Annotated in this window: 101 protein-coding genes (1 of these 101 running past the window's edge); 58 read left to right on the top strand and 43 right to left on the bottom strand. The window is 59.8% G+C overall.

The features are described from left to right. Positions 1–83 precede the first annotated feature (83 nt). Positions 84–677 (bottom strand): TetR/AcrR family transcriptional regulator, encoded by a 594-nt coding sequence (locus tag G5137_RS11655; protein ID WP_151286109.1) that lies wholly within the window; start codon positions 675–677, stop codon positions 84–86. Positions 678–784: 107 nt separating this feature from the next. Between G5137_RS11655 and G5137_RS11650 the strand changes: the two genes are divergently transcribed. Beyond that, positions 785–1,708: an ABC transporter six-transmembrane domain-containing protein gene (locus tag G5137_RS11650; RefSeq protein ID WP_266134322.1), complete on the top strand. Its 924-nt coding sequence runs from the start codon at positions 785–787 to the stop codon at positions 1,706–1,708. Between the two features lie 28 nt (positions 1,709–1,736). Then, positions 1,737–3,125 carry an NAD(P)/FAD-dependent oxidoreductase gene (locus G5137_RS11645; RefSeq protein WP_421255406.1) on the top strand — a complete coding sequence of 463 codons (1,389 nt, stop codon included), beginning with the start codon at positions 1,737–1,739 and terminating at the stop codon, positions 3,123–3,125. A 39-nt stretch (positions 3,126–3,164) separates the two neighbouring features. On the opposite strand, the gene G5137_RS11640 is transcribed toward G5137_RS11645, so the two are convergent. Next, on the bottom strand, positions 3,165–3,812 hold the full coding sequence (locus tag G5137_RS11640; protein ID WP_421255405.1) for a class I SAM-dependent methyltransferase: 648 nt from the start codon (positions 3,810–3,812) through the stop codon (positions 3,165–3,167). 144 nt (positions 3,813–3,956) lie between these two features. On the opposite strand from G5137_RS11640, the gene G5137_RS11635 reads away from it, so the two are divergent. The 7 genes from G5137_RS11635 (at position 3,957) to G5137_RS11605 (ending at position 10,532) form a co-directional block, all read left to right on the top strand. Continuing rightward, a complete protein-coding gene (locus tag G5137_RS11635; RefSeq protein ID WP_421255404.1) occupies positions 3,957–4,631 on the top strand; it encodes a thermostable hemolysin in 675 nt (224 codons plus the stop codon). Next, positions 4,628–6,094, top strand: a complete 1,467-nt coding sequence (locus G5137_RS11630) for an AMP-dependent synthetase/ligase (RefSeq protein ID WP_421205157.1) — start codon at positions 4,628–4,630, stop codon at positions 6,092–6,094. The genes G5137_RS11635 and G5137_RS11630 overlap by 4 nt, the downstream gene beginning before the upstream one ends. Next, the gene (locus G5137_RS11625) at positions 6,091–6,744 is read left to right on the top strand and encodes a TenA family transcriptional regulator (protein WP_005362310.1); all 654 of its coding nucleotides are present in this window, start codon (positions 6,091–6,093) and stop codon (positions 6,742–6,744) included. The genes G5137_RS11630 and G5137_RS11625 overlap by 4 nt, the downstream gene beginning before the upstream one ends. Positions 6,745–6,778: 34 nt before the next feature. Beyond that, positions 6,779–7,648 carry an SDR family oxidoreductase gene (locus G5137_RS11620; RefSeq protein ID WP_270817691.1) on the top strand — a complete coding sequence of 290 codons (870 nt, stop codon included), beginning with the start codon at positions 6,779–6,781 and terminating at the stop codon, positions 7,646–7,648. Position 7,649: 1 nt separating this feature from the next. After that, on the top strand, positions 7,650–8,282 hold the full coding sequence (locus tag G5137_RS11615) for a tetratricopeptide repeat protein (protein ID WP_421202795.1): 633 nt from the start codon (positions 7,650–7,652) through the stop codon (positions 8,280–8,282). 130 nt (positions 8,283–8,412) lie between these two features. Beyond that, the gene (locus G5137_RS11610) at positions 8,413–9,099 is read left to right on the top strand and encodes a response regulator (RefSeq protein WP_236325156.1); all 687 of its coding nucleotides are present in this window, start codon (positions 8,413–8,415) and stop codon (positions 9,097–9,099) included. Then, complete coding sequence (locus G5137_RS11605; RefSeq protein WP_421205154.1) at positions 9,096–10,532, top strand: ATP-binding protein; 1,437 nt, start codon at positions 9,096–9,098, stop codon at positions 10,530–10,532. Before G5137_RS11610 ends, G5137_RS11605 begins: the two co-directional genes overlap by 4 nt. Positions 10,533–10,570: 38 nt before the next feature. On the opposite strand, the gene G5137_RS11600 is transcribed toward G5137_RS11605, so the two are convergent. Continuing rightward, entirely contained in the window at positions 10,571–11,065 is a 495-nt protein-coding gene (locus G5137_RS11600; RefSeq protein WP_021229763.1) for an ATP-dependent zinc protease, read from the bottom strand. Positions 11,066–11,446: 381 nt separating this feature from the next. Between G5137_RS11600 and G5137_RS11595 the strand changes: the two genes are divergently transcribed. The 5 genes from G5137_RS11595 to G5137_RS11575 all read left to right on the top strand — a co-directional run bounded on the left by G5137_RS11595 (position 11,447) and on the right by G5137_RS11575 (position 16,407). Continuing rightward, positions 11,447–12,490 (top strand): GMP reductase, encoded by a 1,044-nt coding sequence (locus G5137_RS11595; protein ID WP_005348017.1) that lies wholly within the window; start codon positions 11,447–11,449, stop codon positions 12,488–12,490. Positions 12,491–12,586: 96 nt separating this feature from the next. Then, complete coding sequence (gene earP / locus G5137_RS11590; RefSeq protein WP_421202797.1) at positions 12,587–13,795, top strand: elongation factor P maturation arginine rhamnosyltransferase EarP; 1,209 nt, start codon at positions 12,587–12,589, stop codon at positions 13,793–13,795. A gap of 45 nt (positions 13,796–13,840) precedes the next feature. After that, entirely contained in the window at positions 13,841–14,407 is a 567-nt protein-coding gene (gene efp, locus G5137_RS11585) for an elongation factor P (protein WP_005362323.1), read from the top strand. A gap of 134 nt (positions 14,408–14,541) precedes the next feature. Then, positions 14,542–15,306, top strand: a complete 765-nt coding sequence (locus G5137_RS11580; protein WP_164536241.1) for a DUF3530 family protein — start codon at positions 14,542–14,544, stop codon at positions 15,304–15,306. 144 nt (positions 15,307–15,450) lie between these two features. After that, positions 15,451–16,407, top strand: a complete 957-nt coding sequence (locus tag G5137_RS11575; protein WP_164536240.1) for a D-2-hydroxyacid dehydrogenase — start codon at positions 15,451–15,453, stop codon at positions 16,405–16,407. 96 nt (positions 16,408–16,503) lie between these two features. On the opposite strand, the gene G5137_RS11570 is transcribed toward G5137_RS11575, so the two are convergent. After that, complete coding sequence (locus tag G5137_RS11570; protein ID WP_164536239.1) at positions 16,504–16,986, bottom strand: YMGG-like glycine zipper-containing protein; 483 nt, start codon at positions 16,984–16,986, stop codon at positions 16,504–16,506. Between the two features lie 247 nt (positions 16,987–17,233). Then, positions 17,234–18,769: a sensor domain-containing diguanylate cyclase gene (locus tag G5137_RS11565; RefSeq protein ID WP_216978190.1), complete on the bottom strand. Its 1,536-nt coding sequence runs from the start codon at positions 18,767–18,769 to the stop codon at positions 17,234–17,236. A gap of 273 nt (positions 18,770–19,042) precedes the next feature. Here G5137_RS11565 and G5137_RS11560 point away from each other — a divergent pair, with 273 nt between their 5' ends. Next, entirely contained in the window at positions 19,043–19,645 is a 603-nt protein-coding gene (locus G5137_RS11560) for a nitroreductase family protein (protein ID WP_216953036.1), read from the top strand. Between the two features lie 178 nt (positions 19,646–19,823). On the opposite strand, the gene G5137_RS11555 is transcribed toward G5137_RS11560, so the two are convergent. Next, the gene (locus tag G5137_RS11555) at positions 19,824–20,762 is read right to left on the bottom strand and encodes a LysR family transcriptional regulator (RefSeq protein WP_421255403.1); all 939 of its coding nucleotides are present in this window, start codon (positions 20,760–20,762) and stop codon (positions 19,824–19,826) included. Positions 20,763–20,897: 135 nt separating this feature from the next. Here G5137_RS11555 and G5137_RS11550 point away from each other — a divergent pair, with 135 nt between their 5' ends. From G5137_RS11550 to dcuC, 3 genes are read left to right on the top strand one after another with little or no spacing between them, the layout of a single operon-like run. Then, positions 20,898–22,712: an adenine deaminase gene (locus tag G5137_RS11550; RefSeq protein ID WP_421255402.1), complete on the top strand. Its 1,815-nt coding sequence runs from the start codon at positions 20,898–20,900 to the stop codon at positions 22,710–22,712. Between the two features lie 16 nt (positions 22,713–22,728). Then, the gene (gene rihC, locus G5137_RS11545) at positions 22,729–23,646 is read left to right on the top strand and encodes a ribonucleoside hydrolase RihC (RefSeq protein WP_421255401.1); all 918 of its coding nucleotides are present in this window, start codon (positions 22,729–22,731) and stop codon (positions 23,644–23,646) included. A gap of 54 nt (positions 23,647–23,700) precedes the next feature. Further along, positions 23,701–25,062 carry a C4-dicarboxylate transporter DcuC gene (gene dcuC / locus G5137_RS11540; protein WP_042029811.1) on the top strand — a complete coding sequence of 454 codons (1,362 nt, stop codon included), beginning with the start codon at positions 23,701–23,703 and terminating at the stop codon, positions 25,060–25,062. A 210-nt stretch (positions 25,063–25,272) separates the two neighbouring features. Here the strand turns inward: dcuC and G5137_RS11535 are convergent, their stop codons facing one another. Continuing rightward, positions 25,273–25,941 (bottom strand): HAD-IA family hydrolase, encoded by a 669-nt coding sequence (locus tag G5137_RS11535; protein WP_216953031.1) that lies wholly within the window; start codon positions 25,939–25,941, stop codon positions 25,273–25,275. A 20-nt stretch (positions 25,942–25,961) separates the two neighbouring features. Beyond that, positions 25,962–26,207: a hypothetical protein gene (locus G5137_RS11530; RefSeq protein ID WP_421255400.1), complete on the bottom strand. Its 246-nt coding sequence runs from the start codon at positions 26,205–26,207 to the stop codon at positions 25,962–25,964. Positions 26,208–26,323: 116 nt separating this feature from the next. Here G5137_RS11530 and G5137_RS11525 point away from each other — a divergent pair, with 116 nt between their 5' ends. Further along, a complete protein-coding gene (locus tag G5137_RS11525) occupies positions 26,324–27,232 on the top strand; it encodes a LysR family transcriptional regulator (RefSeq protein ID WP_216953030.1) in 909 nt (302 codons plus the stop codon). A gap of 90 nt (positions 27,233–27,322) precedes the next feature. Here G5137_RS11525 and G5137_RS11520 read toward each other — a convergent pair whose 3' ends face one another. From G5137_RS11520 to G5137_RS11510, 3 genes are all read right to left on the bottom strand, one after another. After that, positions 27,323–27,979, bottom strand: a complete 657-nt coding sequence (locus tag G5137_RS11520) for a cold shock domain-containing protein (protein WP_421255408.1) — start codon at positions 27,977–27,979, stop codon at positions 27,323–27,325. Positions 27,980–28,111: 132 nt separating this feature from the next. Next, the gene (locus G5137_RS11515; protein WP_421255399.1) at positions 28,112–28,678 is read right to left on the bottom strand and encodes a cysteine hydrolase family protein; all 567 of its coding nucleotides are present in this window, start codon (positions 28,676–28,678) and stop codon (positions 28,112–28,114) included. Positions 28,679–28,727: 49 nt separating this feature from the next. Further along, positions 28,728–29,891, bottom strand: coding sequence for an FAD-dependent oxidoreductase (locus G5137_RS11510; RefSeq protein ID WP_421255398.1), 1,164 nt, complete (start codon positions 29,889–29,891; stop codon positions 28,728–28,730). A gap of 265 nt (positions 29,892–30,156) precedes the next feature. Between G5137_RS11510 and miaB the strand changes: the two genes are divergently transcribed. From miaB to lnt, 5 genes are all read left to right on the top strand, one after another. After that, positions 30,157–31,590: a tRNA (N6-isopentenyl adenosine(37)-C2)-methylthiotransferase MiaB gene (miaB, locus tag G5137_RS11505; RefSeq protein ID WP_005335132.1), complete on the top strand. Its 1,434-nt coding sequence runs from the start codon at positions 30,157–30,159 to the stop codon at positions 31,588–31,590. A gap of 54 nt (positions 31,591–31,644) precedes the next feature. Continuing rightward, positions 31,645–32,688, top strand: a complete 1,044-nt coding sequence (locus G5137_RS11500) for a PhoH family protein (protein WP_158112964.1) — start codon at positions 31,645–31,647, stop codon at positions 32,686–32,688. Further along, positions 32,685–33,149, top strand: a complete 465-nt coding sequence (ybeY, locus tag G5137_RS11495; RefSeq protein ID WP_421255397.1) for an rRNA maturation RNase YbeY — start codon at positions 32,685–32,687, stop codon at positions 33,147–33,149. The genes G5137_RS11500 and ybeY overlap by 4 nt, the downstream gene beginning before the upstream one ends. Positions 33,150–33,244: 95 nt before the next feature. Beyond that, positions 33,245–34,129 (top strand): CNNM family magnesium/cobalt transport protein CorC, encoded by an 885-nt coding sequence (gene corC, locus G5137_RS11490; protein ID WP_203118663.1) that lies wholly within the window; start codon positions 33,245–33,247, stop codon positions 34,127–34,129. A 148-nt stretch (positions 34,130–34,277) separates the two neighbouring features. Continuing rightward, the gene (gene lnt, locus G5137_RS11485; protein ID WP_421255396.1) at positions 34,278–35,822 is read left to right on the top strand and encodes an apolipoprotein N-acyltransferase; all 1,545 of its coding nucleotides are present in this window, start codon (positions 34,278–34,280) and stop codon (positions 35,820–35,822) included. Between the two features lie 61 nt (positions 35,823–35,883). Here lnt and nqrE read toward each other — a convergent pair whose 3' ends face one another. From nqrE to G5137_RS11460, 5 genes are all read right to left on the bottom strand, one after another. Continuing rightward, entirely contained in the window at positions 35,884–36,486 is a 603-nt protein-coding gene (gene nqrE / locus G5137_RS11480; RefSeq protein ID WP_421255395.1) for an NADH:ubiquinone reductase (Na(+)-transporting) subunit E, read from the bottom strand. Between the two features lie 199 nt (positions 36,487–36,685). Continuing rightward, a complete protein-coding gene (locus tag G5137_RS11475) occupies positions 36,686–37,126 on the bottom strand; it encodes a hypothetical protein (RefSeq protein WP_421255394.1) in 441 nt (146 codons plus the stop codon). A gap of 211 nt (positions 37,127–37,337) precedes the next feature. Then, the gene (locus G5137_RS11470) at positions 37,338–38,519 is read right to left on the bottom strand and encodes a MerR family transcriptional regulator (protein WP_421205128.1); all 1,182 of its coding nucleotides are present in this window, start codon (positions 38,517–38,519) and stop codon (positions 37,338–37,340) included. A gap of 169 nt (positions 38,520–38,688) precedes the next feature. Beyond that, positions 38,689–40,419, bottom strand: a complete 1,731-nt coding sequence (recJ, locus tag G5137_RS11465; protein WP_216978180.1) for a single-stranded-DNA-specific exonuclease RecJ — start codon at positions 40,417–40,419, stop codon at positions 38,689–38,691. Then, positions 40,385–41,032, bottom strand: a complete 648-nt coding sequence (locus G5137_RS11460) for a disulfide isomerase DsbC N-terminal domain-containing protein (RefSeq protein WP_216978179.1) — start codon at positions 41,030–41,032, stop codon at positions 40,385–40,387. Before G5137_RS11460 ends, recJ begins: the two co-directional genes overlap by 35 nt. A 316-nt stretch (positions 41,033–41,348) precedes the next feature. Between G5137_RS11460 and mscL the strand changes: the two genes are divergently transcribed. After that, complete coding sequence (gene mscL / locus G5137_RS11455) at positions 41,349–41,759, top strand: large-conductance mechanosensitive channel protein MscL (RefSeq protein ID WP_042054731.1); 411 nt, start codon at positions 41,349–41,351, stop codon at positions 41,757–41,759. Between the two features lie 72 nt (positions 41,760–41,831). On the opposite strand, the gene xerD is transcribed toward mscL, so the two are convergent. Next, on the bottom strand, positions 41,832–42,731 hold the full coding sequence (gene xerD / locus G5137_RS11450) for a site-specific tyrosine recombinase XerD (protein ID WP_042061134.1): 900 nt from the start codon (positions 42,729–42,731) through the stop codon (positions 41,832–41,834). A 249-nt stretch (positions 42,732–42,980) separates the two neighbouring features. Between xerD and fldB the strand changes: the two genes are divergently transcribed. The 3 genes from fldB (at position 42,981) to G5137_RS11435 (ending at position 46,442) form a co-directional block, all read left to right on the top strand. Further along, positions 42,981–43,499 (top strand): flavodoxin FldB, encoded by a 519-nt coding sequence (gene fldB / locus G5137_RS11445; protein ID WP_069554118.1) that lies wholly within the window; start codon positions 42,981–42,983, stop codon positions 43,497–43,499. 202 nt (positions 43,500–43,701) lie between these two features. Continuing rightward, the gene (locus G5137_RS11440; protein WP_421255393.1) at positions 43,702–45,102 is read left to right on the top strand and encodes a TldD/PmbA family protein; all 1,401 of its coding nucleotides are present in this window, start codon (positions 43,702–43,704) and stop codon (positions 45,100–45,102) included. Continuing rightward, complete coding sequence (locus tag G5137_RS11435) at positions 45,102–46,442, top strand: TldD/PmbA family protein (protein WP_421255392.1); 1,341 nt, start codon at positions 45,102–45,104, stop codon at positions 46,440–46,442. The genes G5137_RS11440 and G5137_RS11435 overlap by 1 nt, the downstream gene beginning before the upstream one ends. A gap of 86 nt (positions 46,443–46,528) precedes the next feature. On the opposite strand, the gene G5137_RS11430 is transcribed toward G5137_RS11435, so the two are convergent. After that, positions 46,529–47,023: a zinc ribbon-containing protein gene (locus tag G5137_RS11430; RefSeq protein ID WP_005348075.1), complete on the bottom strand. Its 495-nt coding sequence runs from the start codon at positions 47,021–47,023 to the stop codon at positions 46,529–46,531. Between the two features lie 145 nt (positions 47,024–47,168). On the opposite strand from G5137_RS11430, the gene leuS reads away from it, so the two are divergent. The 14 genes from leuS (at position 47,169) to lipA (ending at position 61,620) form a co-directional block, all read left to right on the top strand. Further along, positions 47,169–49,745 carry a leucine--tRNA ligase gene (gene leuS / locus G5137_RS11425; protein WP_421255391.1) on the top strand — a complete coding sequence of 859 codons (2,577 nt, stop codon included), beginning with the start codon at positions 47,169–47,171 and terminating at the stop codon, positions 49,743–49,745. Positions 49,746–49,843: 98 nt separating this feature from the next. After that, positions 49,844–50,326, top strand: coding sequence for an LPS assembly lipoprotein LptE (gene lptE / locus G5137_RS11420; protein ID WP_005335160.1), 483 nt, complete (start codon positions 49,844–49,846; stop codon positions 50,324–50,326). Then, positions 50,326–51,363 (top strand): DNA polymerase III subunit delta, encoded by a 1,038-nt coding sequence (gene holA, locus G5137_RS11415; RefSeq protein WP_421255390.1) that lies wholly within the window; start codon positions 50,326–50,328, stop codon positions 51,361–51,363. Before lptE ends, holA begins: the two co-directional genes overlap by 1 nt. Next, entirely contained in the window at positions 51,357–52,007 is a 651-nt protein-coding gene (nadD, locus tag G5137_RS11410) for a nicotinate-nucleotide adenylyltransferase (protein WP_216953018.1), read from the top strand. The genes holA and nadD overlap by 7 nt, the downstream gene beginning before the upstream one ends. Positions 52,008–52,110: 103 nt before the next feature. Then, on the top strand, positions 52,111–52,452 hold the full coding sequence (gene rsfS, locus G5137_RS11405; RefSeq protein WP_005335165.1) for a ribosome silencing factor: 342 nt from the start codon (positions 52,111–52,113) through the stop codon (positions 52,450–52,452). A gap of 19 nt (positions 52,453–52,471) precedes the next feature. Continuing rightward, a complete protein-coding gene (gene rlmH, locus G5137_RS11400) occupies positions 52,472–52,939 on the top strand; it encodes a 23S rRNA (pseudouridine(1915)-N(3))-methyltransferase RlmH (RefSeq protein ID WP_005335166.1) in 468 nt (155 codons plus the stop codon). Positions 52,940–53,042: 103 nt separating this feature from the next. Next, a complete protein-coding gene (gene mrdA / locus G5137_RS11395) occupies positions 53,043–54,965 on the top strand; it encodes a penicillin-binding protein 2 (protein WP_216953017.1) in 1,923 nt (640 codons plus the stop codon). Further along, on the top strand, positions 54,958–56,061 hold the full coding sequence (gene rodA, locus G5137_RS11390; RefSeq protein WP_005335170.1) for a rod shape-determining protein RodA: 1,104 nt from the start codon (positions 54,958–54,960) through the stop codon (positions 56,059–56,061). The genes mrdA and rodA overlap by 8 nt, the downstream gene beginning before the upstream one ends. Beyond that, a complete protein-coding gene (gene mltB / locus G5137_RS11385; RefSeq protein ID WP_304520590.1) occupies positions 56,061–57,059 on the top strand; it encodes a lytic murein transglycosylase B in 999 nt (332 codons plus the stop codon). Before rodA ends, mltB begins: the two co-directional genes overlap by 1 nt. Beyond that, a complete protein-coding gene (locus G5137_RS11380) occupies positions 57,001–57,981 on the top strand; it encodes a septal ring lytic transglycosylase RlpA family protein (RefSeq protein ID WP_421255389.1) in 981 nt (326 codons plus the stop codon). Before mltB ends, G5137_RS11380 begins: the two co-directional genes overlap by 59 nt. A gap of 184 nt (positions 57,982–58,165) precedes the next feature. Then, positions 58,166–59,362: a D-alanyl-D-alanine carboxypeptidase family protein gene (locus tag G5137_RS11375; protein ID WP_216953014.1), complete on the top strand. Its 1,197-nt coding sequence runs from the start codon at positions 58,166–58,168 to the stop codon at positions 59,360–59,362. 292 nt (positions 59,363–59,654) lie between these two features. Beyond that, the gene (ybeD, locus tag G5137_RS11370; protein ID WP_421255388.1) at positions 59,655–59,918 is read left to right on the top strand and encodes a DUF493 family protein YbeD; all 264 of its coding nucleotides are present in this window, start codon (positions 59,655–59,657) and stop codon (positions 59,916–59,918) included. Between the two features lie 62 nt (positions 59,919–59,980). Then, a complete protein-coding gene (gene lipB / locus G5137_RS11365; protein ID WP_216953013.1) occupies positions 59,981–60,658 on the top strand; it encodes a lipoyl(octanoyl) transferase LipB in 678 nt (225 codons plus the stop codon). Continuing rightward, positions 60,655–61,620, top strand: coding sequence for a lipoyl synthase (gene lipA, locus G5137_RS11360; protein ID WP_139740976.1), 966 nt, complete (start codon positions 60,655–60,657; stop codon positions 61,618–61,620). The genes lipB and lipA overlap by 4 nt, the downstream gene beginning before the upstream one ends. A gap of 106 nt (positions 61,621–61,726) precedes the next feature. Here lipA and G5137_RS11355 read toward each other — a convergent pair whose 3' ends face one another. Further along, a complete protein-coding gene (locus G5137_RS11355; protein WP_227342061.1) occupies positions 61,727–62,287 on the bottom strand; it encodes an NUDIX domain-containing protein in 561 nt (186 codons plus the stop codon). A gap of 7 nt (positions 62,288–62,294) precedes the next feature. Beyond that, on the bottom strand, positions 62,295–63,095 hold the full coding sequence (locus tag G5137_RS11350; RefSeq protein WP_227342060.1) for a DUF2989 domain-containing protein: 801 nt from the start codon (positions 63,093–63,095) through the stop codon (positions 62,295–62,297). Positions 63,096–63,306: 211 nt separating this feature from the next. On the opposite strand from G5137_RS11350, the gene G5137_RS11345 reads away from it, so the two are divergent. Continuing rightward, positions 63,307–64,740, top strand: a complete 1,434-nt coding sequence (locus G5137_RS11345; RefSeq protein WP_005335193.1) for a glyceraldehyde-3-phosphate dehydrogenase — start codon at positions 63,307–63,309, stop codon at positions 64,738–64,740. Positions 64,741–64,803: 63 nt separating this feature from the next. Further along, positions 64,804–65,097: a YeaC family protein gene (locus tag G5137_RS11340; RefSeq protein ID WP_266134355.1), complete on the top strand. Its 294-nt coding sequence runs from the start codon at positions 64,804–64,806 to the stop codon at positions 65,095–65,097. 262 nt (positions 65,098–65,359) lie between these two features. Here G5137_RS11340 and ansA read toward each other — a convergent pair whose 3' ends face one another. Further along, positions 65,360–66,367, bottom strand: a complete 1,008-nt coding sequence (gene ansA, locus G5137_RS11335) for an asparaginase (protein ID WP_042054747.1) — start codon at positions 66,365–66,367, stop codon at positions 65,360–65,362. A gap of 446 nt (positions 66,368–66,813) precedes the next feature. Here ansA and gltS point away from each other — a divergent pair, with 446 nt between their 5' ends. Next, positions 66,814–68,013 carry a sodium/glutamate symporter gene (gene gltS, locus G5137_RS11330; protein ID WP_108614086.1) on the top strand — a complete coding sequence of 400 codons (1,200 nt, stop codon included), beginning with the start codon at positions 66,814–66,816 and terminating at the stop codon, positions 68,011–68,013. Positions 68,014–68,244: 231 nt separating this feature from the next. On the opposite strand, the gene G5137_RS11325 is transcribed toward gltS, so the two are convergent. Then, the gene (locus tag G5137_RS11325) at positions 68,245–70,116 is read right to left on the bottom strand and encodes a methyl-accepting chemotaxis protein (protein ID WP_201946356.1); all 1,872 of its coding nucleotides are present in this window, start codon (positions 70,114–70,116) and stop codon (positions 68,245–68,247) included. A 256-nt stretch (positions 70,117–70,372) separates the two neighbouring features. On the opposite strand from G5137_RS11325, the gene prfB reads away from it, so the two are divergent. From prfB to G5137_RS11300, 5 genes are all read left to right on the top strand, one after another. Further along, positions 70,373–71,471 (top strand): peptide chain release factor 2 gene (gene prfB / locus G5137_RS11320; protein WP_100645262.1). Its coding sequence is split into 2 segments (ribosomal slippage): positions 70,373–70,447 and positions 70,449–71,471, totalling 1,098 coding nucleotides; the frame shifts between segments, so codons are not numbered across the junction. 16 nt (positions 71,472–71,487) lie between these two features. Further along, positions 71,488–73,023 (top strand): lysine--tRNA ligase, encoded by a 1,536-nt coding sequence (lysS, locus tag G5137_RS11315; protein WP_421205090.1) that lies wholly within the window; start codon positions 71,488–71,490, stop codon positions 73,021–73,023. A 211-nt stretch (positions 73,024–73,234) separates the two neighbouring features. Next, complete coding sequence (locus G5137_RS11310; RefSeq protein WP_421255387.1) at positions 73,235–75,028, top strand: assimilatory sulfite reductase (NADPH) flavoprotein subunit; 1,794 nt, start codon at positions 73,235–73,237, stop codon at positions 75,026–75,028. Continuing rightward, positions 75,028–76,752 (top strand): assimilatory sulfite reductase (NADPH) hemoprotein subunit, encoded by a 1,725-nt coding sequence (gene cysI / locus G5137_RS11305; protein ID WP_421255386.1) that lies wholly within the window; start codon positions 75,028–75,030, stop codon positions 76,750–76,752. The genes G5137_RS11310 and cysI overlap by 1 nt, the downstream gene beginning before the upstream one ends. Next, positions 76,742–77,536 carry a phosphoadenylyl-sulfate reductase gene (locus G5137_RS11300; RefSeq protein ID WP_421255385.1) on the top strand — a complete coding sequence of 265 codons (795 nt, stop codon included), beginning with the start codon at positions 76,742–76,744 and terminating at the stop codon, positions 77,534–77,536. The genes cysI and G5137_RS11300 overlap by 11 nt, the downstream gene beginning before the upstream one ends. A gap of 79 nt (positions 77,537–77,615) precedes the next feature. On the opposite strand, the gene folA is transcribed toward G5137_RS11300, so the two are convergent. The 4 genes from folA to G5137_RS11280 all read right to left on the bottom strand — a co-directional run bounded on the left by folA (position 77,616) and on the right by G5137_RS11280 (position 79,958). Continuing rightward, a complete protein-coding gene (folA, locus tag G5137_RS11295; protein ID WP_421255384.1) occupies positions 77,616–78,107 on the bottom strand; it encodes a type 3 dihydrofolate reductase in 492 nt (163 codons plus the stop codon). 18 nt (positions 78,108–78,125) lie between these two features. Continuing rightward, the gene (locus tag G5137_RS11290; protein ID WP_026035076.1) at positions 78,126–78,593 is read right to left on the bottom strand and encodes a threonine/serine exporter family protein; all 468 of its coding nucleotides are present in this window, start codon (positions 78,591–78,593) and stop codon (positions 78,126–78,128) included. Further along, positions 78,590–79,387 (bottom strand): threonine/serine exporter family protein, encoded by a 798-nt coding sequence (locus G5137_RS11285; protein ID WP_005348133.1) that lies wholly within the window; start codon positions 79,385–79,387, stop codon positions 78,590–78,592. Before G5137_RS11285 ends, G5137_RS11290 begins: the two co-directional genes overlap by 4 nt. 235 nt (positions 79,388–79,622) lie before the next feature. Continuing rightward, positions 79,623–79,958: a DUF3135 domain-containing protein gene (locus G5137_RS11280; protein WP_005348142.1), complete on the bottom strand. Its 336-nt coding sequence runs from the start codon at positions 79,956–79,958 to the stop codon at positions 79,623–79,625. A 382-nt stretch (positions 79,959–80,340) separates the two neighbouring features. Between G5137_RS11280 and mog the strand changes: the two genes are divergently transcribed. Continuing rightward, the gene (gene mog / locus G5137_RS11275; RefSeq protein WP_005354170.1) at positions 80,341–80,871 is read left to right on the top strand and encodes a molybdopterin adenylyltransferase; all 531 of its coding nucleotides are present in this window, start codon (positions 80,341–80,343) and stop codon (positions 80,869–80,871) included. Positions 80,872–80,954: 83 nt separating this feature from the next. Here the strand turns inward: mog and G5137_RS11270 are convergent, their stop codons facing one another. The 7 genes from G5137_RS11270 to trmB form a co-directional block, all read right to left on the bottom strand. Further along, positions 80,955–81,356 carry a DUF2541 family protein gene (locus G5137_RS11270; protein ID WP_129503427.1) on the bottom strand — a complete coding sequence of 134 codons (402 nt, stop codon included), beginning with the start codon at positions 81,354–81,356 and terminating at the stop codon, positions 80,955–80,957. Positions 81,357–81,525: 169 nt separating this feature from the next. Beyond that, positions 81,526–81,735 carry a YgdI/YgdR family lipoprotein gene (locus G5137_RS11265; RefSeq protein ID WP_129503426.1) on the bottom strand — a complete coding sequence of 70 codons (210 nt, stop codon included), beginning with the start codon at positions 81,733–81,735 and terminating at the stop codon, positions 81,526–81,528. A gap of 113 nt (positions 81,736–81,848) precedes the next feature. After that, a complete protein-coding gene (locus G5137_RS11260; RefSeq protein WP_227342051.1) occupies positions 81,849–83,024 on the bottom strand; it encodes a S8 family peptidase in 1,176 nt (391 codons plus the stop codon). Between the two features lie 124 nt (positions 83,025–83,148). Further along, positions 83,149–84,444, bottom strand: a complete 1,296-nt coding sequence (locus tag G5137_RS11255; protein WP_319920095.1) for a sulfurtransferase — start codon at positions 84,442–84,444, stop codon at positions 83,149–83,151. Between the two features lie 29 nt (positions 84,445–84,473). Further along, the gene (gene glsB / locus G5137_RS11250) at positions 84,474–85,394 is read right to left on the bottom strand and encodes a glutaminase B (RefSeq protein ID WP_421255383.1); all 921 of its coding nucleotides are present in this window, start codon (positions 85,392–85,394) and stop codon (positions 84,474–84,476) included. 122 nt (positions 85,395–85,516) lie between these two features. After that, entirely contained in the window at positions 85,517–85,849 is a 333-nt protein-coding gene (locus G5137_RS11245; protein ID WP_005348158.1) for a YggL family protein, read from the bottom strand. 48 nt (positions 85,850–85,897) lie between these two features. Then, a complete protein-coding gene (gene trmB / locus G5137_RS11240) occupies positions 85,898–86,611 on the bottom strand; it encodes a tRNA (guanosine(46)-N7)-methyltransferase TrmB (RefSeq protein WP_144714313.1) in 714 nt (237 codons plus the stop codon). A gap of 274 nt (positions 86,612–86,885) precedes the next feature. Between trmB and G5137_RS11235 the strand changes: the two genes are divergently transcribed. Together G5137_RS11235 and G5137_RS11230 are read left to right on the top strand one after the other, a co-directional pair. After that, entirely contained in the window at positions 86,886–87,953 is a 1,068-nt protein-coding gene (locus tag G5137_RS11235; RefSeq protein WP_216953001.1) for a M28 family metallopeptidase, read from the top strand. A 205-nt stretch (positions 87,954–88,158) separates the two neighbouring features. Continuing rightward, on the top strand, positions 88,159–89,340 hold the full coding sequence (locus G5137_RS11230; protein ID WP_421255382.1) for a PLP-dependent aminotransferase family protein: 1,182 nt from the start codon (positions 88,159–88,161) through the stop codon (positions 89,338–89,340). Between the two features lie 75 nt (positions 89,341–89,415). On the opposite strand, the gene G5137_RS11225 is transcribed toward G5137_RS11230, so the two are convergent. Then, on the bottom strand, positions 89,416–90,945 hold the full coding sequence (locus G5137_RS11225; RefSeq protein WP_421235947.1) for an EAL domain-containing protein: 1,530 nt from the start codon (positions 90,943–90,945) through the stop codon (positions 89,416–89,418). 252 nt (positions 90,946–91,197) lie between these two features. On the opposite strand from G5137_RS11225, the gene G5137_RS11220 reads away from it, so the two are divergent. Beyond that, positions 91,198–92,103, top strand: a complete 906-nt coding sequence (locus G5137_RS11220; protein ID WP_216953000.1) for a TIGR01777 family oxidoreductase — start codon at positions 91,198–91,200, stop codon at positions 92,101–92,103. Between the two features lie 126 nt (positions 92,104–92,229). On the opposite strand, the gene G5137_RS11215 is transcribed toward G5137_RS11220, so the two are convergent. Further along, positions 92,230–94,677, bottom strand: coding sequence for an ABC transporter permease (locus G5137_RS11215; protein WP_227342046.1), 2,448 nt, complete (start codon positions 94,675–94,677; stop codon positions 92,230–92,232). A 36-nt stretch (positions 94,678–94,713) separates the two neighbouring features. Further along, on the bottom strand, positions 94,714–95,409 hold the full coding sequence (locus G5137_RS11210) for an ABC transporter ATP-binding protein (RefSeq protein ID WP_421255381.1): 696 nt from the start codon (positions 95,407–95,409) through the stop codon (positions 94,714–94,716). Between the two features lie 56 nt (positions 95,410–95,465). Here G5137_RS11210 and G5137_RS11205 point away from each other — a divergent pair, with 56 nt between their 5' ends. After that, positions 95,466–96,077, top strand: a complete 612-nt coding sequence (locus G5137_RS11205; RefSeq protein WP_421255380.1) for an arylesterase — start codon at positions 95,466–95,468, stop codon at positions 96,075–96,077. A gap of 17 nt (positions 96,078–96,094) precedes the next feature. Here the strand turns inward: G5137_RS11205 and G5137_RS11200 are convergent, their stop codons facing one another. Further along, a complete protein-coding gene (locus tag G5137_RS11200; protein WP_421255379.1) occupies positions 96,095–99,550 on the bottom strand; it encodes a NahK/ErcS family hybrid sensor histidine kinase/response regulator in 3,456 nt (1,151 codons plus the stop codon). 215 nt (positions 99,551–99,765) lie between these two features. On the opposite strand from G5137_RS11200, the gene G5137_RS11195 reads away from it, so the two are divergent. The 3 genes from G5137_RS11195 to G5137_RS11185 are packed head-to-tail and all read left to right on the top strand — an operon-like array spanning position 99,766 to position 101,756. Continuing rightward, entirely contained in the window at positions 99,766–100,314 is a 549-nt protein-coding gene (locus G5137_RS11195; protein ID WP_118854663.1) for a DUF2975 domain-containing protein, read from the top strand. Positions 100,315–100,321: 7 nt separating this feature from the next. Then, the gene (locus G5137_RS11190; RefSeq protein ID WP_005348179.1) at positions 100,322–100,531 is read left to right on the top strand and encodes a helix-turn-helix domain-containing protein; all 210 of its coding nucleotides are present in this window, start codon (positions 100,322–100,324) and stop codon (positions 100,529–100,531) included. 7 nt (positions 100,532–100,538) lie between these two features. Then, positions 100,539–101,756: a hypothetical protein gene (locus G5137_RS11185; RefSeq protein WP_421255378.1), complete on the top strand. Its 1,218-nt coding sequence runs from the start codon at positions 100,539–100,541 to the stop codon at positions 101,754–101,756. 76 nt (positions 101,757–101,832) lie between these two features. Here G5137_RS11185 and G5137_RS11180 read toward each other — a convergent pair whose 3' ends face one another. The 6 genes from G5137_RS11180 to G5137_RS11155 form a co-directional block, all read right to left on the bottom strand. Then, positions 101,833–102,987, bottom strand: coding sequence for a 3-phenylpropionate MFS transporter (locus G5137_RS11180; protein WP_421255377.1), 1,155 nt, complete (start codon positions 102,985–102,987; stop codon positions 101,833–101,835). A gap of 401 nt (positions 102,988–103,388) precedes the next feature. Next, complete coding sequence (locus G5137_RS11175; protein ID WP_421208831.1) at positions 103,389–103,787, bottom strand: hypothetical protein; 399 nt, start codon at positions 103,785–103,787, stop codon at positions 103,389–103,391. Between the two features lie 362 nt (positions 103,788–104,149). Continuing rightward, positions 104,150–104,554, bottom strand: a complete 405-nt coding sequence (locus G5137_RS11170) for a lysozyme inhibitor LprI family protein (protein ID WP_421255376.1) — start codon at positions 104,552–104,554, stop codon at positions 104,150–104,152. A 154-nt stretch (positions 104,555–104,708) separates the two neighbouring features. Further along, on the bottom strand, positions 104,709–105,065 hold the full coding sequence (locus G5137_RS11165) for a hypothetical protein (RefSeq protein ID WP_421255375.1): 357 nt from the start codon (positions 105,063–105,065) through the stop codon (positions 104,709–104,711). Between the two features lie 101 nt (positions 105,066–105,166). Then, positions 105,167–105,541, bottom strand: coding sequence for a lysozyme inhibitor LprI family protein (locus tag G5137_RS11160; protein ID WP_421208833.1), 375 nt, complete (start codon positions 105,539–105,541; stop codon positions 105,167–105,169). Then, a protein-coding gene (locus tag G5137_RS11155) for a pesticin C-terminus-like muramidase (protein ID WP_421255374.1) crosses the window boundary here: on the bottom strand, positions 105,538–106,085 show its 3' end. 2,095 nt of this gene lie beyond the right edge of the window; only the last 548 of its 2,643 coding nucleotides appear in the window; its start codon lies beyond the right edge, outside the window; it ends in the stop codon at positions 105,538–105,540. Before G5137_RS11155 ends, G5137_RS11160 begins: the two co-directional genes overlap by 4 nt.

Below are 106,085 nucleotides of genomic sequence, written 5' to 3'. Positions count from 1 at the left end.
CCCGATGCGGTACATAGGGGGTTCTGAGTAGAGAAATGCTAGTTGAAAATGTGTAAACCTATTTCAGGACTAGATATGCGCCGCTATGAGTGGGCCGGGGGCAAGACCAGCTGATTCACCACCAGCATGATCTCTTGATAAGTGGCCTCGACCGTCTCGGGGGTCGGCTCCAGAATGAGGTCATCGGCATAGCCGTTGATGAGCGAGGTGATCTGGCGCGCCAGTCGCCGGGCATCGCCCGCCACAAACTCGCCGCTGTCGATCCCCTTTTGCAGGATCTGCTCCAGCACCTCGCGCCACGCCAGAATGATTTTGCGGTAGCTCTCGGCAAACACAGGGTCGCGCAGTGACTCGTTCCAGGCATCCAGATAGATGGCCCAGGAGGCATCCTGACTGGTCGGCAGGTTGTCCCGCACAAAGAGCGGCAACGCTTCGCGGGCTGGCAGCGGCAACAGCCACTCCCGCTGCTCGGCGATCTCCTGACTGGTGAAACGCTCCACGGCGCAGAGGCAGAGCTCCTTCCAATCCTTGAAGTAGTGGTAGACGTGACTGCGCGCCAGACCGGTGCGCTCGGCAATATCACGGGTTGACGATGCCGCCATCCCCTTCTCTCGAAACAGGGCCAGTACGGCCTCGATGATCATCTCTTTGCGCTGTTCTGCTGATGGGCGTGCCATCTGACCTCCTGCGATATCCATCGATCTGCTTGACTTTGAGCACTCGCTCAAACAAACTTTGAGCACTCGCTCAAACTTAGCGTTTCCGACATCTTAGGAGATAACCCATGACAACACCAACCACTTCGGCAGCCAGTTGCGACGAGCAGGCCACGCCGTTGCCACACTCGGCCGGTCGTTCGCTGGGGGCGATTGCACGGGCCAATCCCCTCAAGCTGGCGGGCACCTTCTCGCTGGTGGCCCTCGAAAACATCCTGCTGGTGGTCTATCCCCTGTTCGCCGGCTTTGCCATCGACGCCATCGTCAAGGGCCAGTGGTGGCAGGCTTCAAGCTACGCCCTGATCGTGCTGCTGTTCTGGCTCATCGGCGCCCTGCGCCGAGCGGTCGACACCCGCACCTTTACCCATATCTATGCGGCACTGGCGGTGCCGGTGATCCTGACCCAGCGCCAGCAGCAGGAGGGGCAATCCACCATAGTGGCGCGGGTCACCCTGGCGCGGGAGTTTGTCGACTTCTTCGAGAAACATATCCCGATCCTGGCCACCAGCCTGATCTCCATCGTCGGGGCGGCCGTGATGCTGATGGTGATCGAGTTCTGGGTCGGCATCGCTTGCATGGGGGTATTGCTGCTGTTCGGCCTGCTGCTGCCCGGCTTTTCGCGCAAGAACCAGCTGCTGCACGAGCGGCTCAACGATCGGCTGGAACACGAGGTCAAACTGGTCACCCATGCCCAATCAGCCAGCCTCGCCCGCCACTACCGCGCGCTGGCCTGGATCCGCATCCGGATTTCGGATCGGGAGGCACTCGCCTTTCTGGCGGTCGGCATCAGCGCCTCCCTGCTGTTCCTGCTGGCCATCACCATGCTGATGGCCCAGCCCCAGGTCTCGGCAGGCCATGTCTATGCTGTGATGACCTACCTCTGGAACTTTGTCACCAGCCTGGATGAGGGGCCCGGCCTTGCCGATCAGCTGGCCCGGCTGAGAGACATAGGTCGCCGGGTCAACACCGCCCAACCCGATGAAATGATTTGATATTTTGTATCTGCAACCGGAGTAGAAGATGAATCCGACCACCCTTTGCCAACGAGCGTTGACCATGTGCATCAGCTGTTTCTTCCTCGCCGCCTGCGGCCCCAAGATGAGCGACTTTGAGCCCAACACCAGCTACTGGTTCAAGGAGAAACCGGCAGAGGAGAGTGCCCCGCTGGCGCAAGACCTGAAGGTCGATATCGCCATCATAGGTGGCGGCTACAGCGGCCTCTCCAGCGCCTGGCATCTGGCCAAGGCCAACCCGTCGCTCAAGATCGCCATCTTCGAGGCCAAGCAGGTGGGCAGTGGTGCCTCGGGCCGCAACGGCGGCATGGTATTGCCGGGCTCCGAGGTGATGGATCTCTACGAGGAGGGGGAGGCGAGCAAGCGCCACTACGATCTCACCGTCGCCAGCATGCGCAAGCTGCAGGCGCTGGTCGCCTCAACCGGCGTCGAGGCCGACCTCAAGCTCGATGGCTATGTGGAGGCAATCCTCGATGAGGAGGATATCGCCGAGTACCGCGACTATGTGAAAACCGCCAATCGCCTCGGCATCCCGCTCCAGTACTGGAACGCCGATACCACCGAAGAGAAGCTCGGCACCGACCGCTACGCGGGGGCGGTCTACGACCCCAATGGCGGTCAGGTACACGCCATGAAGCTGGTCAATGCCCTGCGCAAGGCGGTGGAGCAGGCGGGCGTCACCATCTACGAGCAGAGCCCGGTAATGGGGATCAAGGAGGGCAAGCAGATCGAGCTCAATGTAGCCGACAAGTACAAGGTGACCGCCGACAGCATAGTGCTGGCGACCAACGGCTATACCTCAAAACTTGGCTACTTCAGCGGCCGGGTCTTTCCGGTGCACGCCCAGAGCGCCGTCACCGAGCCGCTTACCAAAAAACAGCTGGCCGCCATCCAATGGCAGAGTCGGGTGCCCTACTACGACACCCGCAACATCCTGTTCCATCTGGTGTTGACCCCGGATAACCGCATCGTCATCGGTGGCGGCAATGCCGAGTACGTCTTCAACGACGGCCTCAACTACAAGGGCGATCTTAACCGGGTCAGCGAAATGATGATGACCGAGCTGGTGACCCTCTATCCGGCCCTCAAGGGGATCAAATTTGAACAGGTGTGGGACGGGGTTCTCGGCATGACCGGCGACAACACCGAAGCGGTGGGGGTAATGGGGGATCACAACAACATCTACTACGCCCTCGGCTACAACGGCCACGGCATCAATCTCTCCTTCCTGTTTGGCGACATCCTGGCCAGCCTCTATCAGGGCAAGGAGCATCCCTGGTTCAACCACGCCGAGCAGACCCTGCCGATGTGGCTACCGCCAGAGCCGTTCAAGTCAATCGGCGTCAAATCTGCCCTGATGTACTACCAGTGGCAGGACAGGGGCTACAAGGAGTAGCGCCGGGCGAACCCGACGAGTAACAGACGAAGGCACGCCTCAGGGCGTGCCTTTCTGCAACACCGCCACATCGGCGTGGGGGAAGCTGAGTTCGGCCTGCCAGCTGGCGGCCAGCACCTGAAACGATGCCTCGGCAAAGAAGACGATGTGGGTCGGGTCGTGGCGATAGCGCCAGTTTTTAAACCGCTCGTCACTGAGCACCCGCTGAGTCTGCAACACCAGCACACCGCCCGGCTTGAGGCAATCCCACAACTGCACCAGCACCGTGCGCGGCTCGGCAATATGCTCGATTACCTCGGTACTGGTGATGAAGTCATACTGACGCGTCAGCAACTCGGGAAAGTCGGCATAGAACTTGTCATACCCCGCCATCTGGTAACCCGCCTCACGCCCCATCGCCACCAGCGCAGGGCCGGGACCGCAGCCAAAATCGAGACCACTGGCAGGTAGCGGCACCCGCGCCAGCACTTCGCCAAAAGCCCGCATCAAAAAAGTGCGATAACGGGGATCATCTACCCGATTGTCGTGACCGTCATAGACCGCCTTCTCCGCCGCCTCATCCAGATGATCCGCCTCATCCAGCCAGACCAGCTCGCACGCGAGGCAGCGATGATAGCGCTTGCCAGCCACCGGCAGGGGATAACTGCGATGGCTGGCACACAGGGGGCAGCTGACGGTGGATGACATGACGGTTCCTCTTGGGGGCTTCCTGTTGGATAACAGCGGCGCAGATTGCCTGCCCGCTGGCTCGCTGACAACTTTTTTTGCTCCTTAAGGGTTTCTTAAGTTTGCCCTTTTACTCTCAAACCATCGCAAGAGAAGGAGTCACCCATGACCATCGAGATCCAGGCCCCCTACCGATTGCTGCTAGCCAAGTCCCCGCAGCAGGTCATGGCGCTGCAAACCTATATCCAGGCCGCCTACACCCTCGAGTTCAACGCCCGCATCCCCCATTTTCTCCCCTGCCTGCTGGGGCTCTATCGGGCGGATGGGACGCTGGTCGGCGCCTGTGGTCTCAATCATGCCAGTGAGGGGCCTCTCTATCTGGAACAGTATCTGGAGCAACCCATCGAGGCCGCCATCAATACCCGCCTCGGGGTCTATCCGGCACGCAACCGCATTATCGAAGTGGGCAATCTGGCCTGCAGCGAACCGGGCAATGCCCGCCTGATGTTTGCGGCCCTGTGTCGTCTGCTATGTGAAAACGCCCTCGACTACGTGGTCTTTACCGGCACTGCCAAGCTGCGCAACAGCTTTGCCCGCCTGCAACTCAATCCGGTGGAGCTGGCCCCCGCACAGGCCCATCAGGTGGGGGCCGACGCCGACGCCTGGGGTGAGTACTACCGTTGCCAACCCAAGGTGATGGTGGGCGACATCAATCAGGGGCGCGAAGTGCTCGCCCAGAGCAGCCTGCTGCTCAATCTGCTGGCCCCCATGCCAACCCTGTTTGACGAGACCAGCAAGAGCAGTGATAACCAGACCCATCAAAAAAGGTGCGCCCAATGAGCCTGTTCGACGCCATCGCCAAACATGCCCACGAGGATCCGCAATCCCCAGCGCTGCTGAGCAGCCAGCAGCGGCTCGACTACCAGACCCTGTGGCAGCAGATCCAGCGTCTTACAAGCCAGCTGCAACAGCTCGACATCAGCCGTCTGGCGCTGCAACTGGACAACGGCCTGCCCTGGGCGCTGCTGGATCTCGCCTGCACCCGCGCTGGTATCGTGGTCATTCCGGTGCCCCACTTCTTCAGTCAGGCCCAGCAGGCCTGGTTGCTGGAGAGCAGCGGCGCCGATGCGCTGGTGGGCCCACATCATCAGGGGTGGCATGCCGCCGAGCCGATCTCGCTGATCACCGGCGAGCTGCCGCTCTGGCGCCATACCCCGACCAATCGACCGGCGCTGCCCAAGGGCACCGCCAAGATCACCTACACCTCCGGCACCACGGGCCAGCCCAAGGGTGTCTGCCTGTCACTGACCCAGATGATGGCGGTGAGCCATGCGCTGGCCGAGCGAGTCGCGTCAGCCAAGGTGGAAAAACACCTGACCCTGCTGCCGCTGGCGACCCTGCTTGAGAACATCACCGGCCTTTATGTGCCGCTGCTGACCGGCGCCTGCAGCCGCATACCGTCCCTCGGGGAGCTCGGTTTCACCGGCTCCAGTTCGCTCAATCCAGCCATGCTGGGGGAGGCGCTGCTGCGCTGGTCGACCCACAGTCTGGTGCTGGTGCCCGAACTGCTGCGCCTGCTGCTGGCGCTCTGCACCAGCACCCCGACGCTGGCCCAGCAGCTCAAGAGCCTGCGCTTTATTGCCGTCGGTGGCGGCAAGGTGGCTCCCGACCTGATCAAACATGCCCGCCAGCTCGGCCTGCCGGTGTATGAGGGATATGGCCTCTCGGAGTGCGGCTCCGTGGTGGCGCTCAACAGCCTGGATGCTGACAAGCCCGGCAGCGTCGGCTGCCCCCTGCCCCACTGTCAGGTCACTATCGCCAGCGACGGCGAAATTATGGTGAGCGGCAGCGCCATGCTGGGCTATCTCGGCAGCAACGAACCGACTCCCGAACAGATTGCCACCGGCGATCTGGGTCATCTGGATGATGAGGGCTACCTCCATATCACCGGGCGCAAGAAGAATGTCCAGATCACCGCCTTTGGCCGCAACTTCTCACCAGAGTGGGTGGAGGCCGAGGCCCAGCTCTGCCCCGCCATCGCCCGCATCGTGGTCTTTGGCGACGGTCAGCCTGCCAACGTGGCGCTGATCCAGCCCTTGCCGGGGAAAGAGGCGGATCTGCCCCGCCAGATCGCCGGTCTGAACCAGCGACTGCCCGATTATGCCCGGCTGCACCACTGGTTACCGGTGGCACTGGATCAACATCCCGGCCTGCTGACCGCCAACGGGCGCCCACGTCGCAACGAGATTTACCAACACTTTTTCCGGCAAATCAGCCAATGCCTTACAGGAGAATCGTCATGAGCTTCTATCAGACTCTGCAACAAGCCACTGCCAGTGAGCGTGAACATCTGTTCAACGCCCCCATCATCGAAGCCTGCCGCCGTGGCGATATCAGCCGTGACACCTATCTCGCCTTTCTGGCGCAGGCTTACTACCACGTGCGCCACACAGTTCCGCTGCTGATGGCAACCGGCGGCAAGCTGGGTCAGGAGTACGAGTGGGTGCGCGGGGCCATTGCCGAGTACATCGACGAGGAGTATGGCCATCAGGAGTGGATCCTCAACGATATCCGCGCCTGTGGCGGTGATGCCGAGGCGGTGCGCCACGGCCAGCCCGGGCTGCCCATCGAGCTGATGGTCGCCTTCCTCTACGACCAGATCCAGCGCGGCAACCCCATGGGCTTCTTCGGCATGGTGCAGGTACTGGAAGGCACCAGCGTCGCCATCGCCCTCACCGTCGCCGACCAGCTGAAAAAGGGCCTCGGCCTGCCACCCCAGGCGATGAGTTACCTGAGCTCCCACGGCGCCCTGGATCAGGAGCACCTCAAATTCTTTGAATCCTTGATGGATCGGGTCGAGAGTCCGGCGGATCAGGCCGCCATCATCCACGGGGCCAAGGTGGTCTACCGCCTCTATGGCGAGATGCTCTACAACCTCACCGCCACACCGTAAGTCGGCAGCAGACAGCAAAAAGGGAATCCATACCATGAACCTTGAAGGGAAACTCGTGCTGCTCACCGGCGCCAGCGGTGGCATAGGTGAAGAGCTGGCGCAGGAGCTGGCGGCCCAGGGGGCACACCTGCTGCTGCACGGTCGTCGCGGCCCGGCACTGGAGCGGCTGTGCAAGTCACTGCCCCATCCCGAGCGCCATCAGGTGGTGCTCGCCGACCTCGGCTCTGCGCAGGAGCGGGCCAAGCTGTTGCAACACCCGGCGCTGGAGGACGGGATCGACATCCTGATCAACAACGCTGGCTGCAACCAGTTTGCCTGGCTGGAAGATCAGAGCTTCGAGCAGGTGGAGCGCCAACTGCTGCTCAATATCGAGGCGCCCATCCAGCTCACCCGTGCCCTGCTGCCAACCATGCGCAAGCCGGGGATCATCATGAACATGGGCTCGAGCCTGGGCAGCATCGGCTACCCCGGTTACAGCGTCTACTGCGCCAGCAAATTTGCCCTGCGCGGCTTTAGCGAAGCGCTGGGACGAGAGCTGGAGGGGAGTGGCATCAAGGTGCTGCATTTTGCCCCCCGTGCCACCCGCACCAAACTCAATTCCGAAGCGGCTTACGAGATGAATGCAGCGCTCGGCACCCAGACCGACAGCCCGCAGGAGGTGGCCGAAGAGGCGGTCATCGCCCTGTGCAACGAAACCCGCCGCAGCTGGCTCGGCTGGCCGGAAAAACTGTTCGTGCGGCTCAATGCCCTGCTGCCCGGCATCGTCGACAAGGCGCTGGCCAGACAGCTACCGATCATCAAACGTTATGCCCGTCATCTTCAGCCAGGGACGACTGATGCCGGCGCCAACAGTGCGCCACAACCAGACTTGTCCCGCCCGATCCCGACCAAGAAGGAGCATTAATATGAACTTTTTCCGTCAATCAGTGACCTCTTGTGCCATCGCCATCCTGCTGGGGTCCTCCTCGGTCATGGCCGCGGGTGATGCCCTCGTCCCCATCCAGCAACAGTGGGCCGTCTGCCAGTATCAACAGACCGGCAAGGCGAAAGAGAGCTGCCTCGAAACCCTGAGCACCCAGGCCGAAGCGGCCAGCGCCAAGGAGCCTTTTCGCGCCGATCTGCTGATCTGGTCGGCCATCGTCAAGAGCACCTGGGCGGGGGCCAAAGGGGGGCTGGGGGCACTGGGTCTGGTGAAAGAGGCCAAAGCCAAGCTGGAGCTGGCACTCAAACAGGATCCCAAGGCGCTGGACGGCTCCGCCTATACCAGCCTGGGCTCCCTCTACTATCAGGTGCCCGGCTGGCCGGTCGGTTTTGGCGATGACGAAAAGGCAGAGCAGCTGCTCAAGCAGGCGCTGGCCATCAATCCGGATGGCATCGACCCCAACTTCTTCTATGGCGACTTCCTGCTGGATCAGGGTCGCAAAGCCGAGGCCAAAACCTATCTCGACAAGGCGCTGGTCGCCCCAGCCCGCCCGGGTCGCGAAGTGGCCGACGAAGGGCGCAGAATGGAGATCCGCGATCGGCTGGCCAAGCTATAAAACCCTGATGGATCAAAGAACTATTTAAACTCTGCCCACCAGCTTGCATACTGGTGGGCAGGGTTGTTTATGCCACGGCACGCCCTGGCGCTGAGCCAGATCGCCACACCCAACAAACAGGGAGAAAAGAATGCGGATCCTGCTGGTGGAAGATGATGTGATGCTGGGGGATGGTATGCAGGATGCACTGCGCCATAGCGGCTACACGGTGGACTGGCTGCAACAGGGGTTGCCCGCTCTGGCAGCCCTCAAGAGCGACGAGTTCGCCGCCCTGATCCTCGATCTCAATCTGCCCGACATCGATGGCCTCAGCCTGCTGCGCAAGTTGCGACGTGAAGGACACCAGCTGCCTGTGCTGATCCTCACCGCCCGCGATGCGCTGGACGATCGGGTGGTCGGCCTCGATGCCGGCTCCGACGACTACATGGTCAAGCCCTTCGCCCTGCAGGAGCTCAACGCCCGCCTGCGCGCCCTGGTTCGCCGCAGCAAGGGGCAGGCTCAAGCAGTGCTGGAGTATGGCGATATCCTTATCTATCCCGAATCCCAGCAGGTCACCTATCAGGGGGAGGTGGTCAAACTCACCCCCCACGAATACAAGTTGCTGCAGGAGCTGATCAGCCAGAGCGGCCGGGTGCTGAGCAAGGATCAGCTGCAACAGAGCCTATACGGCTGGGATGAAGGCGCCGAGAGCAACGCGGTAGAGGTGCATATCCACCATCTGCGCAAGAAGTTCTACAGCGACCTCATCCGCAATATTCGCGGGGTCGGCTACATCATTCCCCAGCTTGAACAGCCAAGCCGGACACCCGCACGATGAAACGTCCGCGCTCCATTCGCCGCTTTCTACTCACCGGTATCCTGACGCTGGTGAGCCTGAGTCTCACCATCAGTGCCTTTATCGGTTACATGGAGGCGAGCCACGAGATGGAGGAGCTGTTTGATGCCCGCCTCGCCCAGTCGGCCCGCATCACCAATCAGCTGCTGGCCCGCTATATGGCCCAGCAGGGGCAGTTGCCCGCCAACGGCACCGTCTATCAGGAGTGGGAGGCACAGAACCCCGATGAGTGGCAAAAAGACCCCAGCCTCAACCTGACCGGCGAGGATCGGGAGATCACCCCCTACGGCCACGAGTTCGAACGCAATCTCTACTTCCAGCTGCTCGATGAAAAAGGCGGCCTGCTACTGCGCGCCCCCAGCGCCCCGGAGCAGCCGCTGGTCACCCTGGCCATCGGCTTCGACACGGTCGAAAAAGATAATCACCAGTGGCGCACCTTCACTCTCTACAACCAGCAGGAGCAGACCTGGCTGGTGGTGGCCGAGCGGGACGACGAGCGCAGCGAACTGGCCAGCAAGATGGCCACCCTCACCATGCTGCCGCTGCTGCTGACCCTGCCCTTCCTGCTGGCCCTGCTCTGGTGGCTCATCACCCGCGGGCTAGCCCCCCTTCGTCAGCTGGCCCAGGCCATCAGCGAACGTCACCCCGCCAACCTGAGCCCCCTCAGCCTCAAGATAAGCGCGCAGGAGCTGACCCCCCTCACCAACGAGATCAACCGGCTGATGCAGGCGCTGGCTGAGACCATAGAGCGGGAGAAGCAGTTCACCAACGAGGCGGCCCACGAGCTGCGCACCCCGCTGGCGGTGCTGCGGATCCACAGTGAAAATGCCCTGGCTGCCGAAGATGAAGTGGGCCGCCAGCAATCCCTGCACAAGATGCTGCAGGCCCTCGACCGCAGCGATCGGCTGATCCGCCAACTGCTGACCCAGGCCCGTATCGACAACCAGCAGGGGCTGATATTAACCGAACTGGAGGTGGGCCACCTGCTGCAAGGCACCCTGGCGACGCTGGCTCCCATCGCCCTCAAAAAAGATCAGCAGCTGTCGCTGGAGTGTGAATTGCCACTGCTGGTGATGGGGCAGGCCACCCTGCTTGAACTGCTGTTCAGCAACCTGATCGACAATGCGCTGCGCTACACCCAGCCGGAGGGCGAGATCAGGGTGCGGGTTCAGCGAGAGGGCAACCGGGTGAGGGTGGATGTAAGTGACAACGGCCCCGGCATTCCCGCCAGCGCCTTGCCCCGGCTGTATGAACGCTTCTTTCGGGTCAATCCCCAGCAGGGGGATGGCGTGGGTCTCGGCATGGCCATCGTTTCGCGCATCGCCCAGCTGCACGGCGCCGACCTCGATGTCCACAACCGACCGGAAGGGGGACTGGAGGTGAGCGTGTTACTCCCGCTCCCGCCGGCAAGATAAGCGATAAGTAAAGAGCCCGCGATGCGGGCTCTTTACTTTCAATGACAATCTGGCTGCACGGTAAAGGTTCGACTGGCATCCACCGGGCCCAGCTCGGCCAGCAGGCGGCGGCCCAGCAGCACCGGATAGATCATCTTGCTGCGATCCCGCAGGGTAAACCACTCCTCATACACCTTGTCCCCCAGACAGATGGACATGGTCACCGTTGGCCGCTGCTCCATACCGCCCGCCCCGCGCACCGTCACGCTGCGCTCGACCCTCCGTTCGAACTGTTGTTTGACCAGTTTGCCGCTGTCGGCATCGGTCACCACCAGCATAAAGCGCACCCAGGGCTTGCCGTCCCGTTTGAATCTGGTGATGGAGCGTGCATCGAGGGAAGAGGTGAGCGCCCCGGTGTCGAGTTTCATCTTTACCGCCACGCCGGTGGGCAAAATAAGTCCCTTCTCGATCCAGCCATAGCTGGTCGGGGTCTCTGCCAGCGCACTGCCACACAGTGCCAGCATCAGGGTGATCCCCACCATCATCTTGCCCATTTTACTGCCCTGCCTTGTCAACCCTGCGCCCAGATCTACCACAGTCCCATTGTGGGTCAATCCGATTTATTTCAGCTACTTGGATAATATCTGGCGGGTCAGGAGAGAGACGACAAAGAGTGGCCGAACGGCGGCCCAAGCGGGCGGGAATATCGAAGGAGAGCAAGGCACCGAACGGTGCTGGATGAAACTGGTGGTTAACCTCAGGTTGTGACGCCAAAGGCTACCACAAGGATTTACAAATTATCAGTCTTGTTCTGAAGGGATTTTTGCCTACACTGTTGTAAACCGGAGGGCCTGAAAACCACCGGTTTTTTTGCGCCTGCCGAAAATTTGCCACTGCAAAAGTGACTTTCAACAAGGCTCAATAAGGAATTTGTAATGCGTATCGAAGAAGACTTGAAGCTCGGTTTCAAGGATGTCCTGTTCCGCCCCAAGCGCTCTACTCTCAAGAGCCGTTCCCAAGTAAGCCTGACCCGTCAGTTCACCTTCAAACACACTCAGACCCAATGGCAAGGCGTACCCGTTATCGCCGCCAACATGGATACCGTTGGCAGCTTCGCCATGGCGCGCACGCTGGCCGGTTTCGAGATGATGACAGCGGTACACAAGCACTACAGCCTTGAGCAGTGGCAAGCTTTCGTCAACGAGACCGACCCGGCGCTGCTGGGCCATGTGATGGTCTCCACCGGCACCTCGGCTGAAGATTTCGCCAAGACCCGCCAAATCCTCGCCATGTCCGAAGCGCTGCGCTTCATCTGTGTCGACGTGGCCAACGGCTACTCCGAACACTTCGTTGAGTTCGTACGCAAAATTCGTGAAGCCTGCCCCAACCACGTCATTCTGGCGGGCAACGTGGTGACCGGCGAGATGGTCGAAGAGCTGATCCTCTCCGGCGCCGACATCGTCAAGGTTGGCATCGGCCCGGGCTCTGTCTGCACCACTCGCGTCAAGACCGGTGTCGGTTATCCGCAGCTCTCCGCCATCATCGAGTGTGCAGATGCGGCCCACGGCCTCGGCGGCCAGATCGTCGGTGACGGCGGCTGTACCTGCCCGGGCGACGTCGCCAAAGCGTTCGGCGGCGGCGCCGACTTCGTCATGCTGGGCGGCATGCTGGCAGCCCACGAGGAGTGCGGTGGCGAGATCGTCGATGTAGACGGCGAACCCTTCATGAAGTTCTACGGCATGAGCTCCTCCAGCGCCATGGACAAGCACGCCGGCGGCGTCGCCGAGTACCGCGCCTCCGAGGGTAAAACCGTGCTGCTGCCCTACCGCGGCCCGGTCGAGAACGCCGTGCGCGACATTCTGGGCGGCGTGCGCTCCACCTGTACCTACGTGGGCGCCAGCCAGCTGAAAGAGCTGACAAAACGGACTACCTTTATCCGGGTGCGTGAGCAAGAGAACAACGTCTACGGCAAAGAGTAACCAGCCACAGACCGCCGTCACGCGCTGACGGTTAGAAGCCAGTCAACCGGTGTGCTATCCTGCGCACCGGTTTTTTTGCATCCGGGATCCCGAGCCATGACAACTCCCCTGCCCCCGTTTGACTGGGACATCTTCTGCTGCGTCGTCGACAACTTCGGCGACATCGGCGTCACCTGGCGACTAGCCCGCCAGCTAAAACGGGAGGGGAATATTGCGGCACATGGCAATGAGGTTCAGGTGCGGCTCTGGGTGGATGACCTGGCAAGTTTCGCCCGCATCTGTCCAGGTCTCGACCCGGCGCAGGATGGCCAGTGGGTCGATGGCATCTATATCCAGCACTGGCATGAGACCCTGCCGAGCGACATGACCCCGGCCAAGGTGGTGATCGAGGCCTTTGCCTGCGAGCTGCCCGCCCCCTTCATTGAACGAATGGCCGAACTGATGGCGAGCCAACCCAAGCCCCCCTGCTGGATTAATCTGGAGTACCTCTCGGCGGAGAGCTGGGTCGAGGATTGCCACGGTCTCGCCTCGCCCCAGCGGGTTGGCAATCAAAGCCTCAATAAATACTTCTTCTTCCCGGGCTTTACCGCTAAAACCGGCGGCCTTTTGTGCGAACGCGACCTCATCACCGAACGGGAACAGTGGCAGCAAGATGAGGCGGGACTTACCGCCTACTGGGCCAGCCTCGGTTTGCCGCCAAAACAAGAGCACGAGCTGCGGGTCAGCCTCTTTACCTACGAGAGCGATGCGCTGAAGAGTCTGGTCGAGAGCTGGTGCCAGAGCGCCACGCCCGTCACCCTGCTGCTGCCGCTGGGGCGCTCTCTCAACGATGTGCTCACCGGTGCCGGTCTGACTGATGCCATCCCTGCAGCCAACGCGGGGGACCTACTCCACTCGGGCAACCTCACCATCAAGCTGCTGCCGATGACCGATCAGGCTGGCTACGATCGACTGCTGTGGAGCTGCGATCTCAATCTGGTGCGCGGGGAGGACTCCTTCGTGCGGGCCCAGTGGGCGGCTCGTCCTTTCCTCTGGCACATCTACCAACAGGAGGAGGAGGCCCATCTGGTCAAGCTGGAGCAGTTCCTTGACCACTACTTATCCGATCTACCCGCCGAGTGCGGCCAATGGCTGCGCCGCTTTAATCTGGCTCTCAACCGTGGTGAAGATTGCCGCGAACTTTGGACCCAATGGCCACGATATAGCGCCATTTGGCAGCAACATGGGCGAAGCTGGTCACAGAAGTTGCTCCGGGATGGGGATCTCGTCACACGGTTGGTGAAATTTTTAGAAAGCCGTATATAATCTGGCAGTTTTTATCCGTCCGTTTCACGAACAGGAATTTTTTACATGAAAACCGCACAGGAAATCCGCGCTGGTAACGTAGTCATGATCGGCACCGAGCCGATGGTGGTTCAGAAGGCTGAATTCAACAAATCCGGCCGTAACTCCGCCGTGGTCAAAATGAAGCTGAAGGGCCTGCTGAACGGCAGCGCTACCGAGACCGTCTTCAAGGCCGACGACAAGCTGGACGTTGTTCAGCTGGAACGTAAAGAGTGCACCTACTCCTACTTCTCCGACCCCCTGTATGTCTTTATGGACACCGAGTACAACCAGTACGACGTAGAGAAAGACAACCTGGGTGACGTGCTGAACTACCTGGTAGACGGCATGGAAGACATCTGCGAAGTGACTTTCTACAACGAGAAAGCCATCTCCGTAGAACTGCCGACCACCATCGTGCGTGAAGTTGAGTACACCGAGCCGGCTGCCCGTGGCGACACCTCCGGTAAAGTGACCAAGCCTGCCCGTCTGAAAGGCACTACCTACGAGCTGGCTGTTGCCGCTTTCGTAGAGATCGGTGACAAGATCGAAATCGATACCCGCACCGGCGAATTCAAGCGTCGCGTCAACTAATTGACCGCTTTGAATTGATTACAAAAAAGCGAGCCACCGGCTCGCTTTTTTATTGCCTCCGAGTTGCCATCACACCGCCCGCCTTCAGAAAATCCCGCCGCCGCCGCTAACCCAGATAACCGGGGGAGCACACTATGGCCAGATTATCCTTATCACTGCTGTTATTGACCTTGCTGGCTGGCCATGGGGCAGAGGCGAGCGAGGTCGCCCCCCCCGTTGCCGAACCTATGCCCCTCGACCACTGGCAAGCCAGCGACTGGAAAGGGTTGCCCGATGCTACCCAGATCGACAAGCAGACGGTGCTGTTCGCCAAACACGACAGTGAAAACTATCTGGGGCTCGCCATTTTACTGCCCGACTGGCAGCGCAGCGGCCAACTCTGGCAACTGACTCGCGCTCTCAGCCGGCTGGGCTTTGATACCCTGCTGCTGCTGCCCTCCCCCCAGCAGACCGAACTGGACCCAGCCGCCGAGAAAAAAGCGAAAAACAGCGATGAGTTTCGCAAGCAGTTTGCCGAGCGGATCAGCAAGCTGGCCGATGCCAAGCTGCAGGAGGGGGGCTTCAAGCTGATCCTGGCGCAAGGTACCGGCGCCGCCTGGACTGCCAATCTCATCGCCAGCGAACAGTTGCCCGCCCCCGACGCGCTGGTGCTGCTCGATGGCTTCTTCCCCAATCAGCAGAGCAACCAGACCCTGGCCAAACAGGTGGCTCAGGCGGCCATCCCCACCCTGGACCTCTATCAGGAGGATGGCGGTCGCTGGCCACTGCTGGCCGCCGAGGCCCGCAAAAGCGAGAGCCGGCGCAGCAACAAGCTCAACTATCGCCCCTACGCCCTGATGGAGCTGGAGGAGACCCCCACCCGCATTCAGGGCTGGCTCAACCATCTGGGCTGGCTCTAAACCGGCCGCTAGCGTGGCGCAATAAAGCGCGCAAGCTCACATCTGCCGGATAAAGCCCAGCCATGACACAGCGGCGAGCTGGCAATGACTGTATCCTGTTTGGCATCATGATCCCTCGACACCGGAAAAATGGCAGGAAGGACCATGCAGCAAATCGTATTTCTCGACAGCGATACCCTGGATGCGGGCATCACCCTGCGTCATCCCGACTTCCCCCACCACTGGCAGAGTTATCCCAGCACGGCCCCGGAACAGGTAGTCGAGCGGCTGAAAGATGCCAGTATTGCCATCATCAACAAAGTACGGATCGGCGCCGCCGAGCTGGCCCAGCTACCGGAGCTCAAACTCATCGCGCTCGCCGCCACCGGCAGCGACAACGTGGATCTGGAGGCGTGCCACGCCGCCAACGTCGGGGTGTGCAATATCCGCAACTATTCGGGCCCCTCGGTGCCGGAGCACGCCATGGCGCTGATGCTGGCACTGTCGCGCAACCTCTTCTGCTGGCGCCAGTCGCTGCTGGAGGGGCGCTGGCAACAGAGCGGCCAGTTCTGCTTTTTCGACCACAACATCATGGATCTGCACGGCAAGCAGCTTGGCATCATCGGCAAAGGAACGCTCGGTCAGGCGCTCGGCGAGCGGGCCAAGGGGATGGGGATGACAGTGCGTTACGCCCAGAGCCAGGTCGGCACCAGCCACGACGAGGATCGCCTCCCCCTCGACGAGTTGCTGCAAAGCTCGGACGTCATCAGCCTGCACTGCCCGCTCACCCCCTACACCCGCAACCTCATTGGCGAGCGGGAGCTGGATCTGATGAAACCGGGAGCCCTGCTGATCAACGTCGGCCGTGGCGGACTGGTGGATGAGGAGGCGCTGCTGCAAGCGCTGGCCAATGGCCGCCTCGGCGGTGCCGGTTTCGATGTAGCGAGCGTCGAACCTCCGCCTCCCGACCATCCCCTGATGAAGGCGCTGCAATACCCTCACTTCATTCTGACCCCCCATGTGGCCTGGGCCAGCGAGGAGTCTATGCAGCGTCTCGCCGATCAGCTGATCGACAACATCAACGCCTTTGCCGCCGGTCGCCGTCAGCACCGGCTGGTGTAACCGCACAAGCGAGTAACCGCAAAATCGAGTGACCACACCATGCAAAACGGGACCAACAGGCCTCGTTTTGCATCTTCCGCACTCACTGCACACGCATCAATTGTCGTCGTGCCATCTGTGCTTCTTATGCTTTTTGTACTTCTTGTGGTGCTTGTGATGGTGATGATCATCGTCATCATCGTAATAGCGCTCCTGACTCTGGTGGCCATCGCCAGTCTTGGCACCGATGGCCGAGCCACTCGCCCCACCAACCCCGGCGCCGATCAGCTGGCCGGTATCACCACCGACACTCTTTCCGATGGCGGCACCGCCCAGCGCCCCCACCGCGCCGCCAAGGGCCGCTTCATTCTTGTTGCCCTTGTTGGCCGTCGCCGCACCACCGGCTGCGCCGCCAATGGCCGCACCTACCAGCGCACCGGTATCTCCCCCCAACTCCTTGCCGATCATGGTGCCCGCCACCCCGCCTGCGCCACCACCGAGAATGGTGTTGAGAGTTTCCGAACCGTGGGCCGCAGTGCTGCCCAGCAATGACGCCCCCAACAGAGCCAGAGCACCGATGCCACGCGTACTCATATCCATGGATACTCCTGTCAAACCTGATTAATAATCAGCAGCACTATACAAAGAGCTATCAGGTTCGCCAGCCAGCAGAAAACAGGGATGCGACAGTCAATGGCAGTACAGTCACAGCCAACACAGGAAGAGTAGAATCAACCTATTGAATTAAAACGTGAAAATTAACATTGAACCAGACAGTCACGACAAAGTGACCGATAACCTGGCAGCCGCGTCCTGTCGAATAGTCAGCGCGCTGGGACAAAAGCTGTCAGTCAAGGGCCCCTGCCACCCCTTCAGCCAGATGCCAGCAGTTCCGGCCAGCCTCCTTGCTGCGGTAGAGGGCAGCATCAGCCCGCTCGAAGATAGGGCCGGCGGCAGGAGAATGGCAGGCGCCGCCGGCACTCAGGGTGATCGGCCCATGGTGTTCACGCCACTGTTGCTGACGCACCAGTTCAAGCAGACAACCGAGTTTCTCCGCCAACTCATCCTGTGGCTGTTGCAGCAGAGCGGCAAATTCATCCCCACCTATCCGGTAAACCGTACTCACCCCCAGCACATCAGCAAGACAGTTGGCCACCCGACACAGCACCTGATCGCCGAAGGCATGGCCCTGGCTGTCGTTGATCCCCTTGAAGTGATCGACATCAAACAGCAGCAGCCAGAAGCACGCCCCCCTCTGCTCCAGTGCCGCCTTGTGCTGCTCGAAGGCTCGTCGGTTCATGATACCGGTCAGGGGATCCCGCAACAGCGCATCCTGCCCCTTGAGAAAACTGGCCCTGACCTGATCGATCTCGTTCAGGCTACGCCGCACGAACCAGGTCTTGGGCTCACTGACAGGCGCTGAACGCTCCAGATCGCGCACGATGCCGGTCAATGAGCCCGACACCAGCTCCTGCTCCTGGCGGAAGATCCGCACCAGCAGACTCAGGCTGCAACACCAGATGGCAAACAGAGAGAGCAGTGGAAAAACCACCATCTGCAACGCATCGTAGAGGCTGTCACGAAACAGTACTGGCGGCAGATAGATGTTGAGATCCCAACCAATATCCGCCAGCTCGCGCTTGATATACGTCCCATGCCACAGCACATCCAGGCCGAGCCACTGCTGATTCTGATGCTGCTTGATGGTGTTGGCCGCCAGCAGATCCATATTGCTGCCTACTACCAGCTGATCAGTGTCACGCAAGGTCAGATAGAGTGCCGCCTGATTACTACCAACCGTGCGCTGCAGCGCCTGCTGCAGCGAGTCGAATGACATGTCAACCATCAGCAGACCCAGCAACTGCCCCTGCTCATCCCTCACCCGTTTGATCAGGCTGAGAATCAGCTCCTGAGTATTGTATTCAGGGTAGGGGCCAAACCAGACGGGCTCGTCGCCCGGCATGGCGGTCACCTGATACCAGGGGCGCAGCGCTGCCTTATAACCTGGGGGCGCGAGCCACTCCGGGTAACTGTCGATGCGATCCGCTTTCAGGTTGTAAAAGTAGATATAGTGGTTGCCGGGCTTGATCTGATGGGCAATAGCCCAGATGGGAGAGTCGGCCGGCTCGCCGCGGGCTATCTTCTCCTTGTCTAGGGAGCCCTCCAGCACTGCCAGTTGCCGCTCATTGACCTTCACCATCTCGTGGATCAAGGACGCCTCAACGGAGGAAGCCATGTGACCGAAGCCGGATACCGTCATGTCGATATCCCGCAGATAGCTGGCAATGGCCATGATGATCGTCACGATCAGGATCAACAAGCCAAGCAGTGCGGAGAGGGGGGCCAGCACATAGTAACGCTTGTTGAGATACGAGCGGCTCACATGACATCCGAACAGGGGAAAACATAGCGGGATTGTGCGAGAGAAAGGAGAGTGAATCATTGATTAATATCACTTCAACGCCCCTTTAATGACATTTCCAATACTAACAAAACATCAAGGTTCGCAAACGAATATCAACTGACAGGAAAAACGCTAGTTACCCCGGGTTAACCCCGCTCTGCATTGCGGGTGTTATAGTCTATACCTGACGCGGCCGGCGCTGGACACACCGTCCATCACCGGCTGCAACGCCAAGCAGAACAAGGAGATGTTATGAGCAGTCCGTTTATCGAACAGATCAAAGCACGTCGTACCATCTATGCCCTGGGCAGCCAGGTGTCCCATACACCGGAACAACTGACGGCCCTGATCCAGGATGCCATCAGGCACAGCCCCTCCTCCTTCAATTCCCAGAGCTCCCGCGCCGTCATCCTGTTTGGCGCCCAGCACCATAAGCTGTGGGATATCGTCAAAGCCGAGCTGAAAAAGATCGTGCCGCCGGAGGCCTACGCCCAGAGTGAGGCCAAGGTGGATGGCAGCTTCCGCGCAGGTTTCGGCACTGTGCTGTTCTTCGAAGACACCGACGTCATCAAGGATCTGCAGCAAAAGTTTGCCCTCTATGCAGACAACTTCCCCATCTGGTCGGAACATGCCACCGGCATCGCCCAGTTTGCGGTCTGGACCACCCTGGCCCAGGAGAAGATCGGCGCCTCCCTGCAACACTACAACCCCCTCATCGACGAGGCGGTACGCAAGGAGTGGAACCTGCCAGCCAGCTGGCTGCTGCGTGCCCAGATGCCCTTTGGCAGCATCCAGCAACCGGCCGGCGACAAGACCTTCATCGACGATGCCACCCGTTTCCGCGTTTTCAAATAACGGCCAGATAGCAAAACGCCCCCGCATCTCGGGGGCGTTTTTATTGCGACATCAAGAGTTCGGATAGCGATGGTTCATACCGCAATCTGCGGTCGTCACGCACTCGCACCACAGCTCAGGCGGGCAGCGTCACCAGCAGGGATGTCTCTCTAGGTTCCACCTTCACCTCGTGCCAGCCTCAGCCGTGCTGACTACTTAGCTGTTCGATAATGGTGGCGCGCAGCAGGGCTCGCCCTTCGTCGATGCGAGTTGATCGGGAGAGTCCTTTCGCCCACATCAGCGCCAGGGTTCGACTCAGCACTGGCTCGTGCAGCGCCACGACTTTCAGCTGGGGATCGCGCAGGTTCGCGGCATAGAGTCCGGGCAGGATAGCAACTGCCAACCCTGAGCGCACCAAGCCGTAAAGCGTCTCGACATAATCTGTGGTGTATCTGGGCTTGAGCCCGGGCAACTGGCTCTGGGCCAGTCCGTTGACCTGCCGGCTGACGTTGCCTCTGGCAAAGAGGGCGATGTCGCGGCGGGTCAGCGCCTGCCAGCTGATGATCTCTTCCGCTGCCAGCGGATCCTGCCGGTTGATCACCGCCACCAGCGCATCGTCCAGCAGCGGCGTCACCTCCAGCGAGTCGGGCAACTCGCCATCCAGCACGCCAATTCCCGCATCCAGAGCCCCCTCGGCCAGCGCCTGCAACAGACCGTCGTTGGTGTGATCCTGAAACTCGACCCGCAAGCCCGGAAATTGCTGCTGCAGACGGGCGGCCGCCAGCGGAAACATCAGGGTGCAGGCCGACGGGATCAGACCGATGCGCAGGGTGCCATCGCCCCCTTCGACCATCACCTGCTGCATATCGGAAAAAGCGGCGTGGGCTACATTGAGCAGCCCTTTGGCGTGGGGCAGGATCGCCTCCCCCTGTTCGGTCAGGGTAACCGCCTGCGCGGTACGGTGAAACAGTTTACCGCCAAGCACAGATTCAATCTGGCGCAGGGCACTGCTCAGGGCGGGCTGGCTGATGGCCATCTGATTGGCCGTTTCGGTGAAGTGGCGCAGCTGGGCCAGCGTGACAAAATACTGGATCTGCTTGAGAGAGAGCGCAGGCAGACGGCGCCAGGGTTCGGACATGAAATCGACAACCGGAGAAAAACGTTTGCAGCAGCATAACCCTTTCTTATCCAGTTATAAATTCTTTGCGCTATGCACGGGCCAATCCCCTCCTTAAAGTGGGCCCATTATTCCCCTTGTCAGGCCATCTCCTTCATGTGTGAACAAGATGCATCCCTCAACTTGCGCCGCCGCGCCGTGCAGGCAGCCCTCGGCGAAGCCCCCTTCGATCTGCTGCTGACCAACGCCAACCTGATCGACATGGTGACCGGCGAGATCCGCCCCGTCGACGTGGGGTTGGTCGGCCCGCTGATCGCCAGCGTCCATCCGGTCGGCACCTTCCAGCAGGCACGCGAGACCCACGATCTGGCCGGCGCCTATCTCTCGCCCGGTCTTATCGACAGCCATGTCCATGTGGAGAGCTCCCACCTGACGCCGGAGCGCTACGCCGATGTGGTGGTCGCGCAGGGCACCACCACCATCTTCTGGGATCCCCACGAACTGGCCAATGTGCTCGGGCTGGCAGGGGTGCGCTATGCCATCGACGCCAGCCGCAATCTGTCGCTGCGGGTCATCTGCGCCGCCCCCTCCAGCGTTCCCTCAACGCCGGGCCTCGAGATGTCGGGTGCCGACTTCCACGGCCCCGAGATGGCCACCATGCTGGAGTGGCCGGAAGTGGCGGGGATCGCCGAGGTGATGGACATGCAGGGGGTACTGAGCGGCAGCGAGCGAATGACCGGCATCCTGCACGCCGGTTTGCAACGCAATGCCCTGATTGAAGGGCACGCCCGAGGCCTAAGCGGCAACCGGCTGCAAGCCTATCTGGCCGCCGGAGTCAGCTCGGATCACGAACTCACTTCGGCTGCCGATGCGCTGGAAAAATTGCGGGCCGGGCTCACCCTGCAGCTGCGCGGCTCCCACCCCTATCTGCTGCCGGAGATCGTCGCTGCGCTGAAACAGCTGCCCCACCTCTCCTCCCAAATCACCCTCTGTACCGACGATGTGCCACCCGACATGCTGCTGGAGAAGGGGGGCATGATTGCGCTGGTCAAGCTGCTGGCAGAGCTGGGGCTGGCGGTGCCCGACGTGCTGCGAATGGCCACCCTCAATGCCGCCATCCGGCTGCAGCGCAACGATCTGGGGCTGGTTGCTGCCGGCCGCTGCGCCGATCTGGTGGTGTTCGACAACCTCACCGATCTCAACCCGATCTGCGTCTACAGCGGTGGCCAGCGGGTCGCCCGCCATGGCGCCATTCTCAAGCCCTCCGAGCCTGTCGCTGGTTGTCAGGCGCCGCGCGATACCATGCAGATCCCCCTGCGCACGCTGGAGGAGTTCATCATCCGGGTGCCCGGGCTGACTGCGGGGCGTGCCCGCTTCAAGACCATCAAGGGGGCTCGCTTCACCCAGTGGAGTGAAACCGAGGTTGAGGTTCGGGATGGTCAGGTCATCGTGCCAGCGGGATTTATCCTCATCTCGGTGCAACACCGCCATGGTCGCCATCAGGGGGGAACCCGGCTGGCACTGCTGGAGGGGTGGGGCGAGCTGCAAGGGGCCATCGCCACCAGCTACTCCCACGACTCCCACAATCTGGTGGTGCTGGGGCGCGACCCGCAAGAGATGATGCTGGCCGCCAATACCCTGATCGCCAGCGGGGGCGGCATGGCGGTCGTCCAGCAGGGTAAGGTGCTGGCCCACGTTGCCATGCCCATCGCGGGTATGCTCTCCGACCTGCCAGCCAGCGAACTGGCCACCAGCTTCCACGCCCTGCGCGAAGTGAGCGGCAAGGTGGTGGAGTGGGAGCCCCCCTACCGGGTCTTCAAGGCCATCGAGGGAACCTGTCTTGCCTGCAATGCGGGGCCACATCTGACCGATCTCGGCCTCACCGATGGCCTGACCCGCGAGATTGTCGATCCCTTCATCTGCTGCTGGCCCCACGATGCCAGCCAAGCCGATTCCCACCAAGCCGATTAACACCGAGGAGAACAGCGTGAACCCTGTCGCCATTATTCTGGATACCGACCCCGGCATCGACGATGCCGTTGCCATCGCCGCCGCCCTGTTTCACCCCGGGATCGAGCTGGCGCTCATCACCACGGTCGCCGGCAACGTCGATGTCAGCAAGACCACCCGCAACGCCCTGCGCCTGCTGCACTTTTTCGGCCAAGAGGTGCCGGTGGCACAGGGGGCCAGCCAGCCCCTCGTGCGCCCCCTCGACAATGCCAGCCATATCCACGGCCACTCCGGCCTCGATGGTTACGAGTTTGCCGAGCCCGGGCAACAGCCGCTGCCAATCCATGCCGTCGAAGCCATGAAGGCCACCCTGCTCGCCAGCGAACAACCCATTACGCTGGTGCCCATCGGGCCGCTGACCAATATCGCCCTGCTGCTCACCCTGCACCCCGAGTGTCGGGAGAAGATCGCGCGGATCGTGCTGATGGGCGGCTCGGCCGGTCGGGGCAACCACACCCCCAATGCCGAGTTCAATATCTACGTGGATCCCGAGGCGGCCCACATTGTCTTCAGCAGCGGCCTGCCCATCGTGATGTGCGGACTCGATGTCACCAGCCGGGCCACCCTGACCAGCGAGATGATTGCGACGCTGCCCGCCCTCAACCGCACTGGCGCAATGCTCCACGCCCTGTTCGGCCACTATCGCGGCGGCAGCATGCAGACCGGGCTCAAGATGCACGATCTCTGCGCCATCGCCTATCTGGTGCGCCCCGACCTCTTTATCACCCGGGCCTGCCATGTGGCTATCGAGACCCGGGGTGAGCACACCCTCGGCACCACCTCGGTGGATATCAACAACCGGCTCAAACGCCCGCCCAACGCCGAGGTGTGTCTCGATATCGACGTGCCCGGATTCAGGGCCTGGTGCATGGAGACCCTTGCCCGCGCCATCTGATCCCGAACCGCCAGCTCGCTGGCCCATTCACATCAAGAAGAGAGCGTTGGAAACATGCTGGAAATAATTGTCAGCACCCTGATCCTGGTCATCTGCGGCTATCTCATCGCCAAAAACTACGATGCCAAGATAGTGCTGTTTGGCGCCGGGCTGCTGCTGATGTTTGCCGCCGTCGGACTGGGCCACCCCCTGCTGCCTGCGGCGCAGAGCAGCGGCCTCAGCTGGCTTGATCCCTTCGTCCAGATCAAGCAGATCTTCATCAGCCAGATGGGCAATGTCGGCCTCACCATCATGGTGCTGTTCGGCTTCTCCAGCTACATGAGCCACATCGGCGCCAACGATGTCACCGTCATGCTGCTGACCCGCCCCTTGAGCCGCATCCGCTCCCCCTATCTGCTGGTGCCGGTGATTTTCCTCTTGGGCAACCTGCTCTCGCTGGTGGTGCCGAGCGCTGCCAGTCTGGCGGTGTTGCTGATGGCGACCCTCTATCCGGTGCTCAAGGCGTCGAACATGTCCTCCCTCACCGCGGGGGCCGTCATTGCCACCACTGCCACCATCATGCCCAGCCCGCTGGGGGCCGATAACGTGCTGGCCGCCCAGAAGCTGGGCATCCCGCTGGTGGAGTACATCGTCTCCTACCACGCGCCCATCTCGCTGCCGACGCTGGCGTTGATGGCGGTGGTGCACTACTTCTGGCAAAAGGCGATGGACAAGCGCCAGCAGGCGCGCGGCGGACTGGAGGAAAAAGAGGAGTCGCTCGCCGTGCCCACCGGCTTGCCGCCCGCCTACTACGGCCTCTTCCCGGTGCTGCCACTGGTGCTGGTACTGCTGTTCGGCATCTGCTTCACCCATATCTCCCTCGGGCTGGTGGAGATCACCTTCGTCTGCCTGCTGCTCACCATAGGGGTAGAGCTGCTGCGCAAGGGCAATATCAAGGAGACCAGCAAGGAGTTCGCCATCTTCTTTACGGGCATGGGCACGGGTCTGGCTCAGGTGGTCTCGCTCATCGTGGCGGCCAGCATGCTGGTGGAGGGACTGAAAGCCATCGGCATCATAGATACCCTGGTCGATAGCGTGAAGCACATCGACGGGGTCGGCTCGATCCTGATGTTCTTCTTCTCCGGCACGGCGGCGCTGATCGGCTTTATCAGCGGCAGCGGGCTGGCAGTCTTCTACTCCTTTATCAACATCATTCCCGAGATCACCGAGAAGGTCGGGGTCAACAGTGTCGCGGTGGCCCTGCCGATGCAGCTCACCGCCAACCTGATCCGCTCCATGTCGCCGGTCGCCGCGGTGATCATCGTCATCGCCTCGATCACCGGCAGCAACCCCATCGAGATCATCAAGCGCACCTCGGTACCCATCATCTCGGGCATCATCTGCTGCATGACCCTCTCCTACCTGCTGTTCAGCTAAACCAGCTCCATCTGCAGGCGATCAATCCGGTCGCCTGCAGACGTTTTTTTTACCCTCGGTTGAAAGTGAACCCACTGCATGTAAACGCCCGGAAGATAATCGGTGGGGATCGTCTATAACTTTTGCGACCAAGAGCCACATACGCCTGAGTAACTGACCGCCAGCCATCAGGCTCAGCCCCCTAATTCAACTCCCAGAGCTCTCGTGCCGTCATTCTTGGTTGGCGCCCTGCATCGACAGCATCACCAGCAAGGACTCGCCTTTCCCTGACACCACTCTCACCTCGCGCCAGTCGCGGATCACCGCCACCACCGCCGGATTGAGCGGCGCATCGCCCCCTACCTGCACCACGGTGCAACCTGCACGCAGGGCGCTCTCGATACCGGCCGGGGCATCCTCGAACACCAAGCAACGAGCGGGCGACACGCCAAGCCGTACAGCGCCCAGCAGATAGGGCTCGGGATCGGGTTTGCCATTGATCACAGCTTCGGCCCCCACCAGCACGGCCGGCAGCGGCAAACCGGCACAATTCAGGCGGTGACGGGCAACCTGCTCACTGGCGGAGGTCACGATGGCCCAAAGCTCTGGCGGCAAATGGCGCAGCAACTCGCCAGCTCCTGCGATGGCGTCGCCGCCGGTATGCAGCATCTCCAGCTCGTCGAGCCGCGCCGCTTCCCGCTCCACATCCAGCTGCGGGGCCAGCTCCCGGATCACCTCGCGCGAACGTATACCGTGGCACATCGCCAACACTGGCTCGGGATCGAGCAGATGTTCACGACACCAGAGCTGCCATACCTGCTCCACATCGCCTGTCGAGCAGACCAGGGTGCCATCCATATCGAGCAGCAGGGCGGATACCGACAGGGTGATCGTGTTCATGCCAGCACTCATACAGACACTCATACAGGCCCCCCGGCCAGCTCGGGCAGAGAGCCAGAGAGCGCATCGGCAAAGGCCTGCTGCTGGGCGGCACGCTCATAACAGGCGAGCGCCTGCTCGGTACTGCCAGCCCACACTTGCAAGGGGCCGACCACAAACCCCTGTTGCAACAGGCTGGCGAGCAGCTCCCCAGTCTCCGGGGCCGCCAACGGCTGAGCCAGCACCAGCTTGCCCTTGATCAAAAACAGATAACGTTGGGTAGACATGATATGGCTCCTTATTCCGGTTCAGAGGAGGGCGATTCCCCCCTTGCCGAGCCATTAGAACAAGGCGATTAGATAATTTATAATCAATAAATCGCCACTTTGGATAACCAATTGGAATGAAATTCGACTTGAGGCAACTGCAGGCGTTTGTGACGCTGGCCGAGACCGCCAACTACCGGGAAGCGGCCAATCGCCTCTTCATTACCCAACCGGCCCTCACCAAGCAGATCCAGGGGCTGGAGCAGACGCTGGGCTGCACCCTGTTCAAGCGGGGCCGCCATGGTGCCGAGCTGACGGCGCTCGGCGCCCAGCTGCTCACTCAGGCAAGCGCACTGGTCAAACACGGCAGGGAGTTTGAACGTCACGCGCTGGCAGTGGCGAGTGGCGTGGCCGGTCGGCTCAAGATTGGGTTTGGCCTGTCGAGTTTCGCGCTGGCCCCTGCGCTGGTGGCCCGCTTCAAACAGCAGGTCACGGACGTGATGGTCCATCTGCAGGATATGCCCTCCGCGATCCAGCAGGAGCAGCTGCTCTCCGGCCAGTTGCAACTTGGTTTTATGCGTCGGCCAGAGACTCCGCTGTTGCAGGAGCATCGGCTGCTGACCGACCGGCTGGTACTGGCGGTGCCAACCCGGATGACCCAGCCAGATCCGTCATCGTTTGACGTCCAGCAGGCACTGACTAGTCAACCCCTGTTGCAGATGGTGGGCTACCGTTGTCCCGGCCTAACCCGGCAGATCGCCGGGTTTCTCGGCGCCAACCGGCTGACCGGCATGGTTCAAGAGGCAGAGGATATTCAGACTCTGGTGGCATTGGTTGCGGCAGGCATAGGTAATGCCATCCTGCCGCACAGCGTCAGCTTTATCGCGGGCCCGGACGTCACCCTCTATCCCCTCTTTGGCCCCTGTTCCGAGTGGGAGATAAGTCTGGTGTGGAACCCCGCCTTTGCCGACCCGATCCGCGATCGCTTCGTGCAGCTGGTCCTCGATCCCCATCCCGCACCGCACCCAGCCACAATCGATCGCTGACCCAGCCAAAAACTCCCGCAGACGGAACCAGGAGAAGATAGCGCTCAGCAATCGAGATGAATTAATCGGGCCTTTGTGAATCAAAGCATTTCAATTAACACACCACTGATCTTCACAGGGGATGCCATCTCCTTCCCCATCCATCTTGGTACCAGGGCAGTTTTGTAAAAACCAGGTTGCCTCCTCACAGGAGGTCATCTGGGAGCAATGCTGCCGACCATCACACTGGCGAATAAAGGTCGTTGCCTGTGGCGTGCTGACCTCCTCCTGATTGAAAGAGGAGACCGGCAATGGCGCCATCGACTCAGCCGAGAAACGGGAATAGATGGAAAAGAGGCCGACGAGCACCAGCAGAGGGATCAATTTGCCACTCCAGCTGCTCTTGCGACGTCGATAGGGGTTACTCCGCTCTCTGGTAGAAGTGGGTCGTGGCGGCTGACTTGCCGCCCGAAACGATGACGCCGCTGATGATGCGGCCGACGGCACGGCATCCGCCAACGTGAGCGGGCGATCGGGGAAAAAGACCTGTAACGCCCTTGGCTTGCCATCCTGGCCACTGCCGATCAGATAGGTGACACGCTCCCCCGGCTCTGGCACCCGGCCATCTGATTGCAGCGCCGTAACATGCACAAACAGCCCTGCACTGCGTGATCCATTGATTATCTGCTCGGCGCCATTTTGCTCCGGCGTAATAAATCCAAAACCGCGCGCCTCGTTCCAGCTCGCGATCCGTCCCTGATAACGCATCTGTCCATCCTTGTTGTTATCCATGTGAGCACTATCTTGCCCGACAATCATGTTGCCCAAAAGCGCTGCGGCCCGACAGGGAGCCGCTGAGTCAATCTCAACACGGTGATCGGGCGCAGCCTGCGTTAAGGATCAAGCCAGCCGGGACACCTTGATGATCTCGGCGATGCGACCCAACATCCGCAGCGAGGTGTGATGCTCGGTGGCATCTGCGGCGGCGCAGGCATCCTCCAGAATGGTGATGGCGTAGTCGCGATCGTGACCATCCCGCGCTGCCGCCTGAATGGCCCAGCTGGTGCTCACCCCGCACAGATAGAGGTGGTCGATGTGGTTGGCCCGCAGGGCAGGTTCCAGCGCAGTACCATAGAATGGACTCACTCTGGGTTTGGCCAGCACCAGATCACCGGGCTGCACATCAAGGTCTGCATGAAAATCGGTGCCGCTGTCGCAAAGTGAGAGGGCGCCAAGCTGATGGGCCCTGCCAAACATGGGGGAACCCTTGGGTTGCAGCTGATAGCCACCGTCAAAGCCTACCTTGATCAGCACTACCAGCCAGCCATGGGTGCGGGCATGGGCCAGCGCCTGATTGGCATGCGCAATGGCATCCTGCTCCAGCACATGGGCTGCGGAGGCGGCAATGCGCCCGTCGGGGTGGGCAATATCGTTGATAAAATCGATCACCAGCAGTGCCTTGTTCATCACCTTTGCTCCTTCGCGCATTCAGCCCGTGCTATCTGGTTTCTACCTGTCAAACCAGCCCCAGTGCATAGCGCAGCGCCATCTCCTTTAAGGGGCCAGCTTTATCCGCCAGATTGAGGGCCAGATTGCGGGCCAGCTTGAGGGGGCCAATCTCATTGCTGAACACCCCGTAGAAGAGATCCATCCCCGACTGCATCAGCAGGTTGTCAGGACGACGGCGCCGCTCGTAACGCTCGGCCAACGCCAGTTGATGCCAGTCGGCGCCAGCTCCTTGCAGCAGATCAGTCCAGCAGGCCACATCCTTGAAGCCAAGGTTGACCCCCTGCCCCGCCAGCGGATTGATGGTGTGGGCAGCATCGCCAAGCAGCACCACCCGACCGACGTGATAGTCGTTGGCGTGGCGGCGCACCAGCGGGAAGCTCCCCTTGCCGGTGACGGTGAACCCGCCGAGCCGACTCGGGAAGTGGCGGCGCACTTCGGCGGCAAGCCCTTCGTTGCTCATGGCAGTGAGCGCCCGGATCCGGGTCGGGCTGTCATACCACACCAGAGAGCCGTGCTGACCGGGCAGCGGCAGGAAGGCGCGCGGGCCGCTCGGGGTGAACTGCTGCCAGGTGATATCTTCCTGCGCAAAGTCGGTGTCGATATTGATCAGCATGCAATGCTGGCGGTACTCGAAGCGCGATACCCCGATACCCGCCAGCTTGCGGGTGTGGGATTCGGCGCCATCGCAGGCCAGCACCCAGCGGGCCGCCAGCTCGGTGCCATCATCCAGAGTCAGCACAGCTTCATCCGAACTCTGGCGCAGGCTGGTCACCGCCGCCGGGGTGTGGGTCTGGATGGTGGGAAAATCCTCCATCCGTTTGAGCAGGGCGAGCTGCACCAACCGGTTTTCGATGATGTAGCCGAGCTGGGGCAGACCGAGATCGGCGGCATTGAAGCGGGTGGCAAAACCGTCCAGCTCCCAGGTCTCCAGCCGGCGGTAGGGGCAGAGCCGCATCTGCTGCAGATGGTGCCAGGCACCGGCCTGCTCCAGCAGCGCCACCGAGGCCTGACTGATGGCAGAGACCCGCAGATCCAGCGGCTGCTCCGGCGCGTAAGGCTCCGGCAGCTGGGTCTCGATGACCCGCACCGAGAGGCCCTGAGCCGCCAGCAGACAGGCGGTGGCGGCACCCACCATGCCGGCGCCGACGATGGCGATATCACACTGTTCCATACATTTATTCCTGAAAGGGTGCGTCCGGCGACAGCGCCCGGACGTGAACCGGATGGCTGCATGATAGCGCAAGGGCGGCTGATAAACAGTGAGACAAACGGGGAATTGCTGCGTCAAATCAAGGAGAAAGCTTATTGAGCTTGCTGGCAACAGGTATCGGGTGAGCACCATTGCCAGCTGGATATTAGCTAGGCAGTATCCAGATTGCGGAGTAAAATGCGCGGTCCTTTGACCATGCCGATTTCAAAACAAGTCAAGAGAAGCAATGAGCAAGAAACTTCACATTAAAACCTGGGGTTGCCAGATGAACGAGTATGACTCGTCCAAAATGGCCGACCTGTTGGATGCCAGCAATGGCTACACCCTTACCGAAGAGCCCGAAGAGGCAGATGTCTTGCTGCTGAATACCTGCTCCATCCGCGAAAAGGCGCAGGAGAAGGTGTTCCACCAGCTGGGACGCTGGAAAAAGCTCAAGGCCAACAAGCCCGGTCTGGTGATCGGCGTGGGTGGCTGCGTTGCCTCTCAGGAGGGCGATGCGATTCGCCAGCGTGCTCCCTATGTGGATATCGTGTTCGGCCCGCAGACCCTGCATCGCCTGCCCGCCATGATCAAGGAAGTGCAAGAGGGCCGTGGTGCCCAGGTTGATATCGCCTTCCCCGAGATCGAAAAATTCGACAGTCTGCCCGAACCGCGCGCCGAAGGGGCCACTGCGTTCGTCTCCATCATGGAAGGCTGCTCCAAATACTGTACTTACTGCGTGGTGCCCTACACCCGCGGTGAAGAGGTGAGCCGTCCGCTGGACGACGTGCTCTACGAAATCGCCCAGCTCGCCCAGCAGGGCGTGCGCGAAGTGAACCTGCTCGGCCAGAACGTCAACGCCTACCGCGGTCCGACCTTTGATGGCGGCATCTGCACCTTCGCCGAGCTGCTGCGTCTGGTGGCCGCCATCGACGGTATCGATCGCATTCGCTACACCACCAGCCACCCGATCGAGTTCACCGACGACATCATCGAAGTCTACAAAGACACCCCGGAAGTGGTCAGCTTCCTGCACCTGCCGGTGCAGAGCGGCTCCGACCGTATTCTGACCATGATGAAGCGCCCGCACACCATCCTAGAGTACAAATCCAAGATCCGTCGCCTGCGTGCCGCCCGTCCCGACATCACCATCAGCTCCGACTTCATCGTTGGCTTCCCGAATGAGACGGACGAAGACTTTGAAGCGACCATGAAGCTGATCGAAGATGTGGGTTTCGACATGAGCTTCAGCTTCATCTTCAGCCCGCGCCCGGGCACCCCGGCCGCCGACATGCCCGACGATGTCGACATGGAAGTGAAGAAAGCCCGTCTGGCCCGCCTGCAGCACGTCATCAACAACCAGGCGATGCAGATTGGCCGCGCCATGCTGGGCACCACCCAGCGCATCCTGGTGGAAGGGCCCTCCAAGCTCGACCCGATGCAGTTGTGTGGCCGCACCGAGAACAACCGGGTGGTCAACTTCGAAGGCCAGCACACCCTGATCGGCGGCTTTGCCGACGTGGAGATCACCGAGGTGCGTCCCAACTCCCTGCGCGGCAAGTTCATCCGCGGCGAGAGCGAGATGAACCTGCGGATCGCCACCGCCCCGAGCGAAATCCTGGCCCGTCGCCCGGATAACGTACCGGACGAGCTGGGCGTGGCCGCCTTCACTCCCCATTAATCCCCTCCTCCCCATTCGCCCGGCGGATGGGGAGCGCCTTGAGACGAGGATATTTTGAGCCGACACATCTCGACCCTGAATCTGCATCTGGAGCCCGCCGACAACCAGCGCCTTGCCAGCCTGTGCGGCCCCTTCGATGATAACATCAAGCAGCTGGAGCGCCGCCTCGGCGTCGAGATCAGCTACCGTGACAGCCACTTCCAGCTGGTGGGCAAACCGGCCCAGCTGGATGCCGCCGCCGTCATCCTCAAACACCTCTATGTGGAAACCCAGCCCCTCAAGGGTGGCAAGGTGACCGATATCACTCCCGACATGGTCCATCTGGCCATTCAGGAGTCGCGGGTGCTGGAGCAGGATGACGAACCGGCGCCGAGCATCCCCTATGGCAAGGAGGTGACGGTCAAGACCAAGCGCGGTCTCATCAAACCACGCAGCCCAAATCAGGCCCAGTACATTGCCAATATCGTGCGCCACGATATCTGCTTCGGCATAGGCCCGGCCGGTACCGGCAAGACCTATCTGGCGGTCGCAGCGGCGGTGGATGCGCTGGAGCGTCAGGAAATTCGCCGCATTCTGCTGACCCGTCCGGCGGTGGAAGCGGGTGAGAAGCTCGGCTTCCTGCCCGGGGATCTCTCCCAGAAGGTGGATCCTTACCTGCGCCCGCTATACGACGCTCTGTTCGAGATGCTGGGCTTTGAGCGGGTCGAGAAGCTGATGGAGCGCAACATCATCGAGGTGGCGCCGCTCGCCTATATGCGCGGAAGAACCCTCAATGACGCCTTTATCATTCTCGATGAGGCCCAGAACACCACCACCGAGCAGATGAAGATGTTCCTCACCCGGATCGGCTTCAACTCCAAGGCGGTGGTCACCGGTGACATCACCCAGGTAGACCTGCCGCGCAACGCCAAATCCGGCCTGCGCCACGCGCTGGAAGTGCTGCCAGGGGTCGATGGTCTGTCATTCAACTTCTTCGAGTCCAAAGACGTGGTGCGCCACCCGGTGGTGGCCCGTATCGTGCAGGCTTACGAGGCATTCGATGCCAAACAGGCAGCCGAAAAAGCAGCACCCTATTCCGGCAAAGAGAGTGAGCAATGAGCGTAACCCTGGATCTGCAGCTGGCCAGTGCCAGCACTGACGGCCTGCCCGCCGAAGCCCAGTTGCAAGGCTGGCTCGACGGCACCATTCTAGGCTTCCAGCAGGAGGCTGAAGTGACGGTGCGTATCGTCGACGAGGCGGAGAGCAACGAGCTCAACCTCACCTATCGCGGCAAAGACAAGCCCACCAACGTGCTCTCCTTCCCGTTCGAGGCGCCACCCGGTCTGGAGCTGCCGCTGCTCGGCGATCTGGTGATCTGCCGTCAGGTGGTAGAGCGCGAGGCCGAGGAGCAGGGCAAGCCCCTCATGGCCCACTGGGCCCACATGGTTGTGCACGGCAGTCTGCATCTGCTAGGTTATGACCATATCGAGGATGAGGAAGCCGAAGAGATGGAGCAGCTGGAACGCGACATAATGCAAGAGCTAGGTTTTGCCGATCCTTATCTGAACGACGAAGAGTAAAGAACCGGATGGTCATCGTCTTGAAACAGCAGATGGCCATCCTTATATAACCCGAACTATTTCAAGTGTGTTCATACGAGTAACCAAGAGAGAAAATGACCGACGATCACCCTAGTACCGGCTCGCCGAAGAAAACCTGGCTCGACAAACTCAGCCAACTCTTCCAGGGCGAGCCAAAAGACCGCAATGATTTGGTAGACGTGATAGCCGATGCCGAAGAGCGCGACCTCATCGATCAGGACACCAAGGATATGATCGAGGGGGTGCTGGAGATCGCCGATCTTCGCGTGCGCGATATCATGATCCCCCGCTCCCAGATGGTGACCATCGAGAAGTCCCAGCCGGTGGATGCAATCCTGCCGGTGATCATCGAGTCCGGCCACTCCCGCTTCCCGGTGATCAACGAGGACAAGGATCATGTGGAGGGCATTCTGCTCGCCAAGGATCTGCTCCCCTTCGGGTTTGGCGGCCATCACGCCAGCGAGCCGCTGCAGCTCGAGAAAATCTTGCGCCCCACGGTGATCGTGCCTGAAAGCAAACGGGTTGACCGTCTGCTCAAGGAGTTCCGCGAAGAGCGCTACCACATGGCCATCGTGGTCGACGAATTTGGTGGCGTCTCCGGTCTGGTGACCATTGAAGACATTCTCGAGCTTATCGTCGGCGAGATAGATGACGAATTCGATGACATCGAGGATGAGCCGGACGAGATCCGCCGCATCAGCAAACGGGTCTTCTCGGTTAGTGCCCTTACCGAGATCGAGGATTTCAACGACTTCTTCGGCACCCAGTTCAGCGATGAAGAGGTGGATACTGTGGGTGGTCTGGTGATGCACGCCTTCAGTCATCTGCCCAAGAAGGGCGAGGAGATCGAGCTGGACGGCTACCTGTTCAAGGTGATGCATGCCGACCGGCGTCGTCTGCAGCAGTTGCAGGTGAAGATCCCCGAGCACCACGCGGCGGCGCAATCCGAGCCGCAATAAGCAGATCCGCTCAATGTGTGAAACAACGCCCCGACCTCGGGGCGTTGTGCTCTCTGCCACCGGCATCGAGGCTCGCCGTTGCCCCGCTTACAGGTTAAGATACCGGCCATTCGACCCCAGTTGCACACCAAGACGAGCACCATCGCCCGTGAGAATATCCCCTGTTACTTCCAAAATTCTGTTAAGCCTTAGCGCGCTGGCCTCTGGCGCCATCGCCGTGCTGGCCTTCTCCCCCTTCGGCTACTGGCCGCTGGTGATCCCCTCCCTGCTTGGCCTCTACGCCCTGCTGGACAAAGCCACGCCGAAACAGGCCGCCTGGCGCGGTTTTGGCTACGCCATGGGACTCTTTTTGCCGGGGCTATGGTGGATCCATGTCAGCATGACCGAGTTTGGCGGCATCCCGCTGCCGATGGCCTTCGTCCTGCTGGCCGGGCTCTCCGCCTATCTGGCCCTCTACCCGACGCTCGCCTGCTGGGTCTTTGCCCGCTTCTTTGGCGGCCGTCACTGGAGCCGCTGGCTGCTCGCCTTCCCGGCCCTCTGGTTGGTGGCTGACTGGCTGCGCGGCTGGGTGATGACCGGCTTCCCCTGGCTCTGGTTTGGCTACAGCCAGATCGACGGCCCCCTCAAGGGCTTTGCCCCCATTCTCGGGGTGCAAGGCATCACCCTTGCTCTGCTGTTCTCCGCTTCCGCTATCTGGCTGGTGTGGAAATCCCGCTCCCCGCTCTGGCTGGCGGTGCCTGCCCTGCTGGTTGCCGGTGCTCACGGCCTGATGCAACTCAACTGGGTGGCCCGTGGCGAACCGGTCAAGGTGGCACTGGTGCAGGGCAATATCGCCCAATCCCTCAAATGGGATCCGGAGGCGCTGGCCCCCACGGTGCGCACCTATCAGGACTTGAGCCGCGAGAATCAGGATGCTGACATTATCATCTGGCCGGAGTCGGCGATCCCGGCCATCGAGAAGGCGATGGGCCCCTATCTGGAGAATCTGGACAAGGCGATGAAGGTGAACGATACCGGCCTGCTGGCGGGGATCATTCACTACGACGAGCAGCAACAGCGCTTCTACAATACCGTGCTCGGCATGGGGGTGCAGGATGCGGATGGCAAGGAGTCCTACTTCTACAACCACTCCAACCGCTACAACAAGTACCACCTGCTGCCCATCGGCGAGTTCGTGCCGTTTGAAGATCTGCTGCGCCCCATCGCCCCCTTCTTCAACCTGCCGATGTCCTCCTTCAGCCGGGGTGACGAGGTGCAGCCCAACCTGATCGCCAAGGGGCTCAAGTTTGCCGCCGCCATCTGCTACGAGATCATCTTCCCGGAGGAAGTGCGCCGCAACGTCAATGCCGATACCGACTTCCTGCTGACCGTCTCCAACGATGCCTGGTTCGGCACCAGCATCGGCCCCTGGCAACATATGGAGATCGCCCGGATGCGCGCGCTGGAGCTGGCTCGTCCGCTGCTGCGCGACACCAACACCGGTATCACTATCGTTACCGAGATCGATGGCAGCATCATCGGCCAGATCCCGCAGTTTGAAGCGGGCGTGCTGCGCAGCGAAGTGCGTCCCGCCCACGGCGAGACCCCCTACATGCGCTTTGGCAGCTGGCCCCTCTACGGTCTGACCGTGCTGCTGCTGGGTCTGGCGCTGGCGCTGCGTCCCAAGGCTCATCCCTGGGCCCGCGAGCTGTAATGGCCATCCGCAATCCCTGATAAACAACGAGGCGCCCGCAGGCGCCTCGTTTTTTTCATCTTCAATCAAACGATATGCCTGAGAAGGACATAAAACCGAGGGACATCAGCCCCGCCACGATAAAGGTGATGCCGATGCCCCGCAGCCCCTCGGGGACATCGGCGTACTTCAGTTTCTGGCGCAAACCGGCCATGGCGACAATGGCCAGCAGCCAGCCAAGCCCTGAACCTGCGCTGTAGACCAGTGACTCAATGAAATCGTAATCCCGCTGCGCCATAAACATCACCCCGCCGAAGATGGCGCAGTGCACCGTCAACAACGGCAGATAGATACCGAGCGCCTGATAGAGCGCCGGAACGTACTTGTCGAGCACCATCTCCATCACCTGCACCAGCGCCGCCAACACCCCGATGTAGATGATGTAATCGAGAAATCCCAGATCGAATTCACCGAAAAAGGTACTGCCTGCCCGCAAGATATGGCGGTAAATCAAGTTGTTGAGGGGAATGGCGATCACCATCACCACCAGGATCGTCATGCCAAGGCCAAAGGCGGTGTTGATGTTCTTCGAGACGGCCAGAAAGGTACACATCCCCAGAAAGAAGGCCAGGGCGAGGTTTTCGACAAAGATCGAGTGAATAAACAGGTTGAGGTAGTAGTCCATAGGTGTGCTCACCAGGTGTTTGCGCAAAGAGAAAGTCTGCCTCTGGCCGATGGCCAGCAGCATGGACGACACAACAGAAAGCGCGGACGCAACTCCGGACGATAGAGCGCAGGCTGCAGGTGTCAGCCTGCCCCGTCAGTCAATCGGTAGCGTTAAAAGCCGTGTGAAAATGTGGATGAGCGTCCGCCAGCCGGGTGAGCTAGTCGCCTTGACAGAAACGATATTGCAGATGGTGGCCGCAGAGTTGCCGTTTATGCAGATAGCCAACGTGGCCACAAGCTTGTCTGACATAGATCAGCGGCACAAAGAACAGCAGGCCACAGAGCAGGCCGAGGATGTCGTGCTGGAACCAGGCCAGCAGCATCTGATAGAGATGGCCGTCCCGCGCTTTCGCCAACCGCCGCCCCTGCTCGACCCCGTGGCGCCACTGGTTGCCCGGCAGCAAGCCGACCGTGTCGACGAGACGCTGGTTGAGCGGGTCTTGCAGTGCCATCCCCGCCATCGCCCCGGCAGATGGCCCCTGCGAAACGGCGCTCAGCCCAGCTGCGGCAAAAGCAGCGAGCCACAGAATGCAGGCGATGGCAAAGGCCATTGCACCGTGCTGTATGCGGCTTGGGGTGAAGCGACTGGCAAGAGGCAAGGTTCGAGCTCCTTCAGGGATGACAGGAATGCGGGGATAAATATATCACAAGCAATCGCTTTATTGGATTTTGATATTCAATTAATCATTCAAATCAGCACTAAACACTCAATTATCACTGAACTGAGCATTTAAAAACCCAAACAAATGGGGGAGCATCTGCTCCCCCGTCCGGTCCCTGGCTCACCCTCAATGGCAATAGCCATCCTCTTCACATCGCCTGCAGGCAGCAGATCACATAGCCGTAACTACCCAGATATTGGCGGTGGATGGCCACTTCCCGGCTCAAGTCCTGCCAGGCGGCACTCTCCCCCAGCTCGTCTCGATAGCGCACCAGATTGACCTCGATAGGGGCCAGATAGTTGTTCCAGGCGCTCATCGGCAAGGGGGTGTGTGACAGGCAGCGGTAGCCTGCCGCTTGTACCGTCTCAAGCAGGCCCGCCAGCGTCTGCATGGCGGGATAATCCTGCTGCCAGAATGCCAACGCCGCCTCTGGCGGGTTATCGGTCAGCCAGACCACATCACTGAGCACGATGCAAGCCTGTGGGCTCGCGAGCAGTGGACGCCACGCCTTCAGTGCATTGGCAACCCCCATCACGTAAGCGCTCCCCTCTGCCCAGATGAGGTCGGCCGGGACCAGATCGTCCGGCAGTGCCGCCATGTTGGCGCAGAGGGTGGAGACATGCTCAAAGCCCGCAGCACGGGCGGAGTGCGCCACGGCGGCCAGCGCCTCCTCTTCCAGATCGATGGCCACAATGGCGGCATCAGTCACCTGAGCCAGCGCCATGGTCGAGGCACCGCGCCCGCAGCCCATGTCGAGGATACGGCGCGGCCGGATGGGCAAGGCGGCAAACTGCTGCTGAGTGAAGGCGCGATCCCCCGGCCCCCAGTAACTCATGCCATCCAGCAGCTGGATAAAGTCCTTGATGTAACGCTCATGTTCATTCATGTCTTTGCTCAACCATTGCAAGTGGTAGCGATCTTTCTCGCTAAAACCCTGTTTCATCACCCAAGCGAAGTAGGCCTCCGGTGCCTCGCGCTGCAGTTGCAGCTGCCAGGCCTTGAATTCCTCACCGGAGCGCGGGCGCAGCCCTGCCAGATCCGCCAACAGATCCCGGGCGCGCTGCATCCGCGCCAGCTCCTCATCCAGCTCCCTGACCCGGGCCAGCAATGCCGCCTGATCTATCTCGCCAGCCAGACAGGCGAGGCACTGCTTGAGGCTGAGGCCACCTGCCTGCAGGGCCTGAACCATCTGCAGTCGCTGCAGATCCCCCTCGTCATAGTGGCGATAGCCGTTGGCGGCCCGGGTACCGGTAATCACCCCCAGCTTCTCGTAATAGAGCAGGGTGGAGCGGGCGAGGCCGCAGCGGCGGGCCAGTTCGGATATTTTCATGGCAATCACTCACGGTGCGGGCCCTCAGGTGACCCGATAGAGACGAGCTTAAACTGTAAAGCTATAGACAGGTCAACGCCCTTTTCCAGAGATCTGCCAACAAAAACGGCCACCCGAGGGTGGCCGTTTTTGTTGGCGCTATCTGCGATAAAGCAGCGATGCTCCCAGCTCAGAGACCGGCTGCCTCCAGATGCTCCACCAGCAGCTGCACGCTGCGGTTGCCGCGCCACTCGTTGACATCGAGCCGGTAGACAAGCCGCACCCGCTTCACCGAGGCATCGGGCCAGCGCTTGAGATCGACGCCGAAGGCGATGGCATCCACCGCGTGACCAGAATCGGTTGTCAGCATCATCTTGAGGTGCTTCTCCCCCACCAGCCGCTGCTGCACCAGCACGAATTCGCCGTCAAACAGCGGCTCGGGGAAGGCCTGACCCCAGGGGCCGGAGGCGCGAATCAGCTCTGCCAGCTCGAGAGTGAGCTCGTCCGGCAGCAGCTCGCCATCGGTGAGCAGCACCCCGGTCAAGAGCTCCGGTGTCACCAGCTCGCTGATGACTGCCTCAAAGGCCCGACCGAACGCCTCGATGTTGGCCTTGGGCAGGGTCAGCCCCGCCGCCATGGCGTGGCCGCCAAACTTGCCCATCAGCCCCGGATGGCGGGTATCGAGCAGTTCCAGTGCATCGCGCAGGTGCACGCCGGGGATGGAGCGGCCGGAGCCCTTGAGCTCGGTCTCGCTGCTCTCGGCAAAGGCAATGACCGGGCGGTAGTACTTCTCCTTCACCTTGGAGGCCACCAGCCCCACCACCCCCTGATGCCACTCGTTGCGGTGCAGCACTATGCCCGACGGCACCTCGCCATCGCGAAAACGGATCTGCTCCAGAGTGGCGAGGGCCTCCTGTTGCATCCCCTGCTCGATCTCCTTGCGCTCCTGATTGAGGCTGTCCATCTCGGCCGCAAGCTGGCGCGCCAAATTGAGATCATCGCAGAGCAGACAGGCAACCCCGAGGGACATATCATCGAGACGGCCCACCGCGTTGAGGCGCGGCCCCAGCGCAAAGCCGAGGTCGGCGGCGGTGAGGCGGCGACCATCGCGGCCCGACACATCCACCAGCGCCTGAATGCCGGGGCGACAGCGCCCGGCCCGGATCCGCTGCAAGCCCTGATGGACCAGAATACGGTTGTTGCCATCGAGTGCCACCACATCGGCGACCGTGCCTAGGGCCACCAGATCGAGGTAATCCGCCACATTGGGGGCGCGCAACCCTTGCCGTTCGTACCAGCCGAGCTGACGCAGATGGGTGTTGAGGGCCGCCATCAGATAGAAGGCCACCCCCACCCCGGCCAGCGACTTGGAGGGGAAATCGCAACCATGCTGGTTCGGGTTGACGATGGCATCGGCGTCAGGCAGCTCCTGACCCGGTAAATGGTGATCGGTAACCAGTACCTGCATGCCCGCCGCCTTGGCTGCCGCCACCCCGGCGATGCTGGAGATGCCGTTATCCACCGTGATAAGAAACTCGGCGCCACGGGCCACCGCCAGCTCGACAATTTCGGGGGTAAGGCCGTAGCCAAACTCGAAGCGGTTGGGCACCAGAAAATCGATGTGGCGACCGCCCATGGCGCGCAGGGCCAGCACACACAGGGCCGAACTGGTGGCACCATCGCAGTCGAAGTCGCCGACAATCAGGATCCGTTTCTGGGCAGTCAGAGCCTCCGCCAGCAGCGGCACCGCCTGCTCCATGCCATAGAGGCGCTGGGGCGGCAACAGCTGGCTGGCGCTGCGCTCCAGCAGGGCGGGATCCTCTACGCCACGGCTGGCGAAGATTTGGCGGAGCAGGGGATGCAGGGTGGCAGGCAGATGGGAATCATCAACTCGCGGACGACGACGGATTTGCAGGGACATCAATATGATCCAGTATCTTGAGCAGCTGTTCGGGGCTCTGATACCCGCGCACCAGATCCCCGTCGGAGGAGACCCAGGCCGGCAGTACCTTGACCCCCAACCATTGGCTCAGGCCAATATTTTGGATAAGGGTCTCACTACATGCCGTTTGAGGCAAATAGGCTTTGAAGGGATCATTCTGTAGCAGGGGATCCTGGCACCAGTGGGAAGCCTGTCCTGCATGTTCAATCACGGGGTAGAGCTCGACACTGACCCCGGACGCCTGCAGATGTTGCAGCGTGCCGGACAGCTGGCGACGAGCGGCATCCTGCTCACCGAAAAAGAGCGCAACCCGATGACGCTCATTACTGGCCTGGAGCACGACCGGTGTATGGGTCACCTGGGACAAGCCCAGTCGACGCTGCTCGCGCATGCCCGAGATGGTGAGGTTCTTCATGTTATGAGTCATATCCAGCATGACCCCCTGCACCACATAGTTCCCCTTGGCATCGCTGTAGAGCACCCCTTGTGAAGTGCCCAGCATATAGAGCCCGGGAATGGGGGTCTGTTCCACCAGATAAACAGAGACCCCTAACCGGGCGGTAATGGTCTGTTTCAAGGTTTGGGTATCCATCCCCGCTCTGGCAGCAAATGTGCACAAAAGCATCATTCCCAGTAGTAAATACTTCACTTGTTTACTCACGCGGTATGAATGAATCGACCCAGCAAACTACAGCAGCACAGCTCATCATTCAACCAGCTACTTATCAAAAAATTAATATCACTTTGTACCAAAAAAATGGTTCCCCCCGATTGCCAAGGACTCATAACGCCCGCAAGCTAGTCAGGACGACAGGAATAACGCAGCTTAGCCTCTGTTTTTCCTGACAAGAGTTCGCCCTTTGGCCAGGGTAGTCAACGCGCTATCTTGTTTAATTTCGGAGGAAATAATGAGTCTGATTCAAGAGTTCAAAGCCTTTGCCGCCCGCGGCAACGTCATCGACATGGCCGTCGGTATCATCATCGGTGCCGCCTTCGGCAAAATTGTCTCCTCTTTTGTCGGTGACGTGATCATGCCGCCCATCGGCCTGATCCTGGGCGGCGTGGACTTCAGCGACCTGGCGGTCACCCTGAAGGCTGCAGAAGGGACAACACCCGCCGTGGTCATCGCCTATGGCAAGTTCATCCAGACCATCATCGACTTTCTGATCATATCTTTCGCCATCTTCATGGGACTGAAGGCCATCAACACCCTCAAGAAAAAGCAGGAAGAGGAAGCCGCCGCCCCGGCAGGCCCGACCAAGGATCAGGAGCTGCTGACCGAGATCCGTGATCTGCTGAAATCCCAGCAAGGGAAATAAGCGCCATCTCCTGTCGTGTAGAGATAAAAAAACCGCCTGCTGGCGGTTTTTTGTTTTTGGGAGGCCAGCCACTCAAGCTCTGGGGTGGTGCTCCCCGTGCAGCGCCTTGAGTCGCTCGTTGGCCACATGGGTGTAGATCTGGGTGGTGGAGAGATCCGCGTGACCCAGTAGCATCTGCACAACCCGCAGGTCGGCGCCGTGGTTGAGCAGATGGGTGGCAAAGGCGTGGCGCAAGGTATGGGGGGATAGCTCGCCGTTAATCCCGGCCCGCTGCGCGTAAAGCTTGATGCGGTGCCAGAAGGTCTGGCGGGTCATCATACGGGCCTGCTTGGAGGGAAACACCACATCTGAGCTGGTGCCCCCCAGCAGCAGGGTGCGGGCCTCGCGGTAGTAACGCTCCAGCCAGTGCATCGCCTCCTCGCCCATCGGCACCAGCCGCTCCTTATTGCCCTTGCCGACCACCCGCACCAAACCCTGACGCAAACTGACATGCTCGGCAGTGAGCCCCACCAGCTCGGAAACCCGCAAGCCGGTAGCGTAGAGCAGTTCCAGCATTGCCTTGTCCCGCAACTCCAGCGGGTCATCCACCAGCGGCGCACTCAGCAACGCATCCACCTCCGTTTCGCTTAAATCGGAGGGGAGTTTTTTCGGCAGCTTGGGCCCCTCCAGCAGCACGGTCGGATCATCGCTGCGCAGCTTCTCACGGTTGAGATACTGATAGAAACGGCGCAAGGCCGAGAGAAAACGGGCGGTGCTGCTGGCCGCAAACTGGTGATCGACCCGCCAGGCGAGGTAGTGCTGGATCTCGTCCATCCCCGCCAGCAGCAGCGAGCTCCCCTGCTCGTCGAGCCAGAGGGAGAACTTCTCCAGATCGCTGCGATAGGAGCTGACCGTGTTGTCAGACAATCCCCGCTCCAGCCAGAGAGCATCGAGAAAGGGTTCAATCAGGGGATGGGGGTCGGGCTTGCTCATGGTGCGCTGCAATCAGGGGAAAGATGGCCCATTGTAACGCGCCAACTCCTTGGAAAGACAAGGCACTTTCATTGGAAAGATAAGGCACGTTTGCCACCCCCCTTGCCGGGCGGTGAAGGTCGAATGGCAATCTGCTAGACTGGCGCCCTCCCCTTACGTTACCCATCGTGTTGCCAACATGGCGCAACCCACACGAGCATGAGAGAACGCGCCAAAGCAAGCGAGAAAGCGCCAACAGAGAGAAGAGCGATGAAGATTGGTCTGTTTTACGGTTCCACCACCTGCTACACCGAGATGGCTGCCGAGAAGATCCGCGCCCTCATCGGCCCCGAGCTGGTGGATATTCACAATATCAAGGATGTCTCCCTACGCCTGATGGAGGATTACGAGATCCTGATCCTCGGCATCTCCACCTGGGATTTTGGCGAACTGCAGGAGGACTGGGAGTCCCGCTGGGAAGATATCACTGATCTCCATCTGGAGGGACGCATCGTCGCCCTGTTTGGCCTCGGCGATCAGCTCGGTTATGGCGAATGGTTCCAGGACGCCCTCGGCATGCTGCACGATCAGCTGGTGCCAAAAGGGGTCAAGCTGGTGGGCTACTGGCCCAACGAAGGGTACGAATTCGATGCCTCCAAGGCACTGATCGACGATGGCCGTCACTTCGTCGGGCTGGCCCTCGATGATGCCAACCAATATGACCAGACCGATCCGCGCATCGAGCAGTGGGTCGAACAGATCCTGAGCGAAATCCACGCCCTGCTCTGATCTTTCCTACGTTTTGGCAAAACGACCCTGAGCGCCTGGCCCTGGCCGCCGGGCGCAGTTATCGCACCGATTTTCTCAATCGGTATCATCGCATGACGCTATAGCGACTTTTTTGTGCTGGTCTGCAACAATGGACTCGACATCCCATAACAATCAGAACCGGATGTCGGAAGCAAACGGACAGACCAGAAAAGGATATTCTATGACTCCATTCTCCCTGTTGGCCCCCACCATTGCCCGTGACGTGCTCGATCACGCGCTGGCGCTGGGTGCCGATTTTGCCGAGCTGTTTGTCGAGCGAAAGCGCCGCAGCCAGCTCAGCCTGCTCTCCAGCCAGATAGAGAACATCAGCGGCGGCCTCGATTTCGGTATCGGCGTGCGCCTCTGTTACGGCCACAAGGTGCTCTACGGCTACACCAATCTGGCCAGCCGCGACGAACTGCTGCGCATCGTCACCCTGCTGGCGGCCAAAGACCGCCGCGACCCGGTGGTGACCGCCACCGCCTTCGATTTCACCCGCCTGAGCGATCGCAACCCGGTGGCCCTGCCGCTGTCGGCAGACAAGCTGCTGGAGCAGAAGATCGCCTATCTGCACGCCATGGATGCGGTGGCCCGTGCCGAGAGCAGCAAGGTGAGCCAGTTCTCCGGCAACGTGCTGGGCTGGGAGCAGGAGGTGGAGATCTTCAACAGCGAAGGAGTGCAAGTGGCCGATCGCCGCCACTACAACCGCATCATGGCCCAGACCATCGCCATGGAAGGGAGCGAGCAGAGCGTCGGTTACGAGGCCCCCGGCGCCCTGATGGGCTGGGAGCATGCCGATCGCATCGATCCGCGCGAGCTGGCCCTCACCGCCACCCGTCAGGCACTGGTGAAACTGGGGGCGGCTCCCTGCCCGAGCGGCACCCTGCCGGTCATCATGGAGAATGGCTTTGGCGGCGTCATCTTCCACGAGGCGTGCGGTCATCTGCTGGAGACCACCTCGGTGGCCAAAAAGGCCTCGGTATTCCACGACAAGATGGGCCAGCTCATCGCCAATCCGGTGGTCAATGCGGTGGATGAAGGCTTGCAGAGCAACGCCTGGGGCTCCATCAACGTCGATGACGAGGGGATGGCGACCCAGCACACCCAGCTCATCAAGGACGGCGTTCTGACCGGCTTTCTGGTGGACAGAATGGGCGCCCTCAAGACGGGCTACGCCCGCACCGGCTCCGGGCGGCGCGAATCCTACAAGTACGCCCCCACCTCGCGCATGCGCAACACCTATATCGAACCGGGCCACCACAGCCTCGACGATATGCTGGCCACGGTAGAGCACGGCATCTACGCCAAGAAGATGGGGGGCGGCTCGGTACAGCCCGGCACCGGCGAGTTCAACTTCAATGTGCAGGAGGCCTATCTCATCGAGCACGGCAAAATCACCGAGCCGCTCAAGTCGGCCACCCTGATCGGCACCGGCCCGCAGGTGCTGAAAGAGATCTCCATGGTGGGCCGCAATCTGGCGCTGGCCGCAGGCATGTGCGGCTCGGTCTCGGGCTCGGTCCCCACCTCGGTGGGCCAGCCAGCGCTGAAAGTGGACAATATTCTGGTGGGAGGGAACGCCTGATGAGCACCATCGACATGAATCAACTGCTCACCCGCCTGCTGGATAAAGTGGCCGACCTCAACGCCGAGGCAGACATCATCGCCAATCAGGAGAAGGCCTTCTCCCTCAAGGCAGACAAGGGCGAGCTAGGTGAATACAAGGTCACCAGCAGCCAGCAACTCGGCATTCGCCTGATCAAAGAGGGTCGAGTCGGCATCGCCTACTCGGAATCCCTCGATGAGCTGGCGCTGGATGCCATGCTGCAGGATGCGCTCGATGCCAGCCGCTTTGCCAAGGTGGATGCGGATCAGCGCATCTCGGTGGCCAATAGCCTGATCACCACAGATTGCGCCGAGATCAACCAGCCCGATACCACGCCGGTTGAGGAGAAGATCGCTCTGGCCCTGCGCCTGGAATCTGACATGCTGGCCATGCCCGATGTGAGCGGCGCCCCCTACAACAGCTTCTTCGAAGGGGAGAGCCAGCTCTGGCTCGCCAACAGTCATGGCACCCTCTGCCAGCACGGCGAGTTCAGCGTCGGCTGCTACACCTCGGCGCTGGTGGAACGGGATGGCCGCCAGTCGATGCACTCGCAGGGCCAGTATGGCCGTCGCTTCGACGAGCTGGATAGCCAGCGACTCATCGAGCAGATCTACGCCATCGCCGATGGCCTGCTGCCCGGTGAAGCGGTGCCGAGCGGTCGCTACAGCGTCATCTTCAGTACCAACTGCTTTGCCAGCCTGTTTGGCTGCTTTCAGGGCGTGCTGTCGGGCAAATGGGCCCAGCAGGGGATCAACCCCTGGCGCAGCAAGGTCGGCCAGAGCGTGGCGTCACGCTGGCTTACTCTGGAAAGCCGGGTCTATATGCCTGGCGGCATGAACATCAAGGCGTTTGATGGCGAGGGGGCTGCCAGCTCGGATCTGCTGCTGATTGGCGAAGGGGAGCTGAAAACCCTGCTCCACAACAGCGCCACTGCCCGCCACTTTGGCGTCGCCAGCAACGGATCGGCCGCCCGCGGTGCCCGCAGCGCCCTCGATGTGACCGCTCGCCATCTGGTGTTTGGCGCGGGCCCCCACTGCGAAGCGGAAGTGCAGAGCGGCGACTATCTGGAGCTGGTCAAGCTGGATGGCCTGCATTCGGGTGCCGATGCGGTGAGCGGTGACTTCTCCTTTGGCGCGTCGGGCTTCCTCTGCCGCGATGGAGTTCGCCTGCAGCCGGTGCGCGGCATCACGGTAGCAGGCAACTTCTACCGCCTGCTGGGCGAGCTGGAAGCGGTCGGTGACACCATGCACCACAACGACAGCAAGGGCTTCTACGCCCCGCTTATCCGTTTTGGTGGCCTCTCCGTCGCAGGCAAGTAAACGCCACGACGAAACCTGCAAGTAAGAAAAAGGCGCCTAATGGCGCCTTTTTCTCGTTATCTCGTCCGCATTGATGGTATGGCTGCTCAGGGCGAGAGCGGCTCGCGATGATACTCGGCGCAGCCGCATTCGGGGCAGGTATCGAGCTGCTCGGGGTGCAGCACGGTATGGCGCCAGCCACACTGGTCGCACACCATGACCCCGAGCCCTACCCAGTCACCCGCTTCGTAAACACCCTTGTGCTCCAGCTCGTCGGCCAGCTCGCGCCACTCCACCTGGGCGCGGTCGGTCACATCCGCCAGCCAGGACCAGGCGGTGTCTTTGAGGGCCAACATAAAGGCAGACTCTTCCACCTGCGCACTATCGTCATGGCGCCCCTCGTCATAGTTGCCCAGATCCCGCTTCACGTACTCGGCGATGAGCGCCAGCTCGTCCTGAGTCAGGTCGCTGGCGGCCTCCAGATAGGCCTGCACCTTGGCAATCATCCGGTTGAGGCGCTCCCCCTGGAACTCTTCAGTCTCTTGCCACTGTTTTTGCAGCTCGGCAATGAAGGCTTCGTACCCTTTTTGACGTTTGTCCATGGCTCTAACTCCTCTACTAAACCCTGATCTGGCCCGGCTTAAGGCCCAAGGGACGCTGGCGGTTGTTGCCGCCGCAGGATATGGGTATTCTATTGCGATTTCCCAGCTGATTTATCTATTCATTTCACAGATCCGGATGTCACCAATGCAAGAGCAATACGTTCCCCAATCAATCGAACCAGCAGTGCAAAAGCACTGGGATGCCAAGAAAACCTTCAAGGCCGTGGAGAAGGTAGACAAGGAGAAGTTCTACTGCCTGTCCATGTTCCCCTATCCGTCTGGTCGACTACACATGGGGCACGTTCGTAACTACACCATAGGTGATGTGATCTCCCGTTATCAACGCCTCAATGGCAAGAACGTGCTGCAACCCATCGGTTGGGATGCCTTCGGTCTGCCGGCGGAAAACGCCGCCATCAAGAACAACACGGCGCCGGCCCCCTGGACCTACGAAAACATCGAATACATGAAGAACCAGCTGAAGATGCTGGGTCTGGGTTATGACTGGGATCGTGAAGTCGCCACCTGCAAGCCGGACTACTACCGCTGGGAGCAGTGGTTCTTCACCAAGCTCTACGAGAAGGGTCTGGTCTACAAGAAGACCTCCTCCGTCAACTGGTGCCCGAACGACATGACCGTACTGGCCAACGAGCAGGTAGTGGACAACTGCTGCTGGCGCTGTGACACCCCGGTGGAGCAGAAAGAGATCCCCCAGTGGTTCATCAAGATCACCGACTACGCCGAAGAGCTGCTCAACGACATCGACAATCTGGAAGGCTGGCCGGAAATGGTCAAGACCATGCAGCGCAACTGGATTGGCCGCTCCGAAGGGGTCAACATCAGCTTCGCCATCGAGGGTCAGGCTGAGCAGCTGGAGGTCTACACCACCCGTCCGGACACCTTCATGGGCGTCACCTATGTCGGTATCGCCGCCGGTCACCCGCTGGCGCTGCAAGCAGCCCAGAACAATCCGGAGCTGGCCGCCTTTATCGAAGAGTGCAAGAACACCAAGGTAGCCGAAGCCGAGCTGGCCACCATGGAGAAGAAGGGCATGGCCACCGGCCTCTATGCCATTCACCCGCTGGATGGCCGCAAGGTACCGGTCTGGGTCGCCAACTTCGTGCTGATGAACTACGGCACCGGCGCCGTGATGGCAGTTCCGGCCCACGATCAGCGTGACTTCGAATTCGCCACCAAATATGGCCTCGACATCAAGGCTGTCATCAAACCGGTTGATGGCGACGTCGACGTGAGCGAAGCGGCTTATACCGAGAAGGGCGTGCTGTTCAACTCCGGCGAGTTTGACGGTCTCGACTTCCAGGGCGCCTTCGATGCCATCGCCAGCAAGCTGGAAGGGCTCGGCAAGGGCAAGCGCACCGTCAATTACCGCCTGCGTGACTGGGGTGTCTCCCGTCAGCGCTACTGGGGTGCCCCCATCCCGATGCTGACCCTAGCTGACGGTACCGTAGTGCCGACGCCGGAAGACCAGCTGCCGGTGCTGCTGCCGGAAGATGTGGTGATGGATGGTATCCAGAGCCCGATCAAAGCCGATGCCGAGTGGGCCAAGACCACCTACAACGGTCAGGAAGCGTTCCGCGAGACCGATACCTTCGACACCTTTATGGAGTCCTCCTGGTACTACGCGCGCTACTGCTCGCCAGACTACGACAAGGGCATGCTGGATCCGGCTGCTGCCAACCACTGGCTGCCGGTGGATCAGTACATCGGCGGTATCGAGCACGCCTGTATGCACCTGCTCTACGCCCGCTTCTTCCACAAGCTGCTGCGTGACGCCGGTCTGGTCAACAGCGACGAGCCGTTCAAGCGCCTGCTCTGCCAGGGCATGGTGCTGGCCGACGCCTTCTACTACAAAGACGAGAAAGGCGGCAACGTCTGGGTCAGCCCGACCGACGTCAAGGTAGAGCGTGACGAGAAGGGTCGCATCACCAAGGCCATCGACAACGAAGGTCGTGAGGTAATGCACTCCGGCATGACCAAGATGTCCAAGTCCAAGAACAACGGCATCGACCCGCAGCTGATGGTCGAGCGTTACGGCGCCGATACCGTCCGTCTGTTCATGATGTTCGCCTCCCCGGCAGAGATGACGCTGGAGTGGTCCGACTCCGGCGTAGAGGGTGCCCAGCGCTTCCTGCGTCGCCTGTGGCGCGTCACCTTCGAGCACGTCTCCGGTGGCGCCGTTGCCGCTCTGGATGTGGCTGCTCTCACCAACGAGCAGAAAGCGGTACGCCGTGAACTGCACAAGACCATCGCCAAGGTGAGCGATGACGTGGGTCGCCGTCAGACCTTCAACACCGCCATCGCCGCCATTATGGAGCTGATGAACAATCTCTCCAAGCTGGGTAGCGACGAGCAGGACCGCGCCCTGATGCAGGAAGCGCTGGAAGCCGTGGTGGCCATGCTCTACCCCATCACCCCGCACATCGGCTTCGAGCTGTGGAAGATGCTGGGCAAGGGCGACGACATCGATCACGCAGCCTGGCCGGTGGCCGATGAAGCGGCCATGGTCGAGACCGAGAAGCTGGTGGTGGTGCAGATCAACGGCAAGATGCGCGGCAAACTGACCGTGCCGGCCGAGATCAGCCAGGCCGATGTCGAGAAGCTGGCGATGGCCGATGCCTCCGTGCAGAAGTTCACCGACGGCCTGACCGTGCGCAAGGTGATCTATGTACCGGGCAAGCTGCTCAACATCGTTGCTAACTGATCGGTTGCCAACTGATCATTGCCAATCTGTGACAGCAAACGGATGATAACGGCGGGCCCTGCGCCCGCCGCTTTCCCTTAATGCAAAGAGGATTTTCTATGGGCACCATCTTCACCCGCTGGATGGCCATCGTGCTGGCTGGTCTGCTGCTGCAAGGCTGCGGCTTTCACATGCGCGGCAACGGCATTCCGAGCGAGCTGATGACCATGAAGGTCGTGGGCGACAACAAGAGCGACTTCTACCGGATGGTTACCACCCGTCTGAAGGCCTCTGGCGTGACCCTGGCCGACAAGGAGGGCATTCCGGTGCTCACTCTGGGCGGCGTAGGCAGCACCAGTCAGGTCGCCTCGGTCAACGCGCTGGGGACGGACACCGAATATGTGCTGGGCTTTGGTACCCAGTTCACCATCTCGGTACCGGGCAAGCCGACCCAGGTCTTCCCCATCAACTTCAACCGCAGCTTCCTCAACAAGCCGGATGCAGCGCTCGCCTCCTCCCGTGAGCAGGAGCAGCTCAACCGCGAAATGCAGGAGCAGGCGGCCAATCAGGTGATCCGGCAGTTGAGTCAGGTCAGCTTCTGATGCGGATTTACCCGGAACAATTTGGTGACCACCTCAAAGCAGGGCTTCGGCCCTGCTATCTCGTTTTTGGCGACGAGCCCCTGCTGCGACTGGAGGCCATCGACGCCATCCGTCAGATCGCCCGCAAGCAGGGTTTCGATGAGCGCCACACCTTCGTGGTGGAACAGGGGCTGGACTGGAATCAGGTCTACGATGCCTGTCAGGCCATGAGCCTCTTCTCCGCCCGTCAGATCATCGAACTGGAGCTGCCCGCCAAGGTGGACAAGGATCTGGCCGCCCGTATCAGCGAAATTGGCAAGCAGCTTCATCCCGACCTGCTGCTGGTGCTGAGCGGCGGTCGCCTCAACCAGACCCAGATGAAAGCAGCCTGGTTCGACAAGCTCTACCAGATTGGCACCTATGTGCCGGTCAACCATCCGGAGCCCAAGTTCTTCCCGCGCTGGATGAGCGCCCGTTTTGCGCGTTTCGGCCTCAAGGCGCTGCCCGATGCCATCAACTTCATGTGCCACTCCTACGAGGGCAACCTGCTGGCCGCCAGCCAGGAGATCGAGAAGCTGACCCTGCTCTCGCCGCCCCAGCCCATCAGCGTCACCTATCTGCAAGAGACCATTATCCGCCACGCCCACTTCACCCCGTTCCAGCTGGTCGATACCCTGCTGGAGGGCAAGGTGAACCGGGCCCAGCGCATTCTGGCCGCCCTGCGGGCCGAAGGCACCGAGCCGGGGATGTTGGCCTGGACCCTCTGCCGCGAGCTGGAGCAGCTGACCGAGCTGTCGCTGGTGATGCGCAACGGCCAGCCGCTGGGGGAGCACTTCAGCCGCCTGCGCATCTGGCAGAGCCGCCAGCAGCTCATTCAGCAAGCGCTGACTCGTCTCCCCTTCGCCAAGTTGCAACAACTATGGCAGCTGATGGCGCAACTGGATGGCGCCCAGCGCCGCTTTGATACCGAACAGGCGTGGCTGATGCTGCAGACCATTGCCCTCGGCTTTCGTGATGGCACCCCGCTGCCGCTGGTGATGGAGAGCAGCCCGTGCTGAAGGCGCCTGTCGGTTTGCTTGGCGGCACCTTCGACCCCATCCATATCGGTCATCTTCGCCCGGCGATCGAGGCGCGCGATGCTCTCGGGCTGGCCGAAATGCGGCTGATCCCGAACCATATCCCGCCCCACCGCGCCAATCCGTTCTGCTCCAGCGAACAGCGTCTCGCCATGGTCAAACTGGCGGCGGCAGAGAACCACCACTTTGTGGTGGATGAGCGGGAGCTGAGACGGGACAAGCCCTCTTACACCATCGATACCCTGATCGAGCTGCGTCATGAACTGCCCGATACGCCGCTCTGTTTTCTGATGGGGATGGATTCCCTGCTGAGCCTGCCAAGCTGGCACCGCTGGCAGGAGCTGCTCGACTATGCCCATCTGGTGGTGAGCGTGCGGCCGGGCTGGCAACCGGATTATCCGGCCGGGGTGGCACAGCTGCTGGCGCGCCATCACACCGCGGATGCCAACGCGCTGCATCAGCGTCTGGCCGGTCATATCTGGCTGGCGGACAACCAGCCCATCGAACTGTCAGCCACCCGACTGCGAGCCTTGCTGGATGCGGGACAAGACACCCGCTACCTCTTGCCCGAGTCGGTTGCGCACTATATTGATCAACAGGGGCTCTACCGCGCCAACCGCCGCTAGCCCCTGTCGTTATCCCGCCCCACCCGATGGGAAACGGGAGTGACCATGATATAATCCGCCGCCCTGACGCAAACGCTGCGCGCCGGAATACAGGAGAGACTCATTGCAAGGCCAAGAATTGCATGCCTTTATCATCGACAAGATCGATGACATGAAAGGCCGCGACATCATCACCCTCGATGTACGCGGCAAATCCAGCATTACTGACACCATGATCATCTGTTCCGGCAACTCCAGTCGTCACGTCAGCGCCATTGCCCACCATCTGGCCAGCGAGGCCCGCCACGCGGGTCTGGATCTGCTGAGCGTGGAAGGGCAACTGAGCGGTGAATGGGTGCTGGTAGATATGGGCTCGGTGATCGTGCATGTGATGCAGGATGAACACCGTGACTTCTACCAACTGGAAAAGCTGTGGAGCGGTGCCGCTCAAATGAATACGCAATAAGAGCACAAGTGTAACGACCATGAAGATCCAGTTGATTGCGGTGGGCACCAAGATGCCCGCCTGGGTAGAGCATGGCTTCGAAGAGTATCGTCGCCGCTTCCCCAAAGACATGCCGTTTGAACTCGTCGAGATCGGCGCTGGCAAACGGGGCAAAAATGCCGACATTCCCCGCATCCTGCAGAAGGAAGGGGAAGCCATGCTGGCGGCTGCGGGGCGCTCGCGCATCGTTACCCTCGACATTCCGGGCAAGCCCTGGACCACGGAGCAGCTGGCCACCCAGCTGGAGGCGTGGAAACTCGATGGCCGCGATGTGGCCCTGCTGGTCGGCGGACCGGAAGGCTTGTCCCCCGAGTGCAAGGCTGCTGCCGAACAGAGCTGGTCCCTGTCACCGCTCACCCTGCCCCATCCGCTGGTACGGGTACTGGTGGCCGAGAGCCTCTACCGTGCCTGGAGCATAACGACCAATCATCCGTATCATAGAGAGTGAGCCATGCGTCTCTGGAGTCTCACCTCTCATATTCACCCCTATCACAGAGAGTGAACAATGCAGTTCCTGCTCTTATTGCCCCCAAGGGTCTTGAGGTAAAGGCATGCTGAAACAACGCATCGAAATGCGCGATCACAGTGCCGAGGGCAATCTGTTCTTCCGGCGCACCCTGGTAGCCTACATCGGCATCGTCGTGCTGATGCTGGTGCTGCTGGGCAATCTCTATTATCTGCAGGTCGAGTCCTACGACACCTACCAGACGCGTTCCAACTCCAACCGCATCCGGGTAGTGCCGGTCGCGCCACCCCGGGGTCTCATCTACGACACCAACGGCGTGCTGCTGGCGGAGAACCGCCCTGTCTACAGTCTGGAAATCGTCCCGGAAGAGACTAGGGATCTTGAAAAAACCGCTGACCAGCTGATCGCCCTGCTGGGGCTGCCGGAAGGCACCAAAGAGAAGTTTCTGACCGAGGTGAAACGCCAACGTCGCTTCAAGCCGGTCCCTCTCTACGAAAAGCTGACCGAATATCAGGTGGCACTCTTCTCGGTCAACCAGCACAACTATCCGGGAGCCAGTATCGAGGCTTACCTCAAGCGCTACTACCCGTTTGGCGACACCCTGACCCATGCGCTGGGTTATGTGGCCAAGATCAACACCCGCGACGTGGAGCGTCTCGAAAAAGAGGACAAACTCGCCAACTATGCCGCCACCAAGGATATCGGCAAGCAGGGGGTGGAGAAGTATTACGAGGATGAGCTGCACGGGGTGGCGGGTTATCAGGAGGTCGAGGTCAACAACCGCGGCCGGATTGTCCGCACCCTCAAGTTCCAGCCTCCGGTTCCGGGCAAGGATATCTACCTCAATATCGACGTCCGGATGCAGCTCAAGGCCCAGCAACTGCTGGCCGGCCAGCGTGGTGCCATCGTGATGATGAACCCGAAAACCGGTGCCATCCTGGCGCTGGAGTCGAGCCCGAGTTATGACCCCAACCTGTTCGTGACAGGCATATCCAGCGCCAACTACTCGGCACTGCTCAACGATCCGGCACGGCCGCTGGTGAACCGCACCACTCAGGGCATTTATGCCCCTGCCTCCACCGTCAAGCCCATGATGTCCATCATGGGTCTCAACGAGGGGGCCATCACCCCGGGCTACCGCTATTTCGGCGGCCCGAGCTTCTCCATTCCCGGTACCACCAAGAAGTTTCGCGACTGGCGCCGCTGGGGTCATGGCTGGCTCGACGTCTATCGCGCCATCGAGGTCTCGGCAGATACCTACTTCTACGATCTCGCCTATCGGGTCGGCATCGACAAGATCCACAGCTATATGACCAAGTTCGGCTTCGGTCAGTACACCGGGGTCGATCTCTATGAAGAGACCAAGGGTGTCATGCCGTCTCGTGACTGGAAGATGGCCCGCTGGCGCCAGCCCTGGTATCAGGGTGACACCATCTCTGTCGGTATCGGTCAGGGCTACTGGAGCGCCACCCCGCTCCAACTGGCCAAGGCGATCAGCATCCTGACCCAAAACGGCCACGACGTGACGCCGCACTTGCTCAAGAGCACCGCTTCGCAGGCGGGGGTGGTCGATGCCCCGGTCAACCCCAACATCGCCCTCAAGCTCAAGAGCGACAGCTACTGGAAAGTAGCCCAGGACGGCATGTGGCGCGTCAACCATGGCAGTGAAGGCAGTGGCCGTCATGCATTTGCAAAGGCCCCCTACTCGTCAGGTGGTAAATCAGGCACTGCGCAGGTAGTCGGTTTGAAGGAAAATCAGGTCTACAACATCAAGACCGTCAAGGCGGAACATCGCGATAACGCCCTGTTCGTTGCCTATGCCCCCTTTGAGGCGCCCAAAGCGGTCGTCGCACTGGTGCTGGAAAACTCCATTGGTGGTGGTGGTGGCCGGGCTGCATCGCCCATTGCACGCCAGATGCTGGATGCCTATCTGCTGCCCCCAGATCCGCAACTGCCACCGGCACCGGAAAAGCCGTCCCAACCGAGTGAGGTCGCCCCCCATGAGTAATTCAGCCCGCCAGCAGAGTATCTGGTACAAGCTGCATATCGACCTGCCCCTGCTGTTGGGGCTGTTGGCCGTGATGACCCTCTCCATGGTGGTGCTCTACTCCGCCTCCGGTCAGGATATGGACTCCATCGTGCGCCAGCTGGTGCGCGGCGGTCTCGCCTTTGCCCTAATGATCGGCCTGGCCCAGCTGCCCCCCTCCCTCTACGCCCGCTGGTCGGTGCCGCTGTTCGCCGTGGTGGTGCTGATGCTGATTGCGGTGGACGTGTTCGGCCACATCGGCAAGGGGGCCCAGCGCTGGCTCGATCTGGGCTTTATGAAGTTCCAGCCCTCCGAGGTGATGAAGCTTTCCATGCCGATCATGGTGGCGGCCTGGCTCAGTCGCCACTCGCTGCCACCCAAGTTCAGCCATGTGGTGATCGCCCTCATCATGGTGCTGCTGCCCACCCTGCTGATCGCCGCCCAGCCGGACCTTGGCACCTCCATTCTGGTGGCCGCCTCCGGCTTCTTCGTGATCTTTCTGGCGGGGCTCAGCTGGTGGCTGATCGGCTTGGCGGTTCTACTGATGCTGGCCTTTATGCCGGTGCTCTGGTTCTTCCTGATGCACGACTACCAGCGCCAGCGGGTGCTGATGCTGCTCGACCCAGAGAAAGACCCGCTCGGCCGCGGCTATCACATCATCCAGTCCAAAATTGCCATCGGCTCCGGCGGCGTCTTCGGCAAGGGGTGGCTGCAAGGGACCCAGTCCCAGCTGGAGTTCCTGCCCGAGCGCCATACTGACTTCATCTTCGCGGTATTCAGCGAGGAGTTCGGTCTGGTGGGGGTTGCCCTGCTGCTGGTGCTCTACCTCTACGTCATCAGCCGCTGCCTGTTTATCTCGATGCAGGCCCAGAACAGCTTCGAGCGACTGCTGGGCGGCGCCATCACCCTCACCTTCTTCGTCTATGTGTTCGTCAACATGGGCATGGTGAGCGGCATCTTGCCGGTGGTAGGGGTGCCCCTGCCGCTGGTGAGTTATGGCGGCACCTCCATGGTGACCCTGATGGCCGGATTCGGTATCCTGATGTCCATCCAGACTCATAGAAGACTACTCGCCTGATGAGACGGGTTGGATTGCTGCTCTCGCTCGCCACCACGATGGCGACCGCCGCTGTGGCGCCGGATCGGTTGGCCCTGCTCGCCGAACAGCAACAGGTGCCGCTGGCGGAGTTGCAGGCCGCGGTCGCCCGCGCCCAGTTGCGCCAAGAGGTGCTCGACACCATCAGCAAGCCGTGGGAAGCCAAACCCTGGCATCGCTACCGGCCGCTGTTCGTTACCCCGGATCGCATCCGTGACGGCCAGCTGTTCTGGCAACAGCATGCCGCCACGCTGGCGCGAGCCGAGCAGACCTATCGGGTGCCCGCCTCGCTCATCGTGGCCATCATAGGGGTAGAAACCTTCTATGGTCGTCAGATGGGCCGTCATCCGGTGCTCGATAGCCTCTACACCCTGGGGTTTCACTACCCCGAGCGGGCCGACTTCTTTGCCAAGGAGTTTGCCCAGCTGGTGGTGCTGGCCAAAGAGGAAGGGTGGCAACTCGATACCCTCAAGGGCTCCTATGCCGGCGCTATGGGGATGGGGCAGTTCATGCCCTCCAGCTATCGCCACTACGCCGTCGATTTTGACGGGGATGGCAAGCGGGATCTGTTTGCCAACCCGGTCGATGCCATCGGCAGCGTGGCCAACTATTTTGCCAGCCACCAGTGGCGCTGGGGCGAATCCGTGGTGGAACCGGCCCAGATCGGGTTGATGGCAGTCGAACCTCTACTCAGGCCTGAGCCCGAGCTAACACAACAGTGGTCAGAACTGGCGGCGGCAGGGATTGAGCTCGCCACGCCGCTGGCCCCACAGACGCCGGTCAAGTTGCTGGCGTTTGCCCAAGCCGATGGACCGGAATACTGGGTCGCACGGCATAACTTTTATGTGATCACCCGTTACAATCGCAGCCCACTCTATGCGATGGCGGTGTATCAACTTAGCCAAGCCATTCAGGAAGCGTATGCATCTTCGTCACAAACTCCTCCCGCTCAGCCTGAGCTTGTTGCTGGCCGCCTGTAGCAGCCAGCCGGAACAGAGCGCCCCCATCGAGCCGCAAGCACCGGTCAGCAAGCCACCCGTTATCGAGATCCCGCAAGCCACCGGCGCCATTCCGCGCCCCGAGCCCCTGAGTGCCAGCGGCAACCGGGACTACTGGATCGGCAAGCAGAAGCACGAGGTGTGGCGCGACATCAAACACTACAGCGAAGAGGGCACCGCCAGCTGGCTGTCGCCGGATCTGGACGGCCAGAAGACCGCCAACGGCGATGTGCTGGACAGCAAGCTGTTCAGTGCCGCCCACCGCAACCTGCCCATCCCGAGCTATGTGAGGGTCACCAATCTGGACAACGGGCTGGAGACCATAGTGCGGGTCAACGATCGCGGCCCATTCAACAGCCCGCGCCTGATCGACCTCTCCTACGCAGCGGCCAAGCAGTTGGAGATGGTCGATAGCGGTGAAGCCCGAGTACGGCTGGAGCTGATCAGCGACACTCCGGATCAGATGGTGATCATGGAGCCAATGAAGCCCATCGAAATGACTCCGACCACTCCGGCTGCGGCCTCCAACACGCTGTCGCAAGATGGCTTCTTGGGTGAACCAACCGCACTGGCGATGGCCACTCCCGCTGCCGAACCAGCTCCCGTCAAGGCACCCGCCGCCAAGCCCGCCAAAGCGGCACCTGTCAATCCAGCGCCAGCCAAGGCCGCAGCTCCTGCCAGCAGTGGGGATGGCAAGATGATCCAGGTACTGGCCAGCGGCTCCCGGGATCGGGCCGAGGCGATGGGCAAGGTGATGACCCAGCGCCATGGTGTGCCCTACCGGATTGAAGCCCATGGCGCCATCTTCCGGGTCTTGATCGGCCCGGTGGAGGCGGATAAACAAGCCGCACTGCTGGAAAAAGTACGGCAAGGGGGACTGGAACAGGCCTTTATCGTACCCTGATCCCTCCTCTGACAGCGGCGGTGACCAATCTCCCGGCCCCGCCATCACGTCGCTTTATGGCGTGATGGCAGGGATTGATGGATAAAAAACCAGTCATGATCGCCATGTCGGACTATAACCTGCGGGCGCATCTGGTATAGTTAGGCCCGCATTTTATCCCCATCTGGCTCGCAGGAATTTCAAGATGTCCAAATTTGCCCGTTCAGTTCTTCTGGCCTCACTGATCAGCGTAACCGCTCAGGCCAATACGCCGGTGCCGACACCCACGCCGAACGCCAACCCAGTGGTGGTTCCCGCCGCGCCGGAGATCTCCGCCAAGGCCCATATCCTGATCGACTACTACTCCGGTCAGGTGCTGGCCGAGCAGAACGCCGACGAGCGTCTGCCCCCTGCCAGCCTGACCAAGATGATGACCTCCTACATCGTTGGCGACGAGCTGCACAAGGGGAACATCAAGGGCACCGACATGGTGACCATCAGCCAGAACGCCTGGTCCAAGAACTACTCAGACTCCTCCAAGATGTTTATCGAGGTGGGCAAGCAGGTCTCTGTCGATGACCTGAACAAGGGCATCATCATCCAGTCCGGCAACGATGCCTGCGTCGCCATGGCCGAACATCTGGCCGGCAGTACCGACTCCTTCGCCAGCCTGATGAATGCCTGGGCCGCCAAGCTCGGCATGAAGGACACCCAGTTCAAGAACCCCCACGGTCTGGATGAAGAGGGTCACTACAGTACAGCCCGTGATATGGCCCGCCTGGGTCAGGCACTGATCCATGATCAGCCGGAGGAGTACAAGATCTACTCCCAGAAATCCTTCGTCTTCAACGGTATCACCCAGCACAACCGCAACCGCCTGCTGTGGGATCAATCCCTGCAAGTGGATGGCATCAAGACCGGCCACGTCAGCCAGGTCGGCTATAACCTGGTCTCCTCTGCCACCAACAACGAAGGCATGCGCCTGATCGCCGTGGTACTGGGCGCCAGCAGCGAAGCCTCCCGCGCCGCCGAGAGCAAGAAACTGCTCACCTACGGCTTCCGCTTCTTCCAGAGCCTGACTCCGTACAAGGCAGGCACCGAGCTGGTCACCCAGAAGATCTGGATGGGCGACAAATCTGAAGTGAAACTGGGCGTCGACAAGGATGTCTCCGTGCTGGTCACCCGCGGTCAGGGCAACAACCTCAAGGCAGACTTCCAGCTCGACAGCGAGCTGAAAGCCCCGTTGGCCAAGGGTCAACGCGTTGGTACCGTGTTCCTGAAGCAGGGTGACAAAGAGATCAAGCAGGTACCGCTGGTCGCTCTGGAAGAGGTGCAGGAAGGTGGCTTGATGAGCCGTCTGTGGGACTACCTGGTACTGCTGGTCACCAGCTGGTTCAAGTAATCCGACGCACAATCCTCACCAAACAGCGGCGCCAACAGGCGCCGCTGCTGTCTGCGCCGGACAATGGCAGTGAATAACCCTGTAAACTGCAGGTTCCGCCTTACCCTGATTTGTGGTAAAAAGCAGCACTTCCATCCTTGTCTGACCGCTCCCGGCCTTGATCCCGGAGTGTGCGGCGCCCATATAGGGTTTAGCCGCCCCCATACAGACTTGAAATGGCGGCCTCCACGGGCCATCGGCCACTAGCCATCCAAGATGAAGTCATCATGCTGATGACGAAAAAGGTGAGTAAATGAATACCAAGTTTGATGAACTGCTGGAGTTTCCCTGCAAATTCCCGTTCAAGGTACTCGGCATCGCGGATCCTGCGTTGCCGGATATGGTGGTTGAAGTGCTGCAGCAGCACGCTCCGGGTACCTACAGCCCGACCGTCCAGCCAAGCTCCAAGGGGAACTACCACTCGGTTCGCGTGACCGTGACTGCCCAGAGCAAAGAGCACATCGAAGCGATGTACCACGCCCTTGGCAAGATCGAGCTGGTGAAATACGTACTGTAATTTCTCTCTCGCCCCGTTCTGCGGGGCGACTGTTTTTGGCCGCAGCACGCCACGAGGACACCATGTCATCCCAGATCCCCGCTCAGCACAGCCTGATAGTCAGGCAGCTGGGTCGCCGCCCCTACCAGCCGGTATGGGACGCCATGAAAGCCTTCACCGACAACCGCACCAGCGACACCCCGGACGAGTTCTGGGTGGTCGAACATGACCCCGTCTACACCCAGGGCCAGGCCGGCAAGGCCGAACACCTGCTCAATCCGGGCAATATCCCGGTGGTGCAGAGCGATCGCGGCGGTCAGGTGACCTATCACGGCCCGGGCCAGCTGGTACTCTACGTCCTGGTGGATGTCCGCCGCTGCAAATTCTCGGTGCGCGAGCTGGTGACCGCGCTGGAAACAGCCATCATCAACACCTTGGCCAAAAGCAATATCCAGGCCTATGCCAAGGCAGATGCCCCCGGGGTCTATGTGAAAAATGACCTTGGCATGGAGGCCAAACTGGCCTCGCTGGGACTGCGCATCCGCAAGGGTTGCTCGTTCCACGGGCTGGCCCTCAACATCAACATGGACATGACCCCCTTCCTGCACATCAATCCGTGCGGCTATGCGGGCATGGCCATGACCCAGACCAGCGCCCTGGGCGGCCCGCAGAGCGTGGCCGAGGCGCAATCCATTCTGGTGGCCGAACTGGCCAGCCTGATTGGCTATCAGACAATAACAAACACCGAGAGTGAATCATGAGCAAACCCGTTCGTATGGAGCCGGGCGTCAAGCTGCGCGATGGCGACAAGATGGCCCTGATCCCGGTGAAATTCATGCCGGATCCCAACGAAGAAATCCTTCGCAAGCCGGACTGGATGCGGATCAAACTCCCCCCTTCCAGCCAGAAGATCGAACACATCAAGAGCACCTTGCGCAAGAACAAGCTGCACTCGGTCTGTGAAGAGGCTTCCTGCCCCAACCTGGCGGAGTGTTTCAACCACGGCACGGCCACCTTCATGATCATGGGCGCGATCTGCACCCGTCGCTGCCCCTTCTGCGACGTGGCCCACGGCCGCCCGCTGGCACTCGATCCGGAAGAACCGAAGAAGCTGGCGCTCACCATCAAGGAGATGAACCTCAAGTATGTGGTGATCACCTCGGTGGACCGCGACGATCTGCGCGACGGCGGTGCCCAGCACTTCGCCGACTGCATCCGCGAGATCCGCGAGCACAGCCCGCAGACCCGCATCGAGATCCTGACCCCGGACTTCCGTGGCCGGATGGAGCAGGCCCTTGAGGTGTTCCGCGAAACGCCGCCGGACGTCTTCAACCACAACCTGGAAACTGCGCCGCGCATGTATCGCGTCGCTCGCCCGGGTGCCGACTACAAGTGGTCGCTGGAGCTGCTGCGCCGTATCAAGGAGATGCACCCCCATGTACCGACCAAGTCCGGTCTGATGATGGGCCTTGGCGAGACCAACGAAGAGATCGTCGAGGTGCTCAAGGATCTACGCGCTCACGGCGTCAACATGCTGACCCTGGGTCAGTATCTGCAGCCAAGCCGCCACCACCTGCCGGTCAAGCGCTACGTGCCGCCAGCAGAGTTTGACGAGCTGAAAGATGTCGCCATGGAGCTGGGCTTTACCCACGCCGCCTGCGGTCCTTTCGTGCGCTCCTCCTATCACGCGGATCTGCAAGCCAAGGGCGAAGAGGTCAAGTAACCTCGCACGATAGAGCGGCCAGTAACCGCCACCCTCGCAATGAAAAAGAGCGCCTATTGGCGCTCTTTCTGTTGGTATCACTGACCGTTGCAGCTTGATCTACTCATCAGCCGTGGTCGAAGACCCCCTGCTGATGCCAGCGTTGCAACTGGGCCAACACCCGGGTCTCTCGCGCCGTCCACTGGGGACAGGGCCCCGCCAGCTGGGTCTTGTTGGTCTGCAGCGCTTCGTCGAGGCCAAACCAGCCGGGCACGAAGCCAAGGCGGATCTCGTAGGGCTGTGGCTGTGGCTCCACCAGTTGATCACCAATCCGGCACAAGTAGTACAGCGAGCGGATGCAGTAGGCATCGAACCCCGGCTCGCGGGCGGCGCGGTATTCCCGGGTCTCGCCAAGCAGGGTCCCTACTTCCAGCAACTCGGCACCGCACTCCTCCTTCAGCTCGCGGGCCAGCGCCACATGGTGGTTTTCCCCCGCTTCAACGCCGCCGCCAGGAAACATCAGATCACCGTTGACCCGGGAGTGGACCAGCAGCAACTCGTCGCCACGGAGTACTACGGCACGTACCGTAAGGCGTTCCAGGGTATGGCCATCGGTGATCACCTCGCCATGGACAAACGAGAGGGAAAAAGGTGCGGGCCAGCAGCTGGCCGGGGATAGTGCAATCATCAGAGCCTCAGTGCCGATAGCTGCCATGTTTCAGTTGATCGACTATTTCAGCCGCTCGCACGTCGTAGGCATCCTGATCTGTTTTGCTCAGGGTGTGATAAATACCAAAACGCCTGGCAGAGACCTCTGGCGCATCCTGAAAAGACTCACTCACCTTGCCCCAAAGATAGGCCAGCCCGTACTGCTTCTGGCCCATATAGAGGGTGCTGAGGGAGGTGAGCAGGCGGCTGTTTATCTTGTCACCTTCCCGATAGAGGGAGAGGCCGTGATGCATGATGGAAATAGCTTTCTCGGGGTCGCTCTTGGCGTAGGCTCCGCCAAGGGCCAGCTGAAGTTCCGGTTCGTCGAGCACCTTGTTACCTTCCAGCGCCATAAACTGCTGACGGGCCAGCTCGTTGGTGTTGTTGGTCCAGTGCCAGAGCAGCAAGTAGGGATCCTGCGAGTTGCGGGTGGCCACATCGAGCTGGGCCAACTGTTCGCCAGCCGCCAGCATCCCCTCCACCCGTGGGCTCTTCTGCTCGCGGGCATTCTTATACTCGATGTTGGTAGAGCGCTCGGCACACTTAAGATAGCGCTCAAGGTTGCGCATCAGCTCGTACTTGCGCCGATCCGTTCCCTCCTCCTTGAGATAGAAGCGGCTGCGGATCACATCGGTACGCTCGTAGCGACACCAGCCATCGTCCACCAGATCCTGACAGAGCTCGGCATGGTTGCTGCAGATATTGTGGATCCGATCGTCATTGCAGCCAGCTACGGCAAGGCCGACTGAAAGCATGATGAAGGTCTGTCGCAGGGGGAAATTGGCCATGATTCACATCTTGTTGGTAACGCGGGTTGGTAACAACTGAAGCCTCTGTCGGCCACCACCGGCTAGCAAACCGGTTACATATCCATTACAATGCGCGCGCCATATAAGGCCGCGATTGCAGAATAATATAACGAAATATAGACCCCTACACTGATCTGCATTCGACGAATTTTCTATTTACACCAACAACGTGAAATAAAGGATCTGGTCAATGACCCACGAGCACTACTTGCAAGCGTGGCAGGAGAGCCAGGAGCTCGCCGAAGCCATGCAACCCTTGATTGGTCGCCTCTACCGACAACAAGGGGTCGAGATCACCCTCTACGGCCGCCCACTGCAAAACGCCTCCACCATCGATATCCTCAAGGCCCACCGGGTCGTCCGCCGCCACCAGGGCGCTCCCCTCCCCATCCAGCAAAGCTTCCCCCTGCTTCAGGCCATCGTTGCCCTCAAACCCACCGCTGCCGAGGTAGACCTTGGCAAGCTGGCAGTCGGCTACTGGCAGGATCATCAGGATGAGGCGGGGATCGAGGACTATCTGCAAGCGCGACTGGCACCGGCCCTTGGCCGCAACCAGATGCCGCAGCCGACCGACGTGGTGCTCTACGGCTTTGGCCGTATCGGCCGCCTGCTGGCCCGCCTGCTGATCGAGCGTACCGGCGCCGCCAATCCGCTGCGCCTGCGCGCCATCGTGGTACGCGGTGGTCGCGACGGGGATCTGGAAAAACGCGCCAGCCTGCTGCGCCGCGACTCGGTACACGGTCCCTTCAATGGCTCCATCGAGGTGGATGTGGAGCGCAGCGCCATCATCGCCAACGGCACCTTCATTCAGGTGATCTACGCCAATAGCCCGGCTGACATCGACTACACAGCTTACGGCATTCACGATGCGCTGATCGTCGACAACACCGGGGTCTGGCGCGATGAGGCTGGCCTCTCCGAGCACCTGAAAGCGCGCGGTGCTGGCAAGGTGCTGCTGACCGCCCCCGGCAAGGGGGAGATGAAGAACGTGGTGTTCGGGGTCAACCATGAGGTGATAGGCCCGGATGACAGGATCATCTCCGCCGCCTCCTGTACCACCAACGCCATCACCCCGGTGCTCAAGGTAATGCAGGAGCGGTTCGGCATCCGCCACGGCCACGTGGAGACGGTCCACTCCTACACCAACGATCAGAACCTCATCGACAACTACCACAAAGGCGAGCGCCGCGGTCGCAGCGCGGCCCTCAATATGGTGATGACCAGCACCGGCGCCGCCAAGGCGGTGGCCAAGGCGCTGCCGGAACTCAAGGGCAAGCTGACCGGCAACGCCATCCGGGTGCCGACCCCCAATGTCTCGCTGGCAATTATCAACCTGTCGCTGGAGCAGGCCACCGATCGGGAGAGCCTCAACGCCTATCTGCAGCAGATGGCGCTAAGCTCGGCCCTGCACCGCCAGATCGACTTCAGCGCCAGTACCGAGCTGGTCTCCTCCGACATGGTAGGTTCCCGTTATGCGGGCATCGTCGACTCCCAGGCGACCATCGCCGAAGGGGATCATTGTGTGCTCTACGTATGGTATGACAACGAGTTCGGGTACAGTTGTCAGGTAGTGCGGGTGATGGAGCAGATGGCTGGCGTAGTCCGCCAGGATCTGCCTGCATAGCCCGCCAGGATCTGCCGGGCTGACCCCGAAGTTTATGGCTCAATAGTTCAAGGAGAAGGCCGGATGTCGTTTCAACAGGGTGAGTTTTTGCAAGCAATCAGGCAGATGCCACAAGAGGTGTACGAGCGGCTCAAGACCGCAGTCGAGCTGGGCAAGTGGCCCGATGGCAAGCCCCTCACCGACGAGCAGAAAGCCACCTCCCTGCAAGCCGTGATGGCCTGGCAGGCGATGCATCTCGACAATCCCGAACATATGAACATAGGTCGTGACGGCGAAATCGTGATGAAGAGCAAGAGCGAACTCAAGCGTCAGTATCGCAACGAGGAAGAGATAGTGCGGGTCGACCTCAACCACTGAGTCTTACCCGGCAGGCCGCTCGCGGCGGCCACAACAGAGAGGGGAGCCATGATGGCTCCCCTCTTTTTTCCTATCGATGCCGGGTGACTCATCCCCCTCATCCCCAACCCTTCTCCCGCCAGGGGGAGAAGGGAGCAGGCTCGCACCTGCGAACAGTGAACGGGCCACCTGCCAACGCTCTTCATGGCAAGCCTCGTGGCCAACAGCATCTCGCTCTATCCCCTCTCCCGCCGGGAGAGGGTTAGGGTGAGGGCCGTATCGCTTAGGGAGTCAGCTCCCCACGCAGGGACTGCTGCATCAGCTCGCGAATGCGGTGGGATGGCAAGTCTTGGCTCAGCAGGAAGTGCAGCTTGGTGAGCGCCGCTTCGGCGGTCATGTCAAAGCCCGAGATCACCCCGGCCCGCGACAGGGCATTGCCGGTGGCATAGCCCCCCATATTGACCTTGCCGTGCAGGCACTGGCTCAGGTTGACGATGATGACGCCGCGGGCCGAAGCCTCGGAGAGCAGCGCCAGCATGGCCGGGTTTTGCGGCGCATTGCCGACCCCGAATGACAGCAGGATCAGCGCCTTCACCGGCTGTTGCAGGATGTTGGCGATCACCTCACTGGAGATCCCCGGATAGAGGGTCACCACGCCGATCGGCTGGGGGGTGATGTCGTGCAGCACCAGCGGCCGCGCGGAGGGCACGCCCAGCTCGCCCGCCTCCAGCGAGATGGCGATCCCGGCATTGAGCAGCGGCGGATAGTTGGGGGAGTCGAAGGCGTGGAAGCCGTCTGCATGCACCTTCTTGCTGCGGTTGCCGCGATAGAGCTGGTTGTTGAAGAACAGCGTCACCTCGTGGATCGGGTAGTTGGCCGCGATATAGAGGGCGTTGAGCAGATTCTGCTGACCGTCGGAGCGCAACTCGGCCAACGGGATCTGGGAGCCGGTGATGATGACCGGCTTGTGCAGATCTTCCAGCATGAAGGAGAGCGCCGAGGCGGTGAACGACATGGTGTCGGTGCCGTGCAGGATCACGAAACCATCGTATTTCTCGTAGTTGTCGCGAATATCCTCGGCGATGCGCTGCCAATCCGCCGGGGTCATGTCGGAGGAGTCGATGAGGGGCGCATATTCGTGGATATGGTAATCCGGCATCTCGGGGCGGTGGAACTCGGGCATCCGCGCCAGACAGTCTTCCATAAAGCCCGCCATCGGCACGTAGCCGTGATCGGAACGCTGCATCCCAATGGTGCCGCCTGTGTAGGCAATGTAGATAGACTTCTTCACACCCTCTCCTCTTGATGAAGTGAACACCGCCGGAACATGAACCATGTCGGGGTGAACCACAATGTCAACGCCCGCCAGCGCCTCTGCGTGCAGCGGAAACCGGCGAATTATAGAGACTGGCGCCCCAAATGACAGCCGTTCCATGCACCCTTTTCGGCTTTTCTGCCCTCTACCTACATAGTGCTAAATGTCACAATAAACCACTAAAACGAGCATTAATACGACAAAGATGGAATTAAACGATGCTTTTTGCTACAATCCGCCGGATTTTACTAAAATCTCATCTGGATGCCTGAGCATTTCAGGCCCGCACAAGCCCCATCTTTCCTGGGGCGGGGAGATGTTTCCCCTTCTTTGTTGGCGCATGAGCCACACTGTTTTCATCCCGGCTGAATCTGTAAGTCTTTTGCTATGAAAGACACAGCCAATCAACATGGGAGTACTGAATGTTACAACTTGATTCCTACGCAACGCTGGTCGCTGCCACTCTGGTATTGCTGCTTGGCCGGGTGTTGGTTACCCGAGTCGGGCTGCTGCGTACCTTCAACATCCCCAAACCGGTAGCCGGCGGCCTGGTGGTCGCGCTGGTACTGCTGCTGCTGCGCTCCACCCTGCAGATGGAGCTGCAATTTGATACCAGCCTGCAAACCCCGCTGATGCTGGCCTTCTTCGCCTCCATCGGTCTCTCCGCCGATCTCGCCAGCCTGAAACGCGGCGGCAAGGCGGTGGTTACCTTCCTGATGGTGGTCACCGGCCTGCTGCTGGTGCAGAACAGTCTGGGTGTCGGTCTGGCGACCCTGCTCGGTCTGGATCCCCATATGGGGCTGCTGGCCGGCTCCATCACTCTCTCCGGCGGCCACGGCACCGGGGCGGCCTGGAGTGCCACCTTCTCCGAGAAATACGGCGTGCAATCCGCTGCCGAACTCGCCATCGCCTGCGCCACCTTCGGTCTGGTGCTGGGCGGCCTGATCGGTGGCCCGGTGGCTCGCTATCTGGTGAAGAAAGTGCAGGTGCCCGGTGAGGAGCACAATCAGGATGAGGCCCCCCAGGGCTTCGAAATGCCAGATATGGAGCGCCCCCTCACCACTTTCAGCGTTATCGAAACGCTGGCATTGATAGCCATCAGCCTCAAGGGTGGCGAGCTGCTCTCGGCCTCTCTCAAAGGGGGCGCCTTCGAGCTGCCGATCTTTGTCTGCGTGCTGTTTGTCGGCGTGCTGCTGCGCAACGTCCTGACCCTGCTGAACTGGCATGAGGTGAGCGATCGCGAGGTCTCCCTGCTGGGCAACGTCAGCCTGTCGCTGTTCCTCGCCATGGCACTGATGAGCCTGAAATTGTGGGATCTGGCCAGCCTGGCCCTGCCCATCTTCATTCTGCTGGCCGCCCAGACCGTGGCAATGGCGCTCTACGCCATCTTCGTCACCTTCCGGGTCATGGGCAGCAACTATGATGCAGCCGTGCTGGCGGCAGGTCACTGCGGCTTTGGCCTCGGGGCCACCCCGACCGCCATCGCCAACATGCAGGCCATCACCCAGCGCTTCGGACCCTCCCACCTGGCGTTTCTGGTGGTGCCCATGGTGGGCGCCTTCTTTATCGACATCATCAACGCCATGGTGATCAAGCTGTTTATGGCGATGCCATTCCTGTAATTCCCTTTCCGTCAGACGTATATGATCAGAGCCCACCTTTCGGTGGGCTCTTTGTTTGTTATCGACTCGCCAGCTGACGCAGGCAGAGCCGGGGCTCGTATCCGCCACCAGGGTGACCCGCGAGCAACCCGGAATCCCTATATCCCGCACTTCCCCGAACAACAAAAAGCCCCGCACTCGACAGAGGGCGGGGCTTTTTTATCTCAGCCGGAACAGGCCGAGAGTTGCACCTTACAGGATAAAGGTCGACACCTGCTGGTTAAGGTCAGCTGCCCGTCCCTTGAGACTCTGGGCCTGATCCAGATCGCGCATGGCGGCGGCGGTGATCTCGTCACTCACATCCTTGATGGCGGTGGTGTTCTGGGTGATCTCGCCGGTCACCTGGGTCTGCTCCTCAGCGGCAGTGGCGATCTGGCCCGCCATGTCGGAGATGAGGGAGATGGCACTGGTGATCTCTTCCAGTGCGCGCACCGCCTGATCCGCATCCTGCACGCTGTTGTCCGCCAGCCCCTGACTGGTCTGCATCAGGCTCACCGCGCGGGCGGTGGTCTGTTGCAGGGTCTCGATGGTGGACTGGATCTGCTGGGTGGAGTCCTGAGTACGGCGAGACAGCACCCGCACCTCGTCAGCCACCACCGCAAAACCACGACCCTGCTCACCAGCACGGGCCGCTTCGATGGCCGCGTTCAACGCCAGCAGGTTGGTCTGCTCGGCAATCCCCTGAATGGTGGAGAGAATGCTGGTGATCGCCTGCGCGTGACGGCTCAGCTCGCCGATCACCTCGGTCGCCTGCCCCACCTCTTCAGCCAGACCATTGATGGACTGGCGGGTCTTGTTGACCAGCATCTTGCCCTGCTCACTGCTCTGGGCAGATTGCTGGGCAGCGGCGGCGGTGTTCTCGGCGTTGCCGGCGATCTCCATGGTGGCGCTCGCCATCTCGGTGACCGCAGTGGCGACCATGGTCACCTCCTGCTGCTGACGCTGCAGCTCGTCCACCGCGGCCTGGTTGGTCACCAGACTGCGCTCGGCATCGGCGTTCAGCTCGTTGGCCAGCTGGCGGATATTACCGATCAGCTGGTGCTGGCTGCCGACGAAGCGGTTGAAGCTGTTCGCCAGCTGACCCACTTCATCGTTGGCATCGATCTTGATGCGCTGGGTCAGATCGCCGTTACCATCGGCAATGCGTGCCAGTGCCTGGGAGACCTTGCTGAGCGGGCCCAGCAGCATGCTGACCAGCCAGGAGATAGCGAGGATACTGCCCACCAGCACCAGCAGCGCCATGCCCAGCTGGGTCATCAGCAGGGAGGAGAGCGGCGCTTCCAGCGCGGCCTTGTCCAGCACCAACACGAGTTCCCAGTCGGTGTCGGGGATATCGACCGCCCACAGCAGCTTGTCACGTCCTTCGTTGTCGAAGTAGGCCGCCACCAGACCGTTGCTGGCCTTGCTCTGCTCGATCAGCGCATTGGTCAGATCGTTGTCGATCTCGGTGGCCGGTTTCATCGCCTTGGCGGCATCCTTGTAGGCGATGATGGTGCCGTCTTTGTGCATCATGATGGCAAAACCATCGGCCGGCAGCTTCATCTTGGTGACGTCCTCCACCAGCGAGGCGATGGAGAGGTCACCACCGACTACCCCGCCAGAAACCGGCTGGGCCAGGGTCACCACCATGATGTTGTAAGCCACGTCGAGATAGGGCTTGGTGACAATCAGGCCGCCCTTGCCCATTGCTTCCTGATACCAGCCACGGGAGCGCGGGTCGTAGCCATCGCGGTTGATGGAGGGATCGGAGTCATTCATCTTGCCGCTGCTCTCACCGAAATAGGTGAGCTGGAAACGGCCGGAAACTTGTGCCTGTTGCAAGGCATTGAGGGGGTCGACACCGGCCTTGTTGCCAAGCGCCTGAATGACGTCGCGACGGGCGGCGAGCCAGTCGCTGACACGCTCGGCCTGCTGGGTGCCCAACCGCTGCAACTGCTCCTGGCTGCCTTGCAGCAACAGACTCTTCTGGCTGCTATAGCTCTGCCAGGAGAGCAACGAGATCACCAGCGAAAGGGCGATCACCACTGACAACAGTATCTTCTGCTTGAGTGACAGGTTTTTCATCATGTGTTCTTCTTATTGAGGTGAGGAGCGGGTTTTTCCCTAAATTGCACAACACTACACGTAGTCATTAGCGACCCGAATGGCCAAAACTGAACCTGAAAATGGGTCGGCGGGCGATATTTTCTACCGAGGTGGAGAAAAGTGCACCAGAAATTGACGGCATGAGCCGCACAAGCCAAGGCAACCCTGTTTATTCCTTCCACAATTGGCTAGAATATCCCGTTTTTAAATCACATCGACCCTGAGAGTTTTCACGATGTTCGAAGTTAATCCCGTATTAAATAAACTTAAGGAGCTGTCTGAGCGGACCGAGCTTCTTAGGGGGTACCTTTGACTATGACGCCAAGAAAGAGCGTCTAGAAGAGGTCAACGCCGAGCTGGAACAGCCGGACGTATGGAATGAACCCGAGCGCGCACAGGCGCTGGGCAAAGAGCGCGTCGCGCTGGAAAACGTGGTCGGCACCATCGACACCCTGACCCAGGGCGTGGATGACGTCGAGATGCTGGTGAGCCTGGCCGTGGAAGGAGAAGACGAAGAGACCTTCAACGAAGCTATCGCCGAATCCGAGCAACTGGAAGCCAAGCTGGTGGACCTCGAGTTCCGCCGCATGTTCTCCGGCCAGCACGACGGCTCCGACTGCTATATCGATATTCAATCCGGCTCCGGTGGTACCGAAGCGCAGGATTGGGCCAACATGGTGCTGCGCATGTACCTGCGCTGGGGCGATGCCCACGGCTACAAGCCCGAGCTGATTGAATGCTCCGAAGGCGACGTGGCTGGTATCAAATCCGCCACCATCAAGTTCACCGGCGAATATGCATTCGGCTGGCTGCGTACCGAAACCGGCGTACACCGTCTGGTTCGCAAGTCTCCGTTCGATTCCGGTGGCCGCCGTCACACCTCCTTCTGTTCTGTGTTCGTCTACCCCGAGATCGACGACGATATCGATATCGAGATCAACCCGGCGGATCTGCGGATCGACGTCTACCGTGCCTCCGGTGCCGGTGGTCAGCACGTTAACCGAACCGAATCCGCGGTACGTATTACCCACGTTCCGACCGGTGTCGTGGTACAGTGCCAGAACGACCGTTCCCAGCACAAAAACAAAGACCAGTGTATGAAGCAGCTGAAAGCCAAGCTCTACGAGCTGGAAATTCAGAAGCAGAACGCTGAGAAACAAGCCCTGGAAGAGACCAAGTCTGATATCGGTTGGGGCAGCCAGATCCGTTCCTATGTGCTGGATGACTCCCGTATCAAGGATCTGCGCACCGGCGTCGAAACCCGTAATACCCAATCGGTGCTCGACGGTGACTTGGACAAGTTTATCGAAGCCAGCCTGAAATCAGGTCTGTAAACAAGCAGGAATCACCATGTCTGAACAAACCATCACTCCGGAAGTCGACCAAACTCTCGAACTCAACAACGAGATGACCGAGCGTCGTTCCAAGCTGGCCGCCCTGCGCGCCCAGGGTAATCCTTTCCCCAACGACTTCCGTCGCGACAGCCTCTCTGGCGATCTGCACGCAGAGTTCGACGACAAAAGCGCCGAGGAGCTGACGAGCCTGGGTAAACGGGTGAAGATTGCCGGTCGCATCATGACCCGCCGGATCATGGGCAAGGCTTCTTTCGCCACCCTGCAGGACATGGCCGGCAAGATCCAGGTCTACGTCACCCGTGACGACCTGCCGGAAGGTTTCTACAACGAGCAGTTCAAGAAGTGGGATCTGGGCGACATCGTGGGTGTCGAAGGTACCCTGTTCAAGACCCAGACCGGTGAGCTCTCCGTTCACGTTTCCGATATCCGCCTGCTGACCAAGGCGCTGCGTCCGCTGCCCGAGAAGCACAAAGGCCTGACCGACCAGGAAGCTCGCTGCCGCCAGCGCTACCTGGATCTGATCGCCAACGAAGAGTCCCGCAAGACCTTCATGATCCGCACCCAGGTGGTTGCCGGTATCCGTAAATTCTTCAATGAAAAGCGCTTCATGGAAGTGGAAACCCCGATGATGCAAGTCATCCCGGGTGGTGCCTCCGCGCGTCCGTTCGTCACTCACCACAATGCGCTGGACATCGATATGTACCTGCGTATCGCTCCGGAGCTCTACCTGAAGCGTCTGGTGGTCGGTGGTTTCGAGCGTGTCTACGAGATCAACCGCAACTTCCGTAACGAAGGTATCTCGGTTCGTCACAACCCCGAGTTCACCATGATCGAGTTCTACATGGCCTACGCCGACTACATCGATCTGATGGACCTGACCGAAGAGCTGCTGCGCACCCTGGCGCAAGACATTCTGGGCAACACCAAGATCCGTTACGCCAAAGAGGGCGAAGAGGGCCTGACCATCGATTTCGGTCAGCCGTTCCAGCGCCTCACCATGGTCGAGTCCATCCTGAAGTTCAACCCGGACGTAACTCTGGACGATCTGGCTACCCTGGAGAGCGCCAAGGCCGTTGCCAAGCGTCTGCACATCGAGCTGATGAAGGGATGGGAGCTGGGCCACGTGATCACCGCGATCTTCGAAGAGACCGTGGAGCACATGCTGCTGCAACCGACCTTCATCACCGAGTACCCGGCTGCCGTTTCTCCGCTGGCTCGCCGCAACGACGTGAACCCGGACGTAACCGACCGCTTCGAATTCTTCATCGGTGGCCGCGAGCTGGCCAACGGCTTCTCCGAGCTGAACGATGCAGAAGATCAGGCCAAGCGCTTCCAGGATCAGGTTGATCAGAAAGAAGCTGGCGACGACGAAGCCATGTTCTACGACGCAGACTTCGTCACCGCACTGGAACACGGCCTGCCGCCGACGGCCGGTCAGGGTATCGGTATCGACCGTCTGGTCATGCTGTTCACCAACAGCCACACCATCCGTGACGTTATTCTGTTCCCTGCCCTGCGTCCGCAGAAGTAAGGCCCACAGAAGCCAGCTAAATCCCTTGGGTCAATCCCGAGCGTGATAGCCCATAAAAACGCCCCGCGACTGCGGGGCGTTTTTCTATCTCCTTTACCACCAAATCACTTTATAAATTCAATAATGGAATAAAGAAGATATTTTTATTCTTTGTTGTTAGACAACACGCCCTTTAATCTGGCCAAAAATCAGACCATGGAAGACGCGTGTGATGCAATTGAAGGATTCCCCATTCAACCTCTCCCCTCTCTCTGACGAGCAGCAACGTCAGCTGGGTCAGGTACTCTCGACCCTCAATACCCAGCAACTGGCCTGGGTGAGCGGATATCTCTACGGCCTCTCCCAGGCGGGCGTCCAGCCCGTTGCGACCGCCGGCGCAGAAGTCGCGGCGCCCAGCGGCAGCCTGACCATTCTCTACGGCTCCCAGACCGGCAACGCCAAAGGTGTAGCCAGTGCCATCAAAGCGCAGGCCGAGGCCCGCGGTCTACCGGTCACCCTCGCATCGATGGCCGACTACAAACCCAAGCAGCTCAAGAAAGAGAGCCACCTGCTGGTGGTAGTGAGCACTTACGGGGAGGGTGAACCGCCGGAGAGCGCCGTCGACCTGTTCGAGCAGCTTAAAAAAGGCAAGATCGGCAAGCTGGACGGCCTCAAGTTCGCGGTGCTGGGGCTGGGTGACAGCTCCTACGAATTTTTCTGCCAAACCGGCAAAGATTTTGACAACTTCCTCGCCAGCGCTGGAGCCGAGCGCATTTATGAGCTCGCCAGCCTCGATGTGGATTATCAGGATGCCGCCAAGAGCTGGAGCGAACAGGCACTCAATGCCATTGCCGCGACCCTCTCCGCCGGTACGGCCAGCAGCAGCGTGACAAGCGCTGTGCAGCAGGCGGTTGGCCACAGCCAGTACAGCAAGGAGAATCCCTTCCCTGCCCGCCTGTCGGTCAATCAGAAGATCACCGGCCGGGATTCCACCAAGGATATCCGCCATATCGAGATCAATCTGACCGACTCCGGCCTCACCTATCAGCCGGGAGATGCCCTCGGGGTCTGGTTCGACAATGACGCCGACCTGGTAGGGGAAGTGCTGGCCCTGACCAACCTCTCCGGCGATGAAGCCACAGCCCACGGCACCTTGCACGCCGCACTGACCAGTCACTTCGAATTGACCCGGCTGCACGGCGGCTTTATCACAGGACTCGCTGACATATCGGACAACGCGGCGCTGAAAGATCTGGCTGGCGACAAGGCCCAGGTCAATGCACTGGTCGCCTCTGCCCAGGTGGTAGATGTGCTGAAACGCTTCCCGACCGCCCTCACTGCCGAGCAGCTGATCGGGCTGCTGCGCCCCCTCACCCCGCGCCTCTACTCCATCGCCTCCGCCCAGAACGAGGTGGAAGAGGAGGTACACCTGACCGTCGGCGTGGTGCGCTACCCGCAGGAAGATGGCACTGTGCGCTCTGGCGCCGCCTCCTCCTATCTGGCGGATCGGCTGATTGAGGATGGCGAGGTGCGGGTATTCGTGGAGCACAACGACAACTTCCGCCTGCCCGTCAATCCCGACACCCCCGTCATCATGGTGGGCCCGGGCACCGGCATCGCCCCGTTCCGCGCCTTTATGCAGGAGCGGGAAGCTCAGGGCGCGGAAGGCAAGAACTGGCTCTTCTTCGGCAACCCCCACTTTACCCAGGATTTCCTCTATCAGGTGGAGTGGCAGCGTTATGTGAAATCGGGGCTGCTGTCGAAGATCTCCCTGGCCTTCAGCCGGGATCAGGCCAACAAGATCTATGTGCAGGACCGCCTGCGTGAAGCGGGCCAGGATCTCTACCAGTGGCTGGAAGCAGGCGCTCACTTCTATGTGTGTGGCGACGCCAACAAGATGGCCAAGGATGTACAGGAGGCCCTGCTGGATGTAATTGCCGAACACGGTCACAAGAGCCGTGAGGAAGCAGAAGAGTATTTGAGCGAATTGCGTCGTGCCAAACGTTATCAAAGGGATGTCTATTGATGAGCAAACAACCTCTTTCTCACCCCAAAGCGGGACCGGTCGAAGGGCCGCTGGCCGACAACGAGCGCCTCAAGCGCGAGAGCAACTTCCTGCGCGGCACCATAGAGCAAGATCTGCAGGACCCGCTCACCGGCGGCTTCAACGGCGACAACTTCCAGCTGATCCGCTTTCACGGCATGTATCAGCAGGATGACCGCGACATCCGCCCGGAGCGCGCCGCCCAGAAGCTGGAACCGCTGCACAACGTCATGCTGCGTGCCCGCCTGCCGGGTGGGATCATCACCCCGGCCCAGTGGCAGATCATCGACAAGTTCGCCGAAGAGCACAGCCTCTACGGCAGCATCCGCCTGACCACCCGTCAGACCTTCCAGTTCCACGGGGTGTTGAAGCGTGACATCAAGCTGATGCATAAGACCCTGAGCAGCACCGGCATCGACTCCATCGCCACCGCCGGCGATGTGAACCGCAACGTGCTCTGCACCAGCAACCCGGTGGAGTCCGAGCTGCATCAGGAAGCCTACGAGTGGGCCAAGAAGATCTCCGAGCACTTGCTGCCCAAGACCCGCGCCTACGTGGAAATCTGGCTGGACGGTGAAAAACTGGGACAGGACGAGGAGCCGATCCTGGGGTCCAACTACCTGCCGCGCAAATTCAAGACCACTGTGGTGATCCCGCCCCACAACGATGTGGATATCCACGCCAACGATCTCAACTTCGTGGCGATTGCCGAACACGGCAAGCTGGTGGGCTTCAACGTGCTGGTGGGTGGTGGCCTCGCCATGACCCACGGCGACACCAGCACCTATCCGCGCAAGGCGAGCGACTTTGGCTTTATTCCGCTCTCCCACGTACTGGAGGTGGCGGCCGCCGTGGTCAGCACCCAGCGCGACTGGGGCAACCGGGTCAACCGCAAGAACGCCAAGACCAAGTACACCCTAGAGCGTGTCGGCGTCGAAGCCTTCAAGGCCGAGGTGGAGAACCGCGCCGGCATCCAGTTCGGGCCGGTTCGCCCCTATGAGTTCACCAGCCGTGGCGATCGCTTCGGTTGGGTCGAGGGGATCGACGGCAAGCACCACCTGACCCTGTTTATCGAGAATGGCCGCCTGCTGGACTTCCCGGGCAAGCCGCTCAAAACCGGCATGCTGGAGATCGCCAAGGTGCATCAGGGGGATTTTCGCCTGACCGCCAACCAGAACCTGATCATCGCTGGGGTACCTGCCAGCGAAAAAGCCCGCATCGAAGGGCTGGCACGCCAATACGGCCTGCTGGATGACGGCGTGAGCGAGCAGCGCAAGCAGTCCATGGCCTGTGTGGCACTGCCCACCTGCCCGCTGGCGATGGCCGAGGCCGAGCGCATGCTGCCGGCGTTTGTCACCGACATCGAGGGCTTGCTCACCAAACATGGGCTGGCGGATGACGCCATCATCTTCCGTGTCACCGGTTGCCCCAACGGCTGCGGCCGCGCCATGCTGGCGGAAGTGGGTCTGGTGGGCAAGGCGCCCGGCCGCTACAACCTCCATCTGGGTGGCAATCTGGAGGGGACCCGCATTCCGCGCCTCTATCAGGAGAACATTACCGAACCGCAGATTTTGGCCGAACTCGACAGGCTGATCGGCCGCTGGGCCACCGAGCGCAATCAGGGCGAATGCTTCGGCGACTTCGTGATCCGGGTTGGGGTGATTGCGCCTGTTATCGATTCTGCGAGGGACTTCTATGCCGCTTAATCTGCCGCTTAATGTCACTGAAGATGGCCGCCTTGACCTGCAGGCACTGCTGGCCCTCGGCCGTGAGGAGCAAGTCGAGGCGCTGGCGCCCCTCAACCGGGAGCTGGATACCATGAGCGCCCCCGAGCGGGTGCGCTGGGCTCTGGCCAATCTGCCCGGGGAGCATGTGCTCTCATCCAGCTTCGGCATTCAGGCGGCGCTGATGCTCCATCTGGTAAGCCGCGAGCGGGCCGACGTGCCGATAGTGCTGACCGATACCGGTTATCTGTTCCCGGAGACCTACCGCTTTATCGACGAGCTGACCGAGCGCCTCGCACTCAACCTGAAGATCTATCGGGCCGAGCTCAGCCCTGCCTGGCAGGAGGCGCGCTTCGGCCTCCTGTGGGAGCAGGGGGTGGAGGGGATCACCCGCTACAACCAGCTCAACAAGGTGGAGCCGATGGACCGCGCCCTGCGCGAGCTGGGGGCCCAGACCTGGTTCTCCGGCCTGCGCCGGGAGCAGTCCGGCAGCCGTGGCAAGCTGCCGGTGCTCGGCATCCAGCGCGGCCGCTTCAAGTTCCTGCCGGTGATCGACTGGAGCAACAAGGATGTCTTCTACTACTTCAAGGAGTTCGACCTCCCCTACCACCCGCTGTGGGAGCAGGGTTATCTCTCGGTGGGCGATGTCCACACCACCGCCAAGTGGGAGCCGGGCATGAGCGAGGAGCAGACCCGCTTCTTCGGCCTCAAGCGCGAGTGCGGTTTGCACGAGGAAAATGGCGAGAACGACGGCTCAGGCATCTAATTCCGTCTTGAAAACCCAACAGAACAACAAGGGCATCCGAAGATGCCCTTGTTGTTATTTGCCCATTAGCTTTCGTCCGTCAGCGGCGCTGCCAGGTCTCGAAGCTATAGGGGTGCGGGTTCTTATCATCGGCAGGGTGGCTCTCGCAATCAACGCGTTGCCACTGACCATCGTCAAAAGCAGGGAAGCGGGTATCCCCCTCCACCGCCAGATCGATGCGGGTCAGGTAGAGACAATCCGCGCTCGGCAACATCTCGGCATAGAGATGACCACCACCGATCACCATCAACTCCTCCACCGAGCTGCCTGCCAACAGCGCCAGCGCCGCCTCGACGGAGCCCACCACCTCAATGCCCTCAGCCTGATAGTCGGGATTGCGGCTGATCACCAGATTGCGCCGTCCGGGCAGCGGTCGACCGATGGATTCGAAGGTCTTGCGCCCCATCAATACCGGTTTACCGAGGGTGACACGCTTGAAGTGGGCCAAGTCAGCAGGCAGATGCCAGGGCATCTGGTTGTCCTTGCCTATCACCCTGTCGTGGGCCATGGCGGCAATCATGGAAATCTTCATGGGGCCTCTCACCATCTGTCAGATTATGGGGCGGTTACGGTACACGACCAGAGAGGGGATCGCCAAACCGAAACTGAGGGCACCGACGATAAAGAGCGCCTTGAGGCCGTTCTCCACCGCACTCTGGATCAACTCCATGGTCACGCCGTTGATGTTGAGCTCTACCACCGCAATCATGGTCTTGAAGGCATAACTGCCCGGGATCATCGGAATGATGGAGGCAACGCTGAACACCGGACGCGGTGCCAGCAGACGGCGCGACCAGTAGACGCAGACAAAGCCGACCGTGGTAGCCGCCGCCAGCGTCGCCCACTCGATGGGCATGCCGTAGTGGATAAGCAAGGTACGCAGGCTGTGGGCCAGCGCGCCGCCCATGGCACAATACTTCAGCATCCGTGGTGGCACGTTGAACAGCATGGCAAACCCCACCGCCGGGATGGAGGACCAGAAGGCATCCTTGGCCAGTAGCCAGAGCAAATCCATCATACTTTCCACCCCCAGATACCGGTGACCGACATGGCCAAAATGATACCTATGGCGGCACTGATGGTCAGCAGGGTCGCGGTCCCCCAGCGGGCCAGCCCCATGTTGAAGTAGCCCTTCACCATGTCTGAGACCGCATTGATCAGCGGAAAGCCCGGCACCAGCAGCAGCACGCTAGCCGCCATGGCGAGATAGGGCTGGTCACCCCAGTTAAAAAAGGTGGCGCTGGAGGAGAGCAAGGTGGCAATAAAGCCGGTAGCGGCAAAGTTGATGAGCGGGCTATGGTGATGGCGGGCCATCAGTTGGCGCACCCGCATCGCCACGGCAGACGAGAAACAGGTCACCAGGAAGATGGGCCAGTCACCGCCAAACAGCAGGCTAAAGGCACCACAGGAGAGCCCCACCATGGGGACCACCAACCAGGGGTGATAGTGAAAGGGGACGATGGCCTCGAGCCGCTGACGCACTTCACGGGCGCCGATCAGCTCTTTCTCTGCCATGATGCAGATCCGCTGGATTTCGCACACCACCTGCATGTTGATGCCATGTTCGCGCACCCGCCGGGTAGTGGTGACGCAACCCCCCTGATAGAGACTGGTGAGCACGATGGCGCTCGATGAGATAGCCATTTCGACACTCTCCAGCCCCAGCGCCATCCCCAGCCGCACCGTGGTCTGCTCGATGATCCGGCTCTCCGCCCCGAACTGGGCCAACATCTGACCCACCTTGACGATAATGCGGGTGATCTCTGTCTGTTGCTCCCGCGACAACACCCGTCTTGGTGTGATACTTCTCATAATCCCTTCGAGTCGTAGCAATAAAAATTTCGGCCATATTAGCCTAACTTTTACTGTTATTCATCCACCCCTATCACAACCTGACTAATTAGTTATTACAAGAAGGAGAAAAGAAATTACATCACAAATACATTACGACTAACATTAAAAACCATAACAATCAGGTCGCCGGGAATCCCCTTTATTATGGCCTCACCGATTTGGCTGAAATATCATTCAAGGGGGTTATTGCAGATTATTTGCGACGTCGATAGTCCGCCAGACGGATTATTTTACCACTGCCATCGCTTTCAGGCGGAGGGTCCCCCTCTTCTCTGAACTGGCTCATTTCGCTGCGCATCAAATAAAAAGATTCCCGCATCATGTTGGTAATCCGGATACAGCTATCAAGATTGTTTTTCGCCAGACGGCGCTGACCATCAATCTTGAACTGCAACCCGCGCAGACGGCGCTGCTGATCGGGGCTCGCACGGGCCATCAACTGGTCGATCTGCTGCTCCAGAATCGCATCCAGCCGGGAGGGCTCACTCGCAGCCAACTCCTTCAGGGTGTCAAAATCAGGCAACTCCATATGCCCTCCTTGGCGACTATTGCTGGCTCTACAACTTGAGGAACCAGCCATATAAAACTTTATATACGACCGAGCGGCAAAGAGCTCACCACACCACTCAGGTAATCGTTATTAAAATGGCAACCATGATGAAAATCATCCATTGAAATAATATGCAGAAACAAACATTTGCTTAAAAAAGAAAGAGCATACAAAACACTTAGACATTTTAGGCTGCTTTTTTATGTTTTTTATTTCCAATAAAAGTCGGGATAAATTAATTTTGCTTCATTCGACTCTTTATCATCCATAAAATGACCAGTAGCTCCTTCCGACGATTTAACATATCTCACTGATTATGTTATTTTAATTGCCACTTTTATCGGACATTCAAGAGCAGACCATGAGCAAGGCAAAAATCGGTATCGTCACCGTCAGCGATCGCGCCAGCGCGGGCATCTATGAAGACCTCTCCGGCAAGGCCATCATCGACACCCTGAACGCCTATCTGACCTCGGAGTGGGAACCTGTCTATCAGGTGATCCCCGATGAACAGGATCAGATTGAAGCGACCCTGATCCGGCTGGCGGATGAAGAGCAGTGTTGTCTCATCGTCACCACAGGCGGCACCGGCCCGGCCAAGCGGGATGTCACGCCGGAAGCGACCGAAGCGGTATGTGATCGCATGATGCCGGGCTTTGGCGAGCTGATGCGGGCCGAATCCCTCAAGTTTGTGCCGACCGCCATTCTGTCGCGCCAGACTGCCGGGCTGCGCGACGATACCCTGATCGTCAATCTGCCGGGCAAGCCCAAATCGATCCGCGAGTGTCTGGATGCAGTATTCCCCGCCATCCCCTACTGCATCGATTTGATGGAAGGGCCGTATCTTGAGTGCGATGAAACTGTCATCAAGCCATTTCGGCCGAAAAAATAGCAAAGCCGACCATAAAAAATAATGGCGAGCCACGGCTCGCCATTATTTTTAGCTCATCTGTTCGTGCAGACAAAATGCATCGATTATTTACGGCCGAATACTTTTACGCCCGCTTTGCTGCGCTCTGAATTACCGTACACTTCGATCTTTTTCACACAACGACGCGAACCCAGTGATTTCCACTCGGTCTCTTTATCACTGCTCATCTCCCGATCGAAGCGAATGGTTTTGGTACGATCACCACCATAGGTCACCACCACCCGATCCAGGGTCAAATCACGTTCCGCCTTCACCTTGATATATTTGGTCTGACGGCAAATCACCAAAGGAATTGTCGCACCATGATCACCGGCCCCCAGCAAAATAGTCCGCCCCAGCGTGAACTGATCATCGCCAGCATGGCTGGCTGACGCCACCACCAGCAAGACACCACCCAGCAGGGTGCGCGCGGAAAAACGGGAATTCCAGATAGACATCAGGGACATAACACCTCCAATAAAAAACGGAGTGCAATAATACGGACCGAACCATAACGGAAGCTGTACCCGAACGCGCATTTGTGGCGAAAGGGGTGCGATTGCCTGAGAAAATGGAGAGATTTGCCGGTAAAAATGTGAAGGGCCGCATATTGCGGCCCTGACTGCATATGAGCGCTCAACGCTCCATGATCTGGGTCACATCTTCTTTATTGATCATCACCTCACGCCCTTCATGATCGTAATAGCGATACATACCGGTACTCTCGTCCAGCTTGGGCTTGCTCTCTGTGGTGATCATCTTGCCATCCTTGGTGCTCATGATGTATTGGGAGCTGCATGCTACCAGCCCCAAGGCGCACACCAGGATCATCATCAGTTTTTTCATAGGCGCACTCTTCTCCTTTCACCCTCACCACGAGGGTGTCATATCCAGCCTACTCCAATCCGGCAGGCAGTCGGAAACTTGCACAATAAAGTGAGATCACCATCAAAAATCAGTTACTTGCGACCACCCGGTTTGCCACTGCTACCGGTACCGGAACCACAGCCAAGTGCCAGCCGATCTGCCGCGGCTCTGGCCTGCACCAGACCATAGCCATAGCTGTTGTCCCGTCCGACAGCCCCCAGATCCTGGGCGCTGCTGCGCAGGGTCTGGCGCAGTTGATCATTGCTGCACTCCAGCCGCTGTGACCAGGCCAGGGTGGCGACCCCGACCACATGAGGGGTCGCCATCGAGGTACCGCTGTAGCTGGCGTAACCACTCGGCACGGTCGACAGCACAGCAACACCGGGGGCCGCCAGCTCCACCTGATCGTTGCGTTGCGAGAAATAAGCCAACTGCTTGCTGCTATCGATAGCAGCCACGCTCACCACACTGCTGTAAGAGGCGGGATAGGACTTGCTGGTGTTGCCCGCATTGCCCGCCGCCGCCACACTCAACACATTCTGGCTGTAAGCCTGATTGAACGCCTGCTCTTCCGTCTTGCTGGGCACATTGCCCCCTAGGCTCATGTTGATGACCATGCGAGTAAAGCCACGACTGCTCATCCCCTGCTTGCAGGCATTGAGGGCCCCCACCAGGTTGGAGGTATAAGCCCAGCCGTTGGCGCCAAACACCTTGATGATGTGCAGCGGAACACTCTGATTCGGCAAGACACCGACCACGCCCATGTCGTTCCCCCCAATGGCGGCTATGGTGCCTGCCACGTGGGTGCCGTGACCGTTTTCGTCACTGCTCCAGCTGCCAGTACCAGCGTTGTCACTACCCTGCACCTGCGCCCCATGGGGCAGATCCGGGTGATTGCCGCTATAGCCAGAGTCAATGATGCACACCAGCACCTCTCCGGCCATACCATCGCTCAGTTGTGGCGCCTGTACCATGGGAATGCCATAAGGCAGGGTCTCGGCACTGGCATAACGCTTGGCATCCGGCTCCACCCACAGCACGTTGGGGTTGCGCGCCAGCGCTGTCGCTGCTGCAGCTGGCAACCAGAGCGCCAGCGCATGCTGCTCGGGCAGTTGCAGGGCCAGCTCGCCCCCCATCCCTTTGCTTTGGGCCAGCACAGCGGCCTCCGCCCCCGGCTTGAGTTGCACCAGATAACGAGCCCGTTCGGCAGCCATTACCCCCTGTGCCAGTACGCCTGCCACCAGCAGGCCTGTCCATATCCGTCTCATCAGCCACTCCTTCCATCGACCTGATAGCCACCAGCAAAGTGTAGTGGCAGGCTGGCGCAGGTCCGAGCGGATACAAAAAGGCCGGACATCTGTCCGGCCTCTTCTTTCAAGCGCAAGAGCGCAATCATGACTTGGCGGGCTGGCGCTCACCGGTCACGGTCGGGTTCTTGGGATCGGAACTCCACTCATACCAACCGCCGTCGTAGACGCTGATCCGTTTCCAGTCCATCAGCCAGGCGTAGAAGAAGGCCTCGGAGGCGCGCCAGCCGGTACCGCAGTAGAATGCGGCCTGCTGAGTTGGCTCGATGTTCCACTGGTCCCACATGGCGAGGATCTCGCGGGCCGGCTTCATGGTGCCGTCCGGGTTGTGGAAGTCGCTCATGCTGTTGGCATCCACCCCACCGTGACCCCACTTGGCCCCCGGAATATCGCCCTTCGGCTTGATGTAGCTGTAACCTGAGGTGTTGCCGACAAACTCGTCCCAGGTACGCACACTGACCAGTGCGCTATCGGGCTGCTTGAGCAGCTCTTTCGCCTGACTTAGCGTGGTGTAGTACTCGGGGTGAGCGGGAATGGCCACGCCAAACTCCTTCACCGGCTCATATTTGTTGGGCAGGCCGGTTTCGGTGCGCAGGTGCTGGATAAACCAGGCATCCAGGCCACCGTCCAGCAGGCGTACATCTTCCACCCCCGCATACATCATCAGATGCGCGGCACGGGCGGCCGCCATGGTGTTGCGACCATAGAGGATGACGGTGGTGTCGTGACGGATGCCGTTATCCAGCAGCAGCTTCTTGAGTGCTTCGTCAGAGACCTTGTTCCACAGCGGCTCCTCTTCGAGGCTGTTGGTATCGATATAACCGGCCCCCGGGATGTGGCTGATGAGGTAGGCTTTGGGTGAACCCCAATCCACTTCAAACAGCTTCCAGTCCCCCTTGGGCGCCGCGGCAACCGGCTTGCCCTCTTGCAGGTCCGCCAACCAGCGCGGATAGACCAGCTGCTGCCAGCGTGCCAGCGACTCGCGCGGTGCGGCTTGCCACCCTTGCAGCTCGAACAGCTGCTTGATCCCTTGCTTGCGCAGCAAACGGGCCACCTCGGCCACTTCGCGGGAGGCACCGTAGAGGGCAACCGGACGATCGGCCTTCAGCCCCTTGATCTCGAGCGCCTTTGGCCACTCTTCATCGCTGTATTTCCACTCGGCAGAGAGGTTCTCGGCACCCGCCACATGGCCGCCCTGCTTCTCCCCTTCCATCGGCCACCCCTGATAGAAGTAGCTGGCGCGGGTATCCAGGATGACCGCCTGTTTGGCCTTGGCATCGGCCAGCGAAAGCGGTGGCAACTCCCCAGCCACGGCGGGCAGGGCACACCAGAGCAGTAAGGTCGCCAGCGCGGCCTGCAGGAAGCGAAGATGTCGTTTCATGGTGATTTCTCGATTCATAGTGAACAAGGTTAAAAAATGGAGCGACCCAGCCGCTCGGCCAGCAGCTCCAGCGCCGCCGTGCCCGCCAGCGAGTTACCGGCTTTGTTGAGCTCGGGCGACCAGACACAGACGCAGAGCTCGCCCGGGATCAGGGCGATGATACCGCCGCCGACACCCGATTTGCCCGGCATGCCGACCCGATAGGCAAAATCGCCCGCCTCGTCATAAAGGCCGCAGGTGGCGAGCAGGGCGTTGACCTGCTTGGTGGTGCGGACTGGCAACAGTGGCACGCTCTCGCCCAGTGGCACACCACGGTTGGCCAGATAGATGAATGCCCGCGCCAGATCGACGCAGCTCATGCGAATGGCACAGGCATTGAAGTAGCTTTGCAGCACCTTGTCCACTTCGTTTTCGAAGTTGCCATAGGCCTTCATCAGATAGGCGATGGCGGCGTTGCGGGCAGAGTGCTGATATTCGGAGCGGGCGACCACCTGATCCGCCATGATGGCCGGATTGCCGGAAAGACGGCGCACCAGCTCGAGGGTACGCTGACGGGGCGCAGTGAGGCGGGTCTCCAGCAGATCGCTCACTACCAGCGCCCCGGCATTGATAAAGGGGTTGCGGGGGATCCCCTGCTCGAACTCGAGCTGAACCAGCGAGTTGAAGGGCTGGCCGGAGGGCTCCTTGCCAACCCGGGCCCAAATCTCCTCCTCCTGATAGAGGGTGAGTGCCAGGGTCAGGCTCAGGGCCTTGGAGATACTCTGGATGGAGAAGGGTTCAAAAGCGTCACCGGCGGTGAACAGCTCCCCCTCGACGGTACAGACTGCGATACCAAGCCGATCGGCCGGTACCTGAGCCAGTGCCGGAATGTAGTCGGCCACCTTGCCTTGTCCCAGCAACGGGCGCACCTCTTCAAGGATGCTGGCCAGTAATTCGGATGACAACACCATAAGCAATAAGCGATTCCATGACTAAAACAGCGGTGGAGATCCCATCCCCACTGACAAAAATCCCGCCAGCGGCGGGATTTTTCAGTTACCCACAACAAGGCGCCAGATGCGGCAGCCTTGTATCAGGCCGGTTCACCGTACCAGAGGTCGAACAGCTCGGTAACGACCACGGCTTCCATCCCCTTGCCTTCCAGCCAGGATTTGACGGCAGCGCGGTCTTCTTCGGTACACTTGCCCAGTTGCTGGGTGCAGATCATCCCTTCCCAGGCCAGGTGACCGGAGCCGGCAAAAGCCAGTTTACGGGGTTCAACAACCTCATCGATCATCGCATCGACTACCGCATCGATGGTCTCTTCGGCAGTGCCGACCGGGAAGTTGAAACTGATGTCGAAACCCATTTCCTGGAATTCATCGACGCGCAGTTTCTTGCGCAGGCGGCGGCTACGATTGGCCATGATAGCTCCTCAAGTTAGTTGATACGCTAGGTGTGTTGACGTGCCAGCTTAGCTGACACGCTTGAAAATCAGATCCCAAACCCCGTGGCCGAGACGGTGGCCACGTTGTTCAAATTTGGTCAGCGGACGCCAGTCCGGACGAGGCACCCAGTTGCCGGTGGCAGAGGTGTTCTCGTAACCCTCGGCGGCGCTCATCACTTCCAGCATGTGCTCGGCATAGTTTTCCCAGTCGGTCGCCATGTGGAACATGCCACCGATGGCCAGCTTCTGGCGAATATCCTGGGCAAACGCAGGCTGTACAATGCGACGCTTGTGGTGACGGCTCTTGTGCCAGGGATCCGGGAAGAAGAGCTGCAGGCAGGAGAGTGAGCCGTTCGGGATCATGTGCTCCAGCACCTCGACCGCATCGTGGCAGATCACCTTCAGATTGGTGACGCCCGCTTCCTGAGCGGTACCCAGACAGGCGCCCACGCCCGGGGAGTGCACTTCAATGCCGATGAAGTTTTTCTCGGGGGCATTCTTGGCCATCTCCACCAGAGAGGCGCCCATGCCAAAGCCGATCTCCAGCACCACAGGTGCTTCACGGCCAAACAGTGCGACCAGATCGAGCTGCTTTGGCTCGAAATCGATGCCCATGACCGGCCAGAGCTCTTCCAGGGCCTTCTCCTGCCCTTTGGTCAGGCGGCCTTCGCGACGGACAAAGCTGCGGATCTTGCGCATGAACTTGCCGTCTTCGTTAAATACATCTTGGGTCACAGGCATAATGGTCTCGTTATTTCATCAATCCGGGTAATACATCTTGTGTCCGATCCCTAGCGGGACCGCTCGCGGCTCGGCATTTCATCGACCCGCGAAAACAGGGGAGCGAATTATCCCAAGATAGGCCCAAGGCGCAAGTGTTTCGCGAAACAAATCCCTCATCTCTCTCCATTTCATTGACAACAGTTGACAAATGCCGACCCGTTCACAGAATCGGTCACGCGTCGAGTACATGCTGCCTGCGCAAATAAAACCATACACAACAAAGGATTGCAGTATGAAATACAGAGCATTGGCGTTTGCCATCACCACTTTGCTTGCGGGATGCGACACATCAACAAATAACTCACAAACCCCTGCTGCCGCCGAGCAGGCCTATGAGTATCTGGTGCAGTTGAGCTCAACCGCAGAAGGGATTGGCGCGCGCCCCACGGGGACAGAGGCAGAAACTCGTGCCGCGGCATGGATCCAGGACCATCTGACCGGTTGGGGCTACGATGTGCAACGCCAACCCTTCACCTACACCAAAAGCGGCGCCAGTAAAAACTCCCAAAACCTGATCGCTGAGCTCAAGGGCACAAGTGACAAGGTGATCCTGATCGGCGCCCACTACGACAGTACGGGCGACAAGAAAGGTTCTGAAGGAGCCACCGACAACGGCGCTGGCGTCGCAGCCCTACTGGCAGTGGCTGAGGCGCTTAAAGGACAAACCTTGCCCTACACGGTTCGCTTTGCATTCTTCGGGGCGGAGGAGAACGGTCTCAACGGCTCCAAAGCCTATGCCGCCAGCCTCGACAGCACCGCCGTCGCCAAGCTGCTGGCGATGGTGAACTACGACACCATCGCCGGGGGCGACATCGTCTACGTCCACTCAGCCCACTCGGACGTCGCCGAATACAACTGCACAGATCCGAGCCGCTACAGCTTCGATCCCAAGGTGCGGGATCGCCTGCTTACCCTCTCCAAACAGACTGCGACCCCGTTTGCCATTCATCCCAGCTACAGCGGTTATCCGGAAGGGGAGACTGGCAGCTGGTCAGATCACGCTCCCTTTGCCTGCCTGGGGGTGCCGATCGCCTACGTTGAAGCGACCAACTTCACCATCAACGGCGCTGATGGCTATGACGGCTACTCCCAAAGCACCAATCCAGCGCTGTGGGACTGCTATGACGCCACCACCAAGAGCGCCTGCGATCGTGACAGCGAAACCCAGTGGGGAAAAATCTGGCACACCCAGTACGACCGCCTCGACAAGATGGCGGAACTATTCCCAGGCAGAGTAGAAAGCCAACTTGGCGCCAACACCGACCTGATGATCCGCTTCCTCAAGGAACCGGGTTTGTAAGGTCAGTTGCTTGTCCACAAAACAAGATCGCCCTAACTCATTTCAATTCATGGGAGCCACACGGGCAGGTAAAATTCGGGCAGGTGCCAAACCTGCCTTTTTTGGCGATTTTTGTGACAATCATTGCCTCATTTCTGAAATCTGATACAAACGGATAACCTGGCGGTCGAATGGAGCGACCGCCCACATGCCGAGAGAATTGTCTATGCAGCCGTTTTTTGCCCAGCGCTTCGAGAAGGTTGAACCTTCCTTTATCCGTGAAATCCTCAAAGTTGCCGCCAATCCGGAGATCATCTCCTTCGCTGGTGGCCTGCCCAATCCCCACCTGTTTCCGGTCAAGGCGATCGATCAGGCCTGTCAGGATGTGCTGCGCGAGCAAGGGGCTGCCGCCCTGCAATATGCGGCGACCGAAGGCTTCGCCCCGCTGCGCCAATATATTGCCGACCGCTATCTGACCCGCCACGGCATGCAGGTCAATCCGGACAACATCCTCATTACCAGCGGCTCCCAGCAGGCGCTGGATCTGCTGGGCAAGGTACTGATCGACGAGGGACAGGATCTCATTATTGAAGAGCCGGGTTACCTTGGCGCCATCCAGGCCTTCTCTGTCTACCAACCCACCTTCAAGCCAATTACCCTCGGCGAAGCTGGACTGGATCTGGCGGCGCTGGATGCGTTGCTGGCAAACGGCTCAAATGCCAAGCTGCTCTACGGCGTGCCCAATTTCCAGAACCCGAGCGGCGTCTCCTACAGCCGTGCCAATCGCGAGGCGCTAGCCGAACGACTGGTCAACCACGAGCTGTTGATGGTGGAAGATGACCCCTACGGCGAGCTGCGTTTCGAAGGGGAACATCTGCCCCCGATTGCCAAGCTGGCGCCAAACAATACCGTGCTGCTCGGCTCCTTCTCGAAAACCGTGGTGCCCGCCTTCCGTCTGGGCTGGATGCTGGTGCCGGAGTGGCTGCGCAAGAAGGTGACTATCGCCAAACAGGCCACCGACCTGCACAGCAACGCCTTCAGCCAGCAGGTGCTGCACCGCTTCCTGACCGACAATTCACTGGATGCCCATCTGGAGAAGATCAAGGAGGTCTATGGTCGCCAGCGTGCTGCCATGGAGGCTGCACTGGCCCGTCACTGCCCGCCCGGCGTCAGCTACACCAGACCGGAAGGGGGCATGTTCCTCTGGCTGACTCTGCCAGCCCACATCAGCGCCATGGCCCTGTTTGATGAGGCGATCAAGGAGAAGGTAGCCTTCGTGCCCGGCGCCCCCTTCTATGTACGCCCCGAAATCAAGAACACCCTGCGCCTGAGCTTCTCCTGCGTCGATGAGGCGACCATCGAGGAGGGGGTCAAGCGGCTGGCCCGCGCCCTCCAGCGGATGCTCTGAACGCCCAAGCCAAACCGTATTAACAAAAAACCAGCGAGCGCTCGCTGGTTTTTTTTATGCTCCCCATTCACCCGTTCAGCCAAACAGGGTCTTGCAAAACTGCTTCATCGGAATGGGGCGGCCGTAGCGATATCCTTGCAGATAGTCAACGTGGCGAGCCCGCAGGTAGTCCGCCTGCGACTGCTTCTCGACCCCCTCCGCGATCAGGATCAATTCAAGTCGCTTCGCCAGATCAATCACGTTTTCAACGATATGGCTGGAGAGTGCATCCGTACCGATCATCTCTACAAAGCTACGGTCAATCTTGATTGCATCGACCTGAAAGTGCTGCAGATAGGTCAGACTGGAGTGACCGGTGCCAAAGTCATCGATAGCGATCAACACGCCCAGTTTGCGCAACTCAGCAAACATCCGGGCGGTTGTCTCATCAGCCACCAGCAGCTCCCGCTCCGTCAGCTCCAACCCCAAATCAACGGGATTGTCCTTAAACGCGTCGAGAAAGGCCTTGCAGTCAGCCAACAGGTCGAGATCCTGGAAGTGCTTGGCGCTGATATTGAAGCAAAAATGAAACTTTGCCGGCAGCTTGCGGGCATAAGGGGAGAAGTGGTCACGCACCTCGGCCATCAACAGGCTGGTCATGGGCACGATCAGGCCGCTATCTTCCGCCAGCGGGATAAAGCGATCCGGCGAGATCATCCCCTGCTTGGGATGCTGCCAGCGCATCAGCACCTCACAGCCACGCCACTGCTCATCCTCACCGGAGACCACCGGCTGCAGGTAGGGGATAAACTCCTCCTCGATCAACGCCCGCTTGAGCTCCTCCGCTGGTGAGCTGCTACGCCCCATCAGCCTGAAGGTGCCGAATCCAATCAGCAGCGCCAGCAGTGGAGAGAGGATCAAGGTATCTCTGGAGTAGCGCCATGCGTGGCTCAAGTAATCATGCACCGTGATCCGGGTGACGACCTGATAGGGGAAATCGGCCGAAGCGAGGGCAATATAACCCTCTTCTGCCGGAGAGGGCGCCGCCCCGAACTGACCTGAGCCAAACAGTGCCCTCTGCCCCACCACCAGAGCCATCGGGGAGTTCTTGCTGGAGATCTCCAGGGTATTGCGCAGGTAGTAGCCATCCACACCGATCAGCACACTCCCCTTGTCCGTTTCGTGGCGCAGCACGATCAGGGGGCGATCCGGTGTGACCTCATTGCCTGGCAGCAGTTGCAGCCTGCCATCCACATAACTGTCAGGGTTGAAGGGGCCATCGTAGTCACCATAGAGCGAGGTGCAATAGATACGATTTCCTATAGCCAGATTGGCAGAGCGGACATCAGGCACAGTGGCCACCTGTTCGCGCAGCAGTTGTGCCGCCTCCTTGCAGGGGTGACCAAGCATCCCCTCCACATTGATGGCCGCTTGCCGGGCATGGCCGATGGAGCGATCAAACATCATCCGGGCATGCTGCAAGCGTGAATCAGAATCATGCTCTATCTCGGTCACTGTCTGCCAGATAACGGCAACAACCCCCAGCAGCAGGATCCCGCCCCCCATCAGTAGTGCCACCAGAATCCTCGAGTAAAGCTGGCGAAGTTTCAAACGACGAAATGGCATGGCGGCCTCTTTGATGCTCGGATGGTGGGTGACAGCCCCGGTGGACAGGCGAAAGGGTCGCCATAATAGCGATTGAACAACAAATGTCCACCCGACAAAAATCAATCAATTCAAACTATTGTTCAACAATATGTCGCAAGAAGAGGATAGAGTTAACATCAGTCGAATGAACAAAACGTGTCAAACTCGTCCACTTGTTGAAGGAGGACGACGCCATTAGAGTAGAGCAAACGGCAGCAGGAGCGTGCAACGATGAAGATTCTGATTACCGGAGGAACCGGCTTTATCGGCCGCAAGCTGGTTGCCCATCTCAAGGTCAATCACGAGGTCGTGGTATTGAGCAGGCAGGGGAGCCGCGCCTACTCCCTGCTCGGTCACGATATCAAGGTATTGGATAACCTTGACCGGCTCGATGACCTCAATGACGTGGACGCAGTGATCAATCTGGCGGGTGAACCCATCGCCGCCGGACGCTGGAGCGAATCGCGTAAACAGCTGCTCTGCGACAGCCGCTGGCTGCTGACCGAGCAGCTGGTTGATCTCATCAAGCTCTCCACAACGCCGCCCAAGGTGCTGATCAACGCCTCCGCCATCGGCTGGTATGGCAGACAGGGCACCGAAACCCTCGACGAGCAGTGCCGCTCTCCCAACGACGAGTTCACCCACCAACTCTGCCAACAGTGGGAGACCCTGGCACTGGAAGCACAAAGCAAGCAGACCCGGGTCTGTATCGTGCGGATCGGGCTGGTGCTCGGCATGGATGGGGGAGCGCTACCCAAAATGCTCCCCCCATACCGACTCGGACTCGGCGGCCCCATGGGGTCGGGCAGCCAGATGATGAGCTGGATCCATGTGCAGGATCTGGTGCGCGCCATCCTGTTCATACTGGAGCACGAAGAGTGCAGCGGCATCTTCAACGGCACTGCGCCCCATCCGGTCAGCAACCGGGAGTTCAGCCAGACCCTTGCCACCACGCTGCACCGTCCACACCTCTTCTTCGTCCCGGCGCCGCTGTTGCAACTGGTGATGGGGGAGGCGGCAGATCTGCTGCTGACCGGACAAAAGGTGATACCAGTTCGGCTACAACAGGCCGGTTTCCACTTCAGCTATCCCGAGCTGCCGAGTGCCCTCGCCAATCTGCTGCGCGAGCCCCGCTAACTCACACCTGTTCGCTGCGTCCACTCGTCAGCACCTCGCATAGCAAGCAGCCCGACCAAGGCCGGGCTGCTTGCTTATTGCGGCTGCGCTATTGCACCTTGTGTGTATCGGCTCGCGCTGGCCGGATTACAACAGTCCCTGACCCAGCCCCCGCAGTCGATCGCTCAGGGTGCCAGCCAGCAGCTGGCGCTGCATCCCCTGCCCCGCCAGCGTCACCAACAGCGCCCCCAGAGTCGGCAGGCCAAGCCAGATGGCCCAGTGGAACTGCCACACCCCCTCGAACCACCACCACTGCAGGCCAAAGGAGCAGAGCTCCACCACCATGGCGGCGCAGAGCCCCGCCAGCGCACCACTGGCCACCAGCTCCCAACGCAGCATCTTTTTCAGCAGTTCGCTGCTGGCACCCAGGGTGCGCATCAGCAGCAGTTCGCGCCGACGCTGAGCCATGCTGGCTTGGGTCTGGGTCAGCAGCACCAGCAGCGCGGCCACTGTCACCAGCCCCAGCATCAGCGCCAGTGCACGGCTCACCTGCTCCGATACCTGCGTAAGCCGCGCAATCAGGTCATCCACATCGATAAGACTCACCGTGGGGTGGCGGCGGATCAACTCCACCTCGGCAGTGCGCCCCGCCTCGGGCAGCCGGTAGCTGCCAAGCCAGGTACGGGAGAAGGGTGCCAGCAGATCCTCGGAGAAGATCATGTAGAAGTTGGGGCGCATATTGTCCCACTTGATGCTGCGCAGACTGGTGACCCTGGCGCCGAAGCTGCGCCCCTCGATGGTAAAGGCGAGCATGTCCCCCAGCTTGATATCGAGCCGCTTGGCCAACTCGCTATCCACCGACACCTCGCCGGACCCGGCAAGCCACTTCCCGGCCACCAGCTTGTTGTCGGTTGGCAGGGTAGCCGTGGTGGTGAAGTTGAGCTCCCGATCTACCCCCTCGCGGCCACTGCTGGCCCCCTCGCCCACCGCCTCACCGGCAATATGGGTCAGCCTGCCGCGCACCATGGGATAGAAATCGGAGGTGGTGGCCCCGGCCGCCGCCAGTTCGCTCAGGATCCCCTCCCGTTCGTTCTCGGTCACATTGACCAGAAAACGGTTGGGTGCATCAACGGGGAGACGGGCCGAAAACTCATCCAGCAGATCGACCCTGGCCGCCCAGAGCAAGCCAAAAAGCATCAATGCCAGCGCAAAGCCCGCCAACTGAAACAGGCCGCTGCTGCGCTCGCGCGACAGGTGGGCCAGAGCCAGCCGCAAGGCATGAGGCCCGTTCACTCTTGCTCCCAGCCGCAACATCAGCGCCGCCAGCAGGGCCAGCAGCCCCATCAGCAAGCCCATACCACCGACCAGACCCAGCGCCAGCCGCACATCGGCGGTAAAGCCCCAGACCAGCGCAAACAGCCCGAGCAGACCGACCGGCAGGGCCAGCCAGGGGGGAATCCCCGCCTCCAGCTCGCGACGCAATACCCGTAGCGGCGGCACCTTCAGCAGCCGCAAGAAGGGCACAAAAGCGAGCAGCAGGGTGATAAAGAGCGCCACTGCCACGCCCAGCACAAAGGGGCGCCAAGAGGGGGGCGGCAGATCCGGCGGCAGCAGGTCCCCCAGCAGTTGCAAGGTGATCCACTGCATGGCAGTGCCCGCCACCAGACCCAGCAACGCGCCGATCAGCGTCAACGACAGCAGCAGGGTTCCCATCAGTTGCCAGAGCGAGCGACGGGATGCCCCCAGGGTTTTGAGCAGCGCCACCATATTGGTCTGGCGCTCGGCAAAGTGGCGCACAGCGATCCCCATCGCCAACGCCCCCAGCAATACCCCGCTTAGGGAAGCAAGCCGGAAGAAACGCTCGGCATTGGCCAGCGAGCGGCCGACACGGGATTCGCTGTCATCCGGTTTGATCCACTTCTGTCCGGCCTGCAACTGCGGCAATAGCCACTGTTCGTAACGAGCAAGCGACTCTCGCGGCCCCTTGAACAGATAGCGCCACTGCTGGCGGCTGCCGGGGAGCAGAGCGCCGGTCGCCTCGATATCAGCGCTATGGATCAGTGCACGCGGCGCCAGCAAGAAGGGGCTGAAACCCTGATCCGGTTCCTCGCCAAGCAGACCGGCCACCTTGAGCACCGTATTGCCCACCTCCAGCTCATCCCCCGTTTTGGCCTTAAGCAGCTGCATCACCCGGGCGGAGAGCCAGATCTCGCCGGGGGCCGGGGCGCGGGCAGGTTCCAGAGTGAGCTTGCCATAGAAGGGAAAACCATCGGGCACCGCCCGAATGGAGGCGAGCTGCAACGCATCGCCATGAAACAGCATGCTGTTGAAGCTGACGGTGATCTGCACCGCCAAGCCATCCTGTTTCGCTCGTTCCAGCCAACCATCCGGCAGGGCGGCGGCGGTGCGCAGCACCCGATCCGCTCCGATAAAGTCGCGGCCAGACGCCTTGAGTCCGGCATCGAGCCGATCCGCCACCAATGCCACACTCAAGACACACGCCACGCTAAGCGCAAGCGCCAGCACAAACCAGCGCAGCTCGCCGCTGAAACCTTCCCGACGCAGCAGTCGCCATCCCAATCGCCACGGCATCATCCCTTGCATCTCCCGCCTGACCCGCAGATCACCCCGTTACACCACATCATGGGCCACCTCGAGATCCAGTCTGCCCGCCGTCATGACCAGTTGCCGCTGGCAACGCTCGGCCAGCTGATGATCATGGGTCACTACCACTAGCGTGGTGCCGTGCTTGCGATTGAGTTCAAACAGCAGCTCGATCACCTTCTCGCCGGTCTTGCTGTCGAGGTTGCCGGTCGGCTCGTCTGCCAGCAGCAGGCTGGGACGGGTCATAAAGGCGCGAGCGATGGCCACTCGCTGCTGCTCGCCGCCAGAGAGCCGTGGCGGCAGATGGTGCAACCGCTCGCCAAGCCCGACAGCCGCCAACAGCTCGCGGGCTCTCGGCTCGCAGTGGCGCTCGCCACGCAGCTCGGCAGGCAGCATCACATTCTCCAGCGCCGTCATGGTCGGGAGCAGCAGGAACGACTGGAACACAAACCCGATCTGTTCGGCGCGCAATCGGGCCCGCCCCTCCTCATCCAGCTCACCAAGGGATTTGCCGAGGATTTCGATACTCCCCTGACTCGGCAGATCGAGCCCGGCCAGCAGCCCCAGCAGGGTCGACTTGCCGGAGCCGGAGGCGCCAACCAGCGCCACCGTCTCGCCGCTATTGACTTGCAGATCGATCCCTTCAAGGATGGTGAGGCTTTCCTGGCCGAGGCGAACCGATTTGCCGAGGCCCTTGACGACAATAATGGGGGTTGAACTCATGCTCTGTATCCTTTGTTCCAATCCCTTGATGACAATCCATAGCGGGAGTTGAATTGATGGTGCGTATTCTGTTTGCCTTGTTCGTTGGCCTCGGCAGCCTGCTCTCGTCGGCTCAGGCCCAGACCCTGCTGGTACTGGGAGACAGCCTGAGCGCCGGCTATCAGATGCAGGTTGAGCAGAGCTGGCCCGCCCTGCTCAACCAGAAATGGCAGGCAGAGGGGGGCAAACACACCCTGCTCAATGCCAGCATCAGCGGTGAAACGACACAAGGGGCTCTGGCCCGTCTGCCCGCCCTGCTGAAGGAGCACAAGCCGGACTGGCTGCTGATCGAACTGGGGGGCAACGATGGCCTGCGCGGCTTCGCACCGACCATTACCCGCCAGAATCTGGCCAGTATGATCGCGCTCGCCAAGGAACAGCAGACCCGTGTGGTGTTGACCCAAATCCAGCTTCCCCGCAACTACGGTGCCCGCTATCTGCGCCAGTTTGAACAGATCTTTCCCGAGTTGGCCCAGGCTAACGATCTGCCCCTGCTGCCCTTCTTCATGGATGATATTGCGCTGCGCCCTGAACTTATGATGAACGATGGTATTCATCCCACCCCGGCGGCCCAGCCCAAGATCCGCGACAAGGTAGCCGGTTTTATTGAGCCCCTTATGGAGCCATAAGAAACATCTCCCCCTGTTTAACTCAGCAGCAGGCTGTTCATCAGGGCCCGCAGTTTGAGTGGTTTGACCGGTTTGCTGATGTAGCCATACCCCCGCTCGCGGATCTGCGCCTGCAACTCGCTCTTGCGATCAGCGCTGATGATGATGCCTCCCAGCTCGTCGCCACACACCCGCTGCAGGGCAGCGAGCGCCTCCAACCCGGTCTTGCCGTCGTCGAGGTGGTAGTCAGAGAGCACCAGCCGCGGCACAAACCCTTCTGTCACCAGCGCCTCGGCTTCGGCCAGATCGACGGCGCAGCGCACCTCGCAGCCCCAACGGCAAAGCAGGGTGCTCATGGCGGTCAGAATGTCCCGCTCGTTGTCGATGCAGAGCACGGCCACCCCCTCCAGCTGGCTGTCGCGCGCCACCGGCGCCGCCAGCTGATGGGCCGTGACCGGCCGGGTCGCCAGATTGAGGGTCACCGCAAAGACCGATCCCTTGCCCGGCCAGCTCTGCAATGTGAGCTGATGACCGAGCACCTGCGAGATGCCGCGGGCGATGGCAAGCCCCAGACCCAGCCCCTGCTCCTTGGCGGTACGGGAGTGATCGAGACGGGAGAACTCGTCGAAGATCGCCTCCTGCTTGTCCTGCGGGATACCGGGGCCGTTGTCCCATACCTCGATGCGGATCTTCTCCCCCATCCGGCGGCAACCAAGCAGCACCCTGCCGCCCGGGTTGTAGCGAAACGCATTGGTGAGGAAGTTTTGCAGCACCCGGCGCAGCAGCCGCACATCGCTGTGCACCGCATGCTTGCTCTCCACCACCGAGAAGTGGATCCCCCCCGCCTGCGCCAACACGCCAAACTCCGCCTTGAGGTTGTCGAGCAGATCGCGCAGGGCAAAGTCGAGCTTCTTGGCCTTGAACTTGCCCGCTTCGAGCCGCGAGATATCGAGCAGATCGGTGATGAGATCCTCGGTCGCCCCCAGCGCATCGTCGATATGGCGGGCGATGCGGGCCTGCTCGCCAGCATCGGGCAACATCTCCAGCAGGGAGGAGGTAAACAGCTTGGCGGCATTGAGGGGCTGGGTCAGATCGTGGCTGACCGCCGCCAGAAAACGGCTCTTGGATTGATTGGCCCGCTCCACCTGCTGGTTCACCAGCAGCAGTTGGCGGTTGAGTTCGGAGAGCTCACGGGTACGCTCGGCCACCCGTGCCTCCAGATGTTCGTTCGCTTCGCGCAGCACCCGCTCCGCATCGCGAAACGGCGTGATGTCGGTAAAGGTCATGACGAAACCACCGGCGGGCATGGGGTTGCCCTGCATCTCGATCACCCGCCCGTCCGGGCGCTCCCGCGCCGAGATATGGGCGCTGCCGCGCTTCATAAAGGCAACCCGCCGCGCCACGTGATCCTCGATATCACCGGGGCCACAGAGTCCCTGCTGGGCGTTGTAGCGGATGATCTCTTCAATGGGGCGCCCAGCCTGAATAAGCCCCGGCGGATAGTGGAACAGCTCGATGTAGCGGCGGTTCCAGGCCACCAGCCGAAGCTCCCTGTCCACCACCGAGATCCCCTGTCCGATATGCTCGATCGCCCCCTGCAACAAGCCTCGGTTGAAGCGAAACACGTCGGAGGCCTCATCGACTATGGTGGCGATCTCCTCGAGCTGCATGTTGCGCCCCTGCAGGGCCGAGGCGAGCACCAACCGGGCCGACGAGGTACCAAACACCCCCGCCAGCAGCCGCTCGGTGTGGGCAATCAGCTCGGCCGAGGCCTGCATCTGGGGCGCCAGGGTGCCACCCCGCTCACCAGCGAAGCGGCCAAAGGCGCGCTTGACCCGGCTTGAGCCGACAAAGCGGGCCGCCAGCATCTCCAGCTCCTTGACCGAGACCCGCGCCTGATAGAGGGCGGCGGTATCGCGGCTCGGCTTGCCGACAAAGTTGGCCGCCTGCAACCGCTCGCTCACCGCCGGGCGCGACAGCAGAGAACCGGCCACATAACCGAGCAGGTTGAAGAGCAGGCTCAGGAAGATGCACCAGGCCCCGAGACTCAGCTCGCGAAATGCGGGCCAGTCCGGCGGCGCCAGCAGCTCGGCCAGCGGTGAACCGGCCAGCAACCCGCTCTCCACCAGCAGGGTGACGAACCAGAGGCTCACCCCGAGGCTCAACCCAAGATAGACCCCCTTGCGATTGCCGTGACGCCAGTAGAGACCGAGCAGCAGGGCCGGCGCAAACTGGGCCACCGCGCCAAAGGAGAGGTAACCGATGCGCGACAAGCTGGTGAGATCGCCGAGCCAAAGGTAGAGCCCCCAGGCCGCCAGCAAGATCAGCAGGATGGCGCCACGGCGCACCTGCAACAGCAGCCGTACCAGCCGCTCGTCGCGCCCCTGCCGCCAGAAGCGGCGCAGCAGCACCGGCAGCACCAGATCGTTGCTCACCATGATCGCCAACGCGATGGTGCAGACGATCACCATGCCGGTGGCCGCCGAGGTGCCGCCGAGAAACGCCAGCATCGCCATGCCATCGAAACCGAGGGCCATCGGCAGACTGATCACATAGGTGTCGGAGGCCATGTCGGCCCCGACCCACTGCTTGCCCGCCAGCGCCAACGGCCAGATAAAGAGCCCCATCACGAACAGGTAGAGCGGGAAGATCCAGCGCGCCCAGTGCAAATCCTGCCCCTGATTATTCTCCACCACAGTCACATGAAACTGGCGCGGCAGGCAGATGACGGCGCACATCGCCAGCACCGTATAGATGGCAAGCTCCAGCAGGTTGCCGGGGCTCACCGCCACCACCTGCGCAAAAAAGTCGCGGGTCACCTGTTTGTGAGCCTCGCCCGGTTTGCTCAGGATCAGCCAGAGGGCGAAGCCCCCCACTGCGATAAAGGCCAGCAATTTGACCACCGACTCGAAGGCGATGGCCACCACCATCCCCCTGTGGTGCTCGGTGGCATCGAGGTGGCGGGTGCCGAACAAGATGCTGAACAGGGCCAGCAGCAGGGCCACCCCGAGGGCCAGCCCGGCGGTATTGCCGGTGGGGCCGGCGGGCACCGGGTTGGCCATCAGCAGATCCAGCCCGGTCACGATGGCTTTAAGCTGTAATACCAGATAGGGGAGGATCCCCATGATGGCGATAAGGGCGATAACCATGGCGAGCCGCTGGGATTTGCCGTAACGGGCGGCGATAAAGTCGGCGATGGAGGTGATGTGCTCGCGCTTGGCCACCAGGATGAGGCGGGCCAGCAGCCGCCAGCCAAACAGAAAGACCAGCATGGGGCCAAGGTAGATGGGCACCGGCGACCAGGGGGATTCACTCGCCTGCCCCACGGTGCCGAAGAAGGTCCAGGAGGTGCAGTAGACCGCCAGCGACAGGCTGTAGAGCAGCGGTTGCCCCTTGAGACGGTGCCGTTTGTGCTTGTCTGCCACGAAGGCGATCAGAAACAGCAGCCCCAGATAGGTGAGCGACAATCCGATCAGCAGCCATCCCTGGTGCATCGATAACTCCTTGTCCATGTTGAGTTTTTGTATACAACCTCGCCAGTCTAGAGAGGCTGCAGCCAAAAGTCATCCCCTTCGGACAGATTGAAATTATCGTTTTTCAATAAGTTTTATCTTGACTGCATATCGTAAAACAATAAACTTTGCCGGTGTAAATATTGATAAACGATAAACTTTACCTTTCAGATAAAACCATCACAGTGAGGAATGAGATGATCTCCAACAAACTCGAACGCTCGAGCATGCTGATCGAATGGCTGCTGCTGCTGGCACTGCTGGCTACCCCTTTGATCACCTTGCTGGAGGTGTGGACCCCCTTCGGTGGCGCCGATTTTCTGCAGGATAAACTCAACACCATCTTGAGCCGCCCCGGCATCAATCCTGCCGACTATCCCCTTCACTTCTCCACCCGGCTGCTCGGCACCCTGGTGCAGCTGTTGCCGGATCTGGTCTTTATGATGATGCTCTGGCAACTGCGTCAGCTGTTTCGCGGCTACCGCGCCGGTCTGCTCTTCACCTTCGAGCAGATCCGCCGCTATCGGCAGATCGGACTGCTGCTCTGTACAACCTTCCTGGTCGAATTGATCCTGACCCCCTTGCTGGATACGGTGCTCACCATGAGAGGCCCGGAAGTACTCGGTACCATAGCGTTGAGTACCTCAGATTTCCGGGTACTGCTGGCGGGACTGATCGTACTGGCGCTGGCACTGGTCATGCGCGAGGCCAAACTGCTGGCCGATGAACAGCAACTGACGGTGTGAGGAACGTATGCCCATTATCATCCGCCTCGATGCCTTGCTGGCAGAGCGCAAAATGACCGCCCGCGAGCTGGCCCAGCGCATCGACATCACCGAGGCCAACCTCTCGATCCTCAAGAATGGCCACGCCAAGGCGGTGCGCTTCTCCACTCTGGAGGCCATCTGCCGTGAACTCAATTGCCAGCCCGGCGATCTGCTGGGCTACGAGCAGGAGCGCTAACCCTCTTATGAGTCGTCATATCACCCTGTTTGCCCTGTGGCTGCTGCCGCTGTGGGCCTGCGCTGGCAATGACGCGAGCGGCCCCCGCTATCTTATCGAGCAGGGCGCCAGCGCCAATGTGCTGCAAGTGCGCCTCTCCATGCAGGGCAAATCTCCCTTTACCCTGCTCCCCGCTCGTCAGTTGCCGGGCAGTGCCACGCCGGTTTCCCCCGCGCTGGTCTGCCTTGCAAACAACCAGCCGGTTGCCCTCAACCAGCCCTTCTCTTGCAAAGAGATCGGCTGGCAGATCACGCTCACACCGGCTCCGGCAGAGGGTGCTGATGCCTCGGCCCAACAGTCGCTGCTGTTTGCTCCCAATCAGTGGCTATTGACCGAGTGGGGTAACTTTGTGCGCCAGATGGGGAGTCGCCAAGGAAAGGTTTGTCTGCCGGATGGCAGCTGCCAACCACTGCCGGATGTCAACCAGCCGCCGCTGATCCTGCCGTTTGGTCTGGACACAGTGCCCATCACCAAGCCGGATCCGCGGCTGGTGCTGAGCCATGACGAGACCGCCAACCAGCTCGATCTGCCGGCCTTGCAGCAGCAACTGAATGAGATCATCGACTATCTGGCCTTCCAGCTTGATGTGGATCCGCCCACTCATCCATGGCAACTGGTGTGGCTGGGTCGGGATGTGGCGACCCGCTCCCTTGGCGGCGCAGCCGGAGATCAGGTGTTTGTCGCCAACTACCCCACCGAGGCTGGCAAGCCGACGCCACAGGCCCCCTTGCGCCTGCTGCGCACCTCGGCCCACGAGGCGGTGCATATCCTCAGCGCTCGCCGTACTGCTCCACAGCCCACCTGGGTCAACGAGAGCCTCGCCGAGTACCTCGCCATCAAAGCGCTGCGCCGCTTTCGGCTGCATCAAGTCACGGCGGTCAACGAGCTGGCCGAGCGGGGCAAACAGATGCCCCATCGCGATAGCGGCCTCTATCGGGCGGCTCGCGAGGTGCTGGCGGGCGATCGCTCCTACTACCCGCTCTTTTACGTCAAGGGGAGCGCCTTCTGGGAAGCGCTGGAGCGGGAGCTGCAGCACAATGACGTGACGCTGGCGCAACTGCTGCCCCAACTGGGCTGGCTGCCGGATGGCCGCTTTGATGCAGCATCCAATGAGCTGCTTGCTGGCACCATCGGCTCGGATACCTGGCGCCGCCTCAGCCGCCTCTATCTGGGCGAGCAGCAGTAACAGCGCAACCGCGACAACGAAAAAGGGAGAGCCGTGGCTCTCCCTTTTGTTAAGTGATGATTCAAATAGACAAATATCAGGCTGGAGCACTCTCCTGCGCAGACGGCGCAAAGGGGCGCAGCCGCAGGAAGAAGACCGGCAAGACCACCAGCACCATCAGGAAGAAGATGCCGCCGCCGAGAGGCTCGAACAGCACGCCGCAAAGTGCCATCAGGGCCGCCACCGTCATGCCGAGGCCTAGGGCCGCATAGAGCGCCTGGGTCGGGATCAACTGCTCGGCGGGCAGCTGGCGAGTCATAAAACGCACCGCCCCGAGATGACTCATGCCAAAGGTGACCGAGTGGAGCAACTGCCCCAGCACCAGTACCCACAACTCGGGCGAGGCCCCCAGCAATACCCAACGCACCACACAACCGATGGCACCGGCGATAAAGAGACTCTGGGCGCCAAAGCGTTGCAGGAAACGCTTGTCGGCGGCGAACATGCAGATCTCCGCCACTACCCCGAGCGCCCAGAGATAGCCGATGATAGTGCCGCTATACCCTTGCGCCTTCCAGTAGATGGCGCTGAAACCGTAATAAGCGGCGTGGCTCCCCTGCAGCAAAGCGGTCAGCAGCAAGAAGCGACGTACCGGTGCACTGCGCAGAGTCGCCAGCAAAGAGGCCTTGGCCCGCTCCCCCTGACTATCCTGTGGCGCCGGATAGAGCGGCAGCCAGCTGAGCAGCAGCATCAGCACCAGCCCCGCCACCATGGTGTGCAAAATCCAGTCACTACCGAAGTTGCCCACCAGCGCCCCCACCAGGGTAGAGGCGACAATAAAGGCAAACGAACCGCACAGCCGCACCTTGCCGTAGTCGATATGCGCCTGCACCACCATGCGGGTTGCCAGCGCCTCACCCACCGGCATCAGGGTCGGGTAGATAAAGTTGGCAATCAGGGTGAGACCAACCAACCACCAGAGGTGATGGCTGAGATAGAAGCCAAGGAAGGCAAGCAGACTGAGCAGAGATAACAATCGGGTAACCGGCAGCAGATGACCCGCCCCCTTGATCTGCCCCATCACCATCAGGTTGCCGGCAAAGCGGATCGCCATCCCCGCCCCCAGCAGGAGACCAATCATCTCGGCGCTGACGCCCACCCCCTCCAGCCAGAGCGACCAGAACGGCAAGTAAGCGCCGTAGACAAAATAGAAGGCGCCGAAAAAGAGCGCTAACCAGGAGAACGCGGGCATAGATCCTCTGCAACCGGATGACGGGAGCAGAATGATAACCCATCCTCCCCCGCAGATCCCGATGGAAACCCCGCGAAGAAATCGAAAAAACTTCAATAAAATTGAACTATTACCGAAGAAGCGGGGTCTACTTGGTAACACCTCCTCCTGGTTAGTGTTGCAATCCTTCCACCCGCCCATGGCGGGTTTCTTTTTTGTCCCCTAATCACTTTTCTTCATAACCAGGATCTACATCTCGGATTCAAATTTAAATCCATCCTCACCACGAAAAATCATCTGGACACAACAAATCTTCGAACTATCCTGCACCAAAACTATTTGTAGCGATAAAAAACACCGGCGTTAAGCCGGTGTTAGGTGATAACTAGATCTATACACTCACTATTTCACAACCACGGCAATCAAAAACAATCCTCGTAATTTTCCAATGCCTGAGAGAAATCAAACTTCTTTCCTTTAGCATTTATATAAAAAACATTGTCAAAGTTAGCACCCTGGTAACTAAAGTGATACCGCCCATTAACTTTGCCATCAATTATTTCAACCCAGTCACTATTAACAGCATATGGTCGACCTTCGTCATTCGCCTCTTCTTCAGAATTCACTTGAACTATAGTTATTTTATCTTTATTTTTCCCATATTGAACATATCCTCCAACCCAACCCGCAGTGGAGGCCCACATCATTCGCATTTTAATTTTACCATCTGTACTAACAAAGCAGCGATAGTCTACGCCGACATCTTCAGCACAACAAATAGAAGAAAACAGAATAAAAACCAAGACCAAATATTTATTCATTTAAGTTATTCTATAGTTATAATACTCTGCCCAACAAAACCTCGCCAATCTCGACAAAGCCGTCCATACCACTTTTCACCCATCTCCTGCGGAGTACATGGTTGAGTATCTAGCAGAGTCAAAAATATTGGGTTCCCAGATTTCCCCACCGTACGGACTTACTGGTTCAACGCCTCCTCATGATGGATGCCTGGACTGAATTTGTTACTGGATAACTACCGTTCAAATTAAATAAGCGACTTGGACAGGCCACTTCCATCTATATTTTTTGCCTAATATGTTGTTTTGTAAATATATGCTACACAACCATCTGATGGGCATAAAACTGATGCAGAGCCGTCCTTGGCCATCAGTCTTGTCTATCAAGGTAAATCATGAATTAATTGAATCTCATTATTCAAAAAAAACACTCTTTCCTTTGTTACATTCATAAGGCATTTTTTAATTTCTATCAGTTGAGCAATAGAACTGTCTTCAAAAAAAGCTCCCCTCGCGTAACACTGAGCATCTCTGAGCTTAATCCAATATCTTTGGGATTGAACCAGTTGACTCCAGTATTTTTCTTTAGATTGCTTATCATAACCGCTAGATAACAATGTAGATTTTAAATTATTATATGTTTTGTTTAACTCAGCATCAGCTTGTTTTGATTTACTTTCATAACAAGCAGCAAGATTGGTAGATGGCGCAGAGATATCACAATTACGATCTGTGTTTGAAAATACACTCAATGATATAAAAAAAAGAGCAAAAGATAGTCTTTTCACAGTTATTCTCCAGTTAGATATTTAGCTCTGTTACGCCCAGGCTCATATTGGCTCAAGGTGGGATTATTATTGATGTAATCGGCGTATTTTTGTCTCTAATGAAGAAATAAGAGGAGCCTTTCTCAAAGGCCCCTCTTTAATTTACACAAAGGAGTTAACTATTATTCACATCATCAACATATTGGTTGATGTACTCATTTAAATTTTTGACACTATCTAATTCACACTGAACCATTAACAACTCACCACGCTGACCACCAATGTTTGAATAAAGCATACATCTTTCATGGATAGCAAGCCGTTGTTTATCGTAAAAATTTTTCGAAAAGCCATAATCACTAGACTTTGAAGAAATGATGTTTTTTAAATTGCTTTCATATTTTGCCGTTTGCTTTTGAACACAGGAAACCATTTCCTGATGCATTCCCGACGAATTGTTACAATCACTACTAGCAACAGCGTATTGGTTAGCTAAAAAAACGCTCAAAAATAAAATAGAATGTTTTTCCATTTTTACACCACAAAAACTGTAAGTAACTCATAATCAGCAAGGCTGGAACTCAATTCACCCCTGCATTTAGTCAAGTTAAATTACATCACAGATAGATGCATTTACTCTGGTAAAAAACCATTTAAATAATCTATTCTGTCTACAGTCTTTTTGAGTTGACAGGTTAAATATTCCACACCAAACCCCTCTCCTCCAGAGCCCATGCCTTGTGGATTTTCAAAATTACAACTAGAATCACGAAACTTAATCCAATCACGTTGAGCCAACTTCAAGTATTTTGTTCTAGGCTCACCGATTCCTTCATAATCATTCTGTAAATATGAAAAAAGATTTTGGTAAACCTTATTTAGCTCTGCATCTGATTTATTATACAAAGTTTCAACACACTTAAATCTAGCTGTTAAGTCAAGGTTTTCGCATTGTCTTGCATCAAACATTGCTATCGATGATGCAAAAAAATATCCTAGTATAATCATAAATAGTTACACCTTCTTTGATGTCTATCGAGTGGAACATTATAAGTTTCTTTCCACCTGTTACTTTTTATATTTTCTTTAAAAGCTGAAAACTCATCGTTATTTTTTATGCTCTCGACGAGATCGGGTATGAAAAATTCTCTAGTACTAGGACGATTATCCCCTCTAAAAGTGAGGTCAATGAGCAAATCCTTTATGTTTTGAGGAAGTGCAAGCCATGAAATCATTCTTTCCGGATCTAAATCAATACCATTTGGAGCAGCTCTTGTGCGAGTCCCCTTCGGATTTTCGATCGTTCTTTTAGCAATAGCTTCTAACTTTAGATAGATTTCATTGAACAAATAGTGCTGCTGCTTTCTCGTAAGGGTCTGTTCATTTCTGGGAACAACGTTATTTATTGCTATAGTATAATCATATGCAGCCTTCCGCTGAAGACCAACTGCACCAGTGAGCCACTGCAACATGGAACTTGATAGCGGTTTGCAATTATTAGAAATAGCCGTTGTTAACTTGTTCAGCTCGCCAATTGATATTTGGCCCAGAT

The sequence above is a fragment of the Aeromonas sp. 600282 genome (genome assembly GCF_049175755.1).
Classification (GTDB): domain Bacteria; phylum Pseudomonadota; class Gammaproteobacteria; order Enterobacterales; family Aeromonadaceae; genus Aeromonas; species Aeromonas veronii_A.
The sequence above is the reverse complement of the archived record's forward strand: the minus strand, read 5'-3'. Positions and strand labels throughout refer to the sequence as shown.

What these genes read in the sequence shown, in the direction of transcription:
- recJ (WP_216978180.1), bottom strand. Translation starts at nt 40,419, where the DNA reads ATGTCCCTGCAAATCCGTCGTCGTCCGCGAGTTGATGATTCCCATCTG.
- G5137_RS11470 (WP_421205128.1), bottom strand. Translation starts at nt 38,519, where the DNA reads ATGAAAATATCCGAACTGGCCCGCCGCTGCGGCCTCGCCCGCTCCACC.
- mog (WP_005354170.1), top strand. Translation starts at nt 80,341, where the DNA reads ATGAGCAAGGCAAAAATCGGTATCGTCACCGTCAGCGATCGCGCCAGC.
- miaB (WP_005335132.1), top strand. Translation starts at nt 30,157, where the DNA reads ATGAGCAAGAAACTTCACATTAAAACCTGGGGTTGCCAGATGAACGAG.
- xerD (WP_042061134.1), bottom strand. Translation starts at nt 42,731, where the DNA reads ATGAGCAAGCCCGACCCCCATCCCCTGATTGAACCCTTTCTCGATGCT.
- earP (WP_421202797.1), top strand. Translation starts at nt 12,587, where the DNA reads ATGACAACTCCCCTGCCCCCGTTTGACTGGGACATCTTCTGCTGCGTC.
- G5137_RS11640 (WP_421255405.1), bottom strand. Translation starts at nt 3,812, where the DNA reads ATGTCATCCACCGTCAGCTGCCCCCTGTGTGCCAGCCATCGCAGTTAT.
- G5137_RS11345 (WP_005335193.1), top strand. Translation starts at nt 63,307, where the DNA reads ATGACCCACGAGCACTACTTGCAAGCGTGGCAGGAGAGCCAGGAGCTC.
- G5137_RS11630 (WP_421205157.1), top strand. Translation starts at nt 4,628, where the DNA reads ATGAGCCTGTTCGACGCCATCGCCAAACATGCCCACGAGGATCCGCAA.
- G5137_RS11575 (WP_164536240.1), top strand. Translation starts at nt 15,451, where the DNA reads ATGCAGCAAATCGTATTTCTCGACAGCGATACCCTGGATGCGGGCATC.
- glsB (WP_421255383.1), bottom strand. Translation starts at nt 85,394, where the DNA reads ATGGTGTTGTCATCCGAATTACTGGCCAGCATCCTTGAAGAGGTGCGC.
- G5137_RS11260 (WP_227342051.1), bottom strand. Translation starts at nt 83,024, where the DNA reads ATGAGACGGATATGGACAGGCCTGCTGGTGGCAGGCGTACTGGCACAG.
- G5137_RS11285 (WP_005348133.1), bottom strand. Translation starts at nt 79,387, where the DNA reads ATGAGAAGTATCACACCAAGACGGGTGTTGTCGCGGGAGCAACAGACA.
- G5137_RS11650 (WP_266134322.1), top strand. Translation starts at nt 785, where the DNA reads ATGACAACACCAACCACTTCGGCAGCCAGTTGCGACGAGCAGGCCACG.
- G5137_RS11550 (WP_421255402.1), top strand. Translation starts at nt 20,898, where the DNA reads ATGTGTGAACAAGATGCATCCCTCAACTTGCGCCGCCGCGCCGTGCAG.
- G5137_RS11300 (WP_421255385.1), top strand. Translation starts at nt 76,742, where the DNA reads ATGCCGCTTAATCTGCCGCTTAATGTCACTGAAGATGGCCGCCTTGAC.
- G5137_RS11165 (WP_421255375.1), bottom strand. Translation starts at nt 105,065, where the DNA reads ATGGAAAAACATTCTATTTTATTTTTGAGCGTTTTTTTAGCTAACCAA.
- G5137_RS11350 (WP_227342060.1), bottom strand. Translation starts at nt 63,095, where the DNA reads ATGGCCAATTTCCCCCTGCGACAGACCTTCATCATGCTTTCAGTCGGC.
- G5137_RS11580 (WP_164536241.1), top strand. Translation starts at nt 14,542, where the DNA reads ATGGCCAGATTATCCTTATCACTGCTGTTATTGACCTTGCTGGCTGGC.
- G5137_RS11175 (WP_421208831.1), bottom strand. Translation starts at nt 103,787, where the DNA reads ATGAATAAATATTTGGTCTTGGTTTTTATTCTGTTTTCTTCTATTTGT.
- G5137_RS11460 (WP_216978179.1), bottom strand. Translation starts at nt 41,032, where the DNA reads ATGGATACCCAAACCTTGAAACAGACCATTACCGCCCGGTTAGGGGTC.
- gltS (WP_108614086.1), top strand. Translation starts at nt 66,814, where the DNA reads ATGTTACAACTTGATTCCTACGCAACGCTGGTCGCTGCCACTCTGGTA.
- G5137_RS11555 (WP_421255403.1), bottom strand. Translation starts at nt 20,762, where the DNA reads ATGTCCGAACCCTGGCGCCGTCTGCCTGCGCTCTCTCTCAAGCAGATC.
- G5137_RS11255 (WP_319920095.1), bottom strand. Translation starts at nt 84,444, where the DNA reads ATGAAACGACATCTTCGCTTCCTGCAGGCCGCGCTGGCGACCTTACTG.
- G5137_RS11235 (WP_216953001.1), top strand. Translation starts at nt 86,886, where the DNA reads ATGAAATACAGAGCATTGGCGTTTGCCATCACCACTTTGCTTGCGGGA.
- folA (WP_421255384.1), bottom strand. Translation starts at nt 78,107, where the DNA reads ATGAAGATTTCCATGATTGCCGCCATGGCCCACGACAGGGTGATAGGC.
- G5137_RS11215 (WP_227342046.1), bottom strand. Translation starts at nt 94,677, where the DNA reads ATGATGCCGTGGCGATTGGGATGGCGACTGCTGCGTCGGGAAGGTTTC.
- rodA (WP_005335170.1), top strand. Translation starts at nt 54,958, where the DNA reads ATGAGTAATTCAGCCCGCCAGCAGAGTATCTGGTACAAGCTGCATATC.
- G5137_RS11190 (WP_005348179.1), top strand. Translation starts at nt 100,322, where the DNA reads ATGCCCATTATCATCCGCCTCGATGCCTTGCTGGCAGAGCGCAAAATG.
- ybeY (WP_421255397.1), top strand. Translation starts at nt 32,685, where the DNA reads ATGAGCGTAACCCTGGATCTGCAGCTGGCCAGTGCCAGCACTGACGGC.
- G5137_RS11265 (WP_129503426.1), bottom strand. Translation starts at nt 81,735, where the DNA reads ATGAAAAAACTGATGATGATCCTGGTGTGCGCCTTGGGGCTGGTAGCA.
- G5137_RS11435 (WP_421255392.1), top strand. Translation starts at nt 45,102, where the DNA reads ATGAGCACCATCGACATGAATCAACTGCTCACCCGCCTGCTGGATAAA.
- G5137_RS11570 (WP_164536239.1), bottom strand. Translation starts at nt 16,986, where the DNA reads ATGGATATGAGTACGCGTGGCATCGGTGCTCTGGCTCTGTTGGGGGCG.
- G5137_RS11220 (WP_216953000.1), top strand. Translation starts at nt 91,198, where the DNA reads ATGAAGATTCTGATTACCGGAGGAACCGGCTTTATCGGCCGCAAGCTG.
- G5137_RS11205 (WP_421255380.1), top strand. Translation starts at nt 95,466, where the DNA reads ATGGTGCGTATTCTGTTTGCCTTGTTCGTTGGCCTCGGCAGCCTGCTC.
- G5137_RS11530 (WP_421255400.1), bottom strand. Translation starts at nt 26,207, where the DNA reads ATGTCTACCCAACGTTATCTGTTTTTGATCAAGGGCAAGCTGGTGCTG.
- G5137_RS11290 (WP_026035076.1), bottom strand. Translation starts at nt 78,593, where the DNA reads ATGATGGATTTGCTCTGGCTACTGGCCAAGGATGCCTTCTGGTCCTCC.
- trmB (WP_144714313.1), bottom strand. Translation starts at nt 86,611, where the DNA reads ATGCCTGTGACCCAAGATGTATTTAACGAAGACGGCAAGTTCATGCGC.
- mscL (WP_042054731.1), top strand. Translation starts at nt 41,349, where the DNA reads ATGAGTCTGATTCAAGAGTTCAAAGCCTTTGCCGCCCGCGGCAACGTC.
- G5137_RS11270 (WP_129503427.1), bottom strand. Translation starts at nt 81,356, where the DNA reads ATGTCCCTGATGTCTATCTGGAATTCCCGTTTTTCCGCGCGCACCCTG.
- G5137_RS11230 (WP_421255382.1), top strand. Translation starts at nt 88,159, where the DNA reads ATGCAGCCGTTTTTTGCCCAGCGCTTCGAGAAGGTTGAACCTTCCTTT.
- G5137_RS11355 (WP_227342061.1), bottom strand. Translation starts at nt 62,287, where the DNA reads ATGATTGCACTATCCCCGGCCAGCTGCTGGCCCGCACCTTTTTCCCTC.
- rlmH (WP_005335166.1), top strand. Translation starts at nt 52,472, where the DNA reads ATGAAGATCCAGTTGATTGCGGTGGGCACCAAGATGCCCGCCTGGGTA.
- G5137_RS11380 (WP_421255389.1), top strand. Translation starts at nt 57,001, where the DNA reads ATGCATCTTCGTCACAAACTCCTCCCGCTCAGCCTGAGCTTGTTGCTG.
- lipA (WP_139740976.1), top strand. Translation starts at nt 60,655, where the DNA reads ATGAGCAAACCCGTTCGTATGGAGCCGGGCGTCAAGCTGCGCGATGGC.
- G5137_RS11375 (WP_216953014.1), top strand. Translation starts at nt 58,166, where the DNA reads ATGTCCAAATTTGCCCGTTCAGTTCTTCTGGCCTCACTGATCAGCGTA.
- G5137_RS11325 (WP_201946356.1), bottom strand. Translation starts at nt 70,116, where the DNA reads ATGAAAAACCTGTCACTCAAGCAGAAGATACTGTTGTCAGTGGTGATC.
- cysI (WP_421255386.1), top strand. Translation starts at nt 75,028, where the DNA reads ATGAGCAAACAACCTCTTTCTCACCCCAAAGCGGGACCGGTCGAAGGG.
- lipB (WP_216953013.1), top strand. Translation starts at nt 59,981, where the DNA reads ATGTCATCCCAGATCCCCGCTCAGCACAGCCTGATAGTCAGGCAGCTG.
- G5137_RS11180 (WP_421255377.1), bottom strand. Translation starts at nt 102,987, where the DNA reads ATGCCCGCGTTCTCCTGGTTAGCGCTCTTTTTCGGCGCCTTCTATTTT.
- G5137_RS11605 (WP_421205154.1), top strand. Translation starts at nt 9,096, where the DNA reads ATGAAACGTCCGCGCTCCATTCGCCGCTTTCTACTCACCGGTATCCTG.
- G5137_RS11160 (WP_421208833.1), bottom strand. Translation starts at nt 105,541, where the DNA reads ATGATTATACTAGGATATTTTTTTGCATCATCGATAGCAATGTTTGAT.
- dcuC (WP_042029811.1), top strand. Translation starts at nt 23,701, where the DNA reads ATGCTGGAAATAATTGTCAGCACCCTGATCCTGGTCATCTGCGGCTAT.
- G5137_RS11595 (WP_005348017.1), top strand. Translation starts at nt 11,447, where the DNA reads ATGCGTATCGAAGAAGACTTGAAGCTCGGTTTCAAGGATGTCCTGTTC.
- G5137_RS11185 (WP_421255378.1), top strand. Translation starts at nt 100,539, where the DNA reads ATGAGTCGTCATATCACCCTGTTTGCCCTGTGGCTGCTGCCGCTGTGG.
- G5137_RS11645 (WP_421255406.1), top strand. Translation starts at nt 1,737, where the DNA reads ATGAATCCGACCACCCTTTGCCAACGAGCGTTGACCATGTGCATCAGC.
- G5137_RS11610 (WP_236325156.1), top strand. Translation starts at nt 8,413, where the DNA reads ATGCGGATCCTGCTGGTGGAAGATGATGTGATGCTGGGGGATGGTATG.
- G5137_RS11620 (WP_270817691.1), top strand. Translation starts at nt 6,779, where the DNA reads ATGAACCTTGAAGGGAAACTCGTGCTGCTCACCGGCGCCAGCGGTGGC.
- G5137_RS11440 (WP_421255393.1), top strand. Translation starts at nt 43,702, where the DNA reads ATGACTCCATTCTCCCTGTTGGCCCCCACCATTGCCCGTGACGTGCTC.
- G5137_RS11430 (WP_005348075.1), bottom strand. Translation starts at nt 47,023, where the DNA reads ATGGACAAACGTCAAAAAGGGTACGAAGCCTTCATTGCCGAGCTGCAA.
- G5137_RS11340 (WP_266134355.1), top strand. Translation starts at nt 64,804, where the DNA reads ATGTCGTTTCAACAGGGTGAGTTTTTGCAAGCAATCAGGCAGATGCCA.
- G5137_RS11515 (WP_421255399.1), bottom strand. Translation starts at nt 28,678, where the DNA reads ATGAACAAGGCACTGCTGGTGATCGATTTTATCAACGATATTGCCCAC.
- G5137_RS11625 (WP_005362310.1), top strand. Translation starts at nt 6,091, where the DNA reads ATGAGCTTCTATCAGACTCTGCAACAAGCCACTGCCAGTGAGCGTGAA.
- G5137_RS11200 (WP_421255379.1), bottom strand. Translation starts at nt 99,550, where the DNA reads ATGCACCAGGGATGGCTGCTGATCGGATTGTCGCTCACCTATCTGGGG.
- G5137_RS11600 (WP_021229763.1), bottom strand. Translation starts at nt 11,065, where the DNA reads ATGGGCAAGATGATGGTGGGGATCACCCTGATGCTGGCACTGTGTGGC.
- efp (WP_005362323.1), top strand. Translation starts at nt 13,841, where the DNA reads ATGAAAACCGCACAGGAAATCCGCGCTGGTAACGTAGTCATGATCGGC.
- G5137_RS11225 (WP_421235947.1), bottom strand. Translation starts at nt 90,945, where the DNA reads ATGCCATTTCGTCGTTTGAAACTTCGCCAGCTTTACTCGAGGATTCTG.
- G5137_RS11310 (WP_421255387.1), top strand. Translation starts at nt 73,235, where the DNA reads ATGCAATTGAAGGATTCCCCATTCAACCTCTCCCCTCTCTCTGACGAG.
- leuS (WP_421255391.1), top strand. Translation starts at nt 47,169, where the DNA reads ATGCAAGAGCAATACGTTCCCCAATCAATCGAACCAGCAGTGCAAAAG.
- G5137_RS11195 (WP_118854663.1), top strand. Translation starts at nt 99,766, where the DNA reads ATGATCTCCAACAAACTCGAACGCTCGAGCATGCTGATCGAATGGCTG.
- G5137_RS11520 (WP_421255408.1), bottom strand. Translation starts at nt 27,979, where the DNA reads ATGCGTTATCAGGGACGGATCGCGAGCTGGAACGAGGCGCGCGGTTTT.
- holA (WP_421255390.1), top strand. Translation starts at nt 50,326, where the DNA reads ATGCGGATTTACCCGGAACAATTTGGTGACCACCTCAAAGCAGGGCTT.
- G5137_RS11615 (WP_421202795.1), top strand. Translation starts at nt 7,650, where the DNA reads ATGAACTTTTTCCGTCAATCAGTGACCTCTTGTGCCATCGCCATCCTG.
- G5137_RS11560 (WP_216953036.1), top strand. Translation starts at nt 19,043, where the DNA reads ATGAGCAGTCCGTTTATCGAACAGATCAAAGCACGTCGTACCATCTAT.
- G5137_RS11655 (WP_151286109.1), bottom strand. Translation starts at nt 677, where the DNA reads ATGGCACGCCCATCAGCAGAACAGCGCAAAGAGATGATCATCGAGGCC.
- lptE (WP_005335160.1), top strand. Translation starts at nt 49,844, where the DNA reads ATGGGCACCATCTTCACCCGCTGGATGGCCATCGTGCTGGCTGGTCTG.
- mrdA (WP_216953017.1), top strand. Translation starts at nt 53,043, where the DNA reads ATGCTGAAACAACGCATCGAAATGCGCGATCACAGTGCCGAGGGCAAT.
- corC (WP_203118663.1), top strand. Translation starts at nt 33,245, where the DNA reads ATGACCGACGATCACCCTAGTACCGGCTCGCCGAAGAAAACCTGGCTC.
- lysS (WP_421205090.1), top strand. Translation starts at nt 71,488, where the DNA reads ATGTCTGAACAAACCATCACTCCGGAAGTCGACCAAACTCTCGAACTC.
- G5137_RS11535 (WP_216953031.1), bottom strand. Translation starts at nt 25,941, where the DNA reads ATGAACACGATCACCCTGTCGGTATCCGCCCTGCTGCTCGATATGGAT.
- fldB (WP_069554118.1), top strand. Translation starts at nt 42,981, where the DNA reads ATGAAGATTGGTCTGTTTTACGGTTCCACCACCTGCTACACCGAGATG.
- G5137_RS11210 (WP_421255381.1), bottom strand. Translation starts at nt 95,409, where the DNA reads ATGAGTTCAACCCCCATTATTGTCGTCAAGGGCCTCGGCAAATCGGTT.
- mltB (WP_304520590.1), top strand. Translation starts at nt 56,061, where the DNA reads ATGAGACGGGTTGGATTGCTGCTCTCGCTCGCCACCACGATGGCGACC.
- G5137_RS11525 (WP_216953030.1), top strand. Translation starts at nt 26,324, where the DNA reads ATGAAATTCGACTTGAGGCAACTGCAGGCGTTTGTGACGCTGGCCGAG.
- G5137_RS11510 (WP_421255398.1), bottom strand. Translation starts at nt 29,891, where the DNA reads ATGGAACAGTGTGATATCGCCATCGTCGGCGCCGGCATGGTGGGTGCC.
- nqrE (WP_421255395.1), bottom strand. Translation starts at nt 36,486, where the DNA reads ATGGACTACTACCTCAACCTGTTTATTCACTCGATCTTTGTCGAAAAC.
- G5137_RS11635 (WP_421255404.1), top strand. Translation starts at nt 3,957, where the DNA reads ATGACCATCGAGATCCAGGCCCCCTACCGATTGCTGCTAGCCAAGTCC.
- G5137_RS11245 (WP_005348158.1), bottom strand. Translation starts at nt 85,849, where the DNA reads ATGGCCAATCGTAGCCGCCGCCTGCGCAAGAAACTGCGCGTCGATGAA.
- G5137_RS11280 (WP_005348142.1), bottom strand. Translation starts at nt 79,958, where the DNA reads ATGGAGTTGCCTGATTTTGACACCCTGAAGGAGTTGGCTGCGAGTGAG.
- ybeD (WP_421255388.1), top strand. Translation starts at nt 59,655, where the DNA reads ATGAATACCAAGTTTGATGAACTGCTGGAGTTTCCCTGCAAATTCCCG.